Genomic DNA, 110,935 nt, shown 5'->3' with positions numbered 1-110,935 from the left:
AGCTCTTCATGACGGTTCTCCTCCGTGGGCAGTTTTCTCCTGGAAGCTTAAGAATGACTCGCGGGGGTGAGGCCGTCCACATCATCAAAATATGCCGACGCCTTGCGCAGGATCTCATTGGCTTGCCGCAGTTCGCGGACTTCACGCTCCAATGCTTTGAGTTTCTCGGCGGTCTCCGTCGGCACGCCTCCGCGCTTGCCGCTGTCCACCTCCGCTTTCTTCACCCATTCCAGCAGCGTGTGCCCGGAACACCCGATCTTCTCGGCAACCGATGTGATCGCAGCCCAGCGTGAGGGGTAATCGCCCTCATGATCCAGTACCATCCGGATCGCTCGCTGCCGAACCTCAGGGGCGAACTTGTTCGTCGTCTTGCTCATCGTAGACCCTCACTCTCAGGAGTTAAGGCCTCCGGCAATCTCGGTGCGGTTCAGTCCGAGATAATAGGCAAAGCGCTCTACGTGGCGAATATAGTCGATCTGGGTCTTACGCGCGAACCGGCGCATGTTCATCTCGTCGATCATCGTTCGACTCCTTGGTTGAAAGGAGTCAAAATGGTCTGCCTACCCTGAGCAGGGCTCAATCATGGCGCTGCACCAGAGCGATGAAAGACCTAGGGTCAGGAGCCACTCCCGCGCAGCGGGTTCGTACAAGTTCCATCGTCAGCCATTCGAAATTGTCATCCAGTTCTAGCAGCGTCGAGCGCGGCGATCTTCTCGCTGCACACAATATGGACGACGCGACCCAATTCCTCGACTTGAGTGGCGAGCCATGTCAGATTCTCCTCGCTGATTGTGTAATGTTTGGAATAGCGCGCCTTCACGTAGGCGTCCTTGAGCTTCTCGAACATTGTCCGTTCGGCCCGCGTGTTGCGCGGCCAAACATTGAATAGGCGGAAGTCCAGACGCTCGGCCTGCGTCCGCAAGAACCCCAGATTATGAACGTGTGGAGTGTAGAATGTCGAAACGAGAAGGACGCAATGATAGAGACTTTCTGTAGCTTGGTGGAGCATAAATGCTGCGCGTTTGGTCCGCCCTTTTGATATCAGGAATTTTGCACTCTCTGCGAAGTCTGTGGCGGCAGGGATCCATTCTTCAAAATACTCTTTTGCCATCGTCAGCGCTTGCGCTGGTGTTTTTGGTTTCGGCTGGTGGAGCGCGCTTTCATCGGCTTGGTAGAGCGCAATGCCCTCGTTCGCGACGTCCATGAAGAAATACCGGCCATGGGCCAGCCCATCATTCACCTCCTGCAAAGTGTGGACGATAAAGTTCACCGGGGTCTTAAGCGTCTGAGTGATAGCTAGTTCACGTATCAGCCGTTCGTCTGTCTTTTCCCAAAATTGCACCCGGTCTGTAAGGTCCTTCTGGTTGACGATGATGAGCAGGTCGTAATCGGATTTGTAGCCTTTAGCGGTATGCGGCTCGTCCACCCATCCACCACGCGCATAGCTGCCATAGAGAATGATCTTGTGGATGCGCCCCACCTTGCGCTTGCCGGTCGCAAGGTTGTTGGCGTCCCCGAATTCTTCGAAGATGATCTGCACCACGCGTTCAAGTTCGCGCTGCTTGGGGGGAGGGAGGTGGGAGATGTCTGTTCGCATGATTTCAGGCCGTCAGTGCGAAGTCCAAGGGTTGATGACAGCAATCCCAACCGCATCAAATGGACCGGTATCGCGGGTCGCGACAGAGAAGCCAGTCGCTGCTGCGATGGCGGCAATGTAGCCGTCTGGCGTTGGAAAGCCTTTACCAACAGCACGCGCACGGGTGGCCAGGGTGGCATAACTTTGCGCTGCCTTGGTCTCAAATGGTAAGATGCGATCGCCGAATAATTTGAGAAGGCCGTCTAATGTGGAGGCCAGCTTGTCTTTGCGCTTGCCTTCAGGCAGCGCCGTAATCCCGAACAGCAGTTCAGCGAGGGTCACGCTTGTCAGGAAAAGTGTCTCTGCCGGCTGCCGATTGAGCCAGTCAGTAACCGAGGTATCTGCCGACGGCCTCATGGCCTCCGAAACTACATTTGTATCCAGAACGATCATCAATCGAAGCTTAAAGGGGCGGCAGGCTCACGCTTTTTACCAAGCCAGTCAGCGTCATCGTCCGTAAAGCCCGCCTCTCGACCGATCTGAGCGAGAGCATCACCCATACGGAGGCGGTCAGACGGCTTCACCGCCTTCTCCAGAATGTCTCGAATTTCCGCTTCTGCGCTACGTCCATTGGATGCTGCGCGCGCGCGAATGGCCCGATGCACCTCGTCGGGCAAATTTCTGACGGTTACTGATGCCATGTAATCCTCCGGATGCGTATGAGCGCATTGCTATCAATTTACCTTTTATGCTATCATTTGCAAGGAGCATACGCCAATTTGGCGACATCTCTTTGTGTGGGGCAGCCGAAGTGGGCTATATTCCGCGCGAGGTATGGAAAAATGAACGAGACAGGTACCGCTTCTGACTTTCAGCCGTTCGAGAGCCCAAGAGCCCAAGATTGGTTCTGGCGGCCTTGGTATGCGAAACTCTGGTGGGCTCTCATCATTTTATCGCTTCTCTTAGGTTGGACATTGCCTCGCGATATGCTGCTGGCCCATGAAAGAGTTATGTGGTTTGTCATGGTTTCGGTTCTCAATCCGTACCTTGTCATCCTTGGGCTTGGCTTTGGATATTTCAGGGCGGCGTGGAAATACAAATATGGTCCATCGATCGCACCCAGCGACGAGGAGGTTTGGGAGAGCTACAGTGAGCGGCAGGGCCTCCGGCATGGGAATGATCCCACTGATCCAGCTGACTGCTCTTGGCATTGGCACCCTGCAAATCCGATGAGTTTTCATCAGCGGCAACTGCGCATGGAACGTATGTTCGGCAAGCGCTAACGCTTCTTGAAGGTCGGGTCTCCGTCGATTGGACTGCCTGCAACATCACCAGAAAATCTACCTTTCGACAGAATCTGTGATTGCTCCGAGGATGTAACTGGAGCGGTCGCATCCCATATCCCTCGCCCTGCGTCCGCTTCCCCCAGATAACGATTTCTCAGTCCTTCGCTTCCAAGAATTTGGGCCTGCAGTTCGTTGACAAAGGCTTGTTCAGGCCGGCTCGACCGAACTGCCGACCGCTCGGCGTTGGCGATAGACGACCGGACATCGTAATTAACGATATCAATGGCTGAAGAGGCATTTGATGCGCCGGTGCCCGTGTCGGTGGTGCTGCCGGCGAGTCTAAATTCGGCTTGGCCTGATGCCGACCGTCCAGTCCCGCCTCTTTTCGGACTTGGTTTATCCCCGAAGGACACCGAACGACCTCCTGTTTCAGCGCCTACCGTTAGGCTGTTCGAAATCTCATGTGAAGCACTGCGACTGAGCGACCGTGTCCACCCGGTCTGCGTCATTACCGCCTGGACGTCACGCTGCAGGGTATCAGCGACCTGAGGCTTGAGGCGCCAGTTGCCGTGCCTGTCCATCTCGAACCCGCCCTTGAGCCAGTTTTCCATCATCGCGCGACCTTCCGCGCCGCCGCCCAGGAAATGTTCGATCGTGTCAGGTCCCGCCTGCTTCCCGGCTTCAAAGCGTGTGCTGGTGTCATTGCGGGAGCTCTTCTCGAACCCAGCGCTTGATGAGACAAGAAGGTCGTTGTCGGCAAAGCTGAAACGCGCGTGACCGCCATTGGCAACGGCGCCCAGTTGGCTCTCGTTCAGGAGGCCGGCTTTCCACATCTGTGCTGCCGCATCGGGGGAGAGGTTGAGGCTGAGATCGCCATTCTGGTCCATCGCGATTTGCCGCTTGGTCATTGCGATGCCACTGGCCTTGAGGATTCCTTGCATACGCGTGAGGCGTTCCGCATCGACAATATGGGTCAATCGATCGTTCCTCGCCCGGTCAGCAATAGCTTCCGCGCCACCCTCGGCCATATCGACCTGATTACCGGCAGTCTGGCTAAGGGTTCTGATAAAGTTGTCGAGATGGGCTGCCTGGCGCACCGAGGCCCCGGCGGCCGCCGCGCCCTGGGCGAAGCCGAAATTCTCCGACTGCCGCCTCTGCTCGCCGATCCGGGCAGCGCTGCGTGTGCCGTCGGGGCCAACCTCGCGCTGGGCATCGAGCTTGCCGGACCGTTCGGCAAAGTCGTAGCCGGCCGCTTCCCTGGTGCGGCCATAGACGCTGGTGGCTTCGCGCGCCGCCTCGGCAGTCGCGCCATCGGCGGTTCCGAGCTGACTGGCCGTGGAGTAGGTGGCGAGGGCCCTCTCGACCTGGGCTTCGTTGCGGCCGGTGGCGCGAGCGAGCTGCGTGACGGCGGACGAGCGGGCTTCGCCCGAGAGCGCGTTGATGAAGCCAATGCGGCGGCTGGTTTCCTGAACGGGGAGCCCCAGCATTGCGGATGCGTCGCGCTGACCCTGGTTGGTGCCAGTGCGATGGGCCTGCTCGGTGGCTACATTTGTGCGTTCAGTGCTTGAGACATCAGCGCCTGCGAAATCGCGCCGGCCCTCCATAGCGCCCACCTGCACCTGCGCGCCGGTCAGGTCATTGCGCAACATGGCCTCCTGATCGTACGCGTTTGCGATAATTTTGCCGAATGTCGGATCGCTCGATGCTTCAGCAATGACGCTCGAGGCCTTGAGCTGCGCGTCAGCCTGGCTGTATCCGCTGCGCTGATAATGGCGCGAGGCTGCCTGATGCATCATCCCATAGGCGCGCTCGTCGCCGAAAGCTTTCCACTGAACCATGGTCTGGGCAAAGGCAGCAAACGCGCGTTCGCCCGCTTGGCCCTTCCCGAAATAGCGGTTTCCCAATTCGCGTAGCGCATCTTTCTCGGCAAATTGATGGATCGCTGATGTGGTGGCGTTGGCGCGCACGGCCTTCGCCACGTCAGGGCTTGTGAGGTCGCCTTTGGCAAGCGCCGGCGCCAGACCTCCCAAATGGCGCTGGGCGTCAAGACCGCCCAGGCTGAGTGCGCTCTGGCCCGGCGTGGTTGGACTGCCTTCGCCGATGATCGTGCTTGCCTCACCAAAAGATCTGGAGGCCGCAAAGGAGGTTCGTTCGCCAAAATCGCCGAAACTGGTGGCAGCACCCTTCCGGTGGTTCGTGCCCATGGCCGCGCCTTGGGCTTCAAGCGCGGAGGTATAGCCTTCGCTCGTCATCATCGGCGCCGCCGCGCCGGCGGCCTGCGTATGAACGCTTTGTGAAGCGCCGGTCAGCGAACTGAACATATTGCCCGAGAAACGGAATATGGTGAACACAAATGCGCCGGCAAGGCCAGCCGCGGCGGTTCTGAAGGTACCAAAGATCGCCAGAGCCTTCATGGCGGAGGAGGGAGCGAGCATCCAGGCGTTGGCCGCCACATGATTGGCGCGCATATCTGCCAACACGTCCATCGCGCGGCCCAGGGTCAGTTGATAGATGCCGGCATCAATGACGCCCCAGAGCGCTACAAACACGAAGAGACCCAGCGCGTAGCTCAGGACGCGAAGGTTGATCGGTGTCAGCACGAACAGCAACGCAACCGGCACCATGAACAGCATGATCCCGAATATGGTTGCGCGGATCGTTGGCATCCATTCATTGGCCGCCGACATGGTCGAAAGACCGTTGGAGATCACAGCCCGGTTCGCCATGACCCTGGCTGCGGTTGCAGGGGAATCTTCAAACAGAACGTCGCCGACGGTGGAACCGAGCATCACGTCGGTCATGAAGGCTGCAAGCGAGAGGGGCGTGCCCATCATCATATCTCCCATCTCGCCAATCTGGCTTTTGCAGCGGGCGAGTTGGCTCGCATCGTCGACGTTGAATCCGGTGCGGACGCAACTTTGCTTCACATAGTCATCGAAAAGCGTCGGCTCGGACAGACGGCTTGCGATATGAGACCATGCGTCCGCGCAACTCATGGTCTCGCCGCCCTTGTTCGCCGCCGTATAGACCGTCGAGAAGGTGGCTGGCCCTGCCATTGCCGCGAACGCTGCCGGGAGATCCGTTGTGGTCCGAAACAGCATGTCGTCATCAACGCCATAAGCGGGGGACACCCGTGCGACCGGATAGCATTGGCGGACATAGTCCTTGAGCGTAGCGTCAAGGAAGGTGTCGGTCATGGGGCCGCGGGGCGACGCTGCGTTGAAGAAGAGATTGAAGGCGTGGCCGCCTGCACCAAACTCCAGCTTGGCGGCAGGATCGAGCGTATTGTCGTCGATCGTTTCAGCCATCGAGCGCTCGATCATGTTTGTTGTTCCGGCAACCAACACGAGGAGATTGGGAACATCGCCTACGGCCTGATAGGCATTGCGCACACGGTCATAGACATGAACCGTGCCGGTCGTTGCCACGAACCCGACGAAGAGGCCGACGCCCATCAGGATCTGGAAACCAAATGCCACAAGGCCCATGCCTTGGCCGCGGATACTGGCGATCACAGCGCCCAGCGCAACGCCAGCAATCGCCATGATGAGCACGAGTGTCTCATAGCGTGGATCGGAAAAGATCATCGAGACGAGCCTGAAGGCATCGACCGTTTCCTCAAATCCGTCATAGCTATGATAGCTGGCTTCGAGCGCACAGGCAGGCGAGGGCAGGGCGAGAAAGGCTGCAGCCAGCATTATCCCGAGATGGTAGGCAAAAGGGCTATGTGTTGATTTGAGCATGAGTCGGCGCCTCTTCAACGATTTCGGCTTGCAGCAACGCCGGCAGCGTTTCGGGCATCCTGATCGCGCTGGCGTAGCAGGCCCGCATAGTTGGCTGAGAGGTTCGCCTGGTTCAGAGCGGCGAGATAGGATTGCCGCATCTGCGCACGCTGGCGCAAAACCTCCTCGCGCAGATCGCCTAGCTGTTCGATGCCTTTGGCGAGAATACGGGTCTGGCAGATGTTGGAACTGCTGCTGTCGGCAGCGCCGGCGGACGTCGCGCCGCGCTCGGCATTGGTCAACGTAAAGTCTATCGTGCGGGTAAGGTCATTGAGCATTTGATAGGCGAGCGTGAGCGCGACCAGTTCTTCGGTGTCGGCAATGACTGAATCGACGACGCCCTGCCGGACGCCCCATTCCAGCATTCGGTAGACAGGCAGCGTGCGGACATTGGCGATGAACTGGCGCTCTTCGGTCGTCAGAGCCGCCTTCGTCCTGATCTTGATCGCTATTGCTTCCAGCCGTTCGCGCGATAGGGCCAGGGCGCCTTTACCCGCGTCCTGCGAGCAATCGGATGACGTCGCGGGAATGTTCAGCGCGCGGGTCTGGACCTTTCCGGCCAGGAAATCATCGGGAGAGTCGGTATCCTGGGCGGGGCAGGCCGGGATTGCGGAGAAGAGCGGAACCTTGTCCATATTGTCCCAGCGCATATAGACGTCGCCGACCCGCGCCCGCATCACGCTCGCCCAGCTGCTCGCGCCAACGCGGGCGGCAGCGTGGGAAAGAAGGGAGCCGGTTCGAAAAATGTCGCTGACCTCGGCCGGGCAGTTGGAGAGCGCGTCCTTCAGATCCTCGGTTGGGTTGTTCGCATTGGACTCTATTTTTTCGCGGCTCTGCTGATAGCTTTTGGCAAAGCCTTGTTTGACCGACCGATAGCCCGTCATCTCCTCGATGATGCCTGACATATTGTCGTCGCCCTTCGCAATCTGGACCATCCGGTTCGACAAGCGGCAGTCGTTCACCTGAATAGAATTGAGATAATTGGTTGCTGCCTCCATCTTGCTGATAATATTACCCATTTTTTCGTCGAGCGTTTCGAGCAGATATTGGAAGGCAACCGCTGGGGCGGCCTGAAGAATGCTTTCAAGCTTCTGAACGAGATAGTCGGGATCGAGAAACGACATGCCGCCAAGGAACATGTCGATGCCGCCGCAACCAGCCTTTACTTTGGGAAGAGTGAGGCTCATCAGATAATCATTATGGACGTTGACCCGACCCGACATGCCGCCCGCCGTCACATAACCGCGGGTCTGGTCCTCGAAGCTGCCAGGACTGATGTAGGTCACATTGTCGAACCAGCTCTCGGCCCAGCCTTGCGCTTGCGCGGCGGGTGTCACTGTGGCGGCGCCGAGCGCTGCGAAGCTGGTCAGCACATATTTCGGTAAGGGGGCCATGGCGGGAGAAGTCCTTTCTGAAGAGGAAGAGGGCTGAGACCCGCCATGGTCAGCTCCCTTTGCGTTTGAAGTGGGTGCGACCGGCAGCCGTCGGGGCCACGATGCCGGTATATTTCGACATGGCCCGAAGGCCGACTTCAGGTCGGACGCCGGTCAGAAGCTTGGTTGCGAGGTAAATGTTGCGCCGCAAATTCGGGTCATGATCGGTACCGACGGCAGCGGGCACCAACCGCGCCTGATCGGATGCCGGCCGCACCCACAAAACAGGATGGCCAACCCAGGGGAGACCGAGGCGTCCGGATCGAATGAGTGCTTCTGCCGGCGAGATTGTCCGGACCTGCCAGCCATAGGCACGGCCGAAGCGAAGCAGCTTCGCCCAAAGATCGCCGCATGGTATGCAATCGGGGGCTGAACTCATCTCGACTACGAACATCCTGCCCTCCGATCGCAGGGTCTCGTCGAAATGGGATGGAAACTCCCGGGTCTTCGGGACACGTGCGAGCCAGATGCTCAATTCACGAGAGGTTACAATCGGGTGGATCGCAGCTTGCCTCGCCTTCTCTTTGTCACCTTGGGAAGTGGCGGACGCGCTCGCGGCAGGTCCCGGCATCATAGCCATTATCAGGATCATCATGCCATGCTTGAGTGTAAGGTGATTATGCCTTACATTGAGCGGCGAAAGGATCGCTTCGATGAACGCGTTAACCATCACAACCAAGGGCCAGATCACCCTCAAGAAGGATTTGCTCAAACATCTTGGTCTACAGCCCGGCGATCGGGTTGCAGTCGATAAGCTGCCCGATGGTCGCATCGAAATCCATGCCATCAAGCCGACCGGAAAGATCTCAGATGTCTTTGGCATTTTCAAACGAGAGGGACGCAAGCCAATAAGCATCGAGGAGATGAACGAGATCATCGGAAAGGGCTGGGCTGGCGAACTGTGAAAATCATCGCTGACACCAACATCCTGGTTCGTGCCATTGCGGACGATGACGAAGTTCAAAGCCCTTTGGCCCGAGCGCAGCTCGACGGCGCAAAGCTTGTTGCCCTGACCCTGCCGACCTTGTGTGAACTCGCGTGGGTCCTGATCAAAGGCTACAAGGTCAGCCGCGCGGCGTTCGTCGAGATGCTCCGCACATTGATTGCAGCGGATAATGTCGAAGTCGATCGCGCCGCGGTTGAAGCGGGCCTCGCATTTCTTGATGCTGGTGGTGATTTTGCCGATGGGGTCATTACCCATGAAGGCCAGTGGCTGGGAGGCGAAACCTTCGTCAGCTTCGATGTTCAGGCTGTAAAAATTGCCGAGCGGCGCGGCCGTGCCGCCCTTACGCCGGTTTGATGAGGGCGTCATCATCAGTCCTCGTCCTGCAATGCCAAGGGTTCTGACCACGCATCGGCAGAGCTGGTCGATACCGGTCCATTGGCAAGGGCATCAAAAAAACCGCCTTCTTCGCCTGCGCCGGTCATAAACTGCTCGGGCCGGATGTCGCCGTTCAGAAGGCGCACCGCCTGATAGGCCATCGCCGAGAGATTGGGGTAGGCCTCGACGCCGCTTGCGATGGCCATGCGCTGCTGGCTGTCGCGCTTGATGACCATGGTCGTGGGCGTCACCTCGACACCGAACCTTTGGCTGAGTTCTGGATGGACGTCGAGGTCCTGACGGATCACCTGCCAGCCAAATTCCTCCTGGAAGCGCTGGGCGATCGGCCACTGCACCTGGCAATAGCCGCAGCTTCTGCGGCTGAACATGACAAGGGCATAGGTGTGCGCGTTGGCACGTAAATAGGTTCGGCGCGCGGCCTCCTTGTGCGCGCCTAGTGCCGCGCGCGCATCGCCGACCATGGGGTTGGCGGATTTGGCACTGAGTTCCGGATGGGCCAGCATCGCAATCTGGGTGACGCCGGCAAATGCGCGGGCCTTGCGCCGCGCGAAATCCTGGAGCCGCCAGAAATCGGAAACGGCATCCACCGTCAAGGCGGTAGCCGCATAGTCGCGCTGCGCCTCGATGAGTTTGCGAATACGCGGTGGCGACCATCTGGCGAGTTCCGCCATTGGCGGAATGACGGGCTTCTCCACCGCCTCCTGCTGCTCCTTGGTGTCTACGGCGGCGGGCGGCGCCTCATACCACCAATAACCCTGCCGAACCTTGGCTGGCTGGGTCGCCGGATCGGCGCACAGGCCAGTAGCTGGTGCCATGAAGATCGTGGCGATTGCCAGCCTGGCAAGCCGCTGCCGCATCACAGCACGCGTTCCATGCGGATGAGGCCGGAGATCGGCACTAGCCCAAAATAGCGGCTGTCGAAACCGTCCTTATAAGAGGAGCCGATATAGGCTTGGCCTTTCGGGATCGGTCCATCCTTCCACTTGAAAAAATCAAGCCGCTGCCCTTTTTTGCCATAAGCCTTGCTGACGCCGATCAGACGCCCATTGCAGAAAAAAGCAGCTTCGAGCCGGGTGGGATAGCGATCGGCATGCATGGTGTAGGAGCCAAGATAATCACCAGGCAGGCAAAGGGCATATTTGGTGACGTTGACCGGAACAGGTCCAGCGAGTGGGTGGCGCAGCTCGAACATAACGAGGTCATTGCGTCCAATGAAGCCGCCGACCTTTCGCACTGCCCAGGCGTCAATAGAGGGACTGCGCACCCAGACGAACTGGGGCAGCGTCCACCAGACAAAAAGCGCGACGGCGCTGACGATGATAAGGGCTTTAGCCAACCGGCGCTGCAGGAACAGTTGGCTTTTATCCGGCGTTTGCAGCGCGTCCGCAGCCGCGCGGGAGAGGTCGCGGAGTTTGGACCAGACGAACTTACCGGTGTTCCAGGCGAGTCTGAGCATCGTGGACCTCCTTTTCGCCGCCAAGGCGTGCATAGGTTTCGAGCATTCCCGACAGTGCTGCGTCGCCGTAGACGAGCTGGCTGGCCTTGGCTGCCGTGGCAGCTTCCTCTTCGCGTTCGCAATAGGGTTTGGTCGGGTCGCCGGGCAGGAGCCCGAGCGCGGGCACGCGCGCAACGCCATGCTGGCGGAACAGTATCGGATCGACAATGAGCTGAACATCGCGCATTGCGCAGGCAGGCCCTTCACAGCCCGGTTCTCGCCGCAGGATTTGCGCGGAAAGCTTGGCCATCGGACCCATCTTGGTAAGGCCGCCGGGCAATCCCCGGAACGCGAGGACCCCCCGCGTGCGTTCAAGCTGTCCGGCATAGGTCCGTAACGTGGCAATGGGCATGGAGGAGGAGACGAACAGGACCGGTACCCAACTATTGGGTGGCGCTGGCGTTACCGCCTTTGCCGCAGCCAACGGCGTTGGGGCCTCCAGGCCAAGAGCTTGCGCCAATCGCTTGCCCATGTCCTCAGAATCGCGCGCGAGTTGTGCTTCACCGGCCAGCCGGGCTGCGCGTGCCCTTTCCTCAAGGCGAGAATTTGATGTGTGGGCGCGCATCGCATCGAAGGCGCGTTTGCGTAATTGCGGGGATGGCGCGGGAATGATGGGAGAAGATATTGCTGCGTCCTTCCCTTTGGCGTTACGCACTCGCGCCTTGGCTTTTGCCAGTTTTCCCATGGCCTTTTCACCCTCAGAGGGCGAGGCTGCTGTGGCTGGCGGTGACATGGTGTCCGGCGCAGCTGCGAGCGTGTCAATCGGCCAGCAGCTCACCACCATGAGGGCAGTAGCCCGCCTAATATTGGACGGCGTTGAGATAGGCATCGACCTTCTTCTCCATGTCGGAACCGATGAGATCGGCCGATCTGGTCTCGATCTCGTCATAATATTCGGACAGATTCATCTTGCTGAAGTCGAGGGCCTGGAATTCCTGCGCCGTAAATCCACGGCAGTTCGGAGACCTGACCTCGCCCCAACCATTGGCGAACGCCTTCAATTGCGGGCGCCCCTGCTCTTGGATGATGCGGCCGAGCTTACTGTTGAAGCAGCATTGGCTTTTGGCCTTCTGGACGCACAGCCCCAGGACTTTCGATGAGCAATAAGTGCCGACTTCATGGCACATGCCTGATCCGCGGAGCATTCCAGCTTCCATATCTTGTTGGTCGCAGCCCTGGAGCAGCACCTCGACCATGAAATTGATCGCAAGACTGATGGCGATGGACGTCGGATCGATGCCGACGATAAGCGCATTGGCGCCCGCGCTTGCAGCCTGGCTCGCCGTCGCACCGGCCTTGAACGCGGTATAGGCGGCCTTCATGCCAGTGAACACGCCCTTGGCGATGGCGATCTTGGTGCCTATGGAGCTGATCGACGAGCCCATGCCGTCTTTAACGATCTTGTCTTTGTCCTTGCAGCAATTTTGGAAGGTGACGCTCAGGCCCGGCGGGCGGCAGCGCAGCTTTCGTCCACCGAAGATTTCGACAGTGCCGAGGCAGTTGCCGTCGGCGTCGACTGCGCCATCTGCCGCTGTACCCGGATCCTCGATCACCACCTCTTCTTCGACCTGGCTGGCGCTGGTCTCGATGCAGCTATGGGGTGAGCAGATCGGGGCTGAGACGCCGTCGGGTGAGAGGCAGGCATATTGGTTGCCCAGCGGACAGGCATAGCCGCCAGAGGCGTCCGACATGCACGTCATCTGCTCGATCGGGCACAGATGGTCTCCGCTTGCCGTCATAGTGCAACCTGCAATCTCACCATCATCGGCGGCATCGCCGTTGCCGTTGAGATCTGCCGCGCAAAGCCATTGCTGGGCATGGACAAGCTGCGGTTGGCCACAAGTTGCCAATAGCAGCGTCAGCCAAAGCAGGACCGTGCGTTTCTTCATTGGCCGCGCGCCGTGCAGACAAGGTCTGCGCCTGCAAGGCGCACCGTCTGCATCATGGTGACGGCCTCGGGAAAATCGTCAAGGCAGCCACAGGCCGACACGATGTCCTCGCCGGCGCCTGCAGGGCAGACATTGTCAGCAGAGCAGAGATGGTAATAGCTGTCCCATCCCTGATCAGAGATTTGCAGATGCCCCACCACGCCATCGAGCGCTGCATCGCTGTTGGTCCGCGCTTTGCGCGTCTTGCAGATCGGCTCGCATGTCGCGACAGGATCCTGGGCAGGCAATGAGAAAGCGCGCTGCGTCTCCTGATAGCCGCCGTCCGCAGTCTTGATCCGATCGCTCAGCATCGTCTCGGTGGAGCGGTCGATGATATGAGCGGCGCGGGTGAGATCAGGGGCTTCCTGGCTTCCTGTATCGACGATGCAGGCATAGCGCCGGTTGCGCGCAAAGAAGTCGCGGGTAATCGTGATGGCGCACGCGCCGGTCCCGATCATACGGGTTTGAGGCAGCGGCGAGAGGCCGGTGCCGATACCATTTCTAAAAGTCGTCACATCATCTACGGTCTCGTCGCGCAGCGTACACTGGCGTTGGCTAACGAGGCTGTTGCAACGATCCACGAGCCGTTCGGTCGTTCGACAGGAAAGATCGAGGTCGGCCTCGATCTGTGCATAGGCCTCGCCTTCGTCGCCAACGGCGACGCGTAGCCAGATTTCATGTGTGCCCGGCGTCATCGCGGCGGTGATGTCGAGCGCAGGCCGAGCGTCATAGGTAGCCTTGCGATCACATTTGCCAGGCGGCAGTCCCATACCACTCCATGTCGAGGGCCCCGCCGCAATAAGCTGGCCATCGACCCGCACCTGCGCCCAGTCGTCTGCGAAATAGCGCGCGAGGCGAACTGCCTTCAGCCGGTCGGCGTCCGCTACATCAATCGTCATCCGATAGTCGAAAAGCGTGCACGCACCGCCCTTGAGGCTGTTGTCGCTCGGTGATCCCATCAGGAAGCTGACCTGTGCGCCGCCGGTCTGGTTCGTCGCATAGCCGCCCGACGTGCGCCTAATGATGGACTCTAGGTCGGCCTGGCTTGACGAAATTTCGCGGGTGATCGTGCAGGCGGATATCTGCTCGGCCTTTCCAGTTGCCGCCGGGGAAGCCTTCACCGCCTGGAAAATACTGCTGCTTTGCGCCACGTCTTGCGCATCGCCGGCCAGGATCTCGGGGGTAGCGCGATATCTTGTCTGCTCAACCTTCGGGTTCGACAGGCATGCGGTTGTCTGGGCCCCACTATATCGGATCGCAGTTCCCTCGACCTGCGCCTGGGCAATGCCGATGCGAGGATCGGCGGTGGTGAGCGCGCCAACGATCCCTCCGCCAAGATCTTTGAGAATATCGGCCATATTAGCCCAGGCTAGGCTCGTCCCGCAGCTGCTGTTGATACAATAGCAGCCCGAAAGACTGGTCATTGGCGTCTGCTTAAGATCGATCTTGAGAGTGCTGTCCACAGACCAGCCATAAGAGCGGCAGCCCTCCCATGTGCCAGGATTGCAGCTTATGATGCCATTGCCGCACAGGCCGGAAACCGGAACCGGTAGCTGGGTCAGACTGTCATATGCGCCGTTAAGATCACGATCATGTAAGATGCGGACCTGGGTAAGATCCCCGGTGCTGCCAGGCTGAACCAGCACTTCCAGCAGTGTCGACGTCTTTTGGCAGTTCACGTTCGGGGCGAACCCGGTCTTGCCGTCGATGGTCGTGATGGACTGTCCACTAAGGCCTGGCGTTACAAAGTTGGATTGCAGGGCCTCGCTTGACCCCGTGCGGGTGCGTGATGCCGCGGCTGCGGACCGGGCCCGATCCTTGACACTGGGCTCGGTCTTTTGAGCCATCGCCGCAATTTGAAAGAGGAGCGGGGCGCCTAGCGCGCAGAGAGCGACACGTGACATGATGTGCATCGCGCCGCCGCAAGCGGCTACGTCTTTCCACCGAAATCGCAACAAGATACCGGATGTGCGCTGATAGGCGGCCCGGGCGCCAAGGATGGTGAGCGGCCTTGCGCGCACCCTGGGACCACATTCAAGCTGGCAGCATGGGATCGCAGGCGGGCTGACGTCGTGCTTTGGAAGAGGTGGAGCGACGCCGTCTGGGGGCGCCGACGTCGCTCCTGCACCACGCGCGTCCAGCTGGCCTCGGGGGCTGTGGCGGGCAGATCGGGAGGCCTTTCGGCCGCTCGCGGTGCATCTGGTGGACGATCGGCTCATGGCGCCGCAATCCCGGCGCAGCAGATCACCTTTTCAAATAGCATGAACTGGGCGTTGTCTTTTCCAGGGGCATGCTTGCCCGATGACCACAGAGCCCCGGGGCGGCCAATGTTGACGCACTTGCCACCCTTGGCCGGCTCCATGATCTGGAATTTGTACCGACTCTTGGTCCAGATCGGTTGCGCCTTGGACGAGCAGCCGTCAGACGAAGAGATAGTGAGCGCGCCAAGGCGTCCCATCATGAAGGTGCCGCGTGCGGCCAGGCCGGCCCAGGCCTCGACGCTGTCTCCATAATGGATGTCGCCCGCAATCGGATAGGTGGCGCCCCAGCTTCCCATGCACCAGAAAAGCGGATCGATGACCTTTCCCGCGGCGGCGGCTGCGCTGTCGGCCATGCAGGCAAGACCGGCCGCAGGATTACCAAAGAGAATGCCTTCAGGCTGGATGATAGCGCCCAGCGTACCCGACTGCCAGGTTGGCAGCACTTCGGTGATCATCGCGACGTCGAACCCGTCATCCCCGATGCAGGGAAGATCGGTAAATATGTCGAGCATCTTCCAGACCGGTGCGACATAATAATGCATCTGTGCGAACATCTTCTGGCTGTTCGTCCCGTCCGAAATCCCGCTTTGGCTGCCCTGCAGTTTTCCCCCTGTCGGCATGAGATCAGCGCCCAGCGCCATCATGCATCCTGGTTCAGTCACGACATCCACCATGCGGTTGGGCGACCAGAAGCTGACCTTGACGCCGAACCAGAAGCTTACACCTTTTCGGCACGCGCAGAGCGGCTTGCTCGCTGATTGAGCATCCAGTTCCTTGTCGAGCTTGTCGAAGCTGCCGACCTTCACCCCGCCGATGGTGATCGGGAAGATACAGGTCCAGCGGACCTTCGTGATAGGGTTGAAGATCGTGCCAGCCTCACATTTCGACGCGTGAGCGGTCGAGACGGGGGCGACGACCGTCATAGACATGGCAGCTGCCGCTCCGCGCAAGACGATAACCCAGCTTTTCATCGCGTTACCTTCCGCAACGCGCGGGCGGGCGGAACTTCGGTCAACAGCAAACGCTGCCCGGCCTGGGTAACGATGACCGGCGCGACGGTGAGGCCGAGCCTGTCTTTCACACGCTCTTCAAGAATGAACAGCGGGCGTCCGACCTTTTCGCCAAGGCTGAGTGCATCGCCGGCAGTCAGAAGGATGAAGTCGCTCGGGTCGGCGCTGCGGATCGCCCAGGCAAGGTCTTGTGGGTGCACGATCACCAGGCGCTGGGGCAACGACACATAGGTCAGGGGATTGAATGTGTAGCCCTTGGGGTACAGCATCGTACCGTCGGGCAGAGCGATGTCGAAATCCAGGGTGTAAAAGGGCACGACGCTGCGCGTTCGGGCCTGTGTCGCGGTGCCGAGCGTTGCAGCCCGCATCGCGGTCCACTTGGCTCGCGGTCCAAAATGTGCGGCTATATTTGCCGGCTGCCGTGCCGCTCGAGCCTCTATTTCAGCCATGGCGTCGGGTTCGGCGATGGGCCAGGTGCGACCGATCGTGGCCGTAGCGGCATGCGCCAGGGACGCCGAAGACACCGCTGCAATGGCCAAGCTCCGCCAAATTTGCCTGGAAGACCAGAATTTCTTAGCCATCATACTGCCTCCCGTACGGCGGAAGGTTGGTGCTCTGGGCCCGCGTGGCGCACGCAAATGCGCCAATTGCAGTCAATAGCATCGTACCTGCCAGGACCCGCAGCATGGCGAAGGACGGATCTGGAGCCGCCAGCAACAGGACGCAGGCCAGGATCGCCTGGAGAAAGCCGCCGATCATGAGGCGGGCAGGCCCGGTCGATGGGCTTGACGAGAAGATGCCGTTCATGACCACCACCGCCTGTATCGCGCGAGCAGAGCCTCCCAGCTGCGACTGGCACCTGCCGATAGCCCGAGCAGGAGCATGCCGCTGCCAAAGCAGGCGGCAGCGACCAACACCGTCGCCCGAAATATCGCGAAGGGCGTTTTGCCAAGGATGATGCCGGCTGCAGCGATCAGCGTTGCCATCATGATCGTTTCAACTGTGATGAGACGGAAGCGCCAAATCCAGGCCTCTTGACGAAGGCGGTAGGCTACGCGCGTCTCGACCTCCCTTTCCACCGCTTCGCGCTGATCAAGAGGCAGCAAGAATTGGTTGCCGTTTTTGGCCCCGTCTTTCACAGCGCTGCCTCCCTTTGTCCTGGACCCTTGCCCAGAAGCTGGGCGGGATCGACACCAGCCAGTTCGCACACAGCCTCCAGCGGCGAGGCACCGCGCGCCAGCAGGTGCTCGAAGGCAGCGACCTCTTGGGGCGCGCTGGTATTGATCCAATAGGAGAAGGGGTCGACGACGAGGCGCGCGATGCCAAGGCCTAGGGGAGAGTCGATAAAGACTTCGCTATAGTTGGGCTTGTTGTTTCGAACCGATTTCAATAGATCGAGAACGAAGCCTGAATAGTCCAGGATCTTGTTCTCCACTGCCTTATCATAGGTCGAGCCTTGCAGGAGAAAGCGCGTCGCCGCATTTTCCAGGATCACCTGTCCCGTGCCGCCGAACAGCAGCAGATCGTTCATCGACTGAAGGACGATGCCGAAACTGCCCTGATATTTGCGTGCGCGCCTGTAACCCTGGCCGAACGCTTCGGCGAGACGGGACAAATCCTGGCCCTCGCTTTTGCTCATGAACTGCGCGGCCTCGTCGCACAGGACAAAGCGCGGCCTATCGCGGCCCGAGAGATAGAGTTCCTGCGTGACTGCATTCACCACCACCATGACGATGACATTGAAGAGTTCAGGCATATTTTTGAGCCGTTCGAGCTCAAGCACGACGAATTCGTCGTTCGATATGTCGAGCGTCGATGGACCATTGAAATAATGGCCATAGGCGCCGTCGCTCGCGAAATCGCGCAGGTTGAAAGCCAATTCGCGCGCGACAGGCACGAGATGGTCGACCCGGTCGAGATCGGTCATTACATGGGCAGGATAGGCGCCCAGCCAGTCGCGAACCGCGTCAATGCCTGCGCTCGCGCGCCCTGTGTCGATCGTCCACTGGACGGCGGACTTTATAAGGTTCCACTGCGAGGTCGAGACGCCCCTGCGGGTCGCGGCGTTAGCCATTTCTGCGACGATTGCGACCGCCATGGCGATCGCCGACTGTCGGTCGTCGCCATCGATAGCCAGGCCCATATCGAAAGGATTAAGGACGAGATGCTCTTCGCCGATATCGATGTAGCGGCCAGAGCATAGGGTGCAAAGCTTGCGGTAGCTGCCACCGATATCGATGATCCGGATGAGCGCCCGGCTCGCATAATATTGCTGGCACAGATTATTAAGGAGAAAACTCTTGCCCGCGCCGCTTTCAGCCGAGACGATGAAATTATAATTGTTGATGCGGCTGTCGAAGAGATCAAGCGTGACGAGCTGTCCCTTGCGGCCGGTATAGAGCAGCGCGGGTCTGCCACCGCCACGAAAGTCGGTCTGAACAGGAGCCATCAATACAGCGGCCTTGACCGGCATGCGGAAGTCGCGCTCGAGAAGCTTCATGGTCCGCCTTTCAGGATAAAGGCCAAAGGGGAGGCTCATCGCCAGCAGGACGGGATTGAGATAGCTTTCCTCCTGCATCATGAAGGGGAGAGGCTCGCTTTCCCAAAGCCGCTTGGCGCGGGCTGCCATCTCGCGGGCCTGGGCGCGGGTTTCCCCGAACAGCCAAACCGTTGGGATGACCGACACGAACTTGCTGTTGCCTGCTTCATCCAGAACCCAGCCAATCTCTTCGATCTGCTTGCCGACCTCGACGGCGAAGGAGCCGGCCGCTTTTTGCGCAGAAAGGATTTGGGCGCGCTTGTGGATTTCAAAAGCGCTGTGATCGAAAAGGATATTGAGGGTGTAGAGGAAAGGACCGCCGATCTGGTCGCTGTCTTCCGACGATCCGCGCATGCCGCCTGTCAATCGGTTGGCGCGCTCGGCCGTCACCCTGCGGGCGGGCGACTTTGGCGTAAGGCAACGTGCCACCTGATTGCCAAGAAAGACCTCGGGTCCTTCGAACACCAGGTCGGGTCCGGCATCGATTATCTGCTTGCGGACCGGCTGCGCCGCAATCCCATCCTCGCCGCAAGCAAAGACGCCGGGGGCACGCACATGGACCCCGTTGAAGATCCGGCGATAGAAGGCGACCAGCTGCTCTGGCGCCATCCTCTCGATGCCGAGCTTAGCCAGTTGTTCCTCGATTTGGCGCCGCATATCGTGGCCCATGGCCGTGCGGGTCTTGATAGAAAGGAAGCTTCGGAAGTTGCGGATTGGAATACCGTGGAGTGCGCCCAGACCGTGACGCCCCTGGTGTAGATAGTCATAGGTCTGCTGGGCCGACGCCTGGATCAGTGGGTCTTCGCGCGTCTTCATGTCGAGAAATGCGTCGAGCGCATCGTCTATCAGGGGATCGGCGAAGGTATGAAGCTGGACGACAGTGTCAGGCGGGAAATGGATATTGAGCAGGCCCTGGAGCGCGCCATGGACGTTTGCGAACATATAGGCGCAAGGCACCAGTTCCCAGGCATAGCCCCAGCCATCGTCTATGCAAAGGAAGCCTTCCTCGCCCTCATCCCAGGCGACCATTGGCAGATAGTCAGAATAGGCATCGCGCGCGACGCTCTGGCGCAACCGCGAAAAGGTCATGCCGCCGCCAGTACGGGAACCGGGCGTCTTCATGGGCGTGCACCTTCGGGCGCCTCAATCCCATCCGACGGACGCTCGCGCATTTGGTCGAGGATTGGAGCCTTGGCCGCTGCCGAGATCGGATCGACCAGATAGTCGCCAATGACCCACTGCGGCTTGTCGAGCAGCGAATAGACATAGCGCGGCATATAGAGCCGGTCAGGCCGCGCTCGGTCGGCATAAGGCAGGATCAGCGTGCGAACCGCGCGAGAAGGCCGAAGCATCGGTGTCACCGGCGCTTCAATCAAACCCTGCAATTCTCGATAGACGCTGTCACGATAGCCTTGATAGGCCGCTGGGCGCGCTCGAACCGAGCTTTTGCCTGCTTGCATGCCTGCACGATCGGCCGTTACCTGCTTCTTTAAAAGCCTGCTGTCGGCAGTGACGGTGGGGTCTGAGTGCGAGAGGCGCCCGGCAACAGCATCGGCATAGGCTTGGTCGGGGTGAATGCATTGACCATGATCATTATTCTTGCAGGAGAATTTCTCCGAATAGGGCGACATGAGCGAGCCGATGCTCGCGCAGCCTGAAAGCGCGACGAATGGAGGGATAATCCATGTCGTGACAGTTATGGAAAGGAGTTGGCTTGGAGGCAGCATGGACTTTCGCTCCTGAATGGTCGCATGGGATTTCAAAATTTCGAGCCCGCGCTTGGCTTGATTTCGAGGGAGACGCCTTCCTGGATGACCACGACAACGTCTTTGGCCGCGCCGACCTCGACGATGGGACCAGCCTGCCGGGCCAGATCGAGATAGAAGTCGGTCAGTTTCTCCGAGGATTTGCCAAGGCCACCGGCGATTCCGGACTTGGCGGCCTCGCCTGCATCGAGCGAACGGACATTGCCGAGTGCCGAAGTCGAAACATCGCCAAAGGTGGATTCCACCGACTGTGAAAAGCCGCTGACGGTGCCGGCAATGAAGGAGCGGGCGAGCGCGGCGCCGGCCCTGGTGACGACCTTGCCCGAGAGACCTTTCTTCCCATCGGTGTCGACGAAAAAGCCCTTGATGGGCTGGTCAACCACTGAGCGCTCGTCAAAGTCGACACAGGAAAGCGAGACCAATTGAACCTCGACCCGTTCCTTGGCCAGACTGCCCGTGGCGTTACCGACGACAAAGCAACCGGCGAGGTTTGCCTTGACGTCGTTGGGCAGAACCGCGGGCGCCTGAACCCGCGCGATCAGCGGTTCGGGATTACTGGTCGCATCCCGGCTCGCCAAAGCGTCAATCCCGGTCAGAAGCCGCGCCTTCATGAAACCAGGCGGTAAATAGATCGTGCGGGCTTTTTTTTTGGGTGGGCGAGCCTCAGCCGCATCGGTTGCCGTAATGGCCCCGGCGCTGGTCGCACTGCCGATCGAGCCGACCACTTTCTCCTGCGGTGGGGCAGGTGGCGCAGCGGGCGCCATGGGCGGGGGCGCAATGTCGTTCTGCTCGGGCCCGGATGGCGCGTTCTGTCCGCCGGTCGGCGGATAGGCCGGTATATCGCCGCCGGGGAAGGCAGAGGGCAGGTCGCCCGATTCCACATCTTCGCGCGCGGTCGGATCGACGGGGGATATCTTGCCCTCCTCAATTGCACTTATCCGGTCGCCAAGGAGCGACTGGCCATCGAGGATCTTCTTGAGGTCACCCCGCATCTTGAGTTCGAGACTGTCGCCGCGGAGCCCAGCGCCCATGTCGAGCTTGGAGGCGCTAGGGGGCAGTTCCGCCGGCATGTTGGAGCTACTGCTTGCCTCGTAAAGCCCATAGCCCAGGATCGCGATCCCGGCGGCGACGCCGGCCTGCTTGCAGCGTAGCTTCTGGGTCGCGCTGAGCGCAGCCCAATGGGTTTTGAAATCAAGCAGCGGCGCGCCGCGGGTTCTTACTCCGTCCTGTGAACTGTCGGCGTCGCTCTGGGGCTTCGAGTTGCGGTCGTCGCCGGGTTTGGCGGTCAAATCCTCATAGCCCGCCCTTCCTTTGTCGATCATGGTCGCTCTCCCCGCCGCACGACAATGAGGCGCGCACTCTCGCCGGCCTTGAGGTCGGACCGGTCGAGTGTGAGGGCGAAGATTGTCGAGCCCAATTCAGAGCGCAGGAAGGACCGCTCATCGAGATGGACGGGCTGTTTTGCCGTGATACTATATTCGGACGCCGATAGGCTTGCGCCATCGATCTGCACCGCCTTTCGTTCGGCAATGGTGAGATCGGGGAAGGCGGTGATCTTGATCGGTCCGGCCTGTGGCGCCGTCTCGGCGAAACTGGCCGGCAGCCGATCTGCAAGGAGCGAAAGGGTGATCGAGACCGCGCGCTCTTCTTCGACGAGGGGACCAAGAAGCTCCATGTTCGCCGTTGCCCGCTGATGGGTCCCAGAGATGAGGGTGACGGTTTGCGCGGGAATATCTGCTGGTTCGGCATAGAGCGGATAGATGGCGCCGTTGCAGGAGACGAAGAATTCCGACGGGGCGGTCACATAACTGCGCGTGACCTGGCCCTGATCGTCCGTTTCCTTGACCAGGAATTTAATCCAAGCGTCGGCGCCTGCGCGTTCAACGGCAATCGCTTTCTCAGCAGAGAATTTGACATCCTCTATCTCTCCGCCGACGCAGATCAGATGATTAATGTCGCGGTTGGAGAGGCGCAGCGTGTTGGTTTGCTCGGGCAGCGCGGAAACAGGCTGGGACTGGGCGTTGGCGACCATGTGCATGCCCGACAGGCCCAGAATGACCGCGAGCGCACCAAAGGCTTCAGCGTTCAGCATTGAAATTTTCCTCGGTAAGAGCGGTCAGCCAGAAGCGGCCATTGTCGATGGCGAAGCGGACGCGCAGCGTGCCTCGAAACTTGCGGATGACGCCGCCGATGACGCGGACCTTTTCGACCGGAACCTGGATATCGCGGTCGGTGTAGACGACCGGTTGATCGGCCCGAATATAGGTGGCGATCGAAAGTGTCGGATTGTTGGCCAGCTCGTCCAAAATGCCGTTCAGACTATCCCGCAGCCCATTATAGGCGGTCGGATGGGCGAGGGTGAGCAATTCCTGAAACTGCCGGTCCGCCGAATAAGCCGAATAGGTGCCCGACAGAGCGACGATGTTCCGGGTGATGGTGCGCAGATAGGCAGCGGACGGCTTGCTGCCCGTCACATAGAGGTCGCCTGACGCGCCGAAGGGAATGACGATCGTGCGCTGGCTCTGGCTGGAGCTATAGATGACAATACCTAGCACGCTGGTCACGCCGAACAGACCCACCACCGCAAATTTCAGCAGGCGGTTCTCTTCGAAGAGATTGGAGGAACCCTGAAGGTAACGGTGGATTCCCCAGCTCGACGGCTTGCCCATGAGCGGATCTGTCGTTTTGGCGGCTTTTTGTGTGGACGAGAGCATGGGTTTAGGTCCCTCACTCAAAGAAGCGGGTCTGGGTTGGACCCGGATAATGGGAAAAGCGCAGAAGCCCCCAGCGCCAGGCCAGATGGGGGATGAACCCCCGCGGCTTGGTCCGTTTCCAGGGGATGAAAAGGAGAAGGGAACAGAGGAGCGCCCAGCCGATCACGCCGCCCACGATGACCGCGACGAAGATGGTGGCCATGACCAATATGAATTCATCGGCGCCGAACCAGAGGATCTGGACGGGGCGGTGAAGATATTGGGGAAGACGCTCGTCCATGTCCCTTCTCCTCCTGCTTCACGACACCCCGCAGGGCATCGTTCCGGGAGCCGACTATCGGCTCCGGTAGGGTAGTGCCGGCGCGGATATGAGAGCCGCGCGAGCGCTTTAGATGTGTGTCAGATCGTCATGCCGAAGGTCTGGAGGATCGAATCGGCCTTGATGAGGCAGACCGCCGCCACGATCGTCGGAATGCCGATCATGATGTTGGAAAAGAGGCGCGAGACGCCGAAGAGAAAGGCCGCGACGCCTCCAACAAATCCCAGAGGTCCCTTGACCCCCTGATTGACCACGATGTCGTAGATGTCGTAGCCAAGATCGCCTTGCGCCGGTGCCGAGAAGGCATGGGCCGCGCTGCCGATAACGGCCAGCAGGGCGAGGGCCACACCATAGTCCGCCGCCGACGCAAACCGTTTTCCCAATAGCATATTCATGAACTTACCTCCGTTGAACCAGACCGTCCCTGGATGTGCCTGCCGGCATCGATCGAAATCGCTGTCGGCCAATGACGCTGCTGGACGGCCCATCAGGGGCGGCGCCATCGGCATTCCGGTCCGTCTCATCGGGTGGGCTGCAATCCTGTAGACAGCTGCTGGACCGCTTGAGAAGGCCGCCATGATATTGGGAAAGCGCCGGGCTTAGCCGGTCGACTTATTTGGTTGCATGGTCCGACCCTTGCTTGTGCTCAAGCCAGGCCTCGATCTCGCCCTGCTGGAAACCCGAGACGAGCTTGCTGCCAAGGATGATCGTGGGTGTGCCAGAGAGACCGACAGCTTTGACCGCCGCATCGTGCGCGGCAAGTCTCGCATGGCCCTGCTGGCAAGCGTCCAGCTTGTCCGGCGTCGCGCCGCCATAGAGAGCTCGGAACGTTGCTTCGCTGTCTTTGGCGCAAAGGATATGCTCGGCCTTGCGCGCGGCGCCAGGATGAATGCCGCTAACAAAGAAGAGGAGGCGGCGAACCGGCTTTCCCTCGGCGGCCTTAGTCGCCCAAAAGCGGTCGAGCGCGCGGCAATAGGGACAGTCCGGATCGGTAAACTCAATCACCTCCGGCGCATTGACAGGACCGATTATGAAGGCTGCTGAGCGGTCGAGACCTACGAGACGTTTTCGGGCTGCAGCGTCTTGCGCGAGTGCGGTTACATTCACGCCGCTACGATCATAAATAGCCGCGAAGAGGATATGCTCGCTCTCGGGGGCATAATAGACCATCCTGCCGCCGGCATCTGCCTGATAGATTGGCCCCTTGATCGGTGAGGGACCAAAATCCTCAAATGTGAGGTTGGTGAAATTTTGCTTGAGCTGCCGCTCTGCCTGCGCTGCCGCGCTTGCGACCACGGCTTCACTTCTCTCCTGCGACATGGCCTGCTCGGCAGCCAGGAGAGGTACGAGCATCAGCAATCTGCCAAGGCGTTTAGCGTACGCCATGACTAGCCTCCTGGCCTTTGCGCGCCGACCGTAAAAAGCGCGGAAGAACCACGCGCGCGCCAAGCTTAACGGTGCGCTTATCGTCGTCGTGCTCGAGCGCTTCAGCGCTGTCCCTTACCCGAATGGCAAAGCCGACGCCGTCATGAACGACCTCCTGTACAGGCGCCGTCCGGATGCTGGTTGCGGAGGATTGTCGTGCCGCATTTTCCTGCGCCAAAAAGCCCAGTAAAGTAAGACTGATTAAAGAAGACGTCACTAAAATTCTCCGATTTTTTTTGCGAAATACTACCGCGCATTCCCACTTGATTGAAAAAGCATGGCTCTGCGTCATGATTTAACTCGATGCTATGGTGATGATTGAAAGCACTGCTGACCGCAACCTCAGGAGCACTCAAGTGCGCATTGCGCATTACACTTCCCAATGCGCACTACAGTTCGCATGCCGGAGAAAAATGCGTATTTTCAGCGTAATAGCGGATGCTCATAGCCATGTGCAAAGCGCACAGACTAACTCTGCCGTCACCAACCCCCTGATATATCGAGAAAAGACTAGCCAGATCGGCGATTGTTGTGGTTGCACGGCAATGTTCTTTCCCTATTGTCGATTATCAGGGATGCCGTGGCGGGCTCATTCTCCAAGAAGGGGAGCACATGTCACCAGATCGGGGGACTGCGCTAACGACCAGTCCGCTATTGACCTTCGTTAAGGAGCTTTCCGGGCGGCGGATCGAACAGGCGCGCAAGCGACATGGCATCACGCAGATAGCGTTCGCGCGCGAGATCGGGATCAGTCGACGATGGTTGCAGGAAATCGAGTCCGGGAATCCCAGTTCCCGCCTCGACCATCATGTTACCTGCGCGGAATATCTCAAATTATCGACCGGTCATATCTTCCTGCCACTCTTATTTTGCGCGCACCAGATGGAGTTTCCGCGTGAGCTGACTTATGGCGACTTTCATGAGCTCGAGCGCGAGTGCATCGATCTCATCGTGCGCAAGAATATCACTAGGCTTCAGGCAAAGTTGACGCCACGCTGGTGGTCCAAAAAGCGTAATGATCTGGCCTGATTGAGATGGCGCCGCTGGATCCATTGACGCATGACCGCGTCTATCGTGCTCTCAAGCAAGACATCCTATCTGGGCGGATCGCGCCTCCTGGCAGGCTCGCCGCCGCGCAGATCGCGCGGAATTACCAAGCGAGCATGACACCTGTCCGTGAAGCGATATACCGGCTTGTCGGAGAAGGCGTGGTAACTATGAAGGAAGGCGGCTTCTATGCGACACCTTTTGATCCTGGGATGCTGGCTGATATTCTAGATCTTAGCCAGAAGCTGCTGGTGATCGGCCTCAATCGGTGGAACGACGAAACGCTGCCAGCATCGACACCTATGCTGGTCGATGATCTTTGCCCGGCCGATTGCGTGCGCCTGGTGGAAAATGTGTTTCAGCATCTTTTCGACGGGACCGGCAATCAGGCGATATCAAGCTGGGGCAAGGCTGCCAATGACCGCCTCCACAGCTTGCGAATCGCCGATTGCGAGGCGCATCGGCGGGCACGCCTCGAATGCAGAACGATCTTCAATCATGCTCTGGAGCGCGATCGAACACGTCTTGGACGACGGATACTTACTCATCACCGCCGGCTCTTCAGGCTACTTGCGACGTTTTAATCTCTGGGCCGCCGGCGGCTTTACGCTGGTTTGACGATGCTCGGGATGAACATGCCTTTGGACATTCCGCATGGCGCCAGATCGGCGATTTATGAACTGCGAAATATGCTCCTGGCTAAATTATCCTGTCTTCGCCGGCATTTCAGCCGGTATAGTCAAGGAGTAAGACGATGACCAAGGAAGCATCCATGGGCCAGTCCGATATCATCGAACTGGGCGCCGTGACCGAAGTGACCCGCGGCATCAGCGCAGGCGCTGACGATGTCCTCAATCCGCAGACGCGCGGAAGCATGGGCCTGACCGACGAAGACTGACATGTGGGGGGGGCCGCGCCACAGGCACGGTTCCCCTTTTTCCGTGGGGGCACAGACATGGGACTTGCGCTAAAAGAGCATATCATCTTTGGGACATGCGCAGGGCGCGCTGTATTCCTCGATTACGAGGAAAATCGCTATTTTTGCCTGTCTCCCGCGCTTAACGACGCGTTTTTGTCGTTGCAGACGCGCCAGATCAGCGAGGATAACGAACTCGTCGGGGCGCTCCAGGCGGCAGGGGTCATCAGGGTGGTAGCTGGGCAAGACGATCTGTCGCCAGCCTCCATCCCGGCGGCGACTTCGACCCTTTCTGAGGATCCCATCGGGATGACTTTGGCCAGCTTTTCTGCAATCACAGCGCTGGAATGTCTCAGGGCCCGCTGTCATCTCAAGCATAGGCCGCTAAGGTCGTTTCTCGATCCGAGCAAAGCGGGGCTGCTTTACGAGCGCGACCGTTTCGTCGCCCAGGATTTGATATCTCTTGTGCGACATTTCCAGGCCCAGGGGCGCATCCTTAGTAATCGCGACCGTTGTCTTGCGCACTCCATTGCTTTGCGCTGGCGCCTTGAGCGGGAGGGCCATGGAGCGGCTTTGGTGTTTGGCGTACGTTTGTTCCCGTTCCAGGCGCATTGCTGGCTACAGCGCGGCGTAACCGTGCTCAATGATCATCATGAGCATGTGGCTCAGTACACGCCGGTACTTGCGGCATGAGCGCGGGAAGCTTTCTAGCTGTCGCTGGAGCGCAACCTGATGCGTGGAGCGACGAGATTTGCTCAAGGCGCGGGTTCAAGATCGTTTTTCGAGGAGAGCGGCTGCTAGTTGGGACAGATGGGCTTATGCCCTTTACCCTTATACCGCGGAACGGAGGGGTCGTGCTGGGGTCTCTCTACGGGCGCCATGCGACCAAAGCTGATCTTGGATACGGTCTTGAAACGCAGCCGACTGACTGGCTTCAATATCTTCGTCGAAATTGTTGGGGTAGCTATGTTGCGTTGGTCGACGGCCCACCGCTTATCGCCAGAGATCCGTCCGGCGCTGTTCCGACCTATTACAGGCACGAGGATGGTATAATCCTTTGTAGCAATGATGTTGCGCTGTTCGGTGGCACATATGCAATCGACTGGGCCATGCTGCGGCTCAATATGACAGCTGAAGGCTATCATGGAGATCGGACCTGCCTTGCCGACATATTCGAACTGCGGCCCGCCACGCTTTTAGACGGATCCTGCGATCCACCATCGACACAGTCATTCTGGTCGCCATGGACTTTCGCGTCCCTCGATCGTCATGATCATGCGCCGAACGCCGACGAGCTGGAGGCGGTAATTGACCATGCTGTCACCTGCCTCGCGTCGCCGTTCGAACGTCCGTTAGCATTGATGTCGGGCGGGTTGGATTCCTCGATCGTGCTAGCGGGTCTATCCAAGGCAGGCAAAGCGGCACAATGTCTGACGATGGCGACCAAAGATCCGTCAGGCGATGAACGGATCTACGCGAGAATGGTGGCTGAGCATTTCGGCTTTCCGCTGCACGAAGGCTTCTATGATACAGCACATGTCGATCCTGCCAGATGTGCAGCACCCCATCTTCCCCACCCCAAGAGGCGCCCGCTTTATCAAAGCATGGCGCATCTTGCGACAGATGTTGCAGACGCAACCGGGGCAGATGCGTTCTTTAGCGGGAACGGGGGCGACCATGTTTTTTGCTTCTTGCAGTCGGCGACGCCGATTTTGGATTGCCTACGCGCCGGGCGCCCGTTGCTTGAGGTGTTGGCGGCCTACGAGAATATCGCGCTCCTGACCGGCTGCTCGCTGGGAGAGGCGCTTGGCAGCTTATGGCGGCGCAGCCGTCGGCCGGTTCGCTACAGCTGGCCGTTGACCGATGATCTGCTCTATGCTGAGCAGATTACACAGGATGCAACGCATCCTTGGTTGGACTGTCCAGAGGACGCACTGCCTGGAAAGGCCTTTCATATCGCCATGCTCGCCCGAATGCAGGAAGATATGGAGGCACCCTTTCCGTTGGACGGCCCGCCGATGGTTACCCCGCTGATGGCGCAGCCCGTGATGGAAACTTGCCTAACGATACCCAGCTGGAAATGGATATCAGGTGGAAGAAATCGCTCGATTGCCCGCGACGCCTTCCGGCGCCGGCTGCCGCAAAAAATCGCCGATCGGCGAGGAAAGCCTGGGCCGGCGCGATTTTCCTTTGAGATACTCAAATCGTTTGAGAGCCGTCTTAAACAAATGCTGCTGGACGGCATCCTGGCGGAACAGGGCATCATAGATCGGGGTAAAGTCGAGGCGGCTTGCGGCGCGATTGCGACGTTGGACGGCACCCAAGGGCGGCGGCTGCTCCAACTGGCCGACGCTGAATCGTGGTGCCGTCACTGGTCGGGTCGCAAGATCGCATATTCGCCATCTGATAGGCCTAAAGAAAACGGCTAGCATCGGTCGTTGATGATCTCACAGCCGATTATCGATCATCCGGCCCGAAAGCTGCTCATTGCGATCCGGCCGTCTTTTTTCCATCAGACGTCCTGAGCGCCGTCCACCTGAGCCGTTGGTCTTCGTCCGTCGGATCAATCCCGCGAAGCCAGAAATCGAACCAAGCGATGTTACGATCATAAATGGCGAGCCGATGCGCTGGCTGCCATTTTACGTGAAATTCATTTGGATAGAGATAGGCATCAACTGACTTTTGATGGAACCGTAATGCGCGGATGGATTCCAGCGCATAGAGATACTCGTCTTCGGCAAGATTGAGCAGCAGCGGGACGTCGATCCTGGCTGCATTTCGAGTGACAGACATGGCACGCCAGAACACGGTGTCATCCTGAGACAGGAGTGGATATCCATTCTCTTCAAAATAGCTTGCGCCGACCTCGCCTATCAGAGCCATCGAACTTATTGGCTCCTCGCAGCAGGTGCTGGCGATGGCAGTATGAAAGAAATGGTCATTGATGAGGGCGAAGAAAAGAGACGATGATCCATCGCTGAGCCCCGTGATGGCTCGGCGGGAGGGATCGCTAACGCCAAGCGCTTCCACCATTCGAACGCCATTCTCAATCGAGGATAAAATACTTTTCCGGTTGGCCCAGTCCTTCCGGTCAAGTCGCTTGGCCTCGGCCGACGACTTCGTGCCGGCGAATGAGGATATATCTGGTGGATTGTCGAAGCTGAGCACCGCATATCCACGTGCGGCCAAGGCGTAGATAGGATATTCATCTCCCACGCCTCCGCGCAGAAAGCCACGGGTTCGGTATCCAACGACGATTAGGGGATGTTTCTCATTCGGTTTGTGGTCTGGCGGAAGGACGAGCTCGCCGAAGGTTAAAATCCCTTTATCGTTGCGCCAATAAAGGCGCTTGGGCGTGGACAGTGCAAAGGACTCGAATTCGGGATTGGGATCGAAAACAGACGTAATTCTGCCAGTTTTTGGGTCAAGCGTGACGATGCTGCGCGGTTTGGTGGCCAACTCTTGCGCGCATACCAGGCGAGGACCTGCGGACTGGCATCCCAACAGCACGCCGCTGGTGCGATAGCTCTGTCTTGGCTGTCCTGAAGCAACCTCCCAGTGATAGAGCGCCATTGCATCATCTGCGGGCCCCACGCGACGGAGGAAGCTGAGCGATCGTCCATCGGCGGATTGCCATGCTTTGATGATCAGCCCCGTACAGGCTTCCGCCAGGCACGCACGGGTGAGCAGGTTTTTAGGGAGGAGTTCTGTGATGTTGTGAGAATGAGCAGGATCGGCGATCGGCAACTCATGCCAGCCAGCAATGGCGGAGAATCTAGTCTGGCTCGAAGGCGTCGGACCAGCCGGCAACGACATCACATCAGTACGTAGTGGGAAGGGGGCCTTGAAATAGGGCTTGGCACTCGACACAGGGATCAAACGCCCATCCATATGAAAGCCAGACAAGGCTTCCCTGTTTCTGCCTGCGATCATATCATCCAGTTGACGAGACAGGATGCTGATGTGCTTGGAGTCTTCCGACCAGTGAAATTCGACCGCGTCACCCGTGCCATGATCAAGGGGAAATGAGCCCAGCCCGTTGGACGCTGCGATCCACACGCGAACTTGATTTTCCCCTTCGCCTTTCTTCAAAAATGCAACATGGCGACCGTCTGGCGACCAGACTGACCGGATGACTTCCGGCACGCCTGAAGGGTAGGGCCCGAGCCCCAGCTGGGGTCCGGACTGCCGAATGAGGTCGCCACCGCGATCAACAACGATTGGCGCCGACTTACCGTCAAGTGAGGCGACGACGATGGAGAGGCAATAGCGGTTTGCGTCAGGACTGGACTCTCGCATCTGGAACGCCACGCGGCGTCCGTCCGGAGAAATATCGAGCGCAACGCTATCTTGATATGGAGAAGCTATGCCGATGTCGCGTAGTTGGGCCAGATCGCGCGTCGTAATGTGCCGGCCGTGCGTGGGCAGGGATGCGGAACTTCTGCCGGCGCAGGCTGGATCGAAGATCGGTGGCATCGCAGCAAGGGCAACCAAGGATGCAAGGATCATATCCCTTTCTCCAGCACTATCCCAATATAGCGGCCGATGACCGAATAATTGGTGGAGTCATAGGCGGGGATATAGGCGGCGATGCTTCGAATCCTGTCAGGTTTAGCGTTGAACAAATTGCTCACATTGAGCGACACCGAAGCACCCTTACCGCCGGCACGCTTATCGTCATAGCGCAGGGTGAGATCGACCGTGGTCATCGGTTCCACGGTCTCAACTATTGCAAACCGGTGATCTTCGACGCCACCGATATAGTTGACGAAACTAGCCGCCGTGACATCAGATCTGTTCCAGACCACGCCGCCGCGTCCGCGCCAGTGTGGTGGGCGATAGACGGTTCCTGCCAACTGAACCGAAGCATCTCCCGGAAGAAGTTGCTGGCTGCTCTTGAGATAGGCGACATTGCCGGTCAGGTTGAAGTTCCCTGCCCCGGCGGTTACGAGCCGGTATGCAATTGTGGCATCAATGCCTTTGATCTTCTGATTTGCGGCGTTTTGGTTCCGGTTGTCGATGATATAGGCGACCGTGGTGGGATCATAGGCAAGGCCAGTGTAATTCTGAAGGCCCTCGGCCGCTTGTGCGATCGCTGCGTCAATTTCCGTTTCGGTCGGATCAGCGGTGATGAGCGACTGATAGATTGGGTTGGTCAAGGCACCGGCTACCGCCTGTAGCGGCGTGACCACCCTGTTTTTATAGTCGGTCTGGAAATAGCTCAGTTCCAGGCGCAGGTCAGGGAGTTGCCGGGGTGCGATAATGGCGCCGACCGACCAGCTTGTAGCTCGTTCGGGTTTAAGATCCGGATTGCCGCCGCTCAGTTGCAGCACGCTTGCATTGTCGGAAAGGCCGGTCGCGCTGTAATAGCTCGCGAGATCCAGATAGGCGCGCTGGGTCAGGTAAAGCTGACGCATGGTTGGCGCCTTGAAGGATTTGCCCCAGCTGCCGCGCAGCACCAGTCCCGCGATCGGCGCATAGACAATCCCCAATTTGGGCGTCGCGATGTCGCCAATGTCGCGATATTTCTCGTAGCGGACGGCGCCTGTGAAGGAGAGTTGATGGATGCCTGCAATATCGTTGCCTGGCGAGACCAAGGGCAGGTCTGTTTCCGCGTAGAGGTAGAAGGAGCTGCGCGATGCAGCAGTATGCGTGCCCGGAATTGTCGCTGTCGCCGTGGCGGTCGATTGATTGGAATCAAGAGTGTTGCGCCGATAGCCCCCGCCTGTGGCAAGCTTCGCCTCGCCGCCTGGAAGAGTGAAGAGCTTGCCTACAGCGCTGATATCGGCGACAACGACGTCGTTCTTGTATCGGCTGTAGCCAGTCGAACTATAGGATCCGCTGCGATAATTGGTCACCGCAACACGCGTTTTGTCCTGGCCATATGTGCCCTGTAGCGTCAGCGCCCAATCGGGATTGACGTCCCAGTTCAGCCTTGGCGAGACCACGAAGCTGTTGATTCTCGTGTCAGCATCCTGTCCGGACGTGCGATAGTCGGCCGCCTTAGTCAGCGCAGTCGTGAAGAAAGAATTTCGCCGGTTGTAGAAGGCATCGATGTCGAAGCTGAGAGTGTCGCTCAGGCGCTGATATGCGGTCGCTACAATGCCATAATGGGTTTGCTGCGGATAGAGAGTGGAACTCTCGTTCATATTGTTCGCTACGCTTCGGTCATCAGCGTAAACGGCGCTATTGCGGCCATAGTCACCAGCGATCAGAAAACCGCCCTCATCCCAACGCTGGCCGCCCGTGAGTGAAAATTGCTTTTCGAAGTCGCCTCCGTCTGTCGCCGCACCTAGACGGGCGACGGCATTCAAACCCTCAAAATCCTTCTTCAGCACAATGTTCACGACGCCAGCGACCGCATCGGATCCATAGACGGCCGAAGCACCTTCGGTCAGCACCTCCATGCGATCGACTGCGGCCACGGGAATGGCAGAGATATCGATCGCCTCGATTGCGCTGTCGTAAGCAAGGCGCTTTCCGTTGAGGAGCGTGAGGGTAGCATCCACGCCAAGCCCCCGAAGATTCACGGCGGTCGCTGAATTGACGTTCAGATCATTGGCGTTCGGACTGCCGAAAAGAACGCCAGGATTTTGGCCGCCATTGAAATTTTGCGGAATGGAACGCGCTACATCGCCCAGTTGATACTGGCCCGCATCGCGCATCTCCTGTGCGCTCACGCTGATGACGCCAGAGCTTGCTGCGGCACCTGCGATACGGCTTCCAGTTACGACGATAGGTGCGCCATTATCCCTGGCGCCGCCTGAATGAGCGGGCGACGCATGTCGCTTCACAAGATAGGCACCGTCTGCATAATCCAGAATGAGGCCGCGTCCACCGATCAGTCGATTGAGGGCCTCGCCCGGCTCCATTTCGCCATGGATGGCGGGCGCAACGATCCCGGCAACATCCTCCGCACTGAATAATATCTGGACGCCGGCAGCACGAGAAACAGCGCGCAAGGCGCCGTCCAGCGGTTGCGAGGGAATGTCGATCGCGACAACGGTTCGCGTTTGGGCGACTAGAGGGGTGACACACACATATATTGTAGACGCGGCTAGGATGGTTGAAGCAAGCGCGTGGTGAAGTCTCATGAAAGCCCCCTTATGCCCGCCGACGTTGATGCGCGGGTTCGGGGGCTTTCACGCCCGACTTTGCTTCTCCCCTAAATCAGCCCGAAAATTTTTCCGGGTCGACATTTTTGCGCCGCAACGAGACCTGATTGGCCTCCACGTCGCACGCGATGTCGAAAAGGCGAGCGAGGCGCTTGCAAAGCTTTCTGCTATCCCTCAGTTCGAAAACGCCTGATACACGCAGCTTTGCAATGGTCGGATCGCCTGTCACAAGTGGCACGGCATGATATCTGTTGGCCTCCTGCATCAGTTGGTCTACCCGGATGTCTTGAAATTCCTTCAAATCATCAGGCCAGCTCGTATCGCTCTGCGTCGTTGATATTTGCATCAGGGCGGCATTTTGCGCGATGATCGTCGATTGGCCTGCTCGCAATCGTCGGACGGGGGCTGTGCGGGCCATGCTGGCCGACACATCGACTGCACCCTGGATGAGATCCACCTTGGCAGCACCGGCTGCTGTCAAACGGACATCAAAGATCGTGCCGCGTGCCGAAACCAAACCCGAGCCGGCAGCGACCTTGAACGGGCGCGCTTCATGGACGACCTCAAATCGCGCCCGTCCGCGGATCAGGCGAAGCCGTCGCTCCTGCGGGGTATAGGCTATGGTCACGAGACTGTCAGTGTCTAGCAGCACAGACGATCCGTCGGCCAAGGTTGTGCGATAATATTCGCCTGGGCCGCTTGAAATGGATGCGATCGGTGCCGGCGACACTTTCGAGGCGAACCGATCGTCCCGCAAAGCGCCGTCGGGAGCCTTGGCGTCCAAATGAAGGTAAAGGACAGCTAATGTGGTAAAGGCTCCGACCAGAAGCGCAATGGTAGCCAGCACGGCCTTGCCGGACCTCTCCCAAAGGTGCCGGATCGGCGTCGCGGACGGATTGTCCAGGCGGCCACTGTCGGTAAAGATTTCCGCGACGCGATTATAGGCGGCTCTATGGAGCGCACCTCTTGCCAGCCAGGCATCGAATGCGGCCTGTTGCGACGCTGCTTGGGGACCGCGCATCCGCGCGAACCATTCGGCTGCTTCATCGTATAGCTGGTTGCCCATGCCCTGCCCTTCTGGCGGTCTTGATCCGTTCATATCTGGTCAACTCCACGCAGGAGTGCTTTAAGCGCCGAGGCGATGTGATATTCAACAGTCTTGACGTGAACGTCCAGTTCCTTGGCTATCTCGCCATAGGTTCGACCATCCCGCCGATGCATGATGTAGATGCGCCGCGTTTTTTCAGGTAATTTGTCAATTACCCGCTGATATTGTCGTCTCACGTCATCTGCCTCGATTTCCTGCGCCTGCTGTGGTGCCGATGCGAGTTGAGTATCCTCATCATAGGGTGAGTCAGAGAGGAGGCGGGTCCACCGCGCATCCTGACGGAGCCGACTGATCAGTAGATTTCGCGCGATCCTGAGCAGATAGGGGAGGGGATCGCCCTCGATCCTTGCCCGCGCAAGCCTGACAAATGCGTCCTGGGTCAAGTCCTGCGCCTCGGATCGCTGACGGAGCCGGCGCGAGAAGAACCGCGTCAACCGAGGCGACTCATGCCGATAAAGCTCTTCAATCAAGGCGTGCGACACCTCTGCCTTTGGGCAGGTGGTATCCTGGACCCCATCACTCATATTCCGGATGCCTTCCGGACGGAAAATTTCGATCTAAGTCCAGAGATACTGAAAACTGGAACATGCAAAACGACCGCTACCGGCCGACAAGGATCATCCGGAGAACCGGAGCTATCCGATCATGCTAATGCCGCCGTTCATCCATCGCCTTGTGACGCTGGACTATCGTCCGGTACGGCCGCTCGGCCGTCATGGACGAGCGTCTTTGATGCCTGACGAAAAAAATCACGAGTGGCCGTCGGCAATCCAACTCGCTTCATCCAGTCTGCACAGGCTGGCTATGGTGTCAACAGCAAGGGCCACGTCTCAGCGATAACCGCGCCCGTTCGGGTTTGACGAACGGTCTTTCAAATGTGGCGACAGCTAGTCTCTGCGTCGGATGCGCGATCGGTCGGTAGAGATGCCTTGGGATCCTATAGGTTCTAAGGGCCGCCCGGATGGGGGCAGTTGCGTGTTGTCGCCGATTTCCTTGACGAAATCCGCGATCGCAAACTGGAGATCTGCCGGGAGGTCCGCGATCAATGCGCTGATTGCCACTTCGGTATGGACAAGAAACTGTCCGACCTTGTGGATCAGCGGCGATGTCGTCGAATAATCAGACGCTACAGCGCCGGTGAAAATCGAGCCTGCAAAAGCTGCGACGCCAATGACAAGATTGGACGCTGATCGCTTCGCCCGGCCCGCCGCCTTTTCTCCCTGGAAGCTTCCTCGCGCCGATGCCGCCTTTAATTGCTCAAAGAGATGTAAATCCCTTTCGGCAAGAAGATCATGAGCGCGGGCCGACTGGACCACATCCGTTACAGGTTTGAGTTCGGCTATTTTGACCAGGAACCTGCTCGCCTCGTCATCTGCGTCGCGAATGCTGGGAAAAGCGCGCAGCCAAGGCGCAAAACTTCGAACCAGATCCCTAAGCGGTCTGCGCATTTCTGGATCGAGGGGCGCTGCATAGGAAGCGCTGCCCGCAGACAATTGCTCATCGAGCTCGACAAAAGAGCCAAGTTCCAGCGCAGTAGGGTAGAGGAACCCAAGTATGTCTGGAATATCCTCAGGAGGGCGGTCGAGCAAGTCGGCTAGTGTAGAGGCGGATCGCACGATGCCGGTCCATCCGGGCTGATTGTCCAATCGAGCCGCTAGGCCAGCAAAAGCCAGCGCCTTTTCGCGCAAGGCTGACTGCATTTGCCGGGTCATTGGCTTTAAAGCAGCTGTCAGATCATCCTGATCCTTTTCCACGATCATCGTGAAATGATCGTCTGTCGGCTCAAAAGTGGCACCGCCATGCGACTGTTCCAGCAGCGCGACCTTTCGTGCCGTCTCGAATTGAAGTTCGAACCTTTCGAAATCAGCTGGCGGCCAGTCGATCAAATCCATTCCGAGGCGCAGGTTGAGATCAGCGAGCATAGCCTTGACTTCCTTCAGGGACTTTCTGCCGAAATTAGGTATCCGTAAGATTTCGGCTTCAGTATGTTGGACAAGGTCACCGACATAGAAGATATTCTGCTGTCTGAGATTCGTCGCCGTTCGTGTGGAAAGGGGAAATTCGGCGAGCTTCTTGAGCATCGCGGGTTCGACCTGGAAAGACGGGTAGGGATGAGGTCGGCGCGGACCCAGCCTCACAATGTCATTCACCAGCTCATGAATGACCCGATCAGGAACAATCCGTGCATCGCGCGGCCACGCTATGAACTTGGCATCAACGAAAATGCCTGACATATCGGCGTCTTGTGTGACGATAATCGTCCGTCCCTCACCCGAAATATTGGCAATGGTCCGTTGAAAAGCAGGGAAATCCTCTGCGCTGCGTAGATTTTTTGTGAGAAATACGATCAGGACATCACAGTCGGCAGCTGGATCTCGCGGAGCACGAAAATCGGCCAGCTGCAGCGTCAACCCGCGATGGGTTTCGTTCATCGCGTGAACAAGGGCCTCACCGGCTGCGAAATCTTTTTCGTGGACCAGTATTGCCACTTGCGGAGTGATTATTTCCATTCTGAACGGCTAGAAGGGCATGGCGCGGTTCGCAAGCCCTTCGTCGCTTATAGTTGGGATGACGGTTAAACCTGTGGATAATTGCCCATATTGGTCGGCTTAAATATTTTGCGCGCTATGTTCGTGCCATCGCGGCAGTAACGCCATTGCCATCTGCAAGAATCAACCCCAGGCCTCAGCCCTGACTCTGGCTTAACAGGTCCAGAAAATGGCGGTGACAGTTCAGCTGGCCTTTGATGCCCACAGCAGGTCTGAAGTAGAGCGTGAATGACGCGGCCGCTATGTGATCCTCCGGCCCGGCGAGGGTGCAGCCGTATCGAACAATCTACGATATCGACCCTCTCTTCGACGGCGAAGGCAATCCCTTGACGCGAAATTCAGTCCGGGCACAGCAGTCATGGCTACTATAGTGAAACTTGCGAGTTTGTGGCTTGCAACTGGGCGTGAAAAGCCTCGATCAGGGCAATCTGTTCTGGCGCGAGCGCATCGATTGCGCCAGCCGCAAGCTCGTCCCCAAGTAACACAGAGGGGCATCGCCCCTCAACATTACCAAGATTGGGTCTGTGAACCTGATAGCCGATCAGGCGGGCCAGGTCCGGTGAAAGACTTTTGGCTATTTCGGGCGGGTATACGAGTGTCTGGATTTCATAGGGTTTGAGCCATCCCAGAGAATAGCTGACGATCATCCCGCGCCGCGCCGCCATGGTCCGGTTCGCGCCGCCACAATGCAGCGTCGATCCGAGGAATAGGAGCGCAGAGCCTGGCATGATCTCCAATGACACCGCCTCCTCAGCATCGATGAGATCTTCGGCCTGCCGACGATGGCTGCCGGGCCATAATATGGTGGATCCATTTTCTGGCCGGTAGGGCGTGAATGGCCACATCACGTTCACCAGATATTCCGCCGCATGGTCGCTGGGCAGCATGCGGCTGACCGGCCACATATCCTGATCGCGGTGGGGTACCTGCTGTTCGGCGCCTGGACGAATTTCGATCGCCTGCGTGAGGTTGAGTTGAATAGTGTCGCACCATGCTCCAAGAATATTCCCGACGATTTCGAGGATGAGGGGATGTTGGATGAAAAGGGCAGCGAAAGGCGATCGATTGAGCAAACCGCCAAAGCGTACGGTGTCGGCCCCATAGAAGGGGCCTTGCGACACTGGCGTTGCTGCAAAACTGTCGCCCAGGTCAGAAGCGAGGCCTTCCACCATCGCGGTCGGGATTATGTTCTCGACGAGGCAAAAACCGTGGCTTTCCAGAGCATCGAGATGCGGCGCGACGGCATGGCCTATATGTTGCTGTTTCATTGCACGTCTCCCCGACGAAGCGCGGGATCGAACGAGGTCTGGACGGGCGTTTCATCCCAGGTTCCCGCCTGCGCCATTAGGAGGGGCGTCTCTTCGTTGATCGCGATCTCAAGAGCGCCGACCATGCCGCCTGGGTCCATCTGCGGAAGCCCCATGGCCTTACATTGCCAGCCATAGGCCATAACCTCAGGCATATACCAGGCGTGGGTCACGCAGCAAAACGCGCTGATCGTGTTTTGCAGCGCAAACTGGACAGCTGATGTCAGCAGGCGGTTGCGGACGCCGCGTCGTTCTGCCGCGCGGATGCGCGGGCTCAGGCACAGCCGGGACAGTTCCCAGACCGCGGGCGAACGGGGGGCTCCGACATCACACAGATGGTGAAAAAAATCTCCGATTATCGTCGGCCGGTTTGTAGGCAGCAGCCGCATCGATCCCAGATGCGTGCCATCGGGCCGACCGACGATGAGGTAAATTGTATTCGGACCATCAAACTGGTCGATCTCATACTTGTCGTCGAGGGTCGGCAAATCCCAGCCCAACAAGTCGATGAAGACCCGCTTTCGATCCCGATACATGTCCGCCATAAGCGCGTCGGGTACACGCGCAGATACACCCTGTTCAAATGACAGCATCGACTTCCTCCTATGTGTAAGACAGGCAGGATGCGAAGGATGGTGATTCCGCGCTATTCCCCGAAAGGGGGTAATTTAGTGCATGCGCAACATGTCCCGATAGCTGAGTTGTCCGTCGAACAATGCACGGACAATCAGCAAAGTCCTTTTGCCCACGCCATAGCGCCGCATGGCGCCCAGGACATGTTTGTCGACCGTATCTTCCGACACGCCCAATATCACGCTCGTCTCCCAATTGGTCTTGCCCGAGCCGACATGGACCAGACAGTCGAGTTGCCGCTGGGTGAGTTCAGGGATTTCTGCAGGTGCGGCGCTGGCTTGATTAGTGATCCTGCGCGCGACCTCGAAACAGAACATGCCGACCAGTTGGGCACAGCCGACGACATCCGGGGTCAGTTCAATTGTTCGATCAGCGGCAAAGGAGCATGTTCCACGATATTCGCCCGCCAGTTGAGCCGGCACGGTAAAGCCGTCGCGCAATCCATGCGCGCGTGCCTCGTGCAGGATGCGCCGCTGCCGACGGCTCAGCCGGATGATCTCGGGCACCTCGCGCCATCCAAAACCGGTAAGGCGGCGATTGCTTGCAGCCAATATAGGATCATCCTTGAAATAGCGGTTTTTGATGATCCGCTCCATCCAGCTATCTTCATAGCTTATCAATGTGATCGAATGGGCGGGCGGATGTGCCAGGTCGACGTGATGAAGAAGCGCATATTGATTGAAGCCGAGTTTTTCCGTCATATCGCGCAACACATCGCGCAGTCCGGACTCGTCCGAAATCGCGCGGCAGGCGTCCATGAATTCAACCATCTTTGGTGACATGAGCATTGGTAAGTTCCCTATTGCCTGAGCATGAGTAAGCACCCTCCGACACCGCTCCATTCAAAAGGCTGCTGCATCCATTCACCCCCTTTCGGGGAATGGGCGGGAGCGCGGCCTCGTGAAATATTTGTGACAGTTTTGCAAAGGGGTGAACATAGATGTGCAGGGTAGAAGCGAAGGAATTTTTCGCCATATCGGCGATAGTTAGAGGGTTCTCGACTGCTCCTATCGTCCTGTCGTCTAGGAGCAATGCGGCCTGCTTTTCGACCACTGGCTCGGGCGCATTCTTTGCCGGACATAGTGGTTGATCCGGTGGAAGAAGGCGCGCCCAACCGCAGTGATCCCCGGTATGTCGCACTATGCCTGGATTTGATTGCCAATCGTCAGCTTGTTGGCACCCATATAGGGTTTGAGCTGTCCGCCGATCCGGTCTGGGACATGCTGCTGGACCTCTATATCTGGGAGCATCGGGGGCGCGACATTGCGATCTCAAGCCTCGCCAGTGCTGCCAATGTCCCTCCAACCACGGCGCGGGCCTCCATTAGGACCATGCGAGACCTGGGCTGGGTCTATCGCCAGCGCGATCCTGTCGACGGACGGCGTATCTATATCCGCCTGACCAAGAAGGCGCATGCCGCCTTGGAAGCGATCTTTGAGGGGGTCATCAACCGTTCGGGCAGCGCCGCTTAGCAAGCTCACCTGCGCGGAGAGGAGGGAGAGGAGCATAGCGAGTCCAAAAACAGGAGTTCGCCATGTCATCGCCCATAGCTCATACCATCGCGCATGATAATGATCCAGACAGGTTAGGCCAGGCCGATTGCTTCGGCGAGACCGAAATGGAAACGCTGCTTCGAGACGCAGGGGAAGTCTTGCGCGTCTCGTCGATATGGCAATTCTTGCCGAGCAGGCGGCGCAAATATGGCGTGCTGGCACAGGCCATTGAACAATATTTCCAGCGACGTGCGTCAACAGCGTTGGGATTGGCGACCGCCGCAGCGGCTCAACATATCGACCTCCCCGACGCTGTAATTATGGACGCTGGAGACAGGCCGGTCGCACCAACTGCGCAGGGCGTCTGGCTTCGGGCAAAATATCTGGTCGACTGGGATCTCATCCTTCCTCTCCTGCCGCGCTTTATGAACGCGCGCTATGCCGCTGCCATTGCGGAACGACCTTTTCTGGAGCGTAGCGTCTTCCTGCTCCACCGAATGGGTGGATTGGAGCTTGATGAGGTCGCTGGGCGACTAGCTTGTGATGTTCGTACCTGCGAACAATTGCTTGCGCAGGCCCTGTCCGGCATCGCGCTGCATGTCGAGAAGGCCAGACCGGCCGATGTCGAGGATTAACAAAGCAGCAGCATGATCGGGCAACGCAGCAACATTGTCTGCAGACCGTCCATTCGCCAAGCCATCAGGCACTATATATCTGGGGTCAAAAGCACAGGATCAGGCAACCATCTGCCTGATCCTGCATATGTCCTTAGGCTTGCGTCTTGATTCTTAAAGTGTTCCTGGCGCGTTTTGCAGGCTTGACCTCCTTGGTCGAGGTCACATTTTCATGGGCGATGTCCTTGCCAGGAGCATGGCCCGTTGGCCCTTCAGCTGACCTATCAGTAGCCGAGAGTGTCGGTGGGCGTGATGCCGCCTGAGCCTGGTCTCCTGTTGGTTCGTCGCCTTTGACTTCAGATCCGAGCTCTGATGACGACGCATTTTCCGGCTTGGCCTTTGCGTTACGTTTCCTGCTGGAAGGTGAAGCAGACTTAGCTATGGGCGCATCCTTCTTGCGCGTTCCTGAAGTCCGCTTTGTGACCGCGGCAGGCTGCCCGTCGGCCGTGACAGGCGACGTATCTCGAACATCTTGCGCAGGCGGCGCGACAGAAGCGGACGTCAGTGCGTCAGATGTATTCGCTTTTGCAGATGACTTTCGCTGCGCTTTTTGGGTTGGCGATGTCAAAGCCTCCTCAGCCGCGGCGTTCTCCGCTTTCACAGGCCCTGCCAACGTCTGATTGGGGCCGGTGGCACTGTCTTGCTCCACGGGCGCAGAGCTGTTGGCCTTTGGCTCTTGAGACTGTCCCGTCGCGTTCGCTCTTTTGGCCCTGGTTGCCACTGCACCCTTTTCTTTGGATTTACGGGGTGACGCTGCCACCAGCGTGGAAGGCTTTTCCTCGGTGACTAAAATTGAACCAGCACCCTCTTCAGCAGGTGTCGAGGTGGATTCTGCTTTTTTCACCTGGCGCGAGCCCAGGCCAATGCGGGCAGCAGTTGCACGACGTGCCTCGGAATAGCTCTTGGCCGTCATGGGATAATCGCGCGAGAGGCCATAGCGTTCCCGATATTGATCCGGGGTCAGACCATGTTGCGCCAGATGGCGTTTCAACATCTTATATGGTTTGCCGTCGATCAGGCTGAGGATATGATCGGGCGAGCCCAGGCTCTTGCGAATAGTGACTGCCGGTACATAGTCAGGCTTCAGCGCTTGACTGAGTGTCTGTTCATCCAGAAGGGCCGTTCGTGTTGTCTTGATAAGTGTAGCGAGATCCTCGCTGGCAACACTGTTGTTGGCTACATAGGCACTTAGCAACTGCACCGTGAGCTGGGTAAGATCGGCTTTGTCGGTATCGGCCATTACAAGGCTCTCCATCTGCGCGGCATCGTCCATGCCACCATCAACATTCTCAATCGGACCTGATGATAATGAAGTAAAGGCCCAAAAGTCGCATCACGCCGTGATTTTAGATCGGATCCGCGATAAATCACGCGCTCGGGTCGGTCACGCCCTGGACAACACTATCTGACAACCGTGATGGGCTCAATCTTCCTTCTTTGGAACAGGCTTACCTTTGACGACGTCTATAGCATGCTGCAGCCGCATCGCGCCAAGAACTTCATGGACCGCTTCAAGTTCGATCAGAGCTTCTTCCATCAGCCTGACCGCCGCAGATCGTCTCGCGTCCAATATGTGGGGTGTGGCCATCTTACATCTCCCGTCCGCTCAGCCGGCGGCACGCCTTGTTCGTGAAGGATCAAGGCGTGCGGCCCCTGAGAACCGGATGTTCGAAACTCGCCAGTAGACGAGCGCGAGCGCCTTTAGCCGGATGGCCTGGACATACGCGCCCGCCACCCGGTCGAAGGAGCAATCGACCGGCTCTACTGGAACGAGGTTTCGACGCCTCGGCCCGCCTGCTGGCGGACAGGCATTCCATAATCGAAAATGGCGCAAAGCCAAGCATTCTTGTCTGCTGTGGCGACAAGCCCCACGCCACAGGGAAGAAGGAGATAGGTCGGTCAGGTGGCGTTGAATGCGTCTGTCCATGTGACGACGGCCCTTGATGCGGGATCAACGCATCTGACAGCATCCCATTCGGCCGCGTCCTCACTTGGCATTCGCTTACCAGCGCCCGGCCCAAGACATTAGGATTAGCAAACATGACCGCATATCTTGAAAAGATCGGCGAAAGCCTGGTTCGGCGCCTTGGCGGGCATTGGAGCCGTGGAAAGGGCATGTGCCGTTGTCCCGCCCACGCCGACCGCAGGCCAAGCCTCTCGGTGCGGGTCGGGGCCAACGCCCTGCTCTATAAATGCTGGGCCGGCTGCGACACGGGCGATGTTATTCGCGAGATTTTGCGTCTCGACGGTCAGGCGCTTGAGCGAAACGAAGCGGCGGCCATAGGGTCTGCTTCCACATTTACCTATGACCTGCTCACACGCCAGCGGGCGATTGCAATCTGGGACGAGTCGAGAATTTTGCGCGGGACACCGGCCGAAATCTATCTGCGCAGGCGCCTTATCAAGATCATGCCTTCAGCCCTTCGCTTCCACCCCCGCACGCCACTGAGGCAGGGCAAAGATCTGAAATTCCGGCCTGCGATGATCGCCGCTGTGCACGTGGCGGGACGGTTCGTAGCCATTCAGCGGACATTTCTCGAATCGGGTCAGCCGCGCCGGGCACGTGATCTGGCCGACGCCAGGATGATGCTCGGACGACCGTATCGCGGCGCGGTGATGCTGGGTGAGCCCACTCATGTTCTTGGGCTCGCCGAAGGCATTGAAACAGCGCTCTCCGTCATGACCCTTTTCGACATCCCTGTCTGGGCAACGCTTGGGGCCGAGCGGCTGCACCAGACCGCGATCCCAGACAGCGTCACCCACCTTGTCCTGTTCCCAGATAATGATCTCGCCGGCGAAATTGGCGCAGGCAAGGCGATGGCCTCCTACATGATGTTCGGCCGCAAAATCGAGATCGCGTTTCCGCCGATCGCTTTCAATGACTGGAACGACGTGCTGCGGGCTGGAGGGGAGGGAGTGGGGGATTGGTGGCGGCAAGTGGCCTGATCGTCAGGTTGCGCCCGCCAGGAGATACGTCTTATGACTCAACTTCCCATTCTCGTACCGGCGGCGAACCTGACCAAGTCGCCCAAAAATGTCAGGACCGTGAGCGATGCGGTCGCGGACGCGCAGCTTGAAGCGAATATCGCGGCCAAAGGCGTGCGCAAGAATCTGATCGGTGTGCCTGTTGCCCGCAAGAAGGGGCATTATCGGATTGTTGCTGGCGGCCGCCGGCTCGATGCTGTCCATCGCCTGATCGAAAAGGGTATCTTCGCGCCGGACTACCAGCTTGCCGTATTGGTATTGGGCAACGCCAGTGAGGAGGTCGAAACCAGCCTGGAGGAAAATTTCTTCACCTTGACGATGAACCCTGCCGATACCTGCCGGGCTTTCCAGGACGTCATCGAGACCGAGGGAAAAACAGCCGAGGACGTAGCCAAGCGTTTTGGCCTTACCGAGCGGTTCGTCCGCAGTCGGCTGCGCCTTGCGGACCTGGCCGAGCCCATATTCGAAGCGCTGCGTAACGGCGAGATCACCCTCGATATTGCTGTAGCCTATACGAGCAATTGCGACAGGACCAAACAGGCCGAGGTGTTTGAGTTACTCAAGGACGGCTATTACCGCACCAACATCAATGAAATACGACGCCAACTGGCCGAAGACACTTATCTCGGGAACGATCCCAAGGCGCTGCTTGTCGGACGCGAGGCTTATATCGAAGCGGGCGGCAGGGTAGATCTCGATCTTTTTAGCGATGCGACCACCGAGCGCTGGATCGACGGTGATCTTCTCGCCAGGCTCGCGGCCCAAAAACTCGCCACGGCGGCAGAAGCCATCCGGGAACGGGAAGGGTTCGGGCAGGTGCGTGTCGTGGCGACCACCCACATCGGCTATAATGACACCTGGGATTTGCAGCCGCTTAACGGCGAGATGCCGCCGCTCACACCCGAGCAGGAAAGCCGTCTCGAAGCGATAGAGGAGGAGCTCGACGCCATCAATGCCGCCTATGAAGATGGCGACGCGGATGAACGTGATGAGCAAGCCAACCGGGCGGAAATGCTTGAAGCCGAAGCGCGCGCCATCCAAAATCCAGTCCCGATCCTGTCGGATGACCAGAAGGCGAACGCTCTTGCCTATGTGGTTATCGGCCATGATGGCCGGCCCTCACTCCATCAGCAACTCTACGTTGCGCCCGTCGAAGAAGCAACTAACGACGAGGAGGACGGAGAAAATAGCGTCGATGAAGCGCGCGAGGTCCTGGTGGCAAAGGACGTGCCCGCCCGCCCGATCTACAGTCAGCGGCTTGCCCAGGAACTGGCCGAAATGAAAAGCGAACTGGTCCGCGTCCACATTGCCAGCGATCCGAGTTTCGCCCTCGACCTTGGCACCTTCTGGATGGCGGACCGGGCGACCCGCCATTTCGGTTTCGAAGCACTGGCAAGCGAGCTTAGGGCCGACAAGCCCTGGTCGCCCTTGACGGACTATAAAAGCGAAACGGCCGCAGCGAAGGAGTGGCGTAACATCGACGATGCGCTGGACCGTAGCTGGATGGAGGCCGGCAATGCGTGCGAGCGTTTCGATGCGTTTCGCCGCCTCACCGATGACGCGCGCGCTGGCTGGCTTGCCTGGGCGATCGCGCGAACGCTCCACGCGGTGACGTCGGACAAGGAGGGCGCAGCCTTTATCGATCATCTGGGGCAGACACTTGGTATCGAGGTCGCTGCGTGGTGGCGGCCGACAGCGACCAATTATTTCGATCGCCTCTCCAAGGCGACGATCCTTCTTCATCTCGAAGAGGTCGGCGGCAAGGAGCTGTCGAGCCGATATGGCGCGTCCAAGAAACATGATCTTTCAGCCTCGGCCGAAAAGATCTTCAGCGCAAGCGTGCCTGTTGAAGCCGACATCCGGGACGCTGCGCTTGCCTGGATACCCGACGCGATGCGCTTTGGCCCTCCAGCGATCGAGGGCGGCGCTGCGGCTGCGGATGATCTCCAGGCCGGGGGCGCCGAGGTCCTTCTCGCCAAGGCAGCCTGAGCGGTTTCCTTGTCACCTTGCGGGGTCGCGGCCATGTGCCGTGGCCCCGCCCCTCATGGTGCTGCACGCCGGGAGGGAAGGAGGAAGCAAAGGGGCGGGCCGCCATGGTCCTATCGCATATCGGAGATTTGCCATGTCCCTTCCGCTATCTGCGCGAGCGCAGTCCGACGCGCCGGAGACTATGAAGATCGCCTGCCTCCAGGGTGTTGCCACCAAGATCGCCCAATATCTAAGAGCGGGACAGGTGGTAAAACGGCAACATCTCAAACATCTGATGGAAGAGGCCTTTTTGGCATCCGATGCGACGGGTCCGCAACTATCGTGCCGACGATCGGGACCAGATCAAAGCCGCTGGAGCCTTTTCCGAAGCGATCCAGTATCGCACGCGCCTGTTCCTGCCCACCCACAAAGCACGAGGCAAAGTGGAGGCGCTTGTCGCCATGCGCGCCTGACCGGCCAGGAGTGTGATCGCGTCGCTGTCGCATGGAGAGGAGGAGGAGGGAGACAAACCGACGAGGTAAATGGCCTGCGCCTTGTGTATGAAAGGATATCCCATGTCCAACACGTGTCTGACCGACGCCCTGACGCCGGGCGTTGCGTTGCGCCTCTATAGCCAGACCCCGTTCGATGAGCTGGGAAATTTCTACTATCAAGGTGACCCGCATAAGCCTGGGGAAGCGTTGACCGCGATCGGTGGCCGGATCGAGCGCCATCTGGCACGCCATTTTGCCGATTTCAAATTCGCAGTCACAACCCAGACGTTCGCCGGCGGTCGCAAAATTACGGCCAATATCCTCGACGCGCCGTCCGACCTCACCGCGCGCGCGGCGCAAAATGCCGTCATCGAAGCGGTCCGCGATCAGATGGAACGGTTTGGCTTCACCCACTCGAACATCCTCCAGGATTATCACAGCTGTGCCTTTTTTTGTGAGGCGAGGATTGGACAGAGCTATTGGTCCACCCTGGCGAGGCGTCGAGGCGCGAAAAATCCTGTCGTATCTCGTATGTCGCTAGCTAAATTCAAGAAAGGGTTCAGAGCAGGTCACGCCGTCAAACTCGTCGACGCGCCGCAGGGCCATCGATCACTTGGCACAACGCGAAGGGTCATCAAAGTCCGCTCAGGGGATATCATCCTTGAGGGAGGCTCTTATCTTAATTTTCCCCGCGCCGGTGCTTTTGCTTGCGACGGTCGTCTGGTGCGCATTGCAATCGGGCCGGCATATGATCCCGACGCGCATCTCCTCTACGAATGGTTTGCACCAGATTCTGGCTGACCAAGGCCGGCATGGCGCGCTGTGGGTTGATGCCCGGGATCTGGCATGATGCTCAGGCGGGGCGTCCCCGCCGTGCTCGGGTAGGAGGGAAGGGGGAGGGGATGGTTTGGCCTGTCCAGAATGGATCGGGCCGTTCCATCAAGGAGACTTCCTCATGGCTACGCTTCTTCAATCTTCTATCCCAAGCCGAATCTCCGGTGCCTATGGCGTCGACATCAGCCGCGGCCGCAATGTCGGGCGGGTTTCGTCCGAATGGTTCTCGCGACCCGACGATGAGAAGTTCCTTTCGCTCGATGCCCTGTACAACAGCGTGCGCCACCGTGCGGCCCAGGCCCAGACCTGTATCGTGGAAAGTCGTGCGGTGCGCGTGGACGCGAGGGCCGACAATGCCGAACGCCTCAGCCTGTTCATTCCGGGCGAGGAGGAACCTATTGCACCGACCAACTGGTCGTTCGGGCAGCTTGCGAGCCTCGTGGGCGCGCCAGCCTCCTATTTGCGTAACCTGCCAGCGGCGCTCGCCGGGATCAATCTGCAGCATGGGCTCCTGCGGCACCGCGCCGAGCAGGTGAAACTCCTCAAGACCAATGAGGGCAGGACCGAACTGCGGGCCGTGACCGGACCCGACTATGGTCGCATCTGGGATCATGAACTTGTGGCGGCGGTGATGAAGATCGCGGGTAACGGGGTCTCCGACACGCGGTGGAAGGTGCCCGGCGTCCTCGACTGGGGGTCGATGCGGTACAACCCCTATGTCGATGTCACCCGCGATACAACGACCCTTTATGCGTCCGATCGCGACGTCTTCCTGTTCCTCGTCGATGATACGCACCCGATTGAGGCTGGCAAACTGCCTAACGGCGATCCCGATCTTTTCTTTCGAGGCTTTTACTGCTGGAATTCTGAAGTCGGATCGAAGGCATTGGGGATCGCGACATTCTATCTTCGCGCCGTATGCATGAATCGCAATCTCTGGGGCGTCGAGGGTTTCGAAGAGATATCGATCCGGCATTCGAAATTTGCCGCCAATCGATTTGCCCATGAAGCAGCGCCTGCGCTCGAAAATTTTGCGGACTCTTCAGCGATGAGCTTTGTCGAAGGTATCAAGACGGCCAGGCACCGGATCGTCGCTCGTACCGATGAGGATCGCGACACTTTTCTTCGCAAGAACGGCTTCTCCAAGGCCGATACGGCCAAAATCATACAATCGGTTCTCGCCGAAGAAGGTCATCCCCCAGCCAGCCTCTTCGATTTCGTGCAGGGGATCACCGCGCATGCACGTGCACGGTCCAACCAAGACGCGCGGCTCGAGGTCGAAGGCAAGGCGCGCAAGCTGTTTGCCAAGGCGCACTGAAGCCGCTGCCTCGAGCGCGATTTTCCAATGCTAAACTGGCGGCTCCGATCAGTCGGAGCCGCCTTTCTCTTATAGAAAGGACATCATCATACCCGCATCTTCCCGTGTCGAACTTCATACGTTCAGTCTTGCTGTCGAATTTTCCAGCGGAGGCGAGCCCTATGCCACCGAAAGCTATAATATTGATGCACCCAGCTGGTATCGCGCCGAGCGCGAGGCGCTCGAATTCTCGATTGGCAGCCCTTACGACAATGTCCGTATTCCTGATCTCACACGGCGGGTCATCGTGCGCTGACATTGAGGGTCAGTGATCGCCCGAGCGCCTACGTGATCTCCAGCTTTGCCCGGTGATAGCGATGCAGCATGTTTCGCCATTCCCCGGGCACAGTTCGATGCAACTGTTTTTCGAGGAACAGGAGACCAGGATGAGGTCTACCACCAGCCATGATTTCGCCGCCTTGCTCGGCCGCGCGCGCAGCAGGCTCATGGCTAGCGTTCCTGAGCATCAGAGTTTCATTGACAGGCTCAGTGCCTCACGCTGACGATAAGCGGCACCACCATGACCGCAGTATTGCTGTCGGAGTGAGGGTCACAGGTTATCCAGGCCCACCCCAGTGCACCGCTTTTATGTTCATATGGCATTTTTCGCTATAAGTGCTATATCGTGTTCATCTGGTAGTGAAACTAGGAGACGACTCATGGTTGCTGCTCCCGCGATTGGTAAACGAGCGGCCTCCGGCTCGGGGCGTCGGGGCATTGGGCGTGCGCTTTACGCGTCGAAGGCACTGACAGTCTCTACACATGCCAGCGTCCGGGTTCATGTCGACTTGTCCATCGGCAGTGATCCAGCGGCGCTTCAGGCGCTCCATGACGCCTTGGCCGCGTCGGTTGCGCAGGCGGGTGTCAGTGGCAAGACGATTACCGACGCAGCCAGCATGTTGGCTATGACCTTTGAAAAGGTGGCCGAGCGGTATCTAAGCGACGCTTTTTCCGGCGAGTTTGACAAGATGGTGTCGGAATATCGGGTCATGCTGCGGGAAAATCTGGTCAAGGGCGACGATCTCCAGCTCAAGGCGGCGCTCAACCGCGCCCGCCTGCAGGAGCGGATACTCACGACCACCCAGATGGCCGATCAGGCTGAGGCCTGCGAGCTGCTGGGGCTTTCGGGCGCGAACCCGTCCGCGACGATGAAGCGTAAGGAAGATCGACAGGAACTGCTGCGCTTCACGGTCGACGGGCGCGCCGTCTATCCCCTGCTGCAATTCGACGTGGAAGGCCGCCGCGTCTATCCGGCGATGCGCCACATCATTCGGGCGAAGCCCGATGAATGGAGCGATTTTCGGCTGCTGCACTGGCTGACCCGGCCGCATCTGGATTTCGACGACACCCCAGGCGCGGCACTTGCCGGCGAGCCGGAAGCCGTCATCGCGGCATTCGAGCGCGAAGCCGAGCCTGAAGTTCACGGCTGATGCGCTTCAGCATCCAGATTCCCGAGCCCGTCACAATGAGGGTTGGGAAGGAGGACTATCATCTTCTGAAGGCCGGCACCGATCTGCACCGCATCCACGCCCAGCTGTTTGGATCGAGCCAGTTCAATGATAGCGAGAAAGGCCATGCCCGTTTCTCACCGATCCGCGATGGGAGCGGCGCTGTAATTCCGACCCTCTATGCCGCCCAATCCTTCGAATGCGCAACCTGCGAGATCATCCTACGCTGCCCGGACACGCCGCCGCGCGCCCGCATGACAATGGCGCCGCCTGACATCGTCCATCCTTCAGATTATCGGCAGCACGCCCATAGCCATCTGCGCACGATGCATGACCTGAATCTGGTCAGCCTCACCGCGACGGCCCAGCGTAAGATCGGACTGCCAGGCAATGGCCTTTTGGCGGGGCCGAGAAGCACTTACCCGGTCACCCGCAACTGGGCGGCGCATATTCATGTCCACTGCACCTCTGCGTAGGGCCTCTATTATATCTCCTATCAATATGGCCCCGAGTTCGCGGTATTGCTCTTTGGCGACCGCGTTCCTGCAGATATACTCGAACCGGTGTCGACGCGCGCTGTGGCTGATCCTTTATGCCATTCGCAGATTCAGAAGATCGCAGATGGCCTCTCCATCAATTACGAGGATGTGTAGTACGATCTATCTTGCCTGACGGACTTGGGGGGCACTGACTGCCCGGTAACGTCGTGAGTGGCGCGCTCGCTGGTGTCGAGAGCTGACACCAGCGAGCGCAGAAAGAAACGAGGGATCGGCTGCGATCTTTGCGCGCGTGATGGACAGGCACGATATCGGCCGTCAGGTCCGCTGTTATGTTCTCGACGATCTAGGCCTCGGCCTGGCCATGCTCGTGGGAGGACACTAGAAAGCTGTAGCAGCAACCACTTTACGGCGGAGAGCAACCATGGTGACGATGGGTCACGCCCTTGATCAGATGATTGATCACGCGATGGCACAAGCGATGGCTTGCGCTAGCGATTATAATGCTTTGGGTGACGCATTGGACATCATTCTCGTTATCGCTCGTCGTGGAGGACTCGCAGGCCAATTCGCTGATACGATCGAAGACATGACCGTTGATAACCTCGGTGTTGAGTGAGCGGCCGTACCTGCATCGATATTCAGACCAGCATGTAATCTTTTAGGTGCACAGAAAAGTGATTATTGACCAGTTTGCGAGATGGACCGTCAATGCAAGGATCGTGGCAGAAGCTGTAGGGGGACTGTAAGCGATATGGTGACAGGGAAGAGAGCGCCATCCTGCGGTATCCGATGGTCGGCATCGAGGTGCTTGCGCATTGCTGCTGCAGGGCTCTTGATGCCTGCTCTTACGCACTGCGCCTATGTGTCAGACGAGCCTCTCTTTTCGATGCAGGCCGCGTCAAGTTGCGGACCGCTGGCAGGTAACTGGTCCCTAATCCAGGATAAGGACGGGCACCCCGTCCAAGGCGCGCGTTGGATCCTTCAGCCCACGAAGGGCGGATGCTGGTTCAAATCTCTGGTGCTTGACGCCGTGAACGGCGTCACGCTCAAGGACAATATCGATGCTGTAGCTGCTATGGCTGCTATCGAAGTGCAGCCTGGGGTGGTGGCCATTATGTTCCGGCAGGATCTGGTCGACCGGACGTTCGAGCGCGGGCGCTATGTCTACGTTCTGGCTGTCGAACAGACACTCAGCCGACGTGGCTATATCCTGGTCGCGCCCAAATGCGCCCAGAATGATGGATGTGCGATCGATACGTTGGATGACCTTAAAATGGCCTTCCAGGCCGAACGTACAAACCCCAATCCGCAAATCCTTGCGGTGCTGATTGGCACCTAGCCGCCAAGCAGCTCAAATGCGGTCCAGTAGAAGGGATGGGCGAACGGCCTGCTACCCGCTTCAAAATCTGCAAGGCTGGCCATTATACCCTGTGCCTGAGTCGCAGTAACCTTGCCCAGCGCGATCTTGTTCGTCACGAAATTGCGCAGGGTTCGCGCGTCTGAGTCGCGCAGCCATAACTGCGCCCTGCGCAGGGCAGAAGCGGGCCGAATATGGTCGTCGATCAGATAGTCGCGGAATCGGACGGAGAGCAATGCAGCTGCACCATCGCCGATGGGCCATAATGTTCCGACCACGCCTTGTGCCCCCATGGCGGCAAAGGCGGTCTGGAGGCTGGCATAACGATGAATATCCTGCGTGATATCCAGGATGGCGGTTTCGCAGGCCGATAAGAAGACGAGTCGAGGCGGATGATGGATCCGAGCGCCACGGATATCTGCGTCGTTCAGCAAGGCCTTGCCATCAAGATAGATGCCATTGGCCTTAGCCTTACCCCAGTCGGAACTGCCATGACTGGCAATGTGCCAGTAATCTGTCCCGTCCAGGCCCTTGAACACCTCATCTGCTGTTGCTGCCCCAAGGATTGCGCGTGTCGGCTTGATCGCAGCCTGTTCGAAAGACACCGCATCAAGGTTGGAACTCGACGACGCGAGAAAACCTATGCCGGCCCCCGGAGTGCCCTTGGTGCTGGAAATCGTGCCTGCGGCATGAGCAAGTGACTGCGCAAAACGCAGCTCATAGCGTTCGCCGAGGCTTATGTTGTCGGCACCGCGTGAGCCTGCAACCGGGAGCATTGCCAGAGTTGCCGGCAGGATAAGGACGATCCGCTCATTTGGTTTTGCGCCCGCTTTGGACAGTGCCTGGCGAATAGCGTCCCCGACCAGACTTTCCGTGCGGCGATTGAGATCATCGACAAACATGTCCAGCGCCGGGGATGGTCCGCGGCGCGGTACCGTGCGGATCAGATAATAAGCCGCCAAAATGCCGCCTGGGACATATCGCTGACCGGGATCGAAATGCACATAGTTGCTGATGAGGGCCAGCCCGCCTGAGTTAGCCGTGTAAAGGCTGGTTCGCGCCACTTTGCCGTCCTTGGGCCTCGATACCACCGCAAAGGTCCCCATCCAACCTGCTGCGACCTGGACGATAGTCTCGCCCCCAAGGATAATGCGCAGCTCTGACGCCAGCGCATCAGCCTGAGGACGTATCTGAAGCGCTGTCGAGCGACTGCGCTCGAAGAGATGCATTGCTGCTTCGGAATGACCTGTCTTGACCTTGACGGCCGCAGCCTCGCTCATGAGCATCTGTTTGCTGAACATGATAGATATGATAGGCGCCTGAGCCGGGCTGCTACCTGGCAAGGTCTCTTTCATAACCTGTGGATTATCAATGGCTGTTTCCATCAGCCGATCTGCTTCGATCCAGTCGCCAGAGAGCGCTGCATCGACGGCGCCAAAATACCCAGCCGACTTGTTCTGGCTGGTCAAGATTACGCCACCATGGTCCTTTGCAAAGTGGTTCAGTTCGATCCGTTCTGTCCCAGGCATGAAAACGGTCGCCATTAGGAGAAGGCTGGCCATCGTCTTCTTGTCATTTGGCGACAAGAGCGGGTCTTGAGCTTTGTCGTCTAAGGCCAATGTGTTACGCGCTGCTCTTGCGGTTAGAGCGATAGTTTCCGCATTCAGACTGGTGAATGCACTCACCATTCCCATCGCCACTGCCATATTGGCAAGGGTCCGTTGTCGCACAGCAAGCTGTGGCAATGCTTCGATCATAGTCGATATCTTGCGCAGGATTCCTAGAAATTGCGGCTGCGCGATACTTGTGTCGCCGCCAATGATGCCCAAACTGCGACTGAATAAGTTGAAACCGATCGAGGGGTCGTTAAATCCGTCGCACCAGTCGATCGCCTCGGCAAGAAAAGGCAAATAGATAGGCTCAATACCTTCCCTGTCGGAGGCCGGCAGTTGCACCACCGCGTCAATCAGCATGCGATCGGAAAAATACCGATGCTCGCGCAGTGTGGCCGATGTCAATTTTCCAGACTGCCAGTCGGCCAGCCATGTCTCCTGAATCTTGCGCAGCGCTGCGACCCTATTGCGCAGGTCGGCGCCGAGGCCAGCTGCTATGATCGGTACCATTATATCTTTGACCTCAGCAGGTGCTGAGGTTTCGATGATCGGCGATGCTTTGAATGGCTGGTCGGCCGCGCGCACTGGTGTTGCAACCAACGATATGGCCAGCATGAGGCCGCATAAGATGCGCGCCCGGACTATCATGCGTTTGTACCTGCAAATTTCTCCAGGCCCGCACCGGCTTCTGGGGTGATTCGCTGCAAATCGCGGAAATAGGGTTCGAAATTACTCCAGAAAGATTTCGCATAGGCGTCAAACACAGCGTGCGCCGTCTCTGCGTCGCAGATGTTGCGATCGACACAGACCTGCAAGCTCGAGAAGAAGCCGGCTATCTGGCCAATCTCATTTTCGAGCCCCTTGTTGCCCTCGCTTCCAAACACAAGTGCCAAGGCTGCCTTGTCCGCCCTGGCGGCAATCAGCTCTGGGTCCTTTGGCCGGTCTGTGCCAGCCTCTGCTTCTGTCCGCAGAGCGCGGGCCTTTTCCGCCAGCGCCTTGCCCACTGCTTGGCGCACCCCAAGATATTCCGAACCATCAAACCGGCTGGCAAATTCAAGTGTCCTTGTGACACGCATATCGTTGCGTTGATCGAAATATTCACGCGCTGCGATCACAGCACCGATCATCAACGCAAGCTTGGCCAGCACTTCTATCTGTTCGATGAGTGTGCGCGGTAGCCATGGCGGGTTCATCGGCAGCTCTTCAGATCGATCTGCAACGAATTCGCTATGCTCTGACGCACGTTCAACTTTTTCATCAGGCATCTGGCGCTATCCTTGGTAAGAAGCGCATAGGCTTTAGACCCGCCGGCGCCCGTCTCCTGAGCTTTGCGGAGGTCTGGCACCGGCTCGATCCTGACCTTTTCCTTGGCTGCCTGGCAAGACAGGGGCAAAAGAATGGGATCGCGTCCATCCCTGATCAGACGCCGAAGTCTTTGGCTGATGCACCCGATATCGCTGCGCGCTACTATCACGCTGACATCGCAATCGGGGCATCGCGGCGCTGCCTGCACCGTCTCTGAAGCCAATGTCAGAGACGCACAAGCAAGAAGCGTGATTTTACTGCGCATGCTATCCCCCAACAAGCCGGCCTGAGCCTATCAATAGAGGCCCCAAGAGACAATCAGCGACACAGGATATCATAAGATTTTAATTGCTTCGTGATGCTGCGCTTCGTCACGTCGGTCGATTATCGCGCTCCTTTTGTTCCAAGCCAAAGCCAACATCTGGTCAATTGGCGTCTTTGAGGTCGCCTTCAGATTTGACCGCATTCTTGCTGCTCTCCTCCTGCAATTCTCGCAACTCCTTCTCTACCTTAAGGCGATCGATCTTGCGCTGGATCGCACCTGTTTTGGCATCGCGCATGGTCTCGGCCGCAGCCAGGCCTCCGGCAAGCGCTTCGGCAAACTGACTTCCGCCACCCACCGCATTGGTGCCCATTGCGACCATCTTACCTTCTGCCGTGAATTCTGCTGACGAGCCTTTGGTTTCAAACATGCCGCTGCCGAGCGGGAGGATAAAATAATCGGAGAATTGCGCGACTGAAACAGTCTTCCTCGTGAGCGTATCGTCTATGACGCTATCGAGCGAGCAGGGGGCTTTGGTTGGATTGTCCCACAGTTCGACAACGACGGAAGCGGGGTTGAAGTAGACGAAGTGGTTCAGGCGCTTCGTTGCCGTTAATTCACCGTCCTTAAGATAGGCTGCACGCCACGCCTTCAAGCTTGGCGTTTCGATCGGTTCGGATCGTGCGAACGCTGCTTTCGATACAATGAAACGCGCGCAAAAGCCCCCTTTTCCGACGTTCATATCGGGTATCTGTTCGCGTTCGGCGGTGTCAAACCATAATGTGGGATTGATCGGGGGCAGATCGAACGCCTCCCTGTAACTGCCGTCAGGGCGTGCCGCGCCAATGGCCTTGGCTTTTGCCCGGCTTTGCGTGAGCGTGACGCTTGTCGAGAGAGTCAGCGCATCTTCAAGTTCGGCTTGTTCGGTTTTCAGCTGTTCCAGGACTTCGGCGCGGATAGAGCCCAACGCGACCCCGTTGGCGACTGCGGCTTCTATCGTCTCGATTCTGTCGGAGACGTCCTGCCAGCGCGCAACCTTTTTGAGGATATCGGATTTGCATGCGACCTTGAGCTTGTGCTCGAAGATGGGCGAAACGACCCCCTTTGATCCGAGAGGAACATTAGCCGCTAGCATGGTCGTGAGCGTGCCGGTGACGCCGAAGCTGGCAAAACCCGCCGCCGTTTTGGCCAGGGTAGCCAGGACGGCTCCCCCTTTGCCTTCACCTTCGGCATTGATCGTCTTGAGCATGCCATTTTCATAATAGGTAAGCGCGAGTTTTCGGCTGCCCAGAAATGGACTGTTGGGATTGAGGCGCACAAGTTCGCCGGGCTTCGCGGTCGATGCTACGACAGCCTGGGTCACATAATCGGGCTTGGGGGCATCGAGGGTGGGGCAGCGGATGAGGCGCGCCTGCCACCCGGCAATGACCGTCGAACGTGGCAGTTGATATGTGACTTCCTGTGCGCCGACCTGCGTCGCGGCCGCGAGCAGGAGCGTCGCTGCAATAAGCTTTAATAGCATGTTGTTGTCCTTGAGAGCTGCGCAGCGCGGCAAAAGGCGCTGCAGCGTTTAGAGACTGAAGGCGCGGCCCTGTTCGAAGGCGGCGTTTGTAGAGCCCACCGTCATGTAGTTTGGCGACTGATCAGACGGCAGTTTTGCCCGCACCGCCTTTGCAAGTGCCTTATAGCTCCCGGTAAAGCTGTCATCGCTCCATGTGGAGAGCAGGGCGCCGGTGAAGGCGCCATTGAAAGGACCATCCATCGAAAGCTGATTGTCCTGACAGCCTGAGACGAGGATGACCGAGCATGCCGGCTCCCCTGGCGCAGCTTTTGAGAGAAGCGCGTCATAAAATTCGCGATTCTTATAATAGGTGCGTGGTACGATCTCAGCTGGCATGAGCCTTGCTGCCGCCCAGGCAGGTGTTTCAAGCGATCCCAGTGAGAAGCGTGGAGTCCGCCAATATTTCAGGATAGTGCCGCTGTGGCAGCTGTCGGAGAAGACGGCGATCCTGACTCCTGAGGTAAATTTCGCCCAGGCGCTGTATATCTCATCGTCAATGAGTTGGCCGTTATAGAGACACCAGGTTTCATCCAGACCGTCTGCCTCATCCTTGTTGCGGTCTGGAAGCTGTCCGCCATGGCCCGAATAGCTGATGATCAGGGTGTCGCCATTGGCAAGCTCGCTCGCCAGTGTATCAAACTGGGCAAGAACCGCTTCGCGCGTCGCCGCCTGTGTCAGCAACTTGCGCGCGGTAAATCCCTGGCGGCTGCAGAGGTCCGCCATTGCATGGGCATCGGCCTCGCAGGCATTGAGTGGTCCAGACCATCCATCATAATGGGCCGGGTCTACGAGATTTAAACCGATATGAAGCGAAATTCCCTTGGCCATGCTTTCCTCCAGGACGCTCTTGCGCGAATGTCTGCGGAAGCGCCTCAAGAAATACTGCTATCGAGAGATGGTCCGCGTAACATTTCGGATATAATCATTATCTAAAAGAATTCGCGCGACCGAATTTTATTCGTGTTTCGATTTAAGGATATCAACAGTTATTGATTCGTCAATGGGCGTTATTCCAGAAAAATAACGATATTGGATATTATGCACGTTCCAGATATGTCAGTAGATAAGAATGAATTTTTTTGAAGTTTACGCCATGTGCCGCCATGGAATAGGGCGAGCCATCGCAGACAGGCATGATAGCCGATGTCATTGGGTGCCCGACCTATGCGGCACTCGCAATATATTGACGTAGATCGACCGCGTTGAAGTTTTTTATGACCACGATTTCACCCGGATGCGTCGCAATGCTGCTGGCATCATCATCAACATCATGGTCGCGCGCGGCTTTACACCATGCGCCCATGTGGCGTTTTAGCAGGCAGTGGACGTTCATACGCGCTTGAGTGTGAACCTCTCATTTGCCTGTCTATATCGTGGGGCGGCATCGGCGTGATCGTAGCGGACGGGACCATCTCGATCACGCCGGCCAGTTTGCTTGTTAGTCGGCAGGCGCTTTGGCAGTCTTTTTCGTTGCCTTTGGCGCGGCAGCCTTGCCATTCTGTACGGGCTTGCGACCCAGGCCGATTTTATGGGCCAGTTCCTTGCGCTGCTGCGCGTAGTTCGGGGCAACCATTGGATAATCAGCGGGCAGGCCCCATTTGGCGCGGTAATCGTCAGGAGTCATCTGATAATGCGTCATAAGGTGCCGCTTGAGCATCTTAAGTTTCTTGCCATCTTCTAGGCAGACGATGAAATCGGGCTTTATCGACGCACGAATTGAGACAGCGGGTTCCGGCTTTTCCACATGAGGCTGAGCGGGCTTGGAAAGTCCGGTAAGAGCGCTATGAATGTTAGCGATCAGAGTGGCGACATCACCTACCGCCACGCTGTTGTTGGAAACATGAGCTGCAACGATATCTGCTGTCAATGTTACAAGCAATTCGCCTGCGTCATCGATATTGGTCGTTTCCATCTGCGATCCTTTTATGATTGGTATCGCGCATATAAAGGCAAATGATCTCAACTCACCCCTGCGAGTTTGGGCTAACCTCAAGCGCAACTATGATCCCTCAAATTTTGTTCGGTAAGGCTGGGGGCGTTCGCCCTGGCCGTGCTTCTATGCGATCGCGCCGTCTGTGACTGCCCTTTAGGCAAGCCTCTTCGTCTCCTCAAATCTACCCACCAATATCATATCGGTAATCTATCCAGATATTGTGCCGCTCGTATAGTGAGGCGCCTTTGACGCTGAACCCCGCTCACGCTGCTTGGGCTGGATAGACCTGCGTCATCGTCACCCCGGATCTGCCATTGCCTCCAAGTTCAATAACTCTCAGGGGTGGCGAGACCCCTTCTGGCGTCGGCACCTCTTTTATGGCCGCAAATTTCTCGATCAGGTGCCGAGCCAGCGACCGGCTTGCCGTGGTGAGGACTATATTGAGCCGGTTGCTGCTTTCCATCACGGTTGCCCGGAAAATGTCCAGCAGCCCCACCCTGTTGAGATCATCCAGATGCGTCATGGGCTCATCGAGAAAGAAGGTGCCTCCAATCCCGCGGGCGCGAGCAAGGAAGAGCGCGAGGGCGAAATCCTGTCGCTGTCCCTGGCTGAAATCCGTGCCTGGCTCAAAGCCCTTGCCCTGGGCACTGGCGCTCCAGTGCATCGGTTGGGCCGCGCTACCCAGTGTGACATTGTCGAAGACATGATTTGCATGCATGCGGGCAAACAGCGGATTGACGACCTGTTCCAGTTCCCTGAATTGCTGGGAACTTACCTCCTGATAGCTGGTGCTGAAGGTTGCCGCTGCACGGCGTGCCGCCTTGATCTGGCGATCGAGCGTTTCATGCTCCTTCCGGATCGGATTGAGACCCTCACTCAGCGCCGAGAGTTGAACGTGCTGCTTTTCGATATCCCAAACAGCGTTTGCCGCAGAAAGTTGCCCCTCGACTTCGTTGAGCTCCAACCGTTCGTGGCTCATCCCCTTGAGCGCTTCGCTCAGGATGTTGAGCGTGGGTTCCGCTTCGGGCAAGATATCCGTCCATAGCATATCGAATTCGGCGACATTTTCTCGGGCGCTTACGAGCAATGTTTGTGCTTCTTTCAGTCGCTCCATCTGACCTGCATAATATGCGCGCGCTTCGCTTCGATCGTTTTCGATCCTGCTTATCTCCAGAACTACGGATTCGAGTTGGATGCGGGCTTCCTGGGTTGCTTCCCAGATCCTGGCTTCGACACGCGTCGTGAGTTCAGATGCCGGAAAATCCAGTACGGCTTTCAGGTCATCTGTCTGGGGCTGAAAAATCTGTGCAGCCTCAAAGCCATCGGTGAGCTTGGCAAGTCTGGCTGCGACCGCCAGGCGTTGATCTTCGTCCTCAATCGCCTGGTCGACATGCGGGCTGAGACCAAGATCGTTCATCACGCGGACGAACCTGTCGGCGACCAGGCCCAGATCGGCTATGTGGGCTTTGACGCTTTGCGCACGATCTGCCCGCTTGTCGGCTGACGCAACGCGGGCTCTGGCATCATCTGCGGCTTGCGATGTTGCGACAGCCTCTGCCTGGGCGGCCTTCACCAGAGCGGGCGCTGAACCGAGCGCATCCTCAATGGCTGCGCGCAACTGCATGACGCTGCCCCACTCATGTCTGCATAAAGGGCATTCGTCCGTTTCCAGCGGGTGTTCCTGGAGCAGAAGCTGGCGTGCGGTAGCCTGGAGCTGCGCGACAGGCCCCTGGGTCGCCTTTAGGCGATCGCTTGCCTGGTCCGCTATCCGGGCAAGCTGATCGGCTTTGGCCTTCAGTTCCAGACTCTCGCTTTCGGTCGCGAGGCCAGCCTCGATGATCGACAACTCTGCTTCCAGGGTCGTGCGGTGGCGGATGCTCCGGAGATAGGCTGTACGTGCCTCCCTCGCCTCGGCGAGACGCGCGTGACGCCCATTTATGGTTTCCTCTGACCACGCGCATTCCGGCACTGCGTCCAATAGCTGCACGAAGCTGAGATTTTTTGCGCGCGCCGTCGGGAGGGACGGTAAATCCTGTGTGATGCTGTTGGCCAGTAAGATGAGATCGTCGCGCGTACCTGCAAGCACACGCAAGGTCTTTCCAAGGGCCCGACGCCTTGTTGTAGAGGTCGTATACGCCTCTTCGAGCCTGGCCACCTTTTCGGCGAGCGCTATGGTCTGATCGCTAAGAGCGCGCTCCCGTCCGGTGAGTTCGCTGATCAAAACCTTATCATGCTGGGCCGCATCCCATCGGGCCTCGAGCGCGCGCAGTGTCTGGCCCTTGCGCAGGAGCTGGCTCTTTCGCTCTTCGAGATGCGCCGTCAGGGCCGGGATCGCATGTCCCGGATCGGCATAAGCGATGCCGTCATAAGCCGGGCCTAGATGTTGCAGAATGTGCGCCATGATTGCATCGAGTGAAAAATGCGGACCTTGCGCTTTTCTCGCCTCCATTTCTGCCTGAAGTCTCTCGATCTGATCGGTCCGGCGGTCAATTTCAGCGCCTAACGTCCGCAGCTGGGCGGCATGGTCGGCGATGAATTTGTTGCACCTGGTCTCGGCGTCCAGCAAATGACGAATGCCAAGCAGGTCGGCAAAGACCTGTTTGCGGACATCGACTGTGTCGTCGTCGGAATCAACGAGCGCCGAGAGCTTGTCGGAGGATAGGAACCGCGTGCCCCTCAGCCATTGCTGGCGCAAATTTATGGCGCGGACCGGGTGGCTCTCTTGCGCCGCAGCGACCGGCGCGATCTTCGCAAGCAGTTCGCCTGGCCGGATTGCCTTTGGTTCATCATGTTTTTCGCCGAATTTAGCCGATTGCCCGTTCAAGTCAGCCTTTCGTTCCAGATGAAGCGGGGCATCGCCCAGATACATAGCCGCTTCTACCGACGGATCGATATCCTCGCAGAAGCGTGACCGCAGCAGCTCTGTATCGAAGCCCTTGCCATCGCGAAGCCTGTGGACCACGCCTGTGAGCAGCCATTCGGCTGCCTCGCACATGGTCGTCTTGCCTGTTCCGTTAGGTGCGTAGACGACGGTAATGGGCGCAGAGAAGTCGAATGTGATCGGATCGGTTATGCCTCTAACCGCTTTGACCATCATTTTGGAGATACGAATTGCCTGGGTCATGCAGCGCCTCCCGCCTCGGTTGGTACAGGATTCTGGTCAACCGGATTAATCTCCTTCCAAAACGCTGTGGATTCCTCATCAAGGGTCGGCCAGAATGCGCCTTCCGCAGCGGTCTTTCCATCAGGCAGACCAACGACCGTCACATCTGCTATTCGATGCCAACCTGAATTCTGGTTGGCATCATCCTTAATGACGGCAGGCCAAATGCAGTGCTTGCGACAAATTCGCGGAGACAGCTCCAGAGCGGTCACCAGTTCGCGGTCATCCTCGCTCGGAGCCTGAGGCAGGGCCAGCACAAGATACCCATCGACAGTGGGTCTGCGCTCCTTATGGCTTTCCGCTTCAAGAAGTCTGTCAAGAACGCCCTCGGCAATGATCGCCTCTTTGCGGAACATACTGGTTTCTAGCGACGTAACGGGCCAAAGCAGCAACCTGGCGTAGCTGCTCTGCCATAGGCCGGCGCCCTCTGGAAAAGCGACCGGATCCCCCGTCGGCAACGGAGCAGGTTCCAGCGCTACGCGTGCGCACAGCGGTGCCAGGGCATCACTGGCCGATCCGTTGGTAGCCGGGTGCGTCATGCAGCTTCGTCCTTCAGGCAGTCGGTGAGATACGCGAGGAACGACTGGATCTTTTCGTCCTCATTATTCTGTTCGTAATCGCCGTAGATAGCAGCTAGGCGCTGCAGGCTGACGGATGCTGCCCGACGCCGTAATTTAGGACTGCCAATATCATCCCTCATGAGGGCCAGGGCACCCGTGGCGCCGACGGCAACATGCGTTGGGGGGGCGGTCGTGATGTCATCGCGCCGCTCGGGCCTGATGGGTCCGTCCGGCAGTTCGCCCAGCGGCGACTTTCCGATGACAAGCAGGTCTGGATGTGGGGCGGTGTCGTTCATCCAGGCGCCCAGCTCGCGTTGCATCTGTCCAACGCTTCTCGACGGGTCATGCCAGATCAGCACGCTGCGGGCAGTCTCTTCCAGATGCAATTGCCCAAAATCCGTTTCCATTGCGTTCCAGGACACGCCATCGAAGGTGGACATGGTCGCAAGCGCATTGAGTGCGAGTTTCGCGGCCATTCTTGTGTCTTCCGTGTGCAGCAAATCTGCGTCCACAGCTTCCGCGCATACGCCGGTCAGAAGCAGACTGAGGATGCGCTCGGGTCGGGGCTGACCATGGGTCGAAACATGGTCCGCGATCGCCGCCACCCCCTGCCTGACCCTGGGAGACCAATCATCGCGAGCCGGATGCCTGCGCATGAAACGCACCAGTTCGCACCCATGCTGCGTGGCGGGCGGCGTTATTGGCGCATCCAGTCCATGGGCCTTGATCGGGCAGGCCATGTCGCCGTGCCAGAGGAATTTCACGCCATTGGGTACATATGGTCCCCAATATATCTCGCCTGAAACAACCATGGGACAGGTCTGCCGCAGCACCGCTCCTGCGAGCATGTCCGATGTCAGCGCTCTTGCCACCGGCAGTTGATGTTGCCCCTTTGGCAGGGAATCGAATGCGCCGTAAACGCCTGTCAGGCTGCGCCACTGATCCTGCTGCTCATCATGATGGGGCTTGTCATAGGCAATATTGCACAGGGCAACCAGGCCGCGCCGGTTTGCCATCACATCTGTCAGAAGCGATCGGATCGCAGCGACCCAGTTGGCATTATAGCCTTTTTGAAGCAGGGCGCCGACGACGAGGGCCGGTCGATCTGGGGCGCTGGCCTGAACTATCTCTCGCACCTTCGCCTGCGCGCAATCCTGATGCTGAGCAGCCAAGGGGATGAGATCGGCGCAGATCAACGGAAAAATATCGACATCGTTGAAAAGCAGATGCGTTACCGTCGACCCATATTGTATGGTCGAAAGCGCCACGGCCTCTGCATTTTGCTCGGCATGGGTTTTCAGGAGGACGAAGCAGTCGGTCCGCTCGCCGGGTTGGTGAATCCAGCACCAGCCCGCATTGACCAGCCTGACACCGCTCATTCCCTTCGCCGCGTCATCCCAGCCCAGATGCCGATGGGTCTGCCCCTCCTCATGGGGGAGCGCAGACCAGTCGAACAGCGCCTGCCCTGGCGTAGCGCCAAAGCCTGTAAACAGAATGACCGGGCGACCAGCGCCGCGCACCAGCGCATCCAGGGCGTCCCAGTCAGCAGACCCGAATGCAAATTCCGGTGCCACCATCAGCACCATATGGCCTCCCGGCAGCATTTCGGTGAGCGCAGGTCTGTTATGCCCGTCGCCGCCGACGAGGAGATGACGAAGAGGCGGGATAGACGACGCGCGCGACTGATCTCCTGCTATCGGCGCGGTATCAAGCGCAGTCTGCACAAGGCAGATATCGAGCTTGCCCTGATGGAGCAGTGACATGTCGATGGCTATCGTTGTCGCGCGATCCCCATATGTCACATTTGGTGCGCTCAACGGCATCCCCCATTTTTCGCGCGGACAGAGAGGCAAGAGCCTCTGGCGTTCAGACGCTTGCGCACGTCTCTACTCCCTATCTGCCCCACTATTTTTTTCCCCCTACGCATTGCGGCGACCATAGCGGATCAGCGTCTCGAAGCGACTGAAAAATCTTGCTTCTGTATGCTCCTGGACCGGGCCCTTCTTATGGCTCTCTACTTCGCGCTACTTGAGCCTGTGTCCCCATATTTCATATTTCGTAGCGATTTGCGTTTAGGGCGGCTCGATGACCGTTCGCAAGCCTTTCCGGGCCGTCCCGATCAAGCCATCCCCGCGGTTTATGAAGAAGCAGCGGGCGCGAGAGAGGGCGCGCATGGTGCGCCTGGGTTTGATCGCGGGGGCCGTCGGTCTTCTGGGCGGGGTAACGAGCGTTGTTGTAACCGCCGAGGGTCGGGCCCGGATCGCGGGGCTGGTTCATTCTGTCGGGATTCGGCTTGGCCTTGCGCGTGCGCGGGCGCCGCAGGCCGGTGACTATTGGGCGGGATGCGATAGTGCACGCGCGGCGGGGAGCGCGCCTATCTATAAAGGCGAGCCTGGCTATCGGGCCGAGATGGATGGTGACGACGACGGAGTGGCGTGCGAACCCTTTTATGGCGGCTGAAGGCAGGGTCTTTTCGTCATCATGGATCGCATTTGTGTTCGTGTCCGGATAGGGCATAGCCTGCTGGCTTTGCGTCAATATGGCGTCAACGCAACTTGGCGGGCACAGCGGCCTTCAATCGGATGGCTGTGCGCCTGATCGATGAATGTGCTGCCAGAAAGCGCGATTGCAGGCGGCGCTTGCCGTCGCTGTCCCATTGTTCAGTGGGAAATAGTCGGCGCGGGTCGTGCGACTTCAGTCTCCCAGCTCGCCCGGTCCGAACCAGCTCGTGATGCCAGTTATGCGGCGCGCTTCCCGTGCGAATTTCCGGAGAGCCTTCTCTCTCGGCTTGATTTTGCGCACATGCGCGAGCCGAGGATGGTCCGACACCCAGGAGATGACATCGCCCGCCTCGGACGTGCGCATGCGCACACGCGCGGCATAGGCGATCTCGTGTTCGCCCACGGGCACGCTGTTGAGGTAGAGCATCTCATAGTCCGGTTGCAGGTTGCTCTTCTCACCTCCGATCGTGGTGAAGCTTAACGGAGAAACAGTCTGCGGAGACTGTTCCATGGCGCGCAGGACAGCAAGCCCGGGCGCCGCATCAAATAATTGTCGGGACGTAAGCTTCGTGCCTGGTGCCTGCGCTTTGAGCATAGCCCATTCCACTATTTCTGCGCTCTTTGCCGCATTGTCCGCCTTGTGTGCTTCCTCATGGTCGGGGCATGGGGACAGTTCCCCTGTGATCGCCGGCGGCGTATTGATGCGACGACCTTTGATCTGGACCGTGAGCGGCTCTGAAACGGCCCAGCCGGCAATGCGATAATAGGTCGCCCAATCCGATGCGCGGGCAGATATGGTCTCCAGGTCCGGCAGGCCTGCAAATATGACGGAGCTGCCATGGCTGCCTGAACGAAGCGAGAGGTCAAGTCTGATTCTCAATAGCTTACTCCGCGCTTCCAATATCATTCGGCCTTCCCCCGATATCGCCGCAGGAACGACATAGAGATCTCCGGTGAAGGTTGTGACGGCTCCATCACCTGCGCGCGTCACCGTCACGGTGCAGGCTTCGGTCCGGCCCATCTTCATCGTCAGACTGGCGTCAACGGTCTCGAGCCCATCGTCCCAGGGAACCGGCACCTCGACAGGAATGCCGAACCGGGTGAGAAAATGCTTCGCATCGATGACCGGCAGTGACGTCAGGCCAAGAAAACCGTCGATGATTTCATCGGCAGAGGATGCCTGGACGCTCGTTTCGAGCGTCATGAACCCCTTCTCGAAGCCGAGCTGCGCGAGCTGCCGGTTTTTCTCGCGGCCATAGGAGGCCATTCCCTCTGGCATCGCCTCTTCGAAGGCCGCTTTGAGAGCGGCGCCGGTGACGGCAGGAAGGTCGATGCCCCATTTGGTCGTTTTGACCGTGAAGCTGATCTTGTTCGGCGCTTTCCCGTCGACCTGTGCCTGCCGCAGCCGCTTGAGGATTTCGGACAGGAAATCATCCGCGATATGGATGATGCGGGCGCCGACGAAGGCCAGACTCTGGTCTTCGACCTCGAAGATGACGATGAAGGCGGGACGTGCATCCTTTACGATATGCTCGAACGTACCGATGTTGAGGGAAATGCTCCCATTGCCTTGCCAGACAGTCTTGACCTGCACATGACAGGCAAGAGGGGCGGGACGGCAATCGAGGGGAGCGGCTTCAAGAAGCGGCCAGGTGACGACATAGTCCCAGCCGACGCGATCACGATCGGACTGATTGGGCTTGAGGCGCGCATCAAGGCAGAGCTCACCGAATTTCTGCTCACCTTTGGCACCGAGTTCGTCGGAATTGAGAGGACGATTCATGGCGGGATCCTACGCGGTGGCAGGGTGGTGGCACAAGGCGGGGATATGCGACCCGTCCCGGAGACCTTCCGGGCAAAGGCTCCGATCATCAATGATAGGCCGAGTCATTTTCCTTTCTGACAAGATCGAATAGGTGGCCTCGCATGGATCCCAGTTTTGCCGCACTTGTCGATAACCTCCCGGCCTCCCTCGAGAAATTACTGGCCTGCCTTGCTCATTCAGGTGGGCTAGCCCTGGCGACCTCTGTGCCTGCCCGCGCGGTCTATCTGTTTAGTGAGGGCGATGATTATCTATATGTCGGTCGCACCAACCGCCTTCGCCAGCGCTACCTCGAACATTGTCGGGGCAAGCACAATGATGCGCCTTTCGCCTTCAAACTCAGCCGCCATGAAACGGGGAATTTGAAAGAGAAGGGCGGACGCACCAGGCTGGCCCTTCAGGACGATCTGGATTTCAGCGACGCGTTCCAGAAGGCCAAGGAGCGGGTCAAGTCGATGGCTTTTCGCTGGGTTGAGGTGACAGACGCCAATGAGCAATGCCTCTTCGAGATTTACGCGACCCTGACGTTGAAAGCCCGCTTCAACGATTTCGAAAATCATTGAAGGTGTCGAAAGTCAGGCATCTCGGGTAGGATGGATTGTCCTTGCACCTCATATAGTCAGGTGGTCGTCAACGACGCAACAGGACTGATGAGCGGCATGCACGAACATTGTGAAATGTCCGGTCTTCGAGATGCAGGCATGTCGCGTTCGGCGCTGTGATGCGGCTTTGACGGTCTCGGTCTCATGGTCTCTCGCCAATCTGGCGAGGACTCTGCTTGACCGGAAGCTGTCGTTTTTCTCAATTGACCCTTATGCGGCTTATAGACGACATTGCTGCGCGGCGGGTCTGTTACAGGCGGTCCTTGCCGGCGCTTCCCGATATTCTTCTGGTCGATATTCCATCGCGCTTTGCGGGACAGGGATTGGCGCTTGATCGCTATTATCCCGTGATCCTCGAAACGGTGGCCGAGGCGTCCGAGCTCGAGGCGTTCCTGTGTGAGGATCGCCAGGTTCTGATTGCGCCCTCTCTGCTGGATCGCCGCCCATCTGCCTTCCTTGTGGGAGACTTGACCCTTGCGCGTTATGCGCCACCTGCGGCGGGCTGGCCGTGGCTCGTGCTGTGCTGCTGGCCATTGGCCTATACCAGGATGGTGCCGGTGCCGAACGATTATCTGGCACGCGGAAGCTATACAATCGAGGCATTTGCTGAGGCGGAGGAGGTCGATGCTTTCGAGCAGCAGTTTTTTGCAGGCTATGGCCCCTGTGCCAGCAGGACAATTTCTCCGGCGGGGAATGGCTGATCGTTTGGCAGTCTGGCTGGCTTTATTGTCGGAGAATCTCTGCGACCGGCCTTGCCATGTCGGCGCGCGTCTTCATGAGATCAGCGAGCCAGCATAAATGGGCGGCGGCGTCGGCAAGGGGGAGATGGCAGAGTTCTTCGAACAGTTCGTGCTGGTAGGCAAGGTCGCGGGCGAGAATGTCGTTTAGCCTCAGGCGGGCCGGGCTATCCCCGTCCATGATCTGTGCATTGGCCTCATAGGCGGCGTCAAGAAAGGCCTCGGCCAGTTCCTGTGCTTCATAATAGCCGCCGTCCAGACCCTCGCTTTGCGCCAGGCTTGCAAGCCTGCGGCGCACCAGCGGCAGGTCGGGATCGCGTATCGCGTCATCGAGCGGCAGGTTGAAATCATAGCTGGCCAGATAGTCGCGGATCATGGGTTTGTCCTTTGTGGGGAAAGGAACATAGAATGAACAGGATTGCAATGCTTCCCGTGCCTATGGCATGAGCGGCCTATGTGCCTTTTCATCTTTGCGCCTGGTTCCAGTGCTACTTTGAGGGTTGATCCGTTCCTGGCGGGATATGAGAACATCCTCCGGTGAGTGGGGGCAAGGCGCCGCTGCGACTGCGCGGGGTGATGCGGCTGGGCGAGCGGGGGCCATGGCTTGAAGAGGCGGACGGCACTGTATGGCGGATTGAAGCTGGCGAGGATTTGGCCGACTACGCGGATCGGCCTGTCCAGATCGAAGGGTGGCAGCGCGGCGCCAGTCATCTCGAACTGCTCTGGATCGGTTCTGTGGCAGGCTGATCGCCTGGGTGGTTGAGGCCTTTTGTGGTCAGTCGGGCCGGGGATCGTGCGCGGGCGGATGCCCGTCTGCGCCGGGCACCGGGCTCTATCTCCGCTGCGCTCCGACCAAGCCCCTTTGGGGTCTTGGCGGCTTTGCCGTAACGATCCCTTCCGCAGGCGTGGTGGGGCAGGGGCATTGATCCGCTGAGGGCAGTGTCCGGAGCGCGGGCTGCGCCTGTTCAGGCTTCGCCTATGGAATCGCGCGGTGCGCGATATGGTTCGTGGAGCCGGCGGACAATCCATCCCCCCTTCGCCGCCCTCGCAGGGTCCACTGCGTTGCAGACCCGGTTTCGGCCACAACGAGTTGCGTCGGCGCCAAGCTTCGCCAGGCGAAAAGTGGCCGGCGGCGTTTGTCCTTTTCAGCGGCGGCGCCGGCCCCTTTTCACCAGGCTACGCTAAGCCCCTCCCGTGCCTGTTGTGGCCAAGAGCCCGGTCCTGCGCCTTGGGACCTGCGAGGGCGGCTCCGGGTGCGATGACTTGTCGGCCGGTCCACGCTCCCTCTCCGTCGATGAGGAACCGGCCGCAGGCGACCGGTGCGTCATTTTGGCCGCTACGCGACAGTTTCGTGCTCGGGCTCACCAGGTACGATGAGAATTCTGTCAAGAAATCAATATGATAGCCGTTATGGAGCGGAGAGGGTAAGTTAAAAATGCGGATGGACAAGAAGGCCCAGGCCCGCATTTTGGATGAAAGGATGAAGTCATGAAGATCGGTAGCTTCAAATTTGACGAACGCATGAATGACATCGTCGGCAAGATCGCCACGCGCGAGCTGCATTTTCCTAACCTCATCATGCGCAAGGTGACAGATCGGCAAAGCGATACTGCACCGCTTTACGAGCTTTTCGAAACGAACCGTGCAGGCGACGAGATCCAGATAGGCGTTGTCTGGGAACGCAAGATGACGCGTAGCGAAGAGAAATTTCTGTCCGGCATGATTGACGATCCCAGTTTCCGCGAGCCGCTGCCGATTGCTCTTTTTGGAAGCGAGCGTGATGGCTTTGACGTCCAGTGGCGGCGGGAGCGGGAGCGCGAGCCGCAGGGCGGTGGCTTTGGCGGACGGTCCGGGGGTAGCCAACGGCAGGGCGGTTATGGTGGACAGCAGGGCGGCGGCTTCTCAGGCGGCAGCACCGCAGGCGTGGGCGGCGAATATACCGGCGGGGGCGCACGCGACCTCGATGACGAGGTGCCGTTCTGACCCCTCAATGAGGCGGGCCGGGACAGTGTCGTCACGCTAGCCCGGCCCTGGCCGCCATCCCTGCAACAGGAGCAAATCCCATGAGCAAGCCAACGACTTACCGGACCGTTAGCAGCTTTGCCGACCTTCCGGAACTCTATGCAGACCTCATCGCCACCTCCGATTTTCTGGCGTCGTTCGGTGACCCTGTCCCGCTGACGATCATGGAACGTGGCGACGAGCCCGCCGAACTCAACATGCCCGAACCCATCGCCGCGCAAGCCGAATGCGGCGGCATCATCGCGTCTGTTTTCGACCTGTTCACCGACACCCGGCTGGAACCCTTGGCCCCGGAAATTGCATGGGGCATCGTCAATTCACTCCATTTCGTGGCCGGAAAACTGGAGCGGCGCGAGGATCAACTGGCCGACACGATCCGCGACATGGCGCGGCGGACAGAGCCGGGCGAAGTGTTCAACAAGGAACTGGAAGAAACTCAGCTGGAATGCCAGTCCACAGCCGAGCAACGCGCCGCTATCGAGGCCATGCGGGATTATGCCGCCGCCATGTTCCGCACCTGCGCAGGGCGACCATGGTCCCCCGCGCGCGGGTCGCGCGCGTCCCATGTCACCACCGCAAGCCAGATATCCGCACTCGATTTTCTGCGCGTGCGGGCCGAAAAGCGACGGGAACGCTACGAACCCCAAGGCCCTATCGTCGTGGTCTCAGGCCCGCAAAGCTGGCATGATGGCCGCATCATCTGGAATCGGCTCGACCAGATCAGGACGCGCATCCCGCATATGGTGCTTGTCACCACCGGCCAGCGCTTGGGGGTGGATGCCGCAGCTGCGGCATGGGCCGCGCAACGGGGCATACCATGCGTCAGCTTTGGCATTTATGGCCGCGGCAAAGGCGCGGGCTTCAAGCGCAATCGCGATATCGCCGCGCTGATGCCGGTCGAGGCGATCCTGTGCGAAGGGTCGGGGATACAGGCAAGCCTCTATGAACTGTTCAACCCCCAGAGCGGGCATCGGGTGCCCACTCATGTCTTCCTTTCGAGCGATCAGGCACCCGATATTCCGATCAAACGCAAGCGGCATGTGATCGCGGCATAGATGGGATGGCGACAGAAAACGGGACCGTCCCGCATATGCGGGGCGGTCCTTTAGTCGTGCGCAGGCGCGTCCTTTTGCGCTAGGGCTGGTCTGCAGACAGGGGCTTGGCCTCGCCATGCGTCGCAGCGCTTTGCGGCTTGCGTTGCGCCTCCACAGGCTTCCCGCGTGGCGGCGGGGCAGGGGGCGCGGTTAACGCCGGCAATTGCCTGAGCGCTGCTATCGCAGCGCCGCCACCCACCCGAATGGCCTGCGACAGCACATCGCGAAATTCGCGCTCGCTCAGCTTTTCAACGGCAAGGTCCGTCGCCGCTTTTCCATATTGCGCGCGCAAAGCCCGGCGCACCGTCTCCGCCTCGCGAGCAAGATTGTGCTGATCGGCTTCTATCTTTGCGAGCCGCTCGCGTTCCGTCAATTTGGGCATGTATCGACTCCTCATTCCAAGGGTCTGCCCGCCATCTGCAACTATTCCGCAAAGCACAGGCGCTTGCAACAGTGTCGCCAGAGCGGTCATGCCCGAGGGCGACATCTGCCACGATGGGGAAGGTCCGCCAAGGCCGTCTGATGGCAGGCGCAGCGGCGGGGCGCTGCGAGGGGCAGACGCACGGCCAAGGCCGAGTGTAATGCACCCTACGCACGGGGTGCTGCGGTGAAATTCGACATAAAATCAATGATCTTTGATTGAATACGGGTGTTTACCAAATTCGAGTATCTGTGGCCCATGGCCCACATGCAGGGATCGACAGGATCATAAATCACAGCAATCTGCCATTTTTGAGTGGAATACATGTATTCCATCCGATGGGTTTGAACCGAAGATCAATCAAGGCTATAAGAGCGGCGCTTCACGACATCCGCAGGGCTCCAGCTATTGGAGCTACTCTGTGGTCAAAGTTAATTTCAGGATCGAGGAGGGGCTCCATGAGCGCCTCATTCGTCGTGCCGCCGCGGCCGACCTTAGCCTCTCGGAGTTTGTCAGGCTGGTTCTGGCGCAGGCTGCTGAACCCAATCGCGGCTATATCTTCTCGTCCAACGATGAGATTCTCGCCACCAGCATCCAGATCCTATCCATCCTCGTCGTCGCTGTAGGGCAACGCTCGCCAGAAGTTCTCGAACAAGGGATGGCCGAAGCCCGTGCTCTGCTTGGTGAGCGCGGCCTACTCGATCCAGAACTGGAGCCTATTTCGGGCACGCGGGCGGCGGGACGATGAGTATTTTCCGCAACGATACGCTGGGCTCCTGGACCCGCGGCGGACAGGCAATCGTGCACAACGTCCGCATGACGACCCAGGTCTTTTTCCAGACAATGTCCGCCTGTCTGGTGCTCTGGATCATGGGTATTCTGTGGTACTGTTTTGAGACACTGACCGCCTATCAGCGATATGTGCTGGTTCAACTGGCGCTCGCGGAATTTCGCAAAGATGCGACACGGGGTGCGGCCGACCCGGTTCAGTTTCAGACGCCCGGCGGTCACAAATATTGGACGACAGCGGATGCCTTGCTGAACTCCGGGGTGGCGCGAAAAACGCTGGAAGCGGGCGAATCTGCGCTCATAACCGGCTCCCTTATAGGGGGGATCGGCGCTGCACTCGCGCTTGGATGGGCCTGGTATTATTTCACGCGAACGGGTCGGGGGCTCGGCTCGAACCAGTTTCTCCGGGGAGCCCGGTTCGGGACCGCCAGATCAATCCGGCAGCTTTTGCGTAGACACCGGAAGGGCAGTTTCACGATCGGCGGCGTTGCAATGCCGCACGCGTTCGAGCCGGAGCATATTGTGCTCTGCGGAGCGCCTGGGACCGGCAAGACCAACATCATCACCACGATGCTAGAGGGTATAAGGAAAAACGGAAAGCGAGCAATCGTGTACGATACCGCCGGCTCTTTCGTGGAGAAATTCTACCGGCCGGGGAAAGATATACTCCTCAATCCCCTAGACGAACGGACCGACCATTGGTCGCCCTGGGTCGATGTCCCTCGAGAGTATCATTATGATCAAATCGCTCAGTCAACAATTCCCGACAAGGCGGGCGATCCGTTTTGGGCGAAGGCTGCGCGCGGAACGCTGGTCGGGGTTCTGCGTAAGCTCGCTAGGCAGAAACACACGTTAGTATCCATCCTGCTCGATCGCCTTCTTCGTTCGGGCCTGAAGGATCTTGTTGCCTTTGCAGAGGGAACCGAGGCTGCTGCTTTCATCAGCATGGAGGGAGACAGGACCTCTGCCGGCATCCAGGCAGAGCTTGCTTCGGTCATGCGCAGCTTTGCCTATCTTGATGACACCACCAACGGATTTTCGATCCGCAGTTGGGTGGAGAACGAGACGGATGACAGCTGGCTTTTCATCACTGTGAAGGCGGATCAGCTTCCATCGCTGCGGCCGCTCATCACAGTCTGGATCGACATCGCCATCGGGGCGATCATGAGCATGAAGCCCGACCCCGAACGGCGACTCTACTGCATTATCGATGAGCTACCAACGCTCCAGCGACTTCCCTCGCTTAGTGACTTTCTCGCACGCGCACGCAAATATGGTGGCTGCGGCATCCTTGGCTTTCAGTCCTATCCCCAGCTTGAAGCCACCTATGGCATTCAGGATGCTGCGGCGATCACTGGCTACTGCTCAACCTGGATAGCGCTGCGCGCCAACGATACGCCAACAGCAAAGCATGTCTCGGAAAATCTAGGTCTGGTAGAGCAGATCGAAGCGAACGAGGGCATGTCCTACGGCGTCAATGATATGCGTGATGGGGTCAACCTCTCGCGCATGCAGGTAACTCGCCCGCTTGTGATGCATACGGAGGTCACGAACCTTCCCAATCTGTCGGGATTCCTACGCTTTGGTCGCGACCTCCCTGTTATCCGCTTCGCTGATCGCTTCAATCCGATCACGAATGTCGTGCCTGCATTCGTCGAGCGCACCAGGTTGCCCATTCGGCTCCCGTTGGCCGATGAAATCATCCAGGACGCCCGTGCCGCGGCAGAAGAACAGGCAGCGCAAAGCGTTCAGGCGCGGGGGCGCAGTCGCTCGAAAACAGCACGCAAAAGTGCATCGCCACCACCACCGACCGCTTCCCGGTCCGATCTACCTACGCCTGAGCTGCCCTTGGGGCAAACCCCGGAGACATCCAATCCGGACCGCAAGCGGGAGAAAGCTGTATCACCCAGTCCATCCATGCTCGGCGCGCGAGCCGGCGCACGAACGGTTCCGCTGTTGCGGCATGGCCGGGTCGACGAGGCTCCGGGAGAGGCTGATCCGGCATGATTCATCCCCGGCGCCTGTCCGGTTCGGCCGGCAACATCGCCCGCTATTACACGGTGGGCGACTATTATACGAAGGGGTCCCAGGAGCACAGCGAATGGGCGGGCAAGGTCGCTGCCGAGCTGGGCCTTGAGGGAACTGTCGATCCTGCCACATTCAAGGAACTGTTGGCGGGTAGGGTTGCCGGACGCCAACTTGGCCGACGGGGCGCCGATGGCACGATCCAGCACCACCCGGGATGGGACTTTGCGGTCAACGCCCCCAAGTCCGTCTCGATCATGGCCTTGGTGGCGCAGGATCAACGCGTGCTCGAAGCGCACGAGCAGGCCGTTGGTGAGGCGATATCCTGGCTGGAAGAACATGCAGCTTATCGCTTTCGGCGACAAGGAGAGATCGTTCACGAGACGACTGGACGGATCATCGCGGCGCGTTTCACTGAACATGCCAGCCGCGAACTCGATCCTCACCTCCATACCCATGTCGTTGTGATGAACATAACTGACCGCGAGGACGGCGCGGCGATGACCAGCATGGAAACCCGGGCGATGTTCGCCGAGCAGATGGTTGCCGGGCAAATATATCGGAATGGGCTTGCCCAAAAGCTGCGTGCCCATGGTTTCAAACTCGAAATCGATCCGCATCGGGGGCTGTTCGAAATCAAGGGTGTGCCCAAGAGCCTTATCGCAGAATGGTCTAAGCGCGCCGAGCAGATTAACGGCCACGCGGAGGAACATGGTCGCAAGGGCCAAGCCGCTCGCGTCGCTTCCTTCTATCAAACCCGCAAGGCCAAACAGAAAACGTCTGTGGAAGGGCTGCAGGAGCGCTGGGACAAAGAGGCGGGGCCCATCCTGGACATGCTTCATGATGTGAAGGCCGCTGCCGACCTGGACGGAGTGATCGACCATGAGGGCAGTCGCGCCGTTGCGGGGCGCGCTGCATTATTTGGTATCCGGAATATGGAAACGCGCGAAGCGGTGAATAGTCGGGGACAGCTGATCCGGTCCGGACTTGCCGTCCATGTGGGAGAAGTGAGCCTCCGCGACGTCCTTCCTTTCGTGAAAGAGCACGAGGAACGGGAAAAGCTTCTTGCCACGCGGACCCAGACCGGAGATGCTATCCTGACGCGCGGGCGCACGAGCCGTGCAACTGCCCGACTTGAGATTACTTTGTCGAAGCACCTAGCCATGGCATTGGACGACACCCGACCTCTGGCATCAACCGATCGCCTACTGTCGGTCCTCGAGGGGGAGGCGCTATCGTCTCAACAAGAGCGGGCGCTTGCCATGCTCGCGACATCCCGCGACCGCCTGATCGGAATCCACGGTGTAGCAGGCTCAGGCAAGTCGACCCTTGTGAGGGCGTTAGTCGCAGCGGCGGATGCAGATGTTCGAGTGCAAGCGCTCGCCCCGACGTCATCAGCCGCAGCTGAGCTTGGGAAGAAGGCGAATATTCCCTCGCAGACAGTCATGAATCTAATTGTCTCGGGCGGACAGAAACTGGACGCTCGCGATCTCCTAGTGGTCGATGAAGCCGGGCAGCTCAGCAATCGACAGGCCCTGCGTCTCCTGGAAGTCAGTCGAGATACGGGTGCCCGAATTCTATTTCTTGGCGACAACAAGCAAACTGGTGCGATCGAACAAGGGAAGGCATTCTGGCTTCTTCAACAGCTCGGACTGCCCAAAGCAGAGCTCGCTGTATCTTTGCGGCAGCGGAACAGTGACAAGATGATGAAGGCGGTCAAGGAGGCACGCCTTGGAGAATATGCACGAGCGATTGGATTCCTGGAAGGGGTCGTGAGCGGGGACCAAGCGAGCAAGCTTGCGACAAAGCTTGTCGATCAATGGATGCATCTGCCCACCGAAACACGCGCAGCAACGAACATTCTTGTTCTCGACAATGCGACCCGGATCACAGTGAACGCCAATGTCCGGCGCGGGCTCCAGAAGGAAGGCGTCATCGGTCTTGACGAAGTGTCGCTGAAAATCCTCGCGCCGGCCGGCATGACGAGTGAGGAGCGCCGAATGGCTCGCCTCTATTATGAAGGCCAGGCCGTCATGTTCAGCCGTGACGTTAATCAGCTTGGGGTTGTCCGGCAGATCGAATACGCGGTCATCGGCCGCAGGCTTGAAGGGAATGGGCGCGAACTTGTCGAGCTGCAGGATCAGCAGGGGCGCATTATCCTATGGGACCCTCGGCGCACGCGCGCCTCCATGGTCAACGTTTTTAACGTACAGGATCGCGGCCTCGCGCTGGGCGACCGAATACAATGGCGCTTGGCGACGAAGAACTTGGGTGTGAAAAATGCCGAGCGAGGCACGGTCGAGCGCCTGGATAGCCACCTAGCCACGATCAGATGGGATCGAACCGGCAAACGACAGGAGGTCGACCTCTCGAGATACAAAACGTGGGATCATGGCTATGCGGAGACCGTATATTCCTCGCAATCGAAAACTTACCCGCGCGTTTTTGTCCTCGCTCCCGTCGACTCTCCCTTGGTGACGGGGCAAAATTTTTACACTGCGATCACCCGTGCCGAATCCAGCGTGACGCTCTGGACCGAGAACCGAGCGGACCTCGTGGAGAAATTGAAGCGCAACTCCGGCCAGAAGACGTCGTCGCTGGAAGGGCTGGATCTCATCAAGCGAAGCGGTACTGATGCACGGCTTAAAAGGGAAGCTACCCGTATCCAGCAAGAACGCGACCTCTTTGAAATGCAGCGGCGTGAGCTGGCCCTTCTGCGCTCCGAGCAAAGAGGCCGTGATCGAGGGCGTGACCGGGAGGGTCTGGCCGGTGCCGGGCTTCGCGCGACGGAAACTCTCACGGCGCTCATTGAAAGCATGCTTCGAAACAACCCGCAGCCGAAGATCTCGCGGCCCAGAGAGCCAGGTCGGACGACTGAGGTACGGTGGAACCGAGGGCGGGATCGATGATTGGGCAGGCTCGTGCAATACTTTTGGTCGGCGGCGTAGCTTGCACTCTGATCGCACAAGCCGAGCCCGTCCATGGCCAGGGGAAGAGCCGGGACGTGCTAGGGGAGGAAAGGGTGATCCGTCAATGCATCCGTCGGGCGGCGTCCGGGCGGCGATGGCTCGATCAAACCCTGTGGGCCTTAAGGAGGAAGGAGGGGGGATGGATCGGCGCCGAAATGAGGAACTCGGACGGCTCCGTCGACCTAGGCCCGATGCAGGTCAACAGCTGGTGGGTGCCTCGCATCTCTCGGCAGATCGGTCGCAATGAAACACAGGTCCGATCCTGGCTCCGACATGATGCCTGCTTCAATGTGGACGCAGCAAGATGGATATTCCTCTCGGCGCTCCATGAAGGGAAAGATTTCTGGCGGGCCATCGGCATGTATCACAGCCCCACTCGCTGGCGACAGATGCAATATGCAAAGGGCATTGCAATGATCATGGCAAGCGACCGTCGGGGCCGCTTTGGGCCTCAACGACAAAAGTACTGACGAGCGGAAGAACGCAGATAATTTTTGCGGATCAATATACTTCCGCCGCAGCGCTTCAATGCGAGCGACCTGAGTGGACGGATAACGTCGAAACGATCGAGGAAAGTTCTGCTCCTCACCGATGGCCGAACCAATCCGGTCGCGAGTTCATCTGGTGTTCCGAACCTGGTAGTCGGCTCCATTTGATCGACAGTTTTGAAAATTGATATCGTCGTCGAGTACCAAAGCGACCATCTCGCCATCTACGATCAGTGCAGCGCCCGTCGCATCAAACCGCCGCCCTAGCGACGAGTCCCGGCGCTGAAGCGCGACTGTGCGGGTTCCGATCGTCACGAACGCGCTTTCCGCGCTAATGTCAGCAAGGAAGGTTCGACCGCCGTCACAATATATGGTCAGCTGCTCGCTGTCCGAAGCACAGGCTGCGTTGGAGCAAGCAACAAGAAGAAGGGCAGGGAGGAAAAGGCGTCTGAACAAGACAGATACTCCACGAGAGGCTCCCATGCGGCTTTTAACCTTCCTGCCCCTGTGGCGTTCCGTGTGACAGCGCATCAACGATCATAGCGGCAAGCGTTTCTTCGGCCCGTCCACGAACATTGAGGTCTTTCGACGACAGGTCGTGGCGAAGCCACTGCGGCGCGCGCGCAATGATACGGGAGATCAGTTCGGAAGTTTCTTGGTCCATGCGGCCCCTATGGGTGGTCGCGTGCAGACAAGCAATCATCAAGGGAATGTCCCAAGGGCTATTGTGATCAAAGCCGAGGACATAAAAATGCCACGCCGGAGCAAGGTCCGCGGTGGGGCCGAAGTTGCAGAGAAGTGCCGCTTGAAAAGGGGAAAGCAATCGTCACGGAATAGTAGGTTCCGATGAATGACAGGTGAAGCCTCTGTTCATGGGCGCTGCAGCTCGGTCTTTTTGGTCAATGCTTGGTGGCGCGGCATCTGATATGAGCGCATGAAGGATGGCAATCGCGGCCTATGAACGACGTTATGGCGCATTGGCTCACCCAGGTACCTGAGGCCCTCGCAGGGCAGGGCATTGCCAGCAAGCTGATTGCTGGCGGATGTTCGGGAGAAGGGGCCCAAGGTCGTGCAACTGTGCGAATTTGTCTCCGACTATTTTGATCGGCATGCAGAGGAGCAGGATCTTCTCGATCTTGACGCTCCAGTTTGATCACAAAGATCCCTCGACCAGCATGACTTGTCAGGTCGATACAACGCCGTGCGGATGGGAAAGACAAGTAACCATGGCCTGGCTTGGATCGAGCGGGCCGACAATCCGGTGCGTAAAGCCCGTCTGTCAAAAGCGGCACCAATCGGCATAGGGCGTATTGCGCGCCAAAGGGCGGTTATAATAAGCTGCGCCGTCGGTCCACCAGACACAGCCACGATCACCAAGGCCGCATTTGGCAATGTCTACCGCCGTATGCACTTCACGCTTGGCTATTGGACCGGATGGCATAGCGACCCGCGATCGCCTGATGCGCCTCGATGTCGGGTTTCTCCAGCCACATGTGGGATCGAGTTGTCCGGCCGCAGCGTTGAACGCGGGGGCCATTTGACCACAGGGGCTACACCAGATCGCCCAAAAATCGGCGAGCAGCGAAATATCGGACCACGATGCATGCGCGTCGAAATTGGCGGTCGTCAGAATGACAGGTTCGCCGGCGAATAGAGGTCGCGGACATCGGCCGCAGGTTCCGCCTGCGGCCAGCCTTTGGCGTGGTAACCGATGAGCCGTTGCGCAGACCGGACATATGACGATCAGGATATCATTGGGCGTCGTAGCCATTTTGGTCTCATCATGCGCCGTTGATGGCATCATCGTAGTTGCCAAAGATTGTATCCTGCTTCGCAAAAGCCAGTATCGCAGGAATGGGCTGGCCGTGCTGGGGATGCACGGAGATCCAGTCTTGGGCGGATCAGGTCTCTTGTGGACGTGGGCTTGCACTCTCGTCTATGTCCGCCGTCCAAACGACACAGGATATATAGCCATGAACAATATGGATCTCGCGGAGAAGATCGCCGGCGACAACGGCCTTTCTAAGGCGGATGCCCGCAAGCTGGTCGACGCGGTCTTCGCTGCGATCGCCGATGCCGCAGCAGCGGGCGAAGAAATTTCCCTGAACGGCTTTGGCAAGTTCAAAGTCAAGGACACGCCGGCTCGAGAAGGCCGCAACCCTTCCACTGGCGCCACTATCCAGATTGCAGCCGCTAAGAAGCTCGGCTTTACGCCCGCCAAGGCGGTTAAGGACAAGCTGAACGGCTAAAGATTTGCCGGGAAGCGTCTGGCCAAGGCGCTTTCCGGCCATCGGCGACTGACAATATAGTTCTATGTTCCAATATGCGGATGTCTTTCGTGTCTCCCTAGCAGGCTGTTGAAGAAGTCCATTTTCGGGCGATGAAGGGAAGCTGGTCGCCATGTTGGTACCGAATTTCGCCATGGAGTGATCCATCGGGCTGGAGTTCAGCGTCTCCATCTCCGCAGACCTCGTCCATCTCGTCACTGCCATCCCAAGAGAAGTCGATACTGGTGGCTTCGGCGGTGCTGGCTTCCCAGATATGCCCGGTGCAGGCGCCGAAGGCGAACTCGCCACCACCCAGTTTCTCGAACAGGATATAGGCTGCCTCGACAAGATCCGGATAGTCAGCCGGGAAACCAGGCATCTCGACTATGCGCCATTTGCCCTCGAGGCTCAAGCCGGTACTCCCAACAGCTTTGGCAGCCGAATCAGATTGTAAGCCGCAGCTGCGAAGGTGAAAGCCCAGTCGACCTTGGCAAGGCCACGTAGCTTGGCTTTGCGCAGGCCTGCTATGGTTTTGATCCAGCCAAATGCTTCCTCGATGCGTTTGCGCGCCCGAATGCTGGCCGCATACCTCGCATGCCGGGTCGTGCGTCCATTGATCGCAGACCGTCGCCTGCTGACATTTTGAGCGACATGTGGTCTGACATTGAGCGTGCGCAGTTCATCGACAAAATCCGCCGCGTCATAGCCGCGATCGGCGCCCAGCGTGATGCCCTGCGGCCGCTCGGCAAAGGGCTCGATCATCTCCAGCGCGGCAAGCCGCTCAGGGTGGCCCGAGACACGAGTGAGCCGGGCATTGAGCAAAAGCCCCGACCGGTTTTCTATAAGCCCATGACCGATAAAGCAGAGTTTTGCCTCCATGCCTGGGCCCTTCTTGTAGAGCATCGCGTCGGGATCGGTGGTGCTTGTATGCGTGTCGTTTGATCGATTCTCGCCCCGAAAGTCGGCAAAGCCGTCTCGGCCGCCGCCATTGCCGCCCTCGCGGTCACCACCATCGTGCGGTCGGAAACTCTTCATCGACGCCCAAGCTTCGATCAGTGTGCCATCGACGCTGAAATGATCACTCGAGAGCAGCCGACGAACGCGCGGGTGATCCAATATCGCGGTCAGAAATTTGGCGGCGATCTCACCAGCCAGCTGTCGGTCGCGGTTCTTGGAAAAGGTCGAGTGATCCCATACTGGCTCATCGACGTCCAGGCCCACGAACCAGCGGAACAACAGATCAAACTCCAGCCTCTCCATCAGTTGCCGCTCCGAGCGAACCGATTAGAAGGCCTGCAGCAGCATCGCGCGAAGCAGTATCTCCGGAGCGATCGATGGGGGCCCCATCCCTGAATAGAGCGCCGCGAAATCCTGCGACAGCGCACCAAGCGCGTCGTCCGCGATCACGCGAATGGTTCGAAGCGGATGGTCAGCCAGTACCCTTGCCTCCAGATTGATATAGGAAAACAATTGCCCCGTACGCCGGTCCGTTCCGCGCATCCCGCAACCTCAGATTACAACCGTCTCAGAGTGAATCACACCTGTACCCGCAAGCCACTGACTTCTTCAACAGCCTGCTAGGAGCATTCGATGCTAACGCGCTCGCGAATACCGTCGAGAACAGATGCGAAATACGGTGGCATTGCAGAATATCCGCCAATCCGCACTTTGTTTGCGTTTGGCCCAATGACCGCAATACTTCCTATCTTCGCCGCGTCTATTGGCAACAATTTATCCGCGTTCTTGAGCAGAATGATCGATTCGTCATCTACTTTTCGGGCAAGAGCGTTATTTGCAGGTGCACCAACTTCAGCTGCCGGTCGCTTGGGGTCTGTGTAAGGATGCTCAAATAAGCCAAGTCGAAACTTCATAGTCAGAACGCGAGAGACTGCGACGTTAATGTCTTCTTCTCGGACTGAACCAGCGCTTATTGCGTCTTTTAACGTCGCGAAGCTGGCAGATGTCGGTGACTCGATGTCGGTGCCCGAATTGAACGCCAGTACACCGGCTGCGGGAAGGTCCTTTGCCACATGATGCGACCGAGCGAGCTGACTTACCGCGAACCAGTCGGAGTCGACAATACCATTGAAACCCCATTCACCACGCAGCACGTCCTTCAACATCCATCTGTTAGCGTGGCTTGGGATGCCGCCATCATTCTCATTATATGAGGGCATCACTGCGCCGACTTTCCCGATCTTAACGGCCTTTTCAAATGGCAGAAAGAAAATGCTTCGCATTGTCCGTTCGCTGAAATCATTGGGCGCTGTATTGGTCCCGCTCTCTGGCTGGCCATGAACAAAGTGCTTTGCAGTCGCCATGACGTGGTTCCGGTCAATTGCCGACCTGTCGGAATCGATACCCTGAAGTCCTTGAACCGCCGCGACACCTAGCTCGCCTACAAGGTACGGATCCTCAGAGTACATTTCTTCTACCCGGCCAAAGCGAGGATCACGCGCAAGATCGAAGACTGGGGCCAGCACCGCCGACATGCCGCCCGCGCGTGCTTCCCGGCCAACGACTTCGAACATTTCGCGGATCAGCTCTCGATCCCAGGTACTACCAAGCCCCACTGCTTGCGGAAAGCTCGTCGCACCAGTCACTACCGCACCGTGCAGCGCCTCCGCCCGAAACATGACTGGTATCTTTAGCCGAGTATTCGTCATAACCCACTGCTGAATAGCGTTTTGCTGCTGAACCCCAGCTACCGCCGATATTGCCGTTCCGGCGAACGACAAATTAGTGTAGACGCCGATCCCGTTTCCTAAGGCGCGTTGAGCCACGGCATCGTTCACTTTCCCGTCCTTGAAAATCCCGAATGACGAAGTTGGGCCTATCGGCATGCTTGGTATCTGGGGTATTGGGCTGCTGCTCTGCAACTGTGCCGTCTTCTCTTCGAGCGTCATGCGAGCCAAGAGGTCCTTGACGCGTTCCTCAATTGGAGCATTAGCCTGCATATAGGTCGGGCGGCTGCCTTCTTTAGATATCCGATTACTCTTTTGTTCAGTTGCCTGGACTGTTACGGCTCCAAGTGCAGCGGCCATGACAACACAAAGAGTTCTCATCAAATTATACTCCATGTTTCCCCGGCCCTTAACGGTATGCGAAGCGCAATTGTCGAAGCACATAGTGCATAGGAACATGAACGGCTCCTCCCCAACCATTATTTTTTGGATTTTTATCATCCATTACGCGATACTCAATACAATTAGGTAGCGAACCTACCCACCGTTAAAGCGATAGACGCAAAGGTAATAGGGAAAATATCCTCGCATCAAGGTTGCCCTCTGGTTGCGCGGACGCGATCGTGGCGGTCGCTGAACATCTCACATTCGTCGCACCAAACGTGATTTACGGCTCCACCAACGCGCCCTGCCGATCACTATCGTCTAAAAGTTCGAGCGGGAACGACCGCCGTTGTAGTATCAGGCAATCATCGTTCCGAGCGGCTACACCGAGACACAGGCGACGGAAGTGCGGCCTTCTCACATGCCAACGGTCACCCTTGCTGGTCCCTACGGCCTCCCAATTTGCTCTTACGTAGATATCTTGTGCCTTTAATGTTTTATGTCACCGGCTCGGCGACATCTTTCAAACCCGCGCTCATGCGCAACAAAGCTGCCCGGCTCTAATCCCGACTGGAGGAAATCCGGGGGTCACGTCAGTAGCGCTTGATTCGCTGTTTGGTAGCGTCACATCATTGGCGTAAATTAGAACGTCATCGACTAGAGTCATAAAATCTTCCGATGCTGTCGGCCTGAACGAGGAGTGGCAAGGGTGCGATAAGGCCGACCCCTTTCTCTAATTTCCCTCACCGTGAGGTGCCGTTCAGCAGGCGCGTTCGGTTCCGGCTGTAGGCGTGATCAAGTAGATGAGTACAATTTCGAGGACATCATGGCCGGCGACGTTGATGCCCACAACGTCGCTGCCGATGCGTCCGTTGAAGCATTGGATCACGGCACAAGTTTGCCGGGTACAGGGTTGAGTAGTCCGGTGAATGACCTCGATTTTCGCACATGTGCGTTCGGAATCGTCAACGGTAAAGCGGTGCTCCCGGTCCTTCAAGACGTGGGGAATGGGACAGGAAAGACCTTTCTGGCAGCCTTGAGGGAGGTGATGGCGTTGCCGACATTTCTGAGTGTCGTAAGCCTCGAGATGGACGAAGCGTGAGCAGTAACCGATGGCGACATCAAGGAAGCGCTTGCGGGTCTAGCCATCCGGATGCGATGCTTGGGCATATATTTGATGTCGACGTGGACAAAGCCCGGGTCAAAGTCCTGGAAGCGCCTCTGTCCTGGCGTGGTATTGGCGTTCGTCGTTTGAGTCCTTCGGCCTAGAGCACACTGCAATACTGTCACAACTGAGATTTGGCAGGCAGCGTCAGCAAATGAAGGTCAGGTCATCCAGAGCAACACCTGTCGTCCTTCGCCCAGCGCAGATGATCGCGCGTTCTTCCTAATTTAGATGCCAGCCTAGGTGAAAAGGCCGACAGAAGCGCCTGTTCTGACGCGTGCGCCATTTGTGGACAGTCTGGTCATTGATGCCGTAGCGTTTCGCTAGGCTCAGTAGAACGCACAATTTCAGCTCTTGCAGGAGGTGTGGTCAGGGCTTGAGGATGTATTTGCGCGATGACGAACCTCATCAGGCAAAACGTCACGCGTGATCCGCATTGGCATTCTTACTGATGTGTCATAACCAGGCCGCTAGGCTGCCAGTTTATTTCCGTATCCAATAATCAAAGTCGCCAAGATGAGAAGCGCGATACCGCTGCACACCATGCGGCGGACGGCAGGGGCGGCATCCTTCCACTCGCGGAAGGCGAAGCCCCAGCAGGTGCCGAAGATGATGATCGAGGCCATGTGGAGCGTCCAGCTGGAAAAGCCGAAGCGGCCCATCTGGCTTTCACCCATGGTGTAGAAGAAGAACTGGAAATACCAAGCGGTCCCCGCCAGCGCGCAGAGCAGGATGTTGGGGAGCAACGCGGGGCGCTGACCCGATGCGTCGCGTGCGCCAAACCACTGGCCCGCCGACCTGTTCTTCACGATCAGCCACGCGCACCAGAGCGCATTGGTGACGAGGCCGCCAAACATGACGATGCACAAGGTCGGCAGGCCGACCCAGAGCGGACCGGTGCCTGCTGCGCGGCTGAGTTCATTGACCTGCTGTCCGGCGGCCAAGCCGAAGGCGAAGCAGGAGGACATGATGCCCGAAAAGATGGCGACCGCGATGCCCTTGTTGAAATCGAATTCGGCGACGGCGGCGGCCTTTTGTTCGGAAGACAGCGCCTCATCCTTGCGCGCGCCTGCCATGGCGACGACGACGATGCCCAGCACCGTAATGGCTAGCCCCAACAGGACGATCTGGCCGTGGAGCGTGCCGGCGATCTCCGTTACGAACGTACCGTCGACGATGGGCGGGATCAGCGTGCCGAACACGGTGCACAGGCCAAGCACCACCGCCATGCCGAGCGACAGGCCCAGATAGCGCATGGTGAGGCCATAAGTGAGGCCACCAAAGCCCCAGAGGATGCCGAAGAAGACGCACCAGCCGATGACGGAAGACGGCACCTGTGCCATGACGCCCATCAGATCGTTGGTCTGGACCGAGGCGAAGAACCAGGGCGCGATGACCCAGGAGAAGATACCGCCGGTCAGCCAGTAAATCTCCCAATTCCAGCGCTTTACGCCACGAAACGGAACATAGAAGCTGGCCGATGCGAGGCCACCCAACCAGTGGAAGAGGACGCCGAGTAGGGGGTTTCCGATCATAGGTCAAGTCCCAGACGATAGAGGCGATTGGCGTTGCCGCCGAACAGGGCGCGGCGATCGCTTTGTGCGAAATCCGCGACGATGGCGTGGTAAGATTCCATGTATTGATCGATCGTGGCGAACAGCTTGTCGGTCGGCGTGTCGCTGGCAAAGGCGCAGCGGTCGGCGCCGAACAGGTCGATAGTTTCGCGGACCAGCGGTGCGATGCTGTCCAGCGTCCAGTCGCGACGGATAAAGCCCATGCCCGACAGCTTGACCGCGACATGGGGCAGGGCGGCAAGCGCCTTCATGCCCCTGCGCCAGTCGTTTAGACCATCTGCGTCGGTTAGGACCGGCATGCCCATGTGATTGAGGATGACCGGAATATCAGGGTGACGCTCTATCAAGGGAGCGAGGCCCGGCATCTGGCCCGGATAGCATTGCAGGTCGAAAGAGAGGCCGTGTCTGGCGAGCAGGGCATAGCCGGCCTGCCATTGCGGGTCGAGCGTCAGGTCGACCGGGCCATAGGTACGCTTCGGTTCGGGATGCCAGTTGACGATATGGCGGATGCCCTTGACGCGGGGATGTGCGGCCTGCGCCGCCAGCAGCGTGTCGATGTCGGGGTCATTGAGCGCGGCGAAGGCGACGAGGCCGGTGGGCAGGCCGTCAATGGCGGCGAGGCCATCGAGCCACTGGGTTTCGCGCAGCGCGCTGTCGGCGGCCGCGCCGGCATCGACATGGACCGCACCCACGACATTCCAGCGGGCCAGGTCGGCGCGATACTGCGCGACGCCATAATCATGGGCGATGGATTCGACGCTGCCATTGGGGCCATCGTCCGAGAATGGCGGGCTGAGCCAGTCGTAGCGGATGTGGTTCAGATCCCACAGATGGATATGGGCATCGACAAAGGGGATCATGGACCTCTCCGGTGAAAGGCGCTGAGGGCGCGACTTCATATTATTGGCCGGAGCGATGCCCCCCATGCCCATGGCGCAGGCCGAACCGAGCAATCCGGTCAGCAGCGCGCGGCGATCATGGGTGGGCGTCAAGGACATCGCTCTCCGGGAAAAATGCGGCGCTCCGGCTCTTGCTGGCCGGTCGCGCCGCGCAACTTTGATCAGAAGGTGGTGCGTCCGCCCGACGTGTCGAAGGTGGAGGCGGTGGTGAAGCTGCATTCCTCGCTGGCCATGAAGCAGACCATGGCGGCCGATTCCTCAATGAGGCCAAGGCGGCCCATCGGGATTTTCGAGCGCATATAATCGACCTGGCTCTGCGGAAGTTGCGCCAGGATCGGGCTTTCGAAGGTCGCGGGGGTCAGCGCGTTGGCGATGACGCCCTTGCCGGCCAGTTCCTTGCCAAGGCTCTTGGTGAAACCGATCACGCCAGCCTTGCTCGCGCTATAGGCGCTGGCGTTGGGATTGCCTTCCTTGCCTGCGACAGAGGCCAGGTTGACGATCCGGCCATAACCATTTTCAAGCAGGAAGGGCGCGACTTCGCGGTTGCAGTAGAAGAGGCCGTTGAGGTTGATGTCGATAACCCGCTGGAAGCTGTCCACCGGATAGTCCCACACCGTGGCCGTGGCACCGGTGATGCCCGCGGAGCAGATCAGGATATCGACCTTGCCAAGGGCTGCGGCCGTTTCCTTCGCGGCGGCGGCGACGGCTGCATAGTCCGACACGTCTAGCGCGACGACATGGGCCGCGCCGACTTCATTCCTGGTGGCGGCGAGCGCATCGGGATTGAGATCCCACAGCGCCACCTGACCGCCTTCGGCGACGATGCGCGCGGCGACCTGCTTGCCAAGGCCCGACGCGCCGCCGGTGATGATCGCGTTACGGCCCGCGAAACGGCCGGCATAGACGCTCATCCCAGCACCTCATCACCCAAATGACGCCATTGCGACACGGCCTGCGTCTGGACGCCCAGCTTTTCGATGCCCAGTTCCATGACGTCACCGGCCTTGAGGTAGATGGCGCTGGGCTTCTTGCCTTCCCCCACGCCCGGCGGCGTGCCGGTGATCATCAGGTCGCCCGGATAGAGGGTGATATATTCGCTGACATAGGAGATGAGCTGGGCGACGTTGAAGATCATCGTCTTCGTGTTGCCGGTCTGCATCCGTTCGCCATTGACGTTCAGATACATGTTAAGATTGTGCGGATCGCCGACTTCATCGGGCGTCACCAGCCACGGGCCGACCGGGCAGAAGGTGTCATGCCCCTTGCCCTTGCTCCATTGGGTGCCGCGCTGCTTCTGGTTGAAACGTTCGGACACGTCGTTGACGAGGGTATAGCCCGCGACCTTCGACAGGGCGTCCTCTTCACTGACGAAGCGGCAGGTTTGCCCGATGATAACGCCCAGTTCGACTTCCCAGTCGCCATGGGTGCTGTTTTTCGGCAGCACGACTTCGTCGTTCGGGCCGTTCAGCGAGGACAGCGCCTTCATGAACATCATCGGTTCTGTCGGGATGGGCAAGTTCGATTCGATCGCATGATCCTCATAATTGAGGCCGATGGCGACGATCTTGCCGATGCCCTTGACCGGCACGCCGTAACGCGGTTCGCCTTCCACGATCGGAAGCGAAGCGATGTCGGCCGCCTGCGCGGTGGCGAGAGTGGCGACGGTCAGTTCTGGGATCACAGCCGACAGGTCACGGATGTTGCCGTCGCTGTCGATGACGCCGGGCTTTTCCTGGCCACGCTGGCCGAAACGAACGAATTTCATGGGGTCAGTCTCTCTGTCAGATCAATGGGTATAGGGGCGGTGCATCGTGATGTCGGGGTTGAGGTCCACGCCGAAGCCCGGCTTGTCGAGCGCGGTCACCTTCATCCGGCCATTTTCCGGCACCGGCTCGCCCAGCAATTGCGGATGGAACATCGGCACCACCTCCGTTGGACCCGGATGCATCATCAGGAATTCGGCGAAGGGCGAATTGTGGCGGGTGATGACGAAATGATAGCTGTAAACGGACGAGCCATGCGGCACGACCATCTTGCCATGGGCGTCGGCCAGCGCGCTGATCTTCAGGAGTTCGGTGACGCCGCCGCACCAGCCGACGTCGGGCTGGATGATGTCGCAGCAGTCCATTTCCAGCAGCATGCGGAAGCCCCAGCGGGTGGCTTCATGCTCGCCGGTAGTGACGAGCATGCCCTTGGGCACGTTGCGCTTGAGCTGTTGATAGCCCCAATAATCGTCCGGGCTGATCGCCTCCTCGATCCATTTGAGGCCAAGCTCATGCGCGGCGATGGCGAGACGGGTGGCATTGTCGACGTCAAGCCCCATCCAGCAATCCCACATCAGCCAGAAATCATCGCCCACCTTCGAGCGCATGTCGGCCAGTTCGGCGATGTTCTTCTTGAGGCCCTCGACACCTTCGGCCGGGCCATGGTGCAGCGCCATCTTGCCGCCGATGAAGCCGAATTCCCTGGCCTTATCCGGACGTGCGCCAGTGGCGTAGAATTGCAGTTCGTCGCGCACCGCGCCGCCCAGCAGATGATAGACCGGTTCCTGCCGTAATTTGCCCAGCAAGTCCCAGAGCGCCAGATCGACGCCGGAAATCGCGTTTATGACCAGCCCCTTGCGCCCATAATATTGGGTCGAGAAATACATCTGGTCCCAGATCTTCTCATAATCGGTCGGCGCGCGCCCTTCGAGGAAGCGGGCCAGATGCTTTTCCACGATATAGGCGGCCGGTTCGCCGCCGGTTGTGACCGCGAATCCGACGGTGCCGTCCTCCGCCTCGATCTCCACCACCAGGGTGCCCAGCACGTTGATGCCGAAGCTCTGGCGCGACTGACGATATTCCGGATATTTCGACATCGGGGTCGCGATATGATCGTCGATCCAGTGGCCTTCGCCCTGGTCATGATAGTCAGCACCGCCACCGCGCACGGTGAAGGCCCGCACATGCTTGATTTTCGGCAAGGTCACGATCGGCACGCACACACTCCCTGAATGGCGCCGACGTCCAATATGTGGGAACGTACGGCGGAAACTTTCAAAATATGGCCAAAATGGCGATAACGTCGGGGTGGCGTGGGCGGTGGCATGATCGGAAGAATCGTGCTGTCCCTCTCCTTCACCCTTGTTTTTCTCATTTTGTGGGATAGAGTGTTATTAGATGAGATTTGTAACGTCAAATGCTGATTTGAGGGGATGGTTGATCCCACCTATTTTGTACTTGCTGAAAAGCTGTTGCGGCAGTTCGACCTAATGATTGAGGTCCATTCACCCGTTCTCGCTTTCAGTACGGCTTCCATATCAACAGCGGCGTTCATGTTTGGCCGCGCGCATTACGGTGACCTGCTTGGGCAGGCGGGAGGACATAAATTCGATGAAATTGCTTGAGGGTAAGACAGTCTTGGTAACAGGCGCTTCTACGGGGATTGGTAGAGCCGCAGCCATAGGTGCCGCTCGGCATGGCGCTGACGTGGCTATTAACTATCTCCATGCAGATGATGCAGCGCACAGTTGTACCGAGGCCATAAAGGAGCTTGGCCGGACGGCGATTGCGGTAAAAGGCGACGTATCCGATCCGCAGACTGCACAAGAGTTCGTTGCAAAAGCGGTGGAAACCTTTGGCAAGGTCGACGTGATGATCAGCAATGCGGGCATCTGCCCATTCCATGCTTTTCTCGACATTCCGCTTGAGGTAGTGGAGCAAACGTTTCAGGTGAACTTGCATGGTGCCTATTTCATGGTTCAGGCGGCCGCCCAGCAAATGGTCAAACAGGGGCATGGCGGGTCGATCGTCGCTGTTTCCTCCATTTCCGCCCTAGTCGGCGGAGAGTATCAGACGCATTATACGCCGACAAAAGCGGGCGTGCATTCTCTGATGCAATCAACAGCTATTGCGCTCGGCAAGTTTGGAATTCGATGCAACAGCGTTTTGCCGGGCACCATCCTGACTGAGATTAATAAGGATGACCTAAAAGATGCCGAGAAGCGGGAATATATGGAGGCGCGCACACCTCTTGGCCGACTTGGTCAGCCAGAGGATCTTGCCGGTCCAATTGTCTTCCTCGCTTCGGACATGGCTGCTTACGTTACGGGTGCTGCACTGCTGGTCGATGGCGGGATGTATGTAAATTTGCAGTGACGAAAGCGGTTTGGACGCGCTGTGATATTTTGGTCGCAGCGTGGCGCAAAGGCTTCCTTGCGCAGGAGGCGACACTAGTGTCGCTAGGCGTGGACGTGTAAATCCCCTCAATAACAAAAGGGGAAATGGAGGGAGAGGTTATGCAGGATCCACAATATGAACGGGTTGTTGCCGATGACGGAAGCTCATTCCGTTGCGTGCACCGGATCTGCGATGACCTCTCCACACAACATCCTTGGCATTTCCATCCTCAGTTTGAACTGAGTTGGGTCATGCGCAGTCGAGGAACACGCTATGTCGGCGATTGCATCCAGCCCTACGTACCTAATGAGGTCGTCCTTTACGGACCTGATCTGCCGCATTGTTCGCGCAATGACACAGCTGGTCCCGATGGTATTGGTGCAGAGCATATCACCGTCCAGTTTGATCTCCAATGCCTTGGAGAAGGGTTTCTCGAGATCCCTGAGGCGGCTGACATCAAGTCTCTGATCGAAGACGCTCGGATGGCAGTGATCTTTGCCCCAGCGGCCCACGACTTGGTGGGTGATCATATGAGAAGGCTTCTCGCTCTTTCAGGAATGGCGCGCTTGCTCAAGCTTGCCGAGATACTTGAAGCTTTGACGCATCTGCCGCGTACGAAGCTTATCACGCCTGAATATCGCCGTAATGTCGTCGTCGATCAGCGACTTATCGAGCGGCTGAATCAAGTCCAGCACTATATCGATACGCGCTTCCGTGGCGTTGTCTCTCAAGCTGAAATAGCCCAGAAGATTGGGATGACTGCGGTAGCTTTCAGCAAGTTCATCCGTGCAAACACTGGACGTACTTTCGGAAGCATGGTGAAGTTAGCCCGGATCACGGAGGCCTGTCGACTTCTCGTGCATACTGATGCCACTATCACAAATGTCGGGCTCGACTGCGGCTACCAGCATTCCTCGCACTTCGACCGCCATTTCATGGAGATGAAGGGTTTGTCCCCGACTGAATATCGCCGTAAAATGAGAACTCTCGGCCATATCGGCGCTCGGGAAGCAGATGACTGGGCTTCGCGATTCGCGGCTTAGAAGCGTCGGAAAAAAACTGCTAGTCGGTCGGAAAAAGCCTTGTAGCGGAACAGCTTTATTCTCCGCTAATTCGAACAGGCAGACACAAGAACCGGCGATACGGCATAGCCATCGCACGGTTCACCTCGGCACTGAGCTGCAAATGTGCAGGATCGGCCGCAGCAATGGCTGTGGCCAAAGGGATTAGGTTTTGCCGATCAGTCGGCACGCCTTTGGACCTGTGCATTAATCAGGCTGATTGGTTGGGAGAGAGGTTCATGATTCCGCGTTCTAATATTTTGTCGGTATCCGTCAGTCGCGCGACACTTGCTGTTGCTGCAGTGATGACGTGTTCAGTATCATGCATCGCTATGGCGCAAGATGCTACGCCGCAGCCTGATGACCAGCCGATTGAGGAAATCGTCGTTACGGGCACCAGCATCCGCGGCGTAGCGCCCGTTGGTTCGCAGCTTGTGCAATTGAATGAAGAGCAGATCCGCGCAACTGGCGCGCAGTCGACTTCATCGCTCCTTGCAACCATACCTCAGTTGAACAGCTTCTCCTCGGTGCCGGTCAATACGGCGGGCGGCTCCAATCCCACGACAGCCCCATCGCTGCGCGGTTTGCCCTCGAGCGCTACGCTTAGTCTTGTTAATGGTCACCGTCTCGTTGGCGTGGGTACGATCGGCACAGTTGCAGACCCGTCCGCCATTCCCTTCGCTGCTCTTTCGCGCGTGGAAGTCCTGACGGATGGCGCGTCATCGACCTATGGTTCTGATGCAGTCGCAGGCGTGTTGAATTTCATTCTGCGTCGCGACCTGGATGGCATTGATGCTACCGCCAATTACGCGTTTGCAGATGGTTATGACCAAAAGACAGCCAGTGTGGTAGCCGGCAAAACATGGGAAGGCGGCTCGCTCCTATTCGGCGTGCAGTATACCGAAAACAACGCGCTTCTGGGTGACGAGCGCGATTTTGTTACAAACGACTTCCGCCCGTTCGGCGGGGTCGATGCCCGGTCGCAAAACAACAATCCCCCAACGGTCAATGTGGCCGGCCAGCCCTATGCATGGAACGGCACTGGGTTCACGACTGGTCCATCACTCTACGACAACACCGACGATACAGACATCATTCCTAAGTCCAAGCGCTGGTCGGGAATTGCGAATTTCCATCACCGTGTCACTGACGATGTCGATCTATTTATCGACGCAAATTATGGTCACATCGAGACCGATCTCCGTGCGCAGCAGGTAACGCCTTCCGCGTTCACGATCACATCGTCCAATCCCTTCTTTCGCAGCCCGGTGGCTGGTTCTACCTCGGAAACGGTGCTATATTCGTTTCGTAACGAGCTTGGGCGCTTCCGCCACGACTATCAGAAGGTCGAATATTTCGGCGTCAGTGGTGGCGCAGACATCAATCTCACTGACAATTGGCACGCTCGTGTCTTTGCCAACTGGGGTTATAGCGATACGAAAGTCCGGCAGGAAGGCATTAATGAGACCGCGCTATCGGCCGCCGCAGCCGGGACTACGACCAGTACAGCCTTTGATCCATTTACCGGTCAAACCAGCGCGGCAACACTCGCGTCGATCTTCGACTATATCAACAACCCAGGGTCCAAGCAGGAGCTCTACCAGGTCGTCGGCACTGTCGATGGCAAGCTATTCACGCTGCCAGGCGGTGATCTGCGAGTAGCATTAGGTGCAGAAATCCGGGGCGAGACGTACGATGGCATTAATCTGGTCGGGCGTGCTTCGGCGCCGACGGTGATTACTGCTCAAGCAGATCGTACAGTAAAGTCAGCCTATGGCGAAATCTTTGTACCGATCTTTGGTGATGACAATGCGACCACCGGTCTTCGGCGCCTGGTTCTCACCGCTTCGTTGCGTCACGACAGTTATAATGATTTTGGTAGTTCGACCAATCCTAAGGTTGGCGCTGAGTGGGAACCGGTCGAGGGCCTGACCTTCCGCGGTAACTTCAGCAAGTCGTTCCATGCGCCCAGCCTGGCCGACCTGCAGGCTGTTGATAGCCGTGCTCAGACCTTTACAGGTTACTCGCCCAATTTCTTCACGCCAGTGTCGCCGGTTCAGCAGTATAACGTAGTATATCTTGCTGGTGGCAACCCCAACCTGCAGGCCGAAAAGGCAACGACCTATTCTCTGGGTGCTGACTTGAAGCCAGCCGCTTTGCCCGGCTTCCGTGCCAGCGTCACATACTTCAACATCAAGTATAAAAATCTTATCACGATCGCGTCGGGTGCGTTCACCAATTCCGCGCTATCCCAATTCTATGTCCTCAATCCGACTGACACCCAAATTGCCTCGGCCATTGGCAGCATGCGGGTGGAGGGTACCCTTTACGCGCCCGGCACCACCAACGTGCTCATTGATCTGCGTCGTAACAATCTGGGCGCCCAAAATGTGTCGGGTCTCGATTTCCAGATGAACTATGACAAGCGGCTTGGCTCTGTCGAAGGCCGGATTGGCATTAATGGCAGCTATTATCTGAATAACGAGACCCAGGCGGCTCCTGGCGGCGTGTTCGTCGATAATCTGAAGCTCGCCAATCCGCGCTGGCGTTTGCGGGGCAACCTCGGTGCTCAAGCGGGACCATTCAACGGCAACCTTTTCATCAACTATATAGGCCCGTACAACAACCCATCTGCGACGCCGGTTCAGCGGGTCAAGGGATGGACGACTGTTGATGCGACGTTGAATTATGAACTGGTTAAGCTCGGTCGTGCCGACAGCGGAATCGAGCTTCAGTTGTCAGCTATTAACCTTTTCGACCGTGATCCCCCGCAACTCATTTCAAGCAACGGTCTGACCGTACAGAATCAGCCGACCTACGCCTCTCCCTTGGGTCGATTGCTTCAGCTTGGAGTTCGCGTGAAATATTGATCACGGGCAAACTGGGGGGGCATGCGAGGCATGCCCCCTTTTTCTCATTGTCCGCCTGGCCCCGCTTCGATCAAGCCACTCCGGTTTAACTTGAGTGGGCTTCCTGTCGAGGCCTGAAACGTATTGTTGAAGATGACGGATCTTCAGTTTTAGAAAGTGCTAACATGAAATTAGATCGTCGGCAGGCAATCAAGAGCGGAGCTGCGATCTTAGGCCTCTCCTCATCCGCTTCGGCTATGGCAACGTCTAATGCGATGCATCCAGACGAACAGGCACCTCGATGGATCGCCTATCCCGGACAATTAGCGGCTTGGCGGCACCTGCGTCGCATGAAGCTTGCCATGGAGCGGTGTACGAATGTCGGCTATCCGGCGAATTTTCGTCAACCGCAAACGGAAGCTTATTTTCGCAAGATCGGTACGGCAAATCGCGACCTGCAATTGCGCTGGACTGGGCCAGTTGCTCGGATCCGGGTCAATGTCGGCGGGCAGACAGGCGACGTGACGGGCAGGCGGGGGACACTCGCGTCGGGAAAGGCCGACATCATCGTGCATATCGATTTTTCCCAAACTATGCCTTGCTTCTTCCTGGCAGGCGAACAATTCTCGACTAATATGGGCTGGGAGGCAAGCCTGGATGGTGAAAATTGGGTTCCTGCCGAGACCTTTGATTACAGCGATCCAGCTGTGCTGCCAGACACTGATCGCGACGAAACAATTACCCTGCCAGTCGTCCGAGTAATAAAGCCAGAGGGACCCGCTCAATCTGCTTATGCGGTTGAGACCAGCAATGACCTTATCGTGGACTTCCAGGAAACCGAACTAGGCTCTCTGCGCTTCGATGTGACCGGTGAAGGTTCTCTGTGCGTCCAGGTAGGGGAGTCGGTTGACGAAGTGAGCGATCCAGATCTCCGCTGGTTCGAACAATATGCTCTTGAAGCGATATCCCTTGGTCAGACACGTCAAGCTATAGCTTTTCCGGAACGTGCGCTACGCTATGTTCGATTTTCTACCACAGGCAAGGCCTCTATATCACGGCTTCGTTTCGACGCACGGCGGGCTCCGGTGGAAGAAAAGGGCCGGTTCCAATCTAACGATACCGACCTGAACGCAATCTGGAGCGTCGCGGTCGCGACGCTCCGGTCGAACATGCACGATTTTTATCTCGATGGCATACGTCGCGATGGCCTTATTTGGCATGACGGTCCGCTGACACTGGAGGCGTTCGAACGAGTTTTCTTCGACAAGGATCTGTCGAGGCAAACTCTCGTTGCCGAGACGCTGCCTGAGCACCCGGACGCTGGCGATGTTGGTATCCTTGATTCGCCGATGTATAGCCTAGTGGGTTTCGAGCGGGAATGGATGGTACGTGGAGATAATAGCTTTGCTCGCCTGTTTCGGCCTCGTATTGAGGACATGCTCGCCTTCCTGATCAGTCTTCAAGACGAGCATGGCATTGTAAATGCGCGGCGCGTCGAACCCTATGGCTTCTTTCCGGACTGGTCAGCACCCAAGGACGGAGGCCCCGATGCGCATGGTGCTCCTGCCTATGCCCAGATGCTTCTGGTGGGGGCATTCGCAGCGGGTGCGCGTCTTGCGGAGGCATGGGGCGATCAGGCCGCTCACCAACGCTATGACACTATCGCAAAGAAGCTAAAGATCACGATCCGGCGGGAGTTCTATCGTCCGGTCGAGGGGCTGTTTTGCAATGGATATGATCGCGACGGTAAACTCGACACTGGATTCACCTCTTTTGCGCAATGTTTTGCGATCGCATTCGATATCGCAGAACCCGATGAATATGATCGGTTGATTGACTTTCTCAATGACGGGTCGAAGCGACCAACGAGATACAGTTTAAGTCAGGTCGTCGAGCTGAGCGCCTATGCCAAAGCAGGCCGCGCAGCGGACGCGGTAGGTCGGCTTAAGGCTGCCTGGTTGCCGCTTATCAAGGCGGGATATCGGAGATTTTTCGAGGACATTGACGCCAAGAAATCGGCCGACCAGCAACTTGGCATGTACGACCGTAAATATGCGGCCAGCCTGTGCCACGCCTGGGCTGGCGCTGCGCCTGTGATGGCCCTGTCGCAGGGCATTCTAGGTGTTGAACCTCTGTCACCGGGCTACGCTCGGTGCCGAGTGGCCCCGCAGCGATGCGGACTGCAAAATGTGGAAGGTTGCATTCCGACGCCTGCGGGGCCGATTGAGATTTCTTGGAAAGGCAGCCAGGGCACGCTTATCTTGCCTAAAGGCATTGTGGCGGAGAGCGGAAAGAAAGTCCTGCATGGTCCGGGTCGCTTCAAGATCAATGTGACCTGATAAGGTGCCGACCATTCACTGTTAGGCATGAAGCGATGGAGGATCGAGGATAATCGCATGCGCAAAGGTACGAGAAAACTGGGTTTCGTCGGTGCAATCGCGCTGATTGCGAGCCCTGGCAATGCGCGCGACGTTCCCGCCCAGTCTGCGGAGACGGTAAAAGCAGGGCCCGATGCCCTCCTTAGTGATTTCCAAAATCCGCCTTCGAGCGCCAGACCGCGTGTGTGGTGGCATTGGATGAACGGAAATGTGACCAAGGATGGGATCGACAAGGATCTTTCTTGGCTCAAAGGTGCCGGTGTTGGCGGGGTCCAGAATTTTGATGGGTCGCTTGATACACCAGCGGTGGTGGACCAGCGCCTGCCCTATATGAGTTCGATTTGGCAGGATGCGTTCCGGCACGCGGTTGCACGCGCGAAGGCCGACAAGCTTGAGTTCACGATCGCGAGTTCGTCTGGCTGGAGCGAAACGGGGGGGCCTTGGGTACGTCCCGAGCAGGCTATGAAGAAGATGGTCTGGAGCGAGACGATCGTGGAACGCGGTCGCATCGAGCAGCCGCTGCCCATGCCGCCATCAGTAACAGGCCTTTTTCAAAATGTTCCTGGTGGAGGAACCGAACCTTCAAGCGACCATCGACCGGTCCTTCCCAGCCTTTATCGTGACGCTGCGGTGGTTGCGTACCGCATTCCTGCCGCCGAGCAAGAAGGCGCGATGGCGATCACTGCATCAAGCGCAATCGATGCTGCAGCGTTAGACGATGGCGATCTTACCGACGCGGTCGAATTGCCTTTCGAGGACAAGGACAATGTCTGGATCGAAGCGAGTTTCGAGCGGCCGCAGACGCTGCGTGCGTTGCAAATTGCCCTCGAGCCAGGAGCCCGTGTCGGTCCCTTGCTTCCACCATGGCCGATCGGGCACATCGAGGCGAGCGACGATGGGAAGTCTTACCGGACGATTGCGGCGCTACCGCCCCGGGGAAATATACAGCAAACAATCGCATTTCCGTCTACAACCGCAAAACACTTCCGCCTAGTTCTCGAGCGCCGATTTGGACCCGTAGCTATAGCGACGTTCGACCGTCCGCAAGAGCCGCCAGCTTCCCTCAAGGTCATGGAATTTAAATTCATCTCAGGGGCCCGCGTCAACCGGTTTGAGGATAAGGCAGGATTTTCGCCGGCGTCAGGTCTTCAGGATTTCGCGACTCCTGATTATGCGGCCGCTGAGGTTATTTCGCCTCACGACGTGGTCAATGTTTCGGACAAGCTGCGGCCGGACGGCACGTTGGACTGGGTTGCGCCGAAGGGTCGATGGCGGATCGTTCGCTTTGGATGGTCGTTGACGGGTAAGATGAATAACCCTGCCTCACCGGAAGGAACCGGACTTGAGGTTGACAAGCTCAACGCGCGTCATGTTTCCGAATATACCAAGACTTATCTTTCCAATTATCAGCGTGCGCTAGGTCAGGAAAAACTGGGTGAGGCTGGCATCGCCGCGATGCTGAATGATAGCTATGAAGCTCTCTCGGCCAACTGGACCGACGATATTCTCGATCAGTTTCAGACGCGGCGTGGCTATGATCCGCATCCATGGCTCCCCGTTCTGGCGGGATATGTGGTCACTAACAGTCAGAAGAGCGACGCGTTCCTTTGGGATTTCCGCCGCACGCTGTCGGACCTGATTGCTGACGCCCATTACGGAACGCTGACCAACGCGGTACACGCGCTGGGCATGATCCGCTATGGAGAGTCCCACGAGGGATCACGGGCCTTCGTCGGTGACGGGATGGAAGTAAAGAAAACCGCCGACGTGCCGATGGGCGCGACATGGGCAGGGGACCACGGCCCACAGTCCAGATATCTGCCAGATATCCTTGAAAGCGCCTCAGTTGCCCATCTTTATGGGCAAAATATCGTTGCGGCCGAATCCTTTACGGCCGTCATGCCTGCCTACGCCTTTCCGCCGGAAGTATTGAAATCGACAGCCGACAGCATGATGGCGAACGGTGTTAATCGCTTTGTTATTCATACGTCGGTTCATCAACCGATCGATCGTGCAGGGCCTGGCATTGGTCTGGGGCCGTTTGGACAATGGTTTACACGGAAGGAGACTTGGGCAGCCATGGCGCGGCCATGGGTTGAATATCTTGGTCGTTCCGGCTTCCTGCTTCAGCAGGGCCGTTTTGCTGGTGATATTGCCTATTTTTATGGCGAAGACGACAACATCACTGCCGCTTTCAATGGGCGTCAGCCAATCATTCCTTCTGGGTTCGCGTTCGATTTCGTGAACGGCGATGCGTTGCGGTCCCTGCTTTCGACCAAAGACGGTGTACTTTCTGCCCCTTCAGGCGCGCAATACCAAATATTGGTCATCGATCCGGCGGTTCAGCAGATCACCGTGCCTGTGCTCCGCAAGATAGCATCGTTCGTTGCAGGGGGTGGGGCTCTTGTTGGTGTTGCACCGAAGACCTCACCTACCATGGTCGACAATCGCGACGAGTTCGACGGACTCGTAAAATCCATCTGGTCATCAAGGTCGATATACCCAACGATTGAGTTGGCGGCTATCGCACATGGCATCACGCCTGACGTCATTTTCGAGCGGAATGCCAGCCAGCTTGCATTTGTACATCGCTCAGCAGCAAATGAAGATATCTACTTCATTTCAAACCCGGGCGGAGAGGCTATAGAAACAAAAATATCGTTCCGCGTTGAAGGAAAGGCCGCCGAACTTTGGCGAGCCGAAGACGGTTCGGCCGAACCCTTATCCTATCAGATGGCGGATGGACGGACCATGGTGCCGTTGAGCCTGCAACCCCATGACGCAGTTTTCGTAGTTTTCAAAGGTCAATCAAACGAGGCGTCTCGCATAGTCGCTCCCATGCGCGACGTTTCTAGGATCGCCCTGGCGACGCCTTGGAAAATTGAATTCCCAGCTGCCTTTGGAAATGGCGCGCGTAGCATCACATCAAAGGCGCTGAACTCCTGGAGCGTTAGCAACGACCCGGCTATTCGTTATTTCAGTGGAACGGCGCGCTACCAAAACAGTTTCATGCTTCCCTTCGATTGGAAGAGGCGAGCAACGAGATGGATCCTTGAACTTGGCTCGGTAAAAAACCTTGCCGAAATTAGGATCAACGGCTGCATCGCTGGGACAGTCTGGAAGGCGCCCTTCTCCATTGATATCAGCAAATGCGCCCGCGCTGGTCGTAATGTGCTTGAAGTGAGGGTCGCAAATCTGTGGCCCAATCGATTGATTGGCGACGCACAGCCTGGGTTCTCGGGGCGGCCTGCTTTTGCGACTTTCAATCCTTATAAAGCTGACTCCCCCTTGCTCCCTTCTGGCCTTCTTGGCCCGGTCGAACTGATCGGCAAGAAATGAACGCCTCGAAACCATCCCTTGGGGAAACCTTTACCGGCGCAACCAAGGCTCTGCGGCGGGCTCACGCTTTGGTTGAGGTTGACGGCCCGCGAGACCCAAGCGTCCGGCTCTCTGATCTTGCAACCGAAGACGATTCAGGCCTTATTGGGTGTGGCCTTGCAGAGCCTCGCTTGTCGTGGCGCTTAATAAGTCAACGCCCTGGAGCCTTGCAAAGCGGCTACGAATTGCAGGTGGCCAAGGATGTCATGTTCACGCGGTCAGTTGAGGAATCCGGCTTCGTCGAAACCGGAATGCCCTATCTCGCCCCATGGCCTGCTAAGGCCCTCAGGAGCCGCGAAATTCGCTGGTGGCGGGTGCGAGTGCATACAGATCTTGGCTGGACAAGCTGGAGCAATCCGGCCCGGGTGGAAGCCAGTTTATTGACGCATGAAGACTGGGTGGCTCAACCGATCACGCCCCTGTCCAACCAGCGGAGAGTGGAGCGCTCATCCGTTCCGTACCTGCGCCGCGAATTTACGCTCGACGAAGAATGCGTGAAGGCGCGCCTGTACGTCACAGCACTTGGTATCCACGACATTCATATCAACGGCAGATCTGTAAGCGAAGATTTGCTTGAGCCAGGCTGGACAGTTTATCCTGGTCGACATCTGTTCTCATCTTATGACGTTACAGCTCTCATCGCACAGGGAGATAATGCTATCTCAAGTGCAGTCGGCGACGGGTGGTGGCGAGGGGAACTGGCCTGGATGAAGCGTCGGGCTATATATGGCGATACGACCGCATTACTCGCTCAGCTCGAGATCGAAACAGTCGCTGGCAGGCGGCTTACTATCGCCACAGACAGAAGCTGGCGTGGTGGTTACGGAGGATTGAAGCAGGCAGAGCTGTATGATGGGTGCAAGCTTGATCTTCGCGCGGAACCGCGTGGCTGGCGAATGCCTAAATTCGACGACAGCGACTGGGAAGAGGTCGCCACCTTGGACTTACCGATGGTCCTTGAGGCGCGGACCTTTCCCGGCGTTCAAATTGTAAAGCGCTTTCCGCCAGCTACAGTCGTTCACGACGGCGACCTAATCCGCATCGATGCAGGGCAGAATCTATCTGGCTTTCTATCGATCCGCGTTGATGGACCTGCTGACGCAACAATCACTGTCCGCCATGCCGAGCTGCTCGATGATGAAGGGCGTCTGCACACCGCACCTCTTCGAAATGCCAAGGCGACGGATCATTTTATTCTCAATGGGACAGGAGAAGCCACGCTGTTTCCGCTGTTCACATTTCACGGCTTTCGTCACGCCGAGCTTGAGATCTCTCCAGGGGTTAAGATCGTTGCGATCGAAGTTATCGTCGCAGGGACTGCGTTAGATTATCGTGGTGATTTTGAATGCTCAGATCCAGCTGTCAATAAACTCTTCCACAATACAGTCTGGTCCCAACGAGGCAATTTTCTCGCGCTGCCTACTGACTGTCCACAGCGCGATGAACGGCTAGGGTGGACAGGAGACATTCAGGTTTTCGCCGAGACGGCATGTCTCAACGCAAACTGTCGCACCTTTCTTGCCAGCTGGTTGAAGGATCTCGAGCTTGAGCAGCGGCATGACGGCTGTGTGCCCGCGACAGTTCCTAATGTGATCCAGGGTCACCATTTCGAATATGGCGGCGTAGGATGGGGCGACGCCGCGACGCTGGTCCCGTGGATGCTCTACACTGCATACGGTGATATGTCCGTGTTGCGCCGCCAATATGGCAGTATGAAACGCTGGGTTGATTATGGGTTAAGCAGACGGGATCTAACAGGCTGTTGGACTGGAGATTTTCAACTCGGCGATTGGCTTGATCCGGGCGCCCCATCGGATCAGCCCCACAAGGCGACAACCGATAGCGACTTCATTGCCACCGCTTTTCTCTCCTTCAGCGCTGGCCGACTGGCTCAAGTAGCTGCGCTTATTGGATTTGATGAAGATGCAAAGGTTTATGCACTTCGAAGCAAGCAAGTCTCTCAGGCGGCTTGGACCCGCTGGTCGGAGCAGGTTTTAAATTCGCAGACCGGTTGCGCCATCTCGATAATGTTCAACATAGCGCCAGAGAAGCTGCACCTGTCAATTGGGACCAAGCTTGCCGAGCTAGTCGAACAAAATGGGAACAGGGTCGCTACCGGCTTTCTTGGGACACCGCTTATACTGCCTGCGCTTACACGGACGTCACAGACTGAAGCTGCTTTTGCCTTGCTCCTAAATCGCGACTGTCCAGGTTGGCTCTATCAAGTCGACCGTGGCGCAACTACGATGTGGGAACGGTGGGACGCGGTTCGGGAGGACGGGTCCCTCCATCGTGGCGATATGAGCACGGCTCAGGGTGCCACGATGATTTCCTACAATCACTATGCTTACGGCGCCGTGAGCGCATGGCTTTACAATTCCGTTGCGGGGATTGCGGCGGACGAAATGGTGCCAGCCTACGGGCACACCATCTTTGCTCCACAATTGGGGGGGGCGCTGATGTCCGCTCGCGCTTCTGTCCAAAGCCCTTATGGATTAACGCGGATCGAATGGAAAAAGACCGCCAAGCAGTGTGTTGTTCATATCGATGTTCCTCCAGGTGCCACGGGCTCGTTCATCACACCGCCCGGCTACGAAATGCTCGAGCCTTCATCGGTATTGCTTGACTCAGGAACCCACACGATCTTCCTCGATCAGCAAGGTTGAACCTTGAAGGTTACAGGAAGGGGTATGACTTTGGAGTCCAGGGATAACTGGCGAGATACCATTCTTGCTGGCCTCGCCAACTACATAGACGCCGGGAGCATCGTCGCAGGCGCTACGGCTCTTGCCCTCTGGAAAGAAGAGTTCGGGCTTTCTCACGTCGCTGTCGGACTCATTGCAGCATTTAGCGCAAATGCGATCTCCGCAGGCATCGGAGCGATCATAGGTGGTATTCTCTGTGATCGCTACGGTCGTAAGACGATCTATCAGTTCGATATGTTGTTCTATGCGTTCGGCATGCTTCTTTTGGTTTTCGCCGCCGCTCCCTGGATGCTCATTGTTGGCTTTATCATAGTAGGTTTAGCTGTGGGGGCCGATGTTCCAGCCTCATGGTCGCTCATCGCCGAACTGGCGCCTGATCGCGCTAGAGGAAAGCATTGCGGCCTGGCTCAGATCCTCTGGTTCCTGGGTTCGACCATTGTTTTGGTCAGTTCGTTGGCTCTAGCACCGCTGGGTGTTGTAGGCGTTCGGATCGTATTTGCCCATCTAGCGATCATTGCCCTTGCTTTGACATTTCTTCGTTCAAGGATGCGAGAGTCGAGTAGGTGGGAGGAGGCGAGAGCCGCCCGAGTGAGCGGGGCTGGGGTCGGGTGTAAGGATCTGTTTAAACCACCCTATCTCTCGTCCATGATTTTTCTGATAGGGGTGTATGGATTCTGGAACCTCTGGGCTGGAACCAACGGCTTTTTCTTTCCTTACATTCTTCGGACGGTCGGCGATCAGACCCAATTTGTCAGCGTCGCTGTCCAGACCGCCGGATCCTTTACGGGCATACTCTCCATCTACCTCGTTTTCATGCGCTACGCGGACGTGATGAACCAGCGTCTTTTATTCTCCATCGCCGCACTCATGCATGTCGCAGCCATGCTCATTTTGGCGGTACTTCCTTTCAATCTTGCTAGCGCGACAACATATCTGCTCCTCATTTCGTCCGCTTCTGGTTTCGGGGCACAAAGCTTTTTCCAACTGTGGAGCGCTGAGTTTTTCCCGACCTTGGTGAGAAGCACGGCCCAAGGCTTCTGTTTTGCCGTGGTACGCATCGTGTTGGGCGTGTGGAGTTTCTTCGTCCCGATGTTGAGTTCCTACGACTTTCATACTCTTGCATGGATATTGGTGGCGTTTCTCGCGGCAAGTGGCGTCATCGGAGCGATATGGGCGCCCCGTCATGAAGGTAAATCTCTTGAAGCGCTGGCTGATCGTAAAGCTGTCGCCTGAAGCTTCGTCCTGACGGATGATCTTTAGGATCGACATACATCTCGGGCGTAGCGCAGCTTCGAAATGTAGTGCAGCTTCGAAATAGCGCCTGCTACCTATTTCAGATTTGTCCGCTCGACAGGAGTATCGACAATGATCATCTGTCTCGCCGCGCACTTTCGAAGCTGAGCGTCTAGGCGGCTTTCGCCGTTGCGATCACAGTAAGCATTCGGTGAAGCTTACGATTACCCATAAGTATTTGAATCACTTATCAAGTCGTTGTTGAAAATTGTTGAATCGGATGAGTCGCTTATGATTCATTCACGAGCACCATGGTGTGTTCGTGAGGTGCCCTGTGCAGACCAAAGGCGAAAAACTGCCCTCTCTGGAAGAGCATTGGTCCCACTGCGAGATCGATGAGAGTGCGTTCAGTGACGCGCGTCTTGGGCGCCGGTGCGGAGATCTGCTTTGTCGACTGAGTGACCGAATGGGAGGAACGATTCCCCTGGCATGTCAGGACTGGGCAAGCACCAAGGCAGCATATCGGTTCTTTTCCAACCCCAAGGTTGAAGAAGGGGATATCCTGGCCGGCCACTTTGATGCGACCAGACAGCGTTTCGCGGTGACGGATGGTCCCATCTTGGTGCTCCAGGATACGACGGAGTTCACATATCAGCGCCGCAATTCACATGCTGTCGGTTTTACCAAGAGCGTCAACAGCGGTCGCGATAAGGCTGGCCGACTCCGTCACCACACGGTTTGTGGAATACTGATGCATTCGAGCCTGGTCGTGACTGAGGACGGTCTACCTTTGGGGCTTGCTGCGGTAAAGTTTTGGAACCGCGACAAGTTCAAGGGCACTGGTCAACTCAAGCGTAAGATCAATCCGACCCGGGTTCCGATAGAAGCAAAAGAGAGCGTGCGCTGGCTGGACAATCTGCGTCAATCGATGACTTTGCTGGGACAGCCCGACCGCTGTGTCCACGTGGGTGATCGGGAAAGCGACATCTACGAACTCTACTGCCTCGCCAAGGACCTAGGAACGCACTTCGTCGTCCGCACCGTCGTTGACCGATTGGCAGGCAACGGCGATCACACCGTAAAGAGCGAAATGCGCGAAGAACCGAGCGCCGGTACGCACAGCATCGAAGTCCGGGGCGACAACGATACCGTCGAGCAGGTAACCCTCGACATCCAGTATAAACGGATCCTCGTCCGCCCGCCGATCGGGAAGCAGAAGCGGTACCCGGCACTCGATCTGACGGTGATCCATGCTTCGGAAGTCGGCGCTCCGCCGGGTCGAAAGCCAGTCCTGTGGAAGCTGGTTACCGATCTGGAGGTTAGCAGTCTGGAAGAGGCGATCGAGAAAATCCGCTGGTACCCCATGCGCTGGAAGATCGAAGTCTTCCACAAGGTCCTGAAGTCTGGATGCCGTGCCGAAGACGCCAGGCTGCGCACGGCCGATCGGCTTGCCAACCTAGTGGCGCTCTTCTGCATCGTCAGCTGGCGTGTATTATGGATGACCATGATGGCTCGCGCCGCACCAGACGCCAGTCCGGCAATCGCGTTCACCACATCGGAAATCAACATCCTTGATCGTCTTGTTGGCGATAGCGGAAATCGCCGAGCAAAGAGGGGCACGATCCAGCTCTATCTCACCAAACTGGCCCGTCTCGGCGGTTATCTCGCAAGATCTTCAGACCCGCCCCCAGGTAACACTGTCGTCTGGCGCGGCCTACGTCGACTTGCCGACATTCAAATCGGCGTGGGGCTCGAAACTTATGGGTAATCGCAAGCCTCACCGGAGCGATACCGATCACACGCGCCACATGCTGTTGATCCCCCGCACAAATAAGATAGGCGTCCATCAAACACAGGATATTATGGCCGCGCAAAGCGTTGGATATCGGAGCTGGCTTAGAAGATTGCTGGCGGAATCATATCACCAAGCCGCGCGTCACCCGACCTCTCCCGCGGCCGCGTTCAAGGAATATTGCATGACGTTTGTACGCTACCGTCCCGATATCGAAACGATTGCTGAAGATGAAGCCCATACGATCAGCGAAATACGTCGCGTGATGCTGGATTTGTCCGCGCTCGTTCGAGCAAAGCACGGTATGGCCATGAAAGGTACGCATGCCAAGGCGGTCGGCTTAGTGAAAGGGCGATTGATCGTCGAGCGTGAACTTCCTGTCGAGCTCGCTCAAGGCCTATTCGCTAGAGGCTCAACCTACGAAGCGCTAGTCCGCTACGCCCCGGGCCCCCCAGAAAAATTGTCCGACAAGGCCTCCGGGCAGCGAGGCATGTCAATCAAGCTGCTTGGCGTTGAAGGCGCGCATGTCGAAGAAAGCGACGAGAAAAGCACGCAAGACTTTGTTCTGGCGGTCGACCCGGTGTTTAATGCAGCGGACGCGAAGAGCTTCCTAAAGTTGTTCCGATTGACAGGTGCCCAATCGCCCCGCGTCTCTGAAGGCGGGATCATCGCAGGTTCGCGGATCGCGAGAGGTATCGAAGCGGCTCTTGAAGCGGTGGGTCTGGAAAGCGCTAACCTTAAATTTATTGGACGTCCTCCGCGCCACCCGGTCAGCGACCCTTACTACAGCCAAGCGCCGATCCGATACGGAGACTACATCGTCAAACTGGCGGTATTCCCCTCGAACGACACCTTGGAGAATGCTGGTGAGCAGAATGTTGATGTAAAGGATGACGAGACATTCCGCCATGTTACCGAGAGCTATTTTCAGACCTTTGAGGCGGTTTATGATGTGAAGGTGCAGCTTTGTACAAATCTTTCCAATATGCCAATCGAAGATGCCAGCGTTGCTTGGTCTGAAGCCGAGAGTCCCTATAGGAAAGTCGCGACATTGATCCTGCCGCGTCAGCAGGCCTTCTCGGTAGCGCGTCAGGCATATTTTGATGATCGGCTGGCATTCAACCCGGCACATGCGCTGGAGGCTCACCGCCCGCTCGGGTCGATAATGAGGGCGCGGATGGACGCCTACAAACATACGACCGCCTACAGGCGCGACTGCAACAATGCCGCCCCGGCGGAGCCTACATCGTTGGCGGAGGTACCAGATTAATCTTTCATGGACGGTACGATGAGTTAGATCGTTGTCATCTCAGGATTGGGACGGCAGGCGATATATGCCGATCAGCAGAAGCGTGAGTTGGCACCGAAATTCGCACCTTGAAGTCGCAGCTCCGCTTCAATCCTCCCAGATCATGTCAGTGGCCGTAAGTTCTTGACTCATTTTTTCTCCCCTTCGTAGAATGGCAACGGACCTTTTCAAGGCCATCTCCAACTCATCGGCGTAGAATGAAAAGCGAGTCAATTTGAATGAGCCCATTCTCACGTCGGGCAAGCCGCCTGCAACCCACCCAGCACATAAGTGTTTTCCCGCAATAGCTTTGTATGTCCTCAATTGACGCACCCTGATATATGCGCTGGCGCGCCGCGTCGAACGCCACCCTCTTTTTCTATGAGGCGTTGGAGGCATCGGCGAGCCAGGGCAGGTGCTCGATCAATTGGTAGCAAAGCTGGGCGACGATCCATAATATCGGTGTTTGTGCCGATCCGACGCTGCTGGGCATCAATCATCGGTTTATCCTCATTTAAAAAGACCGCCTCCAGAGCGGCGCGGAATTTTTCAGCTACGTCGGGCGTTGTTGCTTGCCGGTCCATCCCGCTTACAAAAAAATAATGTGTCGAGTTCTCGGTTTCCGGCGTGAACAGATGGAGAGTACGCGAACCGCGAGGCTCGCTTCCGGGTGGTACAAGCGGTCTAAGCTCGACTTTGTACGATCAGGTAGCGAAGCATAGAGCTTGAGCCATACGTTCCAGGCGGGATGTGGGAATATAGTGCGGTTCTCGGTGCGGCGGGGAGCGTTGATTAATGTCGCCGACCCAGAGCTGAAGGCGGACGGCAGCGATAGCGTCACTGAACGTGAGACTGGTTTTTCGATACCAGGCAGCAGCGTAGGGGATGTTGGTAGTGGCAAGCAGATCGCAGGCCCATAGAGATATGAGGCTGTAGAGTCCCAGCAGCGCCGGAGTGGTTCGCGCTATGGCGTTGTCGGTCCACTGGCGCTGCGTTTCGACACCCAGGTGGGCGCGCGTTTCGGCGAATGTGACCTCGATCTGCCATCGGCGGACGTAGAGGGCGATGATGTCGGCGGGCTCGAGGGTGATGTCGGTACTGAAGAAGGCTTGCGGATCGCGCTTTCCGCCGGGATCGCGGACCAGTACCCATCGGACCGGCAATACCGGGGTGCCGGGTCTGTACCACAAGGCGATATCGGATGTGATATCGAGCGCCTTGCCGTTGACATGGCCATACCACGCAGAGACGATGATCTTTGTCCAGCGCGTCGCCGGGTTGGCGAGTAGGGTCTTGAGTTTTGGCAACGCTGGCCCTTTTTGCGCCGGCCGTCCCATCGTGCGTTTTGTTCGCCTCGCAGGCGGCGCAAACAGGCTGGCATCCAACCGTAGCCGGCTGATGAGCGTTGCCCGAGGCGTAATGGCATGGGCCAATTCGTGGACGGCAAAACTACTGTCGCCGACGAAGATGATCCGACGATCTGGTAGCCAGCGAGACAGTTGCAGTGCGCCCTGGCGTGCCCAGTCCGTCAGCAACTTGTGACGACAGCCGCGTCGAAGGTTGGATCGTTCCGAAGGAGCAAGCAGCGTCAGGATCGGCAGCGCCTTGATCAGGCTGGTCCATGACACCGGGGTGAGGACCATGAAGCTGAGCCATCGCAGCCCACTGGCCTTAACGAAATGGCCGTGACTGGAGCGAACCGGGTCGCGATAAATACCGCGAGCGTTGATCCGGCGCCCCCATCGCCGCTCGATAGTGTCGTCCATGCCAATGACAACAGGGCCATCGGGCACGAGCCGTTCGACGATGATGCCAAGCAGTCGCCTGGCAACGGCACGGGAGCTCCAGCGGGCGCGGCTCAGGATCTGGTGGTAGGATGCGAAGTTGACGGCTTGGGCCCTGCCGGTCACACGCAGGCAAGAAGTAACAGTGCGCTTGCCCGTGGCCAGCAGGCCGCCCATGACGAGAACAAGCACATGCTCCCAACTGGGTGCAGTAAAGCAGGGACGCCACGTCTGCAGCCATTGGCGCAGAATCTGGGGAACGGGATCGCCGATAACGGCCTTGTTCTGGTCCAACATCCCATGCTTCGAATCCTAACTGAAGCACGTTGCAACGCCTGGGCGGTTGCCATGCGGCGAGGTGAATCGGATACGCTGTGACCTGACGGCAGCTATGGATGCACCATGAAAGACGACGAAATCATTCTGCGTATCGAAACGTTCGACGCCGCTAACGGCGGCGGCGTGGGTTGGTACGAGGACAAAGGCGCCTACCATCTCTATCTGCTGGAAACCGAGGCGCCGATCGCCCGCCTGAAGCCTGTCGGCACGCGCGACGAAGTCAGGCTCGGCTACTGGTCATACCGGCGACAATGGGAAGACATAGACGACATGGGCGGATGCGTCTTACCCCTCGATCAGGCCCTGGACCACATCGCCAACAACAGCATCTTCTGGACCTGGACCTGACGCAAAACGTACAAAGTCCAGCTAAGAGGCTGTGTCAGAACGGTCTCGTAATGGTGGACGATCGGGTTTCGATATGATTCCGAGGGGTTGCGACACCAACCTTGGAAGCCATCATGTGG

Annotated in this window: 98 protein-coding genes and 4 pseudogenes; 40 read left to right on the top strand and 62 right to left on the bottom strand. The window is 58.1% G+C overall.

Going from position 1 to position 110,935, the window contains the following annotated elements; genetic code table 11:
• Positions 1-86 precede the first annotated feature (86 nt).
• From BMY84_RS22800 to BMY84_RS22780, 5 genes and pseudogenes are all read right to left on the bottom strand, one after another.
• Positions 87-377 (bottom strand): annotated as a pseudogene (locus BMY84_RS22800) (transposase); the annotation flags it as partial.
• A gap of 15 nt (positions 378-392) precedes the next feature.
• Positions 393-521, bottom strand: a complete 129-nt coding sequence (locus BMY84_RS22795) for a hypothetical protein (protein ID WP_256215378.1) — start codon at positions 519-521, stop codon at positions 393-395.
• A 155-nt stretch (positions 522-676) separates the two neighbouring features.
• Positions 677-1,597 (bottom strand): nucleotidyltransferase and HEPN domain-containing protein, encoded by a 921-nt coding sequence (locus BMY84_RS22790; RefSeq protein ID WP_093086834.1) that lies wholly within the window; start codon positions 1,595-1,597, stop codon positions 677-679.
• Positions 1,598-1,609: 12 nt separating this feature from the next.
• A complete protein-coding gene (locus BMY84_RS22785) occupies positions 1,610-2,029 on the bottom strand; it encodes a type II toxin-antitoxin system VapC family toxin (RefSeq protein WP_093086833.1) in 420 nt (139 codons plus the stop codon).
• The gene (locus BMY84_RS22780) at positions 2,029-2,277 is read right to left on the bottom strand and encodes a FitA-like ribbon-helix-helix domain-containing protein (RefSeq protein WP_093086831.1); all 249 of its coding nucleotides are present in this window, start codon (positions 2,275-2,277) and stop codon (positions 2,029-2,031) included. Before BMY84_RS22780 ends, BMY84_RS22785 begins: the two co-directional genes overlap by 1 nt.
• Before the next feature lie 141 nt (positions 2,278-2,418).
• Between BMY84_RS22780 and BMY84_RS22775 the strand changes: the two genes are divergently transcribed.
• Positions 2,419-2,859: a hypothetical protein gene (locus BMY84_RS22775; protein ID WP_143075135.1), complete on the top strand. Its 441-nt coding sequence runs from the start codon at positions 2,419-2,421 to the stop codon at positions 2,857-2,859.
• On the opposite strand, the gene BMY84_RS22770 is transcribed toward BMY84_RS22775, so the two are convergent.
• Genes BMY84_RS22770 through BMY84_RS22760 form a run of 3 tightly spaced genes read right to left on the bottom strand, consistent with a single transcriptional unit; the run spans position 2,856 to position 8,747 of the window.
• Positions 2,856-6,560 carry a conjugal transfer protein TraG N-terminal domain-containing protein gene (locus BMY84_RS22770; RefSeq protein WP_093086828.1) on the bottom strand — a complete coding sequence of 1,235 codons (3,705 nt, stop codon included), beginning with the start codon at positions 6,558-6,560 and terminating at the stop codon, positions 2,856-2,858. The genes BMY84_RS22775 and BMY84_RS22770 overlap by 4 nt on opposite strands.
• A 59-nt stretch (positions 6,561-6,619) precedes the next feature.
• Positions 6,620-8,038 (bottom strand): conjugal transfer protein TraH, encoded by a 1,419-nt coding sequence (locus BMY84_RS22765; protein WP_093086826.1) that lies wholly within the window; start codon positions 8,036-8,038, stop codon positions 6,620-6,622.
• Between the two features lie 49 nt (positions 8,039-8,087).
• Positions 8,088-8,747: a hypothetical protein gene (locus tag BMY84_RS22760; protein ID WP_371262440.1), complete on the bottom strand. Its 660-nt coding sequence runs from the start codon at positions 8,745-8,747 to the stop codon at positions 8,088-8,090.
• Here BMY84_RS22760 and BMY84_RS22755 point away from each other — a divergent pair.
• The gene (locus BMY84_RS22755) at positions 8,731-8,982 is read left to right on the top strand and encodes an AbrB/MazE/SpoVT family DNA-binding domain-containing protein (protein ID WP_093086824.1); all 252 of its coding nucleotides are present in this window, start codon (positions 8,731-8,733) and stop codon (positions 8,980-8,982) included. The genes BMY84_RS22760 and BMY84_RS22755 overlap by 17 nt on opposite strands.
• Positions 8,979-9,377 carry a type II toxin-antitoxin system VapC family toxin gene (locus tag BMY84_RS22750; RefSeq protein WP_093086823.1) on the top strand — a complete coding sequence of 133 codons (399 nt, stop codon included), beginning with the start codon at positions 8,979-8,981 and terminating at the stop codon, positions 9,375-9,377. The genes BMY84_RS22755 and BMY84_RS22750 overlap by 4 nt, the downstream gene beginning before the upstream one ends.
• A gap of 14 nt (positions 9,378-9,391) precedes the next feature.
• Here the strand turns inward: BMY84_RS22750 and BMY84_RS22745 are convergent, their stop codons facing one another.
• The 18 genes from BMY84_RS22745 to BMY84_RS29400 form a co-directional block, all read right to left on the bottom strand.
• Entirely contained in the window at positions 9,392-10,234 is an 843-nt protein-coding gene (locus tag BMY84_RS22745) for a conjugal transfer protein TraF (RefSeq protein ID WP_256215381.1), read from the bottom strand.
• A gap of 41 nt (positions 10,235-10,275) precedes the next feature.
• Complete coding sequence (locus BMY84_RS22740; RefSeq protein WP_093086820.1) at positions 10,276-10,875, bottom strand: S26 family signal peptidase; 600 nt, start codon at positions 10,873-10,875, stop codon at positions 10,276-10,278.
• On the bottom strand, positions 10,847-11,599 hold the full coding sequence (locus BMY84_RS22735; RefSeq protein WP_256215377.1) for a type-F conjugative transfer system pilin assembly protein TrbC: 753 nt from the start codon (positions 11,597-11,599) through the stop codon (positions 10,847-10,849). Before BMY84_RS22735 ends, BMY84_RS22740 begins: the two co-directional genes overlap by 29 nt.
• Before the next feature lie 115 nt (positions 11,600-11,714).
• Entirely contained in the window at positions 11,715-12,803 is a 1,089-nt protein-coding gene (gene traN, locus BMY84_RS22730; RefSeq protein WP_093086816.1) for a conjugal transfer protein TraN, read from the bottom strand.
• Positions 12,800-14,755 (bottom strand): hypothetical protein, encoded by a 1,956-nt coding sequence (locus tag BMY84_RS22725; RefSeq protein WP_256215376.1) that lies wholly within the window; start codon positions 14,753-14,755, stop codon positions 12,800-12,802. Before BMY84_RS22725 ends, traN begins: the two co-directional genes overlap by 4 nt.
• 302 nt (positions 14,756-15,057) lie before the next feature.
• On the bottom strand, positions 15,058-16,032 hold the full coding sequence (locus BMY84_RS22720; RefSeq protein ID WP_256215375.1) for a TraU family protein: 975 nt from the start codon (positions 16,030-16,032) through the stop codon (positions 15,058-15,060).
• Positions 16,033-16,070: 38 nt separating this feature from the next.
• Complete coding sequence (locus BMY84_RS22715; RefSeq protein ID WP_256215374.1) at positions 16,071-16,697, bottom strand: conjugal transfer protein TraW; 627 nt, start codon at positions 16,695-16,697, stop codon at positions 16,071-16,073.
• Positions 16,687-16,920 (bottom strand): hypothetical protein, encoded by a 234-nt coding sequence (locus BMY84_RS22710; RefSeq protein WP_093086813.1) that lies wholly within the window; start codon positions 16,918-16,920, stop codon positions 16,687-16,689. The genes BMY84_RS22715 and BMY84_RS22710 overlap by 11 nt, the downstream gene beginning before the upstream one ends.
• Positions 16,917-17,252 (bottom strand): hypothetical protein, encoded by a 336-nt coding sequence (locus BMY84_RS22705; protein ID WP_093086811.1) that lies wholly within the window; start codon positions 17,250-17,252, stop codon positions 16,917-16,919. The genes BMY84_RS22710 and BMY84_RS22705 overlap by 4 nt, the downstream gene beginning before the upstream one ends.
• Positions 17,249-19,774, bottom strand: a complete 2,526-nt coding sequence (locus tag BMY84_RS22700; RefSeq protein ID WP_093086810.1) for a TraC family protein — start codon at positions 19,772-19,774, stop codon at positions 17,249-17,251. Before BMY84_RS22700 ends, BMY84_RS22705 begins: the two co-directional genes overlap by 4 nt.
• On the bottom strand, positions 19,771-20,415 hold the full coding sequence (locus BMY84_RS22695; RefSeq protein WP_256215373.1) for a TraV family lipoprotein: 645 nt from the start codon (positions 20,413-20,415) through the stop codon (positions 19,771-19,773). The genes BMY84_RS22700 and BMY84_RS22695 overlap by 4 nt, the downstream gene beginning before the upstream one ends.
• Positions 20,412-21,740: a TraB/VirB10 family protein gene (locus BMY84_RS22690; protein WP_093086807.1), complete on the bottom strand. Its 1,329-nt coding sequence runs from the start codon at positions 21,738-21,740 to the stop codon at positions 20,412-20,414. Before BMY84_RS22690 ends, BMY84_RS22695 begins: the two co-directional genes overlap by 4 nt.
• On the bottom strand, positions 21,737-22,450 hold the full coding sequence (locus BMY84_RS22685; RefSeq protein ID WP_371262439.1) for a type-F conjugative transfer system secretin TraK: 714 nt from the start codon (positions 22,448-22,450) through the stop codon (positions 21,737-21,739). Before BMY84_RS22685 ends, BMY84_RS22690 begins: the two co-directional genes overlap by 4 nt.
• A 46-nt stretch (positions 22,451-22,496) precedes the next feature.
• Positions 22,497-23,087 carry a type IV conjugative transfer system protein TraE gene (locus BMY84_RS22680; protein ID WP_256215372.1) on the bottom strand — a complete coding sequence of 197 codons (591 nt, stop codon included), beginning with the start codon at positions 23,085-23,087 and terminating at the stop codon, positions 22,497-22,499.
• A 58-nt stretch (positions 23,088-23,145) separates the two neighbouring features.
• On the bottom strand, positions 23,146-23,412 hold the full coding sequence (locus BMY84_RS22675) for a type IV conjugative transfer system protein TraL (protein WP_093086804.1): 267 nt from the start codon (positions 23,410-23,412) through the stop codon (positions 23,146-23,148).
• Positions 23,413-23,531: 119 nt separating this feature from the next.
• Positions 23,532-23,846: a hypothetical protein gene (locus BMY84_RS22670; RefSeq protein WP_093086843.1), complete on the bottom strand. Its 315-nt coding sequence runs from the start codon at positions 23,844-23,846 to the stop codon at positions 23,532-23,534.
• A 217-nt stretch (positions 23,847-24,063) separates the two neighbouring features.
• A complete protein-coding gene (locus tag BMY84_RS22665; protein ID WP_093086802.1) occupies positions 24,064-24,837 on the bottom strand; it encodes a DsbC family protein in 774 nt (257 codons plus the stop codon).
• The gene (locus BMY84_RS29400) at positions 24,824-25,168 is read right to left on the bottom strand and encodes a hypothetical protein (RefSeq protein WP_143075133.1); all 345 of its coding nucleotides are present in this window, start codon (positions 25,166-25,168) and stop codon (positions 24,824-24,826) included. Before BMY84_RS29400 ends, BMY84_RS22665 begins: the two co-directional genes overlap by 14 nt.
• A 320-nt stretch (positions 25,169-25,488) precedes the next feature.
• Here BMY84_RS29400 and BMY84_RS22660 point away from each other — a divergent pair, with 320 nt between their 5' ends.
• The 5 genes from BMY84_RS22660 (at position 25,489) to BMY84_RS22645 (ending at position 29,268) form a co-directional block, all read left to right on the top strand.
• On the top strand, positions 25,489-25,905 hold the full coding sequence (locus BMY84_RS22660; protein ID WP_093086800.1) for a helix-turn-helix transcriptional regulator: 417 nt from the start codon (positions 25,489-25,491) through the stop codon (positions 25,903-25,905).
• Positions 25,906-25,910: 5 nt separating this feature from the next.
• A complete protein-coding gene (locus BMY84_RS22655) occupies positions 25,911-26,507 on the top strand; it encodes a GntR family transcriptional regulator (RefSeq protein WP_093086799.1) in 597 nt (198 codons plus the stop codon).
• 170 nt (positions 26,508-26,677) lie between these two features.
• Complete coding sequence (locus tag BMY84_RS29945; protein ID WP_177204138.1) at positions 26,678-26,821, top strand: hypothetical protein; 144 nt, start codon at positions 26,678-26,680, stop codon at positions 26,819-26,821.
• Between the two features lie 57 nt (positions 26,822-26,878).
• A complete protein-coding gene (locus tag BMY84_RS22650; protein ID WP_093086797.1) occupies positions 26,879-27,532 on the top strand; it encodes a lasso peptide biosynthesis B2 protein in 654 nt (217 codons plus the stop codon).
• 161 nt (positions 27,533-27,693) lie between these two features.
• Positions 27,694-29,268, top strand: coding sequence for an asparagine synthase-related protein (locus tag BMY84_RS22645; protein ID WP_177204137.1), 1,575 nt, complete (start codon positions 27,694-27,696; stop codon positions 29,266-29,268).
• 55 nt (positions 29,269-29,323) lie between these two features.
• Here the strand turns inward: BMY84_RS22645 and BMY84_RS22640 are convergent, their stop codons facing one another.
• The 9 genes and pseudogenes from BMY84_RS22640 to BMY84_RS22605 form a co-directional block, all read right to left on the bottom strand.
• A complete protein-coding gene (locus tag BMY84_RS22640; protein ID WP_093086794.1) occupies positions 29,324-31,348 on the bottom strand; it encodes an Atxe2 family lasso peptide isopeptidase in 2,025 nt (674 codons plus the stop codon).
• On the bottom strand, positions 31,345-33,711 hold the full coding sequence (locus BMY84_RS22635; protein WP_177204136.1) for a TonB-dependent receptor plug domain-containing protein: 2,367 nt from the start codon (positions 33,709-33,711) through the stop codon (positions 31,345-31,347). Before BMY84_RS22635 ends, BMY84_RS22640 begins: the two co-directional genes overlap by 4 nt.
• A 298-nt stretch (positions 33,712-34,009) precedes the next feature.
• Positions 34,010-34,801 (bottom strand): FecR family protein, encoded by a 792-nt coding sequence (locus tag BMY84_RS22630; RefSeq protein WP_256215370.1) that lies wholly within the window; start codon positions 34,799-34,801, stop codon positions 34,010-34,012.
• Positions 34,802-34,891: 90 nt separating this feature from the next.
• Positions 34,892-35,020: pseudogene (locus BMY84_RS30865) on the bottom strand (FecR/PupR family sigma factor regulator); the annotation flags it as partial.
• A gap of 29 nt (positions 35,021-35,049) precedes the next feature.
• Complete coding sequence (locus BMY84_RS22625) at positions 35,050-35,586, bottom strand: sigma-70 family RNA polymerase sigma factor (RefSeq protein ID WP_093086790.1); 537 nt, start codon at positions 35,584-35,586, stop codon at positions 35,050-35,052.
• Between the two features lie 363 nt (positions 35,587-35,949).
• A complete protein-coding gene (locus tag BMY84_RS22620) occupies positions 35,950-37,572 on the bottom strand; it encodes a DNA-directed RNA polymerase subunit alpha C-terminal domain-containing protein (RefSeq protein WP_093086788.1) in 1,623 nt (540 codons plus the stop codon).
• Between the two features lie 404 nt (positions 37,573-37,976).
• Positions 37,977-38,879 carry a phytanoyl-CoA dioxygenase family protein gene (locus tag BMY84_RS22615; RefSeq protein WP_093086787.1) on the bottom strand — a complete coding sequence of 301 codons (903 nt, stop codon included), beginning with the start codon at positions 38,877-38,879 and terminating at the stop codon, positions 37,977-37,979.
• Complete coding sequence (locus tag BMY84_RS22610; RefSeq protein WP_093086786.1) at positions 38,876-39,511, bottom strand: acyl-homoserine-lactone synthase; 636 nt, start codon at positions 39,509-39,511, stop codon at positions 38,876-38,878. Before BMY84_RS22610 ends, BMY84_RS22615 begins: the two co-directional genes overlap by 4 nt.
• 75 nt (positions 39,512-39,586) lie before the next feature.
• Positions 39,587-40,309, bottom strand: coding sequence for a helix-turn-helix transcriptional regulator (locus tag BMY84_RS22605; protein ID WP_218147009.1), 723 nt, complete (start codon positions 40,307-40,309; stop codon positions 39,587-39,589).
• 312 nt (positions 40,310-40,621) lie between these two features.
• On the opposite strand from BMY84_RS22605, the gene BMY84_RS22600 reads away from it, so the two are divergent.
• Positions 40,622-41,023 (top strand): winged helix DNA-binding protein, encoded by a 402-nt coding sequence (locus tag BMY84_RS22600; RefSeq protein ID WP_177204134.1) that lies wholly within the window; start codon positions 40,622-40,624, stop codon positions 41,021-41,023.
• A 62-nt stretch (positions 41,024-41,085) separates the two neighbouring features.
• Positions 41,086-41,679: a sigma factor-like helix-turn-helix DNA-binding protein gene (locus tag BMY84_RS22595; RefSeq protein ID WP_093086781.1), complete on the top strand. Its 594-nt coding sequence runs from the start codon at positions 41,086-41,088 to the stop codon at positions 41,677-41,679.
• 133 nt (positions 41,680-41,812) lie between these two features.
• Here the strand turns inward: BMY84_RS22595 and BMY84_RS22590 are convergent, their stop codons facing one another.
• Together BMY84_RS22590 and BMY84_RS29940 are read right to left on the bottom strand one after the other, a co-directional pair.
• Complete coding sequence (locus BMY84_RS22590; RefSeq protein WP_256215369.1) at positions 41,813-42,991, bottom strand: MucR family transcriptional regulator; 1,179 nt, start codon at positions 42,989-42,991, stop codon at positions 41,813-41,815.
• Between the two features lie 150 nt (positions 42,992-43,141).
• Positions 43,142-43,306, bottom strand: coding sequence for a hypothetical protein (locus BMY84_RS29940; protein ID WP_177204133.1), 165 nt, complete (start codon positions 43,304-43,306; stop codon positions 43,142-43,144).
• Between the two features lie 452 nt (positions 43,307-43,758).
• Between BMY84_RS29940 and BMY84_RS22585 the strand changes: the two genes are divergently transcribed.
• From BMY84_RS22585 to BMY84_RS22570, 5 genes are all read left to right on the top strand, one after another.
• The gene (locus BMY84_RS22585; protein ID WP_093086780.1) at positions 43,759-44,664 is read left to right on the top strand and encodes a DUF7146 domain-containing protein; all 906 of its coding nucleotides are present in this window, start codon (positions 43,759-43,761) and stop codon (positions 44,662-44,664) included.
• Positions 44,665-44,697: 33 nt separating this feature from the next.
• The gene (locus tag BMY84_RS22580; protein ID WP_093086778.1) at positions 44,698-46,692 is read left to right on the top strand and encodes a ParB/RepB/Spo0J family partition protein; all 1,995 of its coding nucleotides are present in this window, start codon (positions 44,698-44,700) and stop codon (positions 46,690-46,692) included.
• 299 nt (positions 46,693-46,991) lie between these two features.
• Positions 46,992-47,144, top strand: a complete 153-nt coding sequence (locus BMY84_RS29935) for a hypothetical protein (RefSeq protein WP_177204132.1) — start codon at positions 46,992-46,994, stop codon at positions 47,142-47,144.
• A gap of 102 nt (positions 47,145-47,246) precedes the next feature.
• Positions 47,247-47,966: a hypothetical protein gene (locus BMY84_RS22575; protein ID WP_093086777.1), complete on the top strand. Its 720-nt coding sequence runs from the start codon at positions 47,247-47,249 to the stop codon at positions 47,964-47,966.
• Positions 47,967-48,120: 154 nt separating this feature from the next.
• Positions 48,121-49,317, top strand: coding sequence for a DUF932 domain-containing protein (locus tag BMY84_RS22570; RefSeq protein WP_093086775.1), 1,197 nt, complete (start codon positions 48,121-48,123; stop codon positions 49,315-49,317).
• Positions 49,318-49,621: 304 nt separating this feature from the next.
• On the opposite strand, the gene BMY84_RS29395 is transcribed toward BMY84_RS22570, so the two are convergent.
• Positions 49,622-49,804, bottom strand: a complete 183-nt coding sequence (locus BMY84_RS29395; protein WP_143075131.1) for a hypothetical protein — start codon at positions 49,802-49,804, stop codon at positions 49,622-49,624.
• A gap of 211 nt (positions 49,805-50,015) precedes the next feature.
• On the opposite strand from BMY84_RS29395, the gene BMY84_RS22560 reads away from it, so the two are divergent.
• The 4 genes from BMY84_RS22560 (at position 50,016) to BMY84_RS22545 (ending at position 52,643) form a co-directional block, all read left to right on the top strand.
• Positions 50,016-50,786 carry a hypothetical protein gene (locus tag BMY84_RS22560; RefSeq protein ID WP_093086773.1) on the top strand — a complete coding sequence of 257 codons (771 nt, stop codon included), beginning with the start codon at positions 50,016-50,018 and terminating at the stop codon, positions 50,784-50,786.
• Positions 50,787-50,821: 35 nt separating this feature from the next.
• Positions 50,822-51,280, top strand: coding sequence for an RES domain-containing protein (locus BMY84_RS22555; RefSeq protein WP_256215368.1), 459 nt, complete (start codon positions 50,822-50,824; stop codon positions 51,278-51,280).
• Between the two features lie 445 nt (positions 51,281-51,725).
• Positions 51,726-51,920 (top strand): hypothetical protein, encoded by a 195-nt coding sequence (locus BMY84_RS22550; protein ID WP_093086772.1) that lies wholly within the window; start codon positions 51,726-51,728, stop codon positions 51,918-51,920.
• Positions 51,921-52,322: 402 nt separating this feature from the next.
• Positions 52,323-52,643, top strand: coding sequence for a hypothetical protein (locus tag BMY84_RS22545; RefSeq protein ID WP_093086770.1), 321 nt, complete (start codon positions 52,323-52,325; stop codon positions 52,641-52,643).
• Here the strand turns inward: BMY84_RS22545 and BMY84_RS22540 are convergent.
• The 8 genes from BMY84_RS22540 to BMY84_RS22500 form a co-directional block, all read right to left on the bottom strand.
• A complete protein-coding gene (locus BMY84_RS22540; protein ID WP_177204131.1) occupies positions 52,640-54,889 on the bottom strand; it encodes a CHAT domain-containing protein in 2,250 nt (749 codons plus the stop codon). The genes BMY84_RS22545 and BMY84_RS22540 overlap by 4 nt on opposite strands.
• A gap of 29 nt (positions 54,890-54,918) precedes the next feature.
• Positions 54,919-55,539 (bottom strand): hypothetical protein, encoded by a 621-nt coding sequence (locus BMY84_RS22535; RefSeq protein WP_143075130.1) that lies wholly within the window; start codon positions 55,537-55,539, stop codon positions 54,919-54,921.
• Positions 55,540-56,004: 465 nt separating this feature from the next.
• The gene (locus BMY84_RS22525; RefSeq protein ID WP_093086764.1) at positions 56,005-57,363 is read right to left on the bottom strand and encodes a hypothetical protein; all 1,359 of its coding nucleotides are present in this window, start codon (positions 57,361-57,363) and stop codon (positions 56,005-56,007) included.
• Positions 57,364-57,411: 48 nt separating this feature from the next.
• Positions 57,412-58,230, bottom strand: coding sequence for a caspase family protein (locus BMY84_RS22520; RefSeq protein ID WP_093086762.1), 819 nt, complete (start codon positions 58,228-58,230; stop codon positions 57,412-57,414).
• Between the two features lie 610 nt (positions 58,231-58,840).
• A complete protein-coding gene (locus BMY84_RS22515) occupies positions 58,841-59,314 on the bottom strand; it encodes a MucR family transcriptional regulator (protein WP_093086761.1) in 474 nt (157 codons plus the stop codon).
• 283 nt (positions 59,315-59,597) lie between these two features.
• Entirely contained in the window at positions 59,598-62,459 is a 2,862-nt protein-coding gene (locus BMY84_RS22510; RefSeq protein ID WP_093086759.1) for an AAA family ATPase, read from the bottom strand.
• Positions 62,456-63,037, bottom strand: coding sequence for a hypothetical protein (locus tag BMY84_RS22505; RefSeq protein WP_093086758.1), 582 nt, complete (start codon positions 63,035-63,037; stop codon positions 62,456-62,458). The genes BMY84_RS22510 and BMY84_RS22505 overlap by 4 nt, the downstream gene beginning before the upstream one ends.
• Positions 63,034-64,881: an ABC-three component system protein gene (locus BMY84_RS22500; protein WP_093086756.1), complete on the bottom strand. Its 1,848-nt coding sequence runs from the start codon at positions 64,879-64,881 to the stop codon at positions 63,034-63,036. Before BMY84_RS22500 ends, BMY84_RS22505 begins: the two co-directional genes overlap by 4 nt.
• 262 nt (positions 64,882-65,143) lie before the next feature.
• Here BMY84_RS22500 and BMY84_RS22495 point away from each other — a divergent pair, with 262 nt between their 5' ends.
• Positions 65,144-65,518, top strand: coding sequence for an excalibur calcium-binding domain-containing protein (locus tag BMY84_RS22495; protein WP_093086755.1), 375 nt, complete (start codon positions 65,144-65,146; stop codon positions 65,516-65,518).
• A 234-nt stretch (positions 65,519-65,752) separates the two neighbouring features.
• Here BMY84_RS22495 and BMY84_RS22490 read toward each other — a convergent pair whose 3' ends face one another.
• A complete protein-coding gene (locus BMY84_RS22490; protein WP_143075129.1) occupies positions 65,753-67,342 on the bottom strand; it encodes a hypothetical protein in 1,590 nt (529 codons plus the stop codon).
• Between the two features lie 143 nt (positions 67,343-67,485).
• Here BMY84_RS22490 and BMY84_RS22480 point away from each other — a divergent pair, with 143 nt between their 5' ends.
• Together BMY84_RS22480 and BMY84_RS22475 are read left to right on the top strand one after the other, a co-directional pair.
• Entirely contained in the window at positions 67,486-67,944 is a 459-nt protein-coding gene (locus tag BMY84_RS22480; protein WP_093086750.1) for a hypothetical protein, read from the top strand.
• 302 nt (positions 67,945-68,246) lie between these two features.
• Positions 68,247-68,684 carry a hypothetical protein gene (locus tag BMY84_RS22475; RefSeq protein WP_093086749.1) on the top strand — a complete coding sequence of 146 codons (438 nt, stop codon included), beginning with the start codon at positions 68,247-68,249 and terminating at the stop codon, positions 68,682-68,684.
• 22 nt (positions 68,685-68,706) lie between these two features.
• On the opposite strand, the gene BMY84_RS22470 is transcribed toward BMY84_RS22475, so the two are convergent.
• On the bottom strand, positions 68,707-69,096 hold the full coding sequence (locus BMY84_RS22470; protein WP_093086747.1) for a hypothetical protein: 390 nt from the start codon (positions 69,094-69,096) through the stop codon (positions 68,707-68,709).
• A 161-nt stretch (positions 69,097-69,257) separates the two neighbouring features.
• Here BMY84_RS22470 and BMY84_RS22465 point away from each other — a divergent pair, with 161 nt between their 5' ends.
• From BMY84_RS22465 to BMY84_RS22450, 3 genes are all read left to right on the top strand, one after another.
• Complete coding sequence (locus BMY84_RS22465; protein WP_093086746.1) at positions 69,258-69,467, top strand: DUF5818 domain-containing protein; 210 nt, start codon at positions 69,258-69,260, stop codon at positions 69,465-69,467.
• A 741-nt stretch (positions 69,468-70,208) separates the two neighbouring features.
• The gene (locus BMY84_RS22455) at positions 70,209-70,703 is read left to right on the top strand and encodes a DUF736 domain-containing protein (RefSeq protein ID WP_093086743.1); all 495 of its coding nucleotides are present in this window, start codon (positions 70,209-70,211) and stop codon (positions 70,701-70,703) included.
• 80 nt (positions 70,704-70,783) lie between these two features.
• A complete protein-coding gene (locus BMY84_RS22450; protein WP_093086741.1) occupies positions 70,784-71,797 on the top strand; it encodes a DUF2493 domain-containing protein in 1,014 nt (337 codons plus the stop codon).
• A gap of 79 nt (positions 71,798-71,876) precedes the next feature.
• On the opposite strand, the gene BMY84_RS22445 is transcribed toward BMY84_RS22450, so the two are convergent.
• Entirely contained in the window at positions 71,877-72,218 is a 342-nt protein-coding gene (locus BMY84_RS22445; protein WP_256215367.1) for a hypothetical protein, read from the bottom strand.
• A 460-nt stretch (positions 72,219-72,678) separates the two neighbouring features.
• Between BMY84_RS22445 and BMY84_RS22440 the strand changes: the two genes are divergently transcribed.
• From BMY84_RS22440 to mobF, 3 genes are read left to right on the top strand one after another with little or no spacing between them, the layout of a single operon-like run.
• Positions 72,679-73,005, top strand: a complete 327-nt coding sequence (locus BMY84_RS22440; protein WP_093086740.1) for a CopG family transcriptional regulator — start codon at positions 72,679-72,681, stop codon at positions 73,003-73,005.
• Positions 73,002-75,053 (top strand): type IV secretion system DNA-binding domain-containing protein, encoded by a 2,052-nt coding sequence (locus BMY84_RS22435; RefSeq protein WP_093086738.1) that lies wholly within the window; start codon positions 73,002-73,004, stop codon positions 75,051-75,053. The genes BMY84_RS22440 and BMY84_RS22435 overlap by 4 nt, the downstream gene beginning before the upstream one ends.
• Positions 75,050-77,980, top strand: coding sequence for a MobF family relaxase (gene mobF, locus BMY84_RS22430; RefSeq protein WP_093086736.1), 2,931 nt, complete (start codon positions 75,050-75,052; stop codon positions 77,978-77,980). Before BMY84_RS22435 ends, mobF begins: the two co-directional genes overlap by 4 nt.
• A 1,038-nt stretch (positions 77,981-79,018) precedes the next feature.
• Here the strand turns inward: mobF and BMY84_RS29930 are convergent.
• On the bottom strand, positions 79,019-79,192 hold the full coding sequence (locus tag BMY84_RS29930) for a DUF6771 family protein (RefSeq protein WP_177204129.1): 174 nt from the start codon (positions 79,190-79,192) through the stop codon (positions 79,019-79,021).
• 615 nt (positions 79,193-79,807) lie between these two features.
• A complete protein-coding gene (locus BMY84_RS30770) occupies positions 79,808-80,299 on the bottom strand; it encodes a thioredoxin domain-containing protein (RefSeq protein ID WP_305825972.1) in 492 nt (163 codons plus the stop codon).
• Positions 80,300-80,501: 202 nt separating this feature from the next.
• Between BMY84_RS30770 and BMY84_RS22410 the strand changes: the two genes are divergently transcribed.
• The gene (locus BMY84_RS22410) at positions 80,502-80,777 is read left to right on the top strand and encodes an HU family DNA-binding protein (protein ID WP_093086732.1); all 276 of its coding nucleotides are present in this window, start codon (positions 80,502-80,504) and stop codon (positions 80,775-80,777) included.
• A 97-nt stretch (positions 80,778-80,874) separates the two neighbouring features.
• On the opposite strand, the gene BMY84_RS22405 is transcribed toward BMY84_RS22410, so the two are convergent.
• The 9 genes and pseudogenes from BMY84_RS22405 to rhmD all read right to left on the bottom strand — a co-directional run bounded on the left by BMY84_RS22405 (position 80,875) and on the right by rhmD (position 90,472).
• A complete protein-coding gene (locus BMY84_RS22405) occupies positions 80,875-81,207 on the bottom strand; it encodes a hypothetical protein (protein WP_093086730.1) in 333 nt (110 codons plus the stop codon).
• Positions 81,204-82,295, bottom strand: a pseudogene (locus BMY84_RS22400) (IS5 family transposase). Before BMY84_RS22400 ends, BMY84_RS22405 begins: the two are co-directional and overlap by 4 nt.
• A 77-nt stretch (positions 82,296-82,372) precedes the next feature.
• Entirely contained in the window at positions 82,373-83,875 is a 1,503-nt protein-coding gene (locus BMY84_RS22395) for a glycoside hydrolase family 3 protein (protein ID WP_177204128.1), read from the bottom strand.
• Positions 83,876-84,476: 601 nt separating this feature from the next.
• Positions 84,477-85,437: pseudogene (locus BMY84_RS22390) on the bottom strand (IS481 family transposase); the annotation flags it as partial.
• A gap of 61 nt (positions 85,438-85,498) precedes the next feature.
• A complete protein-coding gene (gene rhaT / locus BMY84_RS22385) occupies positions 85,499-86,563 on the bottom strand; it encodes an L-rhamnose/proton symporter RhaT (RefSeq protein WP_093086727.1) in 1,065 nt (354 codons plus the stop codon).
• Entirely contained in the window at positions 86,560-87,462 is a 903-nt protein-coding gene (locus BMY84_RS22380; RefSeq protein WP_093086839.1) for an amidohydrolase family protein, read from the bottom strand. The genes rhaT and BMY84_RS22380 overlap by 4 nt, the downstream gene beginning before the upstream one ends.
• 200 nt (positions 87,463-87,662) lie before the next feature.
• A complete protein-coding gene (locus tag BMY84_RS22375; RefSeq protein WP_093086726.1) occupies positions 87,663-88,412 on the bottom strand; it encodes an SDR family NAD(P)-dependent oxidoreductase in 750 nt (249 codons plus the stop codon).
• Positions 88,409-89,266 carry a fumarylacetoacetate hydrolase family protein gene (locus BMY84_RS22370; protein ID WP_093086724.1) on the bottom strand — a complete coding sequence of 286 codons (858 nt, stop codon included), beginning with the start codon at positions 89,264-89,266 and terminating at the stop codon, positions 88,409-88,411. The genes BMY84_RS22375 and BMY84_RS22370 overlap by 4 nt, the downstream gene beginning before the upstream one ends.
• A 21-nt stretch (positions 89,267-89,287) precedes the next feature.
• The gene (gene rhmD, locus BMY84_RS22365; RefSeq protein ID WP_093086837.1) at positions 89,288-90,472 is read right to left on the bottom strand and encodes an L-rhamnonate dehydratase; all 1,185 of its coding nucleotides are present in this window, start codon (positions 90,470-90,472) and stop codon (positions 89,288-89,290) included.
• Positions 90,473-90,697: 225 nt separating this feature from the next.
• On the opposite strand from rhmD, the gene BMY84_RS22360 reads away from it, so the two are divergent.
• The 10 genes from BMY84_RS22360 to BMY84_RS22315 all read left to right on the top strand — a co-directional run bounded on the left by BMY84_RS22360 (position 90,698) and on the right by BMY84_RS22315 (position 108,327).
• Positions 90,698-90,889, top strand: a complete 192-nt coding sequence (locus BMY84_RS22360) for a hypothetical protein (protein ID WP_093086723.1) — start codon at positions 90,698-90,700, stop codon at positions 90,887-90,889.
• On the top strand, positions 90,876-91,640 hold the full coding sequence (locus tag BMY84_RS22355; RefSeq protein WP_093086721.1) for an SDR family NAD(P)-dependent oxidoreductase: 765 nt from the start codon (positions 90,876-90,878) through the stop codon (positions 91,638-91,640). Before BMY84_RS22360 ends, BMY84_RS22355 begins: the two co-directional genes overlap by 14 nt.
• 140 nt (positions 91,641-91,780) lie before the next feature.
• Positions 91,781-92,704, top strand: coding sequence for an AraC family transcriptional regulator (locus BMY84_RS22350; RefSeq protein ID WP_177204127.1), 924 nt, complete (start codon positions 91,781-91,783; stop codon positions 92,702-92,704).
• 257 nt (positions 92,705-92,961) lie between these two features.
• Positions 92,962-95,592 (top strand): TonB-dependent receptor plug domain-containing protein, encoded by a 2,631-nt coding sequence (locus BMY84_RS22345; protein WP_177204126.1) that lies wholly within the window; start codon positions 92,962-92,964, stop codon positions 95,590-95,592.
• 164 nt (positions 95,593-95,756) lie between these two features.
• The gene (locus BMY84_RS22340; protein WP_093086716.1) at positions 95,757-97,910 is read left to right on the top strand and encodes an alpha-L-rhamnosidase C-terminal domain-containing protein; all 2,154 of its coding nucleotides are present in this window, start codon (positions 95,757-95,759) and stop codon (positions 97,908-97,910) included.
• A gap of 57 nt (positions 97,911-97,967) precedes the next feature.
• Positions 97,968-101,288 carry a glycosyl hydrolase gene (locus BMY84_RS22335; RefSeq protein ID WP_177204125.1) on the top strand — a complete coding sequence of 1,107 codons (3,321 nt, stop codon included), beginning with the start codon at positions 97,968-97,970 and terminating at the stop codon, positions 101,286-101,288.
• 206 nt (positions 101,289-101,494) lie between these two features.
• On the top strand, positions 101,495-103,993 hold the full coding sequence (locus BMY84_RS22330) for an alpha-L-rhamnosidase (protein ID WP_218147008.1): 2,499 nt from the start codon (positions 101,495-101,497) through the stop codon (positions 103,991-103,993).
• A 24-nt stretch (positions 103,994-104,017) separates the two neighbouring features.
• Positions 104,018-105,265: an MFS transporter gene (locus BMY84_RS22325; protein ID WP_093086711.1), complete on the top strand. Its 1,248-nt coding sequence runs from the start codon at positions 104,018-104,020 to the stop codon at positions 105,263-105,265.
• Positions 105,266-105,581: 316 nt separating this feature from the next.
• The gene (locus BMY84_RS22320) at positions 105,582-107,033 is read left to right on the top strand and encodes an IS4 family transposase (protein WP_218147007.1); all 1,452 of its coding nucleotides are present in this window, start codon (positions 105,582-105,584) and stop codon (positions 107,031-107,033) included.
• Positions 107,034-107,241: 208 nt separating this feature from the next.
• The gene (locus BMY84_RS22315) at positions 107,242-108,327 is read left to right on the top strand and encodes a catalase family protein (RefSeq protein WP_093086710.1); all 1,086 of its coding nucleotides are present in this window, start codon (positions 107,242-107,244) and stop codon (positions 108,325-108,327) included.
• Between the two features lie 338 nt (positions 108,328-108,665).
• Here the strand turns inward: BMY84_RS22315 and BMY84_RS30575 are convergent, their stop codons facing one another.
• Together BMY84_RS30575 and BMY84_RS22310 are read right to left on the bottom strand one after the other, a co-directional pair.
• Positions 108,666-108,980: a hypothetical protein gene (locus BMY84_RS30575; RefSeq protein ID WP_371262441.1), complete on the bottom strand. Its 315-nt coding sequence runs from the start codon at positions 108,978-108,980 to the stop codon at positions 108,666-108,668.
• Positions 108,981-109,049: 69 nt separating this feature from the next.
• Positions 109,050-110,426, bottom strand: coding sequence for an IS701 family transposase (locus tag BMY84_RS22310; protein WP_093086708.1), 1,377 nt, complete (start codon positions 110,424-110,426; stop codon positions 109,050-109,052).
• A gap of 105 nt (positions 110,427-110,531) precedes the next feature.
• Here BMY84_RS22310 and BMY84_RS22305 point away from each other — a divergent pair, with 105 nt between their 5' ends.
• Positions 110,532-110,816 carry a hypothetical protein gene (locus tag BMY84_RS22305; protein ID WP_093086707.1) on the top strand — a complete coding sequence of 95 codons (285 nt, stop codon included), beginning with the start codon at positions 110,532-110,534 and terminating at the stop codon, positions 110,814-110,816.
• Positions 110,817-110,935 lie beyond the last annotated feature (119 nt).

The sequence above is a fragment of the Sphingobium sp. AP50 genome (assembly GCF_900109095.1).
Taxonomy (GTDB): domain Bacteria; phylum Pseudomonadota; class Alphaproteobacteria; order Sphingomonadales; family Sphingomonadaceae; genus Sphingobium.
The sequence above is the reverse complement of the archived record's forward strand: the minus strand, read 5'-3'. Positions and strand labels throughout refer to the sequence as shown.

Coding starts and splice junctions, on each gene's coding strand:
- BMY84_RS22795 (WP_256215378.1), bottom strand. CDS start 521: ATGATCGACGAGATGAACATGCGCCGGTTCGCGCGTAAGACCCAGATC.
- BMY84_RS22790 (WP_093086834.1), bottom strand. CDS start 1,597: ATGCGAACAGACATCTCCCACCTCCCTCCCCCCAAGCAGCGCGAACTT.
- BMY84_RS22785 (WP_093086833.1), bottom strand. CDS start 2,029: ATGATCGTTCTGGATACAAATGTAGTTTCGGAGGCCATGAGGCCGTCG.
- BMY84_RS22780 (WP_093086831.1), bottom strand. CDS start 2,277: ATGGCATCAGTAACCGTCAGAAATTTGCCCGACGAGGTGCATCGGGCC.
- BMY84_RS22775 (WP_143075135.1), top strand. CDS start 2,419: ATGAACGAGACAGGTACCGCTTCTGACTTTCAGCCGTTCGAGAGCCCA.
- BMY84_RS22770 (WP_093086828.1), bottom strand. CDS start 6,560: ATGCTGGCTGCAGCCTTTCTCGCCCTGCCCTCGCCTGCCTGTGCGCTC.
- BMY84_RS22765 (WP_093086826.1), bottom strand. CDS start 8,038: ATGGCCCCCTTACCGAAATATGTGCTGACCAGCTTCGCAGCGCTCGGC.
- BMY84_RS22755 (WP_093086824.1), top strand. CDS start 8,731: ATGAACGCGTTAACCATCACAACCAAGGGCCAGATCACCCTCAAGAAG.
- BMY84_RS22760 (WP_371262440.1), bottom strand. CDS start 8,747: ATGGTTAACGCGTTCATCGAAGCGATCCTTTCGCCGCTCAATGTAAGG.
- BMY84_RS22745 (WP_256215381.1), bottom strand. CDS start 10,234: ATGGCACCAGCTACTGGCCTGTGCGCCGATCCGGCGACCCAGCCAGCC.
- BMY84_RS22740 (WP_093086820.1), bottom strand. CDS start 10,875: ATGCTCAGACTCGCCTGGAACACCGGTAAGTTCGTCTGGTCCAAACTC.
- BMY84_RS22735 (WP_256215377.1), bottom strand. CDS start 11,599: ATGGGAAAACTGGCAAAAGCCAAGGCGCGAGTGCGTAACGCCAAAGGG.
- traN (WP_093086816.1), bottom strand. CDS start 12,803: ATGAAGAAACGCACGGTCCTGCTTTGGCTGACGCTGCTATTGGCAACT.
- BMY84_RS22725 (WP_256215376.1), bottom strand. CDS start 14,755: ATGCACATCATGTCACGTGTCGCTCTCTGCGCGCTAGGCGCCCCGCTC.
- BMY84_RS22720 (WP_256215375.1), bottom strand. CDS start 16,032: ATGTCTATGACGGTCGTCGCCCCCGTCTCGACCGCTCACGCGTCGAAA.
- BMY84_RS22715 (WP_256215374.1), bottom strand. CDS start 16,697: ATGATGGCTAAGAAATTCTGGTCTTCCAGGCAAATTTGGCGGAGCTTG.
- BMY84_RS22710 (WP_093086813.1), bottom strand. CDS start 16,920: ATGAACGGCATCTTCTCGTCAAGCCCATCGACCGGGCCTGCCCGCCTC.
- BMY84_RS22700 (WP_093086810.1), bottom strand. CDS start 19,774: ATGAAGACGCCCGGTTCCCGTACTGGCGGCGGCATGACCTTTTCGCGG.
- BMY84_RS22690 (WP_093086807.1), bottom strand. CDS start 21,740: ATGATCGACAAAGGAAGGGCGGGCTATGAGGATTTGACCGCCAAACCC.
- BMY84_RS22685 (WP_371262439.1), bottom strand. CDS start 22,450: ATGGTCGCCAACGCCCAGTCCCAGCCTGTTTCCGCGCTGCCCGAGCAA.
- BMY84_RS22680 (WP_256215372.1), bottom strand. CDS start 23,087: ATGGGCAAGCCGTCGAGCTGGGGAATCCACCGTTACCTTCAGGGTTCC.
- BMY84_RS22675 (WP_093086804.1), bottom strand. CDS start 23,412: ATGGACGAGCGTCTTCCCCAATATCTTCACCGCCCCGTCCAGATCCTC.
- BMY84_RS22670 (WP_093086843.1), bottom strand. CDS start 23,846: ATGAATATGCTATTGGGAAAACGGTTTGCGTCGGCGGCGGACTATGGT.
- BMY84_RS22665 (WP_093086802.1), bottom strand. CDS start 24,837: ATGGCGTACGCTAAACGCCTTGGCAGATTGCTGATGCTCGTACCTCTC.
- BMY84_RS29400 (WP_143075133.1), bottom strand. CDS start 25,168: ATGACGCAGAGCCATGCTTTTTCAATCAAGTGGGAATGCGCGGTAGTA.
- BMY84_RS22660 (WP_093086800.1), top strand. CDS start 25,489: ATGTCACCAGATCGGGGGACTGCGCTAACGACCAGTCCGCTATTGACC.
- BMY84_RS22655 (WP_093086799.1), top strand. CDS start 25,911: ATGGCGCCGCTGGATCCATTGACGCATGACCGCGTCTATCGTGCTCTC.
- BMY84_RS29945 (WP_177204138.1), top strand. CDS start 26,678: ATGACCAAGGAAGCATCCATGGGCCAGTCCGATATCATCGAACTGGGC.
- BMY84_RS22650 (WP_093086797.1), top strand. CDS start 26,879: ATGGGACTTGCGCTAAAAGAGCATATCATCTTTGGGACATGCGCAGGG.
- BMY84_RS22640 (WP_093086794.1), bottom strand. CDS start 31,348: ATGATCCTTGCATCCTTGGTTGCCCTTGCTGCGATGCCACCGATCTTC.
- BMY84_RS22635 (WP_177204136.1), bottom strand. CDS start 33,711: ATGGAGCCGGGCGAGGCCCTCAATCGACTGATCGGTGGACGCGGCCTC.
- BMY84_RS22625 (WP_093086790.1), bottom strand. CDS start 35,586: ATGAGTGATGGGGTCCAGGATACCACCTGCCCAAAGGCAGAGGTGTCG.
- BMY84_RS22620 (WP_093086788.1), bottom strand. CDS start 37,572: ATGGAAATAATCACTCCGCAAGTGGCAATACTGGTCCACGAAAAAGAT.
- BMY84_RS22615 (WP_093086787.1), bottom strand. CDS start 38,879: ATGAAACAGCAACATATAGGCCATGCCGTCGCGCCGCATCTCGATGCT.
- BMY84_RS22610 (WP_093086786.1), bottom strand. CDS start 39,511: ATGCTGTCATTTGAACAGGGTGTATCTGCGCGTGTACCCGACGCGCTT.
- BMY84_RS22605 (WP_218147009.1), bottom strand. CDS start 40,309: ATGGACGCCTGCCGCGCGATTTCGGACGAGTCCGGACTGCGCGATGTG.
- BMY84_RS22595 (WP_093086781.1), top strand. CDS start 41,086: ATGTCATCGCCCATAGCTCATACCATCGCGCATGATAATGATCCAGAC.
- BMY84_RS22590 (WP_256215369.1), bottom strand. CDS start 42,991: ATGGACGATGCCGCGCAGATGGAGAGCCTTGTAATGGCCGATACCGAC.
- BMY84_RS29940 (WP_177204133.1), bottom strand. CDS start 43,306: ATGGCCACACCCCACATATTGGACGCGAGACGATCTGCGGCGGTCAGG.
- BMY84_RS22585 (WP_093086780.1), top strand. CDS start 43,759: ATGACCGCATATCTTGAAAAGATCGGCGAAAGCCTGGTTCGGCGCCTT.
- BMY84_RS22580 (WP_093086778.1), top strand. CDS start 44,698: ATGACTCAACTTCCCATTCTCGTACCGGCGGCGAACCTGACCAAGTCG.
- BMY84_RS29935 (WP_177204132.1), top strand. CDS start 46,992: ATGCGACGGGTCCGCAACTATCGTGCCGACGATCGGGACCAGATCAAA.
- BMY84_RS22575 (WP_093086777.1), top strand. CDS start 47,247: ATGTCCAACACGTGTCTGACCGACGCCCTGACGCCGGGCGTTGCGTTG.
- BMY84_RS22570 (WP_093086775.1), top strand. CDS start 48,121: ATGGCTACGCTTCTTCAATCTTCTATCCCAAGCCGAATCTCCGGTGCC.
- BMY84_RS29395 (WP_143075131.1), bottom strand. CDS start 49,804: ATGAGCCTGCTGCGCGCGCGGCCGAGCAAGGCGGCGAAATCATGGCTG.
- BMY84_RS22560 (WP_093086773.1), top strand. CDS start 50,016: ATGGTTGCTGCTCCCGCGATTGGTAAACGAGCGGCCTCCGGCTCGGGG.
- BMY84_RS22555 (WP_256215368.1), top strand. CDS start 50,822: ATGAGGGTTGGGAAGGAGGACTATCATCTTCTGAAGGCCGGCACCGAT.
- BMY84_RS22550 (WP_093086772.1), top strand. CDS start 51,726: ATGGTGACGATGGGTCACGCCCTTGATCAGATGATTGATCACGCGATG.
- BMY84_RS22540 (WP_177204131.1), bottom strand. CDS start 54,889: ATGCTGGCCATATCGTTGGTTGCAACACCAGTGCGCGCGGCCGACCAG.
- BMY84_RS22535 (WP_143075130.1), bottom strand. CDS start 55,539: ATGCCTGATGAAAAAGTTGAACGTGCGTCAGAGCATAGCGAATTCGTT.
- BMY84_RS22525 (WP_093086764.1), bottom strand. CDS start 57,363: ATGCTATTAAAGCTTATTGCAGCGACGCTCCTGCTCGCGGCCGCGACG.
- BMY84_RS22520 (WP_093086762.1), bottom strand. CDS start 58,230: ATGGCCAAGGGAATTTCGCTTCATATCGGTTTAAATCTCGTAGACCCG.
- BMY84_RS22515 (WP_093086761.1), bottom strand. CDS start 59,314: ATGGAAACGACCAATATCGATGACGCAGGCGAATTGCTTGTAACATTG.
- BMY84_RS22510 (WP_093086759.1), bottom strand. CDS start 62,459: ATGACCCAGGCAATTCGTATCTCCAAAATGATGGTCAAAGCGGTTAGA.
- BMY84_RS22505 (WP_093086758.1), bottom strand. CDS start 63,037: ATGACGCACCCGGCTACCAACGGATCGGCCAGTGATGCCCTGGCACCG.
- BMY84_RS22500 (WP_093086756.1), bottom strand. CDS start 64,881: ATGCCGTTGAGCGCACCAAATGTGACATATGGGGATCGCGCGACAACG.
- BMY84_RS22495 (WP_093086755.1), top strand. CDS start 65,144: ATGACCGTTCGCAAGCCTTTCCGGGCCGTCCCGATCAAGCCATCCCCG.
- BMY84_RS22490 (WP_143075129.1), bottom strand. CDS start 67,342: ATGAATCGTCCTCTCAATTCCGACGAACTCGGTGCCAAAGGTGAGCAG.
- BMY84_RS22480 (WP_093086750.1), top strand. CDS start 67,486: ATGGATCCCAGTTTTGCCGCACTTGTCGATAACCTCCCGGCCTCCCTC.
- BMY84_RS22470 (WP_093086747.1), bottom strand. CDS start 69,096: ATGATCCGCGACTATCTGGCCAGCTATGATTTCAACCTGCCGCTCGAT.
- BMY84_RS22455 (WP_093086743.1), top strand. CDS start 70,209: ATGAAGATCGGTAGCTTCAAATTTGACGAACGCATGAATGACATCGTC.
- BMY84_RS22450 (WP_093086741.1), top strand. CDS start 70,784: ATGAGCAAGCCAACGACTTACCGGACCGTTAGCAGCTTTGCCGACCTT.
- BMY84_RS22445 (WP_256215367.1), bottom strand. CDS start 72,218: ATGCCCAAATTGACGGAACGCGAGCGGCTCGCAAAGATAGAAGCCGAT.
- BMY84_RS22435 (WP_093086738.1), top strand. CDS start 73,002: ATGAGTATTTTCCGCAACGATACGCTGGGCTCCTGGACCCGCGGCGGA.
- mobF (WP_093086736.1), top strand. CDS start 75,050: ATGATTCATCCCCGGCGCCTGTCCGGTTCGGCCGGCAACATCGCCCGC.
- BMY84_RS29930 (WP_177204129.1), bottom strand. CDS start 79,192: ATGGACCAAGAAACTTCCGAACTGATCTCCCGTATCATTGCGCGCGCG.
- BMY84_RS30770 (WP_305825972.1), bottom strand. CDS start 80,299: ATGGCTACGACGCCCAATGATATCCTGATCGTCATATGTCCGGTCTGC.
- BMY84_RS22410 (WP_093086732.1), top strand. CDS start 80,502: ATGAACAATATGGATCTCGCGGAGAAGATCGCCGGCGACAACGGCCTT.
- BMY84_RS22395 (WP_177204128.1), bottom strand. CDS start 83,875: ATGGAGTATAATTTGATGAGAACTCTTTGTGTTGTCATGGCCGCTGCA.
- rhaT (WP_093086727.1), bottom strand. CDS start 86,563: ATGATCGGAAACCCCCTACTCGGCGTCCTCTTCCACTGGTTGGGTGGC.
- BMY84_RS22380 (WP_093086839.1), bottom strand. CDS start 87,462: ATGATCCCCTTTGTCGATGCCCATATCCATCTGTGGGATCTGAACCAC.
- BMY84_RS22375 (WP_093086726.1), bottom strand. CDS start 88,412: ATGAGCGTCTATGCCGGCCGTTTCGCGGGCCGTAACGCGATCATCACC.
- BMY84_RS22370 (WP_093086724.1), bottom strand. CDS start 89,266: ATGAAATTCGTTCGTTTCGGCCAGCGTGGCCAGGAAAAGCCCGGCGTC.
- BMY84_RS22360 (WP_093086723.1), top strand. CDS start 90,698: ATGGTTGATCCCACCTATTTTGTACTTGCTGAAAAGCTGTTGCGGCAG.
- BMY84_RS22355 (WP_093086721.1), top strand. CDS start 90,876: ATGAAATTGCTTGAGGGTAAGACAGTCTTGGTAACAGGCGCTTCTACG.
- BMY84_RS22350 (WP_177204127.1), top strand. CDS start 91,781: ATGCAGGATCCACAATATGAACGGGTTGTTGCCGATGACGGAAGCTCA.
- BMY84_RS22345 (WP_177204126.1), top strand. CDS start 92,962: ATGATTCCGCGTTCTAATATTTTGTCGGTATCCGTCAGTCGCGCGACA.
- BMY84_RS22340 (WP_093086716.1), top strand. CDS start 95,757: ATGAAATTAGATCGTCGGCAGGCAATCAAGAGCGGAGCTGCGATCTTA.
- BMY84_RS22335 (WP_177204125.1), top strand. CDS start 97,968: ATGCGCAAAGGTACGAGAAAACTGGGTTTCGTCGGTGCAATCGCGCTG.
- BMY84_RS22325 (WP_093086711.1), top strand. CDS start 104,018: ATGACTTTGGAGTCCAGGGATAACTGGCGAGATACCATTCTTGCTGGC.
- BMY84_RS22315 (WP_093086710.1), top strand. CDS start 107,242: ATGACGTTTGTACGCTACCGTCCCGATATCGAAACGATTGCTGAAGAT.
- BMY84_RS22310 (WP_093086708.1), bottom strand. CDS start 110,426: ATGTTGGACCAGAACAAGGCCGTTATCGGCGATCCCGTTCCCCAGATT.
- BMY84_RS22305 (WP_093086707.1), top strand. CDS start 110,532: ATGAAAGACGACGAAATCATTCTGCGTATCGAAACGTTCGACGCCGCT.